This window comes from Paludibacterium denitrificans (assembly GCF_009707705.1).
Taxonomy (GTDB): Bacteria; Pseudomonadota; Gammaproteobacteria; order Burkholderiales; family Chromobacteriaceae; genus Paludibacterium_A; species Paludibacterium_A denitrificans.
Map to the genome: position 1 here is coordinate 1,097,234 of NZ_WLYX01000001.1, position 111,738 is coordinate 1,208,971.

114 protein-coding genes, 8 tRNA genes, 38 pseudogenes and 1 riboswitch (2 of these 161 only partly in view) are annotated in these 111,738 nt (G+C 58.9%); of the genes and pseudogenes, 45 read left to right on the forward strand and 115 right to left on the reverse strand.

Annotated elements, in window-relative coordinates; translation table 11 throughout:
- From rplN to GKE73_RS07525, 37 genes and pseudogenes are all read right to left on the reverse strand, one after another.
- Positions 1–80 carry the 5' portion of a 50S ribosomal protein L14 gene (rplN, locus tag GKE73_RS07345; protein WP_230369600.1) on the reverse strand. It extends 289 nt beyond the left edge of the window, so 80 of the gene's 369 nt are visible here — the first part of the coding sequence; it begins with the start codon at positions 78–80; the stop codon falls past the left edge of the window.
- 195 nt (positions 81–275) lie between these two features.
- On the reverse strand, positions 276–539 hold the full coding sequence (gene rpsQ / locus GKE73_RS07350) for a 30S ribosomal protein S17 (RefSeq protein ID WP_045846872.1): 264 nt from the start codon (positions 537–539) through the stop codon (positions 276–278).
- 1 nt (position 540) lies between these two features.
- The gene (rpmC, locus tag GKE73_RS07355) at positions 541–729 is read right to left on the reverse strand and encodes a 50S ribosomal protein L29 (RefSeq protein WP_230369601.1); all 189 of its coding nucleotides are present in this window, start codon (positions 727–729) and stop codon (positions 541–543) included.
- Positions 729–1,145 (reverse strand): annotated as a pseudogene (gene rplP, locus GKE73_RS07360) (50S ribosomal protein L16). The gene rpmC and the pseudogene rplP overlap by 1 nt, the downstream one beginning before the upstream one ends.
- Positions 1,129–1,830: a 30S ribosomal protein S3 gene (gene rpsC / locus GKE73_RS07365; RefSeq protein WP_230369602.1), complete on the reverse strand. Its 702-nt coding sequence runs from the start codon at positions 1,828–1,830 to the stop codon at positions 1,129–1,131. The pseudogene rplP and the gene rpsC overlap by 17 nt, the downstream one beginning before the upstream one ends.
- 10 nt (positions 1,831–1,840) lie before the next feature.
- Positions 1,841–2,170 carry a 50S ribosomal protein L22 gene (rplV, locus tag GKE73_RS07370; protein WP_230369603.1) on the reverse strand — a complete coding sequence of 110 codons (330 nt, stop codon included), beginning with the start codon at positions 2,168–2,170 and terminating at the stop codon, positions 1,841–1,843.
- A 9-nt stretch (positions 2,171–2,179) separates the two neighbouring features.
- Positions 2,180–2,458 (reverse strand): 30S ribosomal protein S19, encoded by a 279-nt coding sequence (rpsS, locus tag GKE73_RS07375; protein WP_230369604.1) that lies wholly within the window; start codon positions 2,456–2,458, stop codon positions 2,180–2,182.
- A gap of 7 nt (positions 2,459–2,465) precedes the next feature.
- Positions 2,466–3,299 (reverse strand): 50S ribosomal protein L2, encoded by an 834-nt coding sequence (rplB, locus tag GKE73_RS07380; protein ID WP_230369605.1) that lies wholly within the window; start codon positions 3,297–3,299, stop codon positions 2,466–2,468.
- An 11-nt stretch (positions 3,300–3,310) separates the two neighbouring features.
- The gene (gene rplW, locus GKE73_RS07385; protein ID WP_230369606.1) at positions 3,311–3,619 is read right to left on the reverse strand and encodes a 50S ribosomal protein L23; all 309 of its coding nucleotides are present in this window, start codon (positions 3,617–3,619) and stop codon (positions 3,311–3,313) included.
- The gene (gene rplD / locus GKE73_RS07390; protein ID WP_230371427.1) at positions 3,616–4,236 is read right to left on the reverse strand and encodes a 50S ribosomal protein L4; all 621 of its coding nucleotides are present in this window, start codon (positions 4,234–4,236) and stop codon (positions 3,616–3,618) included. The genes rplW and rplD overlap by 4 nt, the downstream gene beginning before the upstream one ends.
- Positions 4,236–4,878, reverse strand: a pseudogene (gene rplC / locus GKE73_RS07395) (50S ribosomal protein L3). The gene rplD and the pseudogene rplC overlap by 1 nt, the downstream one beginning before the upstream one ends.
- A gap of 144 nt (positions 4,879–5,022) precedes the next feature.
- A pseudogene (rpsJ, locus tag GKE73_RS07400) lies at positions 5,023–5,333 on the reverse strand (30S ribosomal protein S10).
- Between the two features lie 13 nt (positions 5,334–5,346).
- Entirely contained in the window at positions 5,347–6,537 is a 1,191-nt protein-coding gene (tuf, locus tag GKE73_RS07405) for an elongation factor Tu (RefSeq protein WP_230369607.1), read from the reverse strand.
- A gap of 72 nt (positions 6,538–6,609) precedes the next feature.
- A complete protein-coding gene (gene fusA / locus GKE73_RS07410) occupies positions 6,610–8,709 on the reverse strand; it encodes an elongation factor G (RefSeq protein ID WP_230369608.1) in 2,100 nt (699 codons plus the stop codon).
- Between the two features lie 27 nt (positions 8,710–8,736).
- Entirely contained in the window at positions 8,737–9,207 is a 471-nt protein-coding gene (gene rpsG, locus GKE73_RS07415; RefSeq protein WP_230369609.1) for a 30S ribosomal protein S7, read from the reverse strand.
- A gap of 97 nt (positions 9,208–9,304) precedes the next feature.
- Positions 9,305–9,676 (reverse strand): 30S ribosomal protein S12, encoded by a 372-nt coding sequence (rpsL, locus tag GKE73_RS07420; RefSeq protein WP_230369610.1) that lies wholly within the window; start codon positions 9,674–9,676, stop codon positions 9,305–9,307.
- Between the two features lie 166 nt (positions 9,677–9,842).
- A pseudogene (gene rpoC / locus GKE73_RS07425) lies at positions 9,843–14,041 on the reverse strand (DNA-directed RNA polymerase subunit beta').
- Positions 14,042–14,098: 57 nt separating this feature from the next.
- Positions 14,099–18,280, reverse strand: a pseudogene (gene rpoB, locus GKE73_RS07430) (DNA-directed RNA polymerase subunit beta).
- A 154-nt stretch (positions 18,281–18,434) separates the two neighbouring features.
- Complete coding sequence (gene rplL / locus GKE73_RS07435; protein WP_230369611.1) at positions 18,435–18,806, reverse strand: 50S ribosomal protein L7/L12; 372 nt, start codon at positions 18,804–18,806, stop codon at positions 18,435–18,437.
- A 36-nt stretch (positions 18,807–18,842) separates the two neighbouring features.
- Positions 18,843–19,336: pseudogene (gene rplJ / locus GKE73_RS07440) on the reverse strand (50S ribosomal protein L10).
- An 89-nt stretch (positions 19,337–19,425) separates the two neighbouring features.
- Positions 19,426–19,500, reverse strand: a tRNA-Thr gene (locus GKE73_RS07445).
- Between the two features lie 164 nt (positions 19,501–19,664).
- Positions 19,665–20,356 (reverse strand): annotated as a pseudogene (gene rplA / locus GKE73_RS07450) (50S ribosomal protein L1).
- Positions 20,357–20,790, reverse strand: a pseudogene (gene rplK, locus GKE73_RS07455) (50S ribosomal protein L11). It abuts the pseudogene before it with no gap.
- Positions 20,791–20,895: 105 nt separating this feature from the next.
- Positions 20,896–21,429 carry a transcription termination/antitermination protein NusG gene (gene nusG / locus GKE73_RS07460; protein WP_230369612.1) on the reverse strand — a complete coding sequence of 178 codons (534 nt, stop codon included), beginning with the start codon at positions 21,427–21,429 and terminating at the stop codon, positions 20,896–20,898.
- The gene (gene secE / locus GKE73_RS24645) at positions 21,429–21,638 is read right to left on the reverse strand and encodes a preprotein translocase subunit SecE (RefSeq protein WP_312854396.1); all 210 of its coding nucleotides are present in this window, start codon (positions 21,636–21,638) and stop codon (positions 21,429–21,431) included. The genes nusG and secE overlap by 1 nt, the downstream gene beginning before the upstream one ends.
- A 213-nt stretch (positions 21,639–21,851) precedes the next feature.
- Positions 21,852–21,927 (reverse strand) — tRNA-Trp (locus GKE73_RS07470).
- Between the two features lie 15 nt (positions 21,928–21,942).
- Positions 21,943–23,133 (reverse strand): elongation factor Tu, encoded by a 1,191-nt coding sequence (gene tuf, locus GKE73_RS07475; protein WP_230369607.1) that lies wholly within the window; start codon positions 23,131–23,133, stop codon positions 21,943–21,945.
- 36 nt (positions 23,134–23,169) lie between these two features.
- A tRNA-Thr gene (locus GKE73_RS07480) sits at positions 23,170–23,244 on the reverse strand.
- A 20-nt stretch (positions 23,245–23,264) separates the two neighbouring features.
- Positions 23,265–23,338: transfer RNA gene (locus GKE73_RS07485), tRNA-Gly, on the reverse strand.
- A 56-nt stretch (positions 23,339–23,394) separates the two neighbouring features.
- Positions 23,395–23,479, reverse strand: a tRNA-Tyr gene (locus GKE73_RS07490).
- Positions 23,480–23,630: 151 nt separating this feature from the next.
- Complete coding sequence (locus GKE73_RS07495) at positions 23,631–23,882, reverse strand: YfhL family 4Fe-4S dicluster ferredoxin (protein WP_230369613.1); 252 nt, start codon at positions 23,880–23,882, stop codon at positions 23,631–23,633.
- Between the two features lie 68 nt (positions 23,883–23,950).
- Complete coding sequence (locus GKE73_RS07500; protein WP_280954821.1) at positions 23,951–24,379, reverse strand: RsmD family RNA methyltransferase; 429 nt, start codon at positions 24,377–24,379, stop codon at positions 23,951–23,953.
- Positions 24,372–24,545, reverse strand: a complete 174-nt coding sequence (locus GKE73_RS22905; RefSeq protein WP_280954822.1) for an RsmD family RNA methyltransferase — start codon at positions 24,543–24,545, stop codon at positions 24,372–24,374. The genes GKE73_RS07500 and GKE73_RS22905 overlap by 8 nt, the downstream gene beginning before the upstream one ends.
- A gap of 78 nt (positions 24,546–24,623) precedes the next feature.
- Positions 24,624–25,951 (reverse strand): annotated as a pseudogene (locus tag GKE73_RS24650) (M16 family metallopeptidase).
- A complete protein-coding gene (locus GKE73_RS07515; protein ID WP_230369615.1) occupies positions 25,941–26,093 on the reverse strand; it encodes a hypothetical protein in 153 nt (50 codons plus the stop codon). The pseudogene GKE73_RS24650 and the gene GKE73_RS07515 overlap by 11 nt, the downstream one beginning before the upstream one ends.
- Positions 26,093–26,983 (reverse strand): M16 family metallopeptidase, encoded by an 891-nt coding sequence (locus GKE73_RS07520; RefSeq protein ID WP_376767296.1) that lies wholly within the window; start codon positions 26,981–26,983, stop codon positions 26,093–26,095. The genes GKE73_RS07515 and GKE73_RS07520 overlap by 1 nt, the downstream gene beginning before the upstream one ends.
- A gap of 7 nt (positions 26,984–26,990) precedes the next feature.
- The gene (locus GKE73_RS07525; protein ID WP_230369616.1) at positions 26,991–27,305 is read right to left on the reverse strand and encodes a M16 family metallopeptidase; all 315 of its coding nucleotides are present in this window, start codon (positions 27,303–27,305) and stop codon (positions 26,991–26,993) included.
- Positions 27,306–27,524: 219 nt separating this feature from the next.
- Here GKE73_RS07525 and ftsY point away from each other — a divergent pair.
- The 4 pseudogenes from ftsY to rpoH all read left to right on the forward strand — a co-directional run.
- Positions 27,525–28,468, forward strand: a pseudogene (ftsY, locus tag GKE73_RS07530) (signal recognition particle-docking protein FtsY); the annotation flags it as partial.
- Between the two features lie 73 nt (positions 28,469–28,541).
- Positions 28,542–29,200 (forward strand): annotated as a pseudogene (ftsE, locus tag GKE73_RS07535) (cell division ATP-binding protein FtsE).
- A 193-nt stretch (positions 29,201–29,393) separates the two neighbouring features.
- A pseudogene (locus GKE73_RS24655) lies at positions 29,394–29,996 on the forward strand (cell division protein FtsX); the annotation flags it as partial.
- Positions 29,997–30,218: 222 nt separating this feature from the next.
- Positions 30,219–31,077, forward strand: a pseudogene (rpoH, locus tag GKE73_RS07545) (RNA polymerase sigma factor RpoH).
- Positions 31,078–31,122: 45 nt separating this feature from the next.
- Here rpoH and GKE73_RS07550 read toward each other — a convergent pair.
- The 9 genes from GKE73_RS07550 to GKE73_RS07585 all read right to left on the reverse strand — a co-directional run bounded on the left by GKE73_RS07550 (position 31,123) and on the right by GKE73_RS07585 (position 35,859).
- Entirely contained in the window at positions 31,123–31,647 is a 525-nt protein-coding gene (locus GKE73_RS07550) for a Wzy polymerase domain-containing protein (protein ID WP_280954823.1), read from the reverse strand.
- 6 nt (positions 31,648–31,653) lie between these two features.
- The gene (locus tag GKE73_RS26930; RefSeq protein WP_230371554.1) at positions 31,654–31,926 is read right to left on the reverse strand and encodes a hypothetical protein; all 273 of its coding nucleotides are present in this window, start codon (positions 31,924–31,926) and stop codon (positions 31,654–31,656) included.
- Positions 31,902–32,342, reverse strand: coding sequence for an O-antigen ligase family protein (locus GKE73_RS07560; protein ID WP_230371431.1), 441 nt, complete (start codon positions 32,340–32,342; stop codon positions 31,902–31,904). Before GKE73_RS07560 ends, GKE73_RS26930 begins: the two co-directional genes overlap by 25 nt.
- A 19-nt stretch (positions 32,343–32,361) precedes the next feature.
- Positions 32,362–32,946 (reverse strand): pilin glycosylation ligase domain-containing protein, encoded by a 585-nt coding sequence (locus GKE73_RS07565; protein WP_230369617.1) that lies wholly within the window; start codon positions 32,944–32,946, stop codon positions 32,362–32,364.
- 160 nt (positions 32,947–33,106) lie between these two features.
- Positions 33,107–33,415: a hypothetical protein gene (locus tag GKE73_RS22910; protein ID WP_312854397.1), complete on the reverse strand. Its 309-nt coding sequence runs from the start codon at positions 33,413–33,415 to the stop codon at positions 33,107–33,109.
- Positions 33,370–34,131: a PglL family O-oligosaccharyltransferase gene (locus GKE73_RS22915; protein ID WP_312854398.1), complete on the reverse strand. Its 762-nt coding sequence runs from the start codon at positions 34,129–34,131 to the stop codon at positions 33,370–33,372. The genes GKE73_RS22910 and GKE73_RS22915 overlap by 46 nt, the downstream gene beginning before the upstream one ends.
- A complete protein-coding gene (locus tag GKE73_RS24660) occupies positions 34,109–34,951 on the reverse strand; it encodes a pilin glycosylation ligase domain-containing protein (protein WP_230369618.1) in 843 nt (280 codons plus the stop codon). The genes GKE73_RS22915 and GKE73_RS24660 overlap by 23 nt, the downstream gene beginning before the upstream one ends.
- Positions 34,927–35,394, reverse strand: coding sequence for a pilin (locus tag GKE73_RS07580; protein ID WP_230369619.1), 468 nt, complete (start codon positions 35,392–35,394; stop codon positions 34,927–34,929). The genes GKE73_RS24660 and GKE73_RS07580 overlap by 25 nt, the downstream gene beginning before the upstream one ends.
- Before the next feature lie 39 nt (positions 35,395–35,433).
- The gene (locus GKE73_RS07585) at positions 35,434–35,859 is read right to left on the reverse strand and encodes a pilin (RefSeq protein ID WP_280954824.1); all 426 of its coding nucleotides are present in this window, start codon (positions 35,857–35,859) and stop codon (positions 35,434–35,436) included.
- Between the two features lie 183 nt (positions 35,860–36,042).
- Between GKE73_RS07585 and bioA the strand changes: the two genes are divergently transcribed.
- From bioA to GKE73_RS22925, 4 genes and pseudogenes are all read left to right on the forward strand, one after another.
- On the forward strand, positions 36,043–37,392 hold the full coding sequence (bioA, locus tag GKE73_RS07595) for an adenosylmethionine--8-amino-7-oxononanoate transaminase (RefSeq protein ID WP_230369620.1): 1,350 nt from the start codon (positions 36,043–36,045) through the stop codon (positions 37,390–37,392).
- Between the two features lie 129 nt (positions 37,393–37,521).
- Entirely contained in the window at positions 37,522–39,054 is a 1,533-nt protein-coding gene (locus tag GKE73_RS07600) for a cyclic-di-GMP receptor FimW-related protein (RefSeq protein WP_230369621.1), read from the forward strand.
- A 73-nt stretch (positions 39,055–39,127) separates the two neighbouring features.
- Positions 39,128–40,244 (forward strand): annotated as a pseudogene (gene proB / locus GKE73_RS07605) (glutamate 5-kinase).
- A gap of 591 nt (positions 40,245–40,835) precedes the next feature.
- Entirely contained in the window at positions 40,836–41,363 is a 528-nt protein-coding gene (locus GKE73_RS22925) for an extracellular solute-binding protein (RefSeq protein WP_280955144.1), read from the forward strand.
- Positions 41,364–41,491: 128 nt separating this feature from the next.
- On the opposite strand, the gene GKE73_RS07615 is transcribed toward GKE73_RS22925, so the two are convergent.
- The 3 genes and pseudogenes from GKE73_RS07615 to ruvB all read right to left on the reverse strand — a co-directional run bounded on the left by GKE73_RS07615 (position 41,492) and on the right by ruvB (position 43,783).
- The gene (locus tag GKE73_RS07615; RefSeq protein ID WP_230369622.1) at positions 41,492–41,677 is read right to left on the reverse strand and encodes a hypothetical protein; all 186 of its coding nucleotides are present in this window, start codon (positions 41,675–41,677) and stop codon (positions 41,492–41,494) included.
- Positions 41,678–42,035: 358 nt separating this feature from the next.
- A complete protein-coding gene (locus tag GKE73_RS07620; RefSeq protein ID WP_230369623.1) occupies positions 42,036–42,743 on the reverse strand; it encodes a glutamine amidotransferase in 708 nt (235 codons plus the stop codon).
- A gap of 3 nt (positions 42,744–42,746) precedes the next feature.
- Positions 42,747–43,783 (reverse strand): annotated as a pseudogene (ruvB, locus tag GKE73_RS07625) (Holliday junction branch migration DNA helicase RuvB).
- 233 nt (positions 43,784–44,016) lie between these two features.
- A riboswitch (FMN riboswitch) is annotated at positions 44,017–44,180 on the forward strand.
- 126 nt (positions 44,181–44,306) lie between these two features.
- Here ruvB and ribB point away from each other — a divergent pair.
- The 5 genes and pseudogenes from ribB to GKE73_RS25480 form a co-directional block, all read left to right on the forward strand.
- Positions 44,307–44,960 carry a 3,4-dihydroxy-2-butanone-4-phosphate synthase gene (gene ribB, locus GKE73_RS07630; RefSeq protein WP_230369624.1) on the forward strand — a complete coding sequence of 218 codons (654 nt, stop codon included), beginning with the start codon at positions 44,307–44,309 and terminating at the stop codon, positions 44,958–44,960.
- Positions 44,961–45,194: 234 nt separating this feature from the next.
- Positions 45,195–45,623: a hypothetical protein gene (locus GKE73_RS07635; protein WP_230369625.1), complete on the forward strand. Its 429-nt coding sequence runs from the start codon at positions 45,195–45,197 to the stop codon at positions 45,621–45,623.
- On the forward strand, positions 45,533–45,796 hold the full coding sequence (locus GKE73_RS25470) for a GAF domain-containing protein (RefSeq protein WP_376767297.1): 264 nt from the start codon (positions 45,533–45,535) through the stop codon (positions 45,794–45,796). The genes GKE73_RS07635 and GKE73_RS25470 overlap by 91 nt, the downstream gene beginning before the upstream one ends.
- Before the next feature lie 69 nt (positions 45,797–45,865).
- Positions 45,866–46,099, forward strand: a pseudogene (locus GKE73_RS25475) (PAS domain-containing protein); the annotation flags it as partial.
- Positions 46,075–47,451, forward strand: a pseudogene (locus tag GKE73_RS25480) (putative bifunctional diguanylate cyclase/phosphodiesterase); the annotation flags it as partial. The pseudogenes GKE73_RS25475 and GKE73_RS25480, both read left to right, overlap by 25 nt.
- Positions 47,452–47,475: 24 nt before the next feature.
- Here GKE73_RS25480 and ruvA read toward each other — a convergent pair.
- The 7 genes and pseudogenes from ruvA to amgK all read right to left on the reverse strand — a co-directional run bounded on the left by ruvA (position 47,476) and on the right by amgK (position 51,886).
- The gene (ruvA, locus tag GKE73_RS07650; protein ID WP_230371434.1) at positions 47,476–48,069 is read right to left on the reverse strand and encodes a Holliday junction branch migration protein RuvA; all 594 of its coding nucleotides are present in this window, start codon (positions 48,067–48,069) and stop codon (positions 47,476–47,478) included.
- Between the two features lie 569 nt (positions 48,070–48,638).
- A complete protein-coding gene (locus GKE73_RS07655; protein ID WP_230369626.1) occupies positions 48,639–49,073 on the reverse strand; it encodes a UbiA prenyltransferase family protein in 435 nt (144 codons plus the stop codon).
- 53 nt (positions 49,074–49,126) lie between these two features.
- The gene (locus tag GKE73_RS07660) at positions 49,127–49,312 is read right to left on the reverse strand and encodes a hypothetical protein (protein ID WP_230369627.1); all 186 of its coding nucleotides are present in this window, start codon (positions 49,310–49,312) and stop codon (positions 49,127–49,129) included.
- The gene (locus GKE73_RS07665; RefSeq protein WP_230369628.1) at positions 49,300–49,599 is read right to left on the reverse strand and encodes a hypothetical protein; all 300 of its coding nucleotides are present in this window, start codon (positions 49,597–49,599) and stop codon (positions 49,300–49,302) included. Before GKE73_RS07665 ends, GKE73_RS07660 begins: the two co-directional genes overlap by 13 nt.
- Positions 49,600–49,623: 24 nt before the next feature.
- A pseudogene (gene ruvC, locus GKE73_RS07670) lies at positions 49,624–50,156 on the reverse strand (crossover junction endodeoxyribonuclease RuvC).
- Positions 50,131–50,846, reverse strand: a pseudogene (gene murU, locus GKE73_RS07675) (N-acetylmuramate alpha-1-phosphate uridylyltransferase MurU). The pseudogenes ruvC and murU overlap by 26 nt, the downstream one beginning before the upstream one ends.
- A gap of 9 nt (positions 50,847–50,855) precedes the next feature.
- Positions 50,856–51,886: pseudogene (gene amgK / locus GKE73_RS07680) on the reverse strand (N-acetylmuramate/N-acetylglucosamine kinase AmgK).
- A gap of 222 nt (positions 51,887–52,108) precedes the next feature.
- On the opposite strand from amgK, the gene GKE73_RS07685 reads away from it, so the two are divergent.
- From GKE73_RS07685 to GKE73_RS07740, 12 genes and pseudogenes are all read left to right on the forward strand, one after another.
- Positions 52,109–52,903 carry an LptA/OstA family protein gene (locus GKE73_RS07685; protein WP_230369629.1) on the forward strand — a complete coding sequence of 265 codons (795 nt, stop codon included), beginning with the start codon at positions 52,109–52,111 and terminating at the stop codon, positions 52,901–52,903.
- Positions 52,900–53,865 (forward strand): LPS-assembly protein LptD, encoded by a 966-nt coding sequence (locus GKE73_RS07690; protein ID WP_230371435.1) that lies wholly within the window; start codon positions 52,900–52,902, stop codon positions 53,863–53,865. Before GKE73_RS07685 ends, GKE73_RS07690 begins: the two co-directional genes overlap by 4 nt.
- 86 nt (positions 53,866–53,951) lie before the next feature.
- The gene (locus GKE73_RS07695; RefSeq protein WP_230369630.1) at positions 53,952–54,239 is read left to right on the forward strand and encodes a hypothetical protein; all 288 of its coding nucleotides are present in this window, start codon (positions 53,952–53,954) and stop codon (positions 54,237–54,239) included.
- A 230-nt stretch (positions 54,240–54,469) separates the two neighbouring features.
- Positions 54,470–54,616: pseudogene (locus GKE73_RS07700) on the forward strand (SurA N-terminal domain-containing protein); the annotation flags it as partial.
- 271 nt (positions 54,617–54,887) lie between these two features.
- Entirely contained in the window at positions 54,888–55,121 is a 234-nt protein-coding gene (locus tag GKE73_RS07705) for a peptidylprolyl isomerase (protein ID WP_230369631.1), read from the forward strand.
- Complete coding sequence (locus GKE73_RS22930) at positions 55,088–55,303, forward strand: peptidylprolyl isomerase (protein WP_280954825.1); 216 nt, start codon at positions 55,088–55,090, stop codon at positions 55,301–55,303. Before GKE73_RS07705 ends, GKE73_RS22930 begins: the two co-directional genes overlap by 34 nt.
- A gap of 7 nt (positions 55,304–55,310) precedes the next feature.
- Positions 55,311–55,535, forward strand: a complete 225-nt coding sequence (locus tag GKE73_RS22935) for a peptidylprolyl isomerase (RefSeq protein WP_280954826.1) — start codon at positions 55,311–55,313, stop codon at positions 55,533–55,535.
- A pseudogene (gene pdxA / locus GKE73_RS07715) lies at positions 55,532–56,534 on the forward strand (4-hydroxythreonine-4-phosphate dehydrogenase PdxA). The gene GKE73_RS22935 and the pseudogene pdxA overlap by 4 nt, the downstream one beginning before the upstream one ends.
- Positions 56,535–56,695: 161 nt before the next feature.
- Positions 56,696–60,540: pseudogene (locus GKE73_RS07720) on the forward strand (DUF3683 domain-containing protein).
- A gap of 531 nt (positions 60,541–61,071) precedes the next feature.
- Positions 61,072–61,553: pseudogene (locus GKE73_RS25485) on the forward strand (M48 family metalloprotease).
- Positions 61,554–61,885: 332 nt separating this feature from the next.
- Positions 61,886–61,961: transfer RNA gene (locus tag GKE73_RS07735), tRNA-Lys, on the forward strand.
- Between the two features lie 141 nt (positions 61,962–62,102).
- Entirely contained in the window at positions 62,103–62,432 is a 330-nt protein-coding gene (locus tag GKE73_RS07740) for a hypothetical protein (RefSeq protein ID WP_230369634.1), read from the forward strand.
- Between the two features lie 55 nt (positions 62,433–62,487).
- Here GKE73_RS07740 and GKE73_RS07745 read toward each other — a convergent pair whose 3' ends face one another.
- Positions 62,488–63,108 (reverse strand): DUF4124 domain-containing protein, encoded by a 621-nt coding sequence (locus tag GKE73_RS07745; protein WP_230369635.1) that lies wholly within the window; start codon positions 63,106–63,108, stop codon positions 62,488–62,490.
- Positions 63,092–63,733, reverse strand: coding sequence for an orotate phosphoribosyltransferase (pyrE, locus tag GKE73_RS07750; protein ID WP_230369636.1), 642 nt, complete (start codon positions 63,731–63,733; stop codon positions 63,092–63,094). The genes GKE73_RS07745 and pyrE overlap by 17 nt, the downstream gene beginning before the upstream one ends.
- A gap of 79 nt (positions 63,734–63,812) precedes the next feature.
- On the opposite strand from pyrE, the pseudogene GKE73_RS07755 reads away from it, so the two are divergent.
- Positions 63,813–64,590, forward strand: a pseudogene (locus tag GKE73_RS07755) (exodeoxyribonuclease III).
- Positions 64,591–65,274, forward strand: a complete 684-nt coding sequence (locus GKE73_RS07760) for an RBBP9/YdeN family alpha/beta hydrolase (protein WP_230369637.1) — start codon at positions 64,591–64,593, stop codon at positions 65,272–65,274.
- A 73-nt stretch (positions 65,275–65,347) separates the two neighbouring features.
- Here the strand turns inward: GKE73_RS07760 and GKE73_RS07765 are convergent, their stop codons facing one another.
- The 3 genes from GKE73_RS07765 to GKE73_RS07775 all read right to left on the reverse strand — a co-directional run bounded on the left by GKE73_RS07765 (position 65,348) and on the right by GKE73_RS07775 (position 66,645).
- A complete protein-coding gene (locus GKE73_RS07765; RefSeq protein ID WP_230369638.1) occupies positions 65,348–65,557 on the reverse strand; it encodes a sulfurtransferase in 210 nt (69 codons plus the stop codon).
- Positions 65,506–66,114: a sulfurtransferase gene (locus GKE73_RS07770; protein WP_230369639.1), complete on the reverse strand. Its 609-nt coding sequence runs from the start codon at positions 66,112–66,114 to the stop codon at positions 65,506–65,508. The genes GKE73_RS07765 and GKE73_RS07770 overlap by 52 nt, the downstream gene beginning before the upstream one ends.
- 111 nt (positions 66,115–66,225) lie before the next feature.
- Positions 66,226–66,645 carry an HIT family protein gene (locus GKE73_RS07775; protein WP_230369640.1) on the reverse strand — a complete coding sequence of 140 codons (420 nt, stop codon included), beginning with the start codon at positions 66,643–66,645 and terminating at the stop codon, positions 66,226–66,228.
- Positions 66,646–66,860: 215 nt separating this feature from the next.
- Between GKE73_RS07775 and asr the strand changes: the two genes are divergently transcribed.
- Positions 66,861–67,439, forward strand: a complete 579-nt coding sequence (gene asr, locus GKE73_RS07780; protein ID WP_230369641.1) for an acid resistance repetitive basic protein Asr — start codon at positions 66,861–66,863, stop codon at positions 67,437–67,439.
- A gap of 548 nt (positions 67,440–67,987) precedes the next feature.
- Here the strand turns inward: asr and GKE73_RS07785 are convergent.
- From GKE73_RS07785 to cutA, 4 genes are all read right to left on the reverse strand, one after another.
- Positions 67,988–68,734: an MgtC/SapB family protein gene (locus tag GKE73_RS07785; RefSeq protein WP_230369642.1), complete on the reverse strand. Its 747-nt coding sequence runs from the start codon at positions 68,732–68,734 to the stop codon at positions 67,988–67,990.
- A gap of 174 nt (positions 68,735–68,908) precedes the next feature.
- Positions 68,909–68,984: transfer RNA gene (locus GKE73_RS07790), tRNA-Lys, on the reverse strand.
- Positions 68,985–69,013: 29 nt separating this feature from the next.
- Positions 69,014–69,089, reverse strand: a tRNA-Lys gene (locus GKE73_RS07795).
- A 145-nt stretch (positions 69,090–69,234) separates the two neighbouring features.
- A complete protein-coding gene (cutA, locus tag GKE73_RS07800; RefSeq protein ID WP_230369643.1) occupies positions 69,235–69,555 on the reverse strand; it encodes a divalent-cation tolerance protein CutA in 321 nt (106 codons plus the stop codon).
- Between the two features lie 18 nt (positions 69,556–69,573).
- Between cutA and GKE73_RS07805 the strand changes: the two genes are divergently transcribed.
- Complete coding sequence (locus tag GKE73_RS07805) at positions 69,574–69,996, forward strand: FxsA family protein (protein WP_230369644.1); 423 nt, start codon at positions 69,574–69,576, stop codon at positions 69,994–69,996.
- On the opposite strand, the gene GKE73_RS07810 is transcribed toward GKE73_RS07805, so the two are convergent.
- Positions 69,989–70,237 (reverse strand): DUF167 domain-containing protein, encoded by a 249-nt coding sequence (locus tag GKE73_RS07810; RefSeq protein WP_230369645.1) that lies wholly within the window; start codon positions 70,235–70,237, stop codon positions 69,989–69,991. The genes GKE73_RS07805 and GKE73_RS07810 overlap by 8 nt on opposite strands.
- Before the next feature lie 228 nt (positions 70,238–70,465).
- Here GKE73_RS07810 and GKE73_RS07815 point away from each other — a divergent pair, with 228 nt between their 5' ends.
- The 5 genes and pseudogenes from GKE73_RS07815 (at position 70,466) to GKE73_RS07830 (ending at position 72,799) form a co-directional block, all read left to right on the forward strand.
- Complete coding sequence (locus GKE73_RS07815) at positions 70,466–71,338, forward strand: energy transducer TonB (RefSeq protein WP_230369646.1); 873 nt, start codon at positions 70,466–70,468, stop codon at positions 71,336–71,338.
- 14 nt (positions 71,339–71,352) lie between these two features.
- On the forward strand, positions 71,353–71,727 hold the full coding sequence (locus GKE73_RS07820) for a VacJ (protein ID WP_230369647.1): 375 nt from the start codon (positions 71,353–71,355) through the stop codon (positions 71,725–71,727).
- 96 nt (positions 71,728–71,823) lie between these two features.
- Positions 71,824–71,907, forward strand: a pseudogene (locus GKE73_RS25490) (thioesterase); the annotation flags it as partial.
- 74 nt (positions 71,908–71,981) lie between these two features.
- Entirely contained in the window at positions 71,982–72,230 is a 249-nt protein-coding gene (locus GKE73_RS25495; protein ID WP_376767300.1) for an acyl-CoA thioesterase, read from the forward strand.
- A gap of 11 nt (positions 72,231–72,241) precedes the next feature.
- Entirely contained in the window at positions 72,242–72,799 is a 558-nt protein-coding gene (locus GKE73_RS07830) for a TlpA family protein disulfide reductase (RefSeq protein WP_230369648.1), read from the forward strand.
- Positions 72,800–72,895: 96 nt separating this feature from the next.
- Here the strand turns inward: GKE73_RS07830 and GKE73_RS07835 are convergent.
- From GKE73_RS07835 to def, 10 genes and pseudogenes are all read right to left on the reverse strand, one after another.
- A pseudogene (locus tag GKE73_RS07835) lies at positions 72,896–73,653 on the reverse strand (HesA/MoeB/ThiF family protein).
- Between the two features lie 106 nt (positions 73,654–73,759).
- Positions 73,760–75,029 (reverse strand): annotated as a pseudogene (locus GKE73_RS22945) (sigma-54-dependent transcriptional regulator).
- Entirely contained in the window at positions 75,029–76,204 is a 1,176-nt protein-coding gene (locus GKE73_RS07855) for a sensor histidine kinase (RefSeq protein WP_230369649.1), read from the reverse strand. Before GKE73_RS07855 ends, GKE73_RS22945 begins: the two are co-directional and overlap by 1 nt.
- A 10-nt stretch (positions 76,205–76,214) precedes the next feature.
- Positions 76,215–77,210: a hypothetical protein gene (locus GKE73_RS07860; RefSeq protein WP_230369650.1), complete on the reverse strand. Its 996-nt coding sequence runs from the start codon at positions 77,208–77,210 to the stop codon at positions 76,215–76,217.
- A 51-nt stretch (positions 77,211–77,261) separates the two neighbouring features.
- Entirely contained in the window at positions 77,262–77,711 is a 450-nt protein-coding gene (locus GKE73_RS07865) for a DUF4390 domain-containing protein (RefSeq protein ID WP_230369651.1), read from the reverse strand.
- Positions 77,698–78,948 (reverse strand): 16S rRNA (cytosine(967)-C(5))-methyltransferase RsmB, encoded by a 1,251-nt coding sequence (gene rsmB, locus GKE73_RS07870; protein ID WP_230369652.1) that lies wholly within the window; start codon positions 78,946–78,948, stop codon positions 77,698–77,700. Before rsmB ends, GKE73_RS07865 begins: the two co-directional genes overlap by 14 nt.
- A 114-nt stretch (positions 78,949–79,062) precedes the next feature.
- A complete protein-coding gene (locus GKE73_RS07875) occupies positions 79,063–79,689 on the reverse strand; it encodes a M48 family metalloprotease (protein ID WP_230369653.1) in 627 nt (208 codons plus the stop codon).
- Positions 79,647–79,916 (reverse strand): M48 family metallopeptidase, encoded by a 270-nt coding sequence (locus GKE73_RS07880; protein ID WP_230369654.1) that lies wholly within the window; start codon positions 79,914–79,916, stop codon positions 79,647–79,649. Before GKE73_RS07880 ends, GKE73_RS07875 begins: the two co-directional genes overlap by 43 nt.
- Before the next feature lie 41 nt (positions 79,917–79,957).
- Positions 79,958–80,875 (reverse strand): annotated as a pseudogene (fmt, locus tag GKE73_RS07885) (methionyl-tRNA formyltransferase).
- Positions 80,876–80,952: 77 nt separating this feature from the next.
- Positions 80,953–81,456 carry a peptide deformylase gene (gene def / locus GKE73_RS07890; protein WP_230371437.1) on the reverse strand — a complete coding sequence of 168 codons (504 nt, stop codon included), beginning with the start codon at positions 81,454–81,456 and terminating at the stop codon, positions 80,953–80,955.
- Between the two features lie 127 nt (positions 81,457–81,583).
- Between def and GKE73_RS07895 the strand changes: the two genes are divergently transcribed.
- From GKE73_RS07895 to GKE73_RS07935, 9 genes and pseudogenes are all read left to right on the forward strand, one after another.
- A complete protein-coding gene (locus GKE73_RS07895) occupies positions 81,584–82,123 on the forward strand; it encodes a LysM peptidoglycan-binding domain-containing protein (protein ID WP_230369655.1) in 540 nt (179 codons plus the stop codon).
- A 17-nt stretch (positions 82,124–82,140) separates the two neighbouring features.
- Positions 82,141–82,620 carry a hypothetical protein gene (locus GKE73_RS07900; protein WP_230369656.1) on the forward strand — a complete coding sequence of 160 codons (480 nt, stop codon included), beginning with the start codon at positions 82,141–82,143 and terminating at the stop codon, positions 82,618–82,620.
- A pseudogene (gene dprA, locus GKE73_RS07905) lies at positions 82,617–83,735 on the forward strand (DNA-processing protein DprA). The gene GKE73_RS07900 and the pseudogene dprA overlap by 4 nt, the downstream one beginning before the upstream one ends.
- Before the next feature lie 68 nt (positions 83,736–83,803).
- Positions 83,804–84,262 carry a Smg family protein gene (locus tag GKE73_RS07910; protein ID WP_230369657.1) on the forward strand — a complete coding sequence of 153 codons (459 nt, stop codon included), beginning with the start codon at positions 83,804–83,806 and terminating at the stop codon, positions 84,260–84,262.
- Positions 84,263–84,361: 99 nt separating this feature from the next.
- The gene (locus tag GKE73_RS26935) at positions 84,362–84,715 is read left to right on the forward strand and encodes a toprim domain-containing protein (RefSeq protein WP_230369658.1); all 354 of its coding nucleotides are present in this window, start codon (positions 84,362–84,364) and stop codon (positions 84,713–84,715) included.
- Positions 84,685–84,909 carry a hypothetical protein gene (locus tag GKE73_RS26940; RefSeq protein WP_230369659.1) on the forward strand — a complete coding sequence of 75 codons (225 nt, stop codon included), beginning with the start codon at positions 84,685–84,687 and terminating at the stop codon, positions 84,907–84,909. Before GKE73_RS26935 ends, GKE73_RS26940 begins: the two co-directional genes overlap by 31 nt.
- 62 nt (positions 84,910–84,971) lie before the next feature.
- Positions 84,972–86,005, forward strand: a pseudogene (locus GKE73_RS26945) (DNA topoisomerase); the annotation flags it as partial.
- Between the two features lie 57 nt (positions 86,006–86,062).
- Complete coding sequence (locus GKE73_RS26950) at positions 86,063–86,665, forward strand: topoisomerase DNA-binding C4 zinc finger domain-containing protein (RefSeq protein ID WP_230371438.1); 603 nt, start codon at positions 86,063–86,065, stop codon at positions 86,663–86,665.
- A gap of 340 nt (positions 86,666–87,005) precedes the next feature.
- On the forward strand, positions 87,006–87,389 hold the full coding sequence (locus GKE73_RS07935; RefSeq protein WP_230369660.1) for a hypothetical protein: 384 nt from the start codon (positions 87,006–87,008) through the stop codon (positions 87,387–87,389).
- 77 nt (positions 87,390–87,466) lie between these two features.
- Here the strand turns inward: GKE73_RS07935 and GKE73_RS07940 are convergent, their stop codons facing one another.
- From GKE73_RS07940 to GKE73_RS22955, 6 genes and pseudogenes are all read right to left on the reverse strand, one after another.
- Positions 87,467–87,847 (reverse strand): diacylglycerol kinase, encoded by a 381-nt coding sequence (locus tag GKE73_RS07940; RefSeq protein ID WP_230369661.1) that lies wholly within the window; start codon positions 87,845–87,847, stop codon positions 87,467–87,469.
- Between the two features lie 84 nt (positions 87,848–87,931).
- Entirely contained in the window at positions 87,932–88,876 is a 945-nt protein-coding gene (gshB, locus tag GKE73_RS07945; RefSeq protein WP_230369662.1) for a glutathione synthase, read from the reverse strand.
- 70 nt (positions 88,877–88,946) lie between these two features.
- A complete protein-coding gene (locus GKE73_RS07950; protein ID WP_230369663.1) occupies positions 88,947–89,495 on the reverse strand; it encodes a hypothetical protein in 549 nt (182 codons plus the stop codon).
- Positions 89,492–90,782, reverse strand: a pseudogene (gshA, locus tag GKE73_RS07955) (glutamate--cysteine ligase). The gene GKE73_RS07950 and the pseudogene gshA overlap by 4 nt, the downstream one beginning before the upstream one ends.
- Before the next feature lie 105 nt (positions 90,783–90,887).
- Positions 90,888–91,307 (reverse strand): PfkB family carbohydrate kinase, encoded by a 420-nt coding sequence (locus GKE73_RS22950; RefSeq protein ID WP_280954827.1) that lies wholly within the window; start codon positions 91,305–91,307, stop codon positions 90,888–90,890.
- A gap of 77 nt (positions 91,308–91,384) precedes the next feature.
- Positions 91,385–91,819 (reverse strand): PfkB family carbohydrate kinase, encoded by a 435-nt coding sequence (locus GKE73_RS22955; RefSeq protein WP_280954828.1) that lies wholly within the window; start codon positions 91,817–91,819, stop codon positions 91,385–91,387.
- 112 nt (positions 91,820–91,931) lie between these two features.
- On the opposite strand from GKE73_RS22955, the gene GKE73_RS07965 reads away from it, so the two are divergent.
- A complete protein-coding gene (locus tag GKE73_RS07965; RefSeq protein WP_230369664.1) occupies positions 91,932–92,408 on the forward strand; it encodes a TlpA family protein disulfide reductase in 477 nt (158 codons plus the stop codon).
- Between the two features lie 72 nt (positions 92,409–92,480).
- Here the strand turns inward: GKE73_RS07965 and GKE73_RS22960 are convergent, their stop codons facing one another.
- From GKE73_RS22960 to GKE73_RS08035, 17 genes and pseudogenes are all read right to left on the reverse strand, one after another.
- On the reverse strand, positions 92,481–92,828 hold the full coding sequence (locus GKE73_RS22960) for a 2,4-dienoyl-CoA reductase (protein WP_312854399.1): 348 nt from the start codon (positions 92,826–92,828) through the stop codon (positions 92,481–92,483).
- A gap of 1 nt (position 92,829) precedes the next feature.
- Positions 92,830–93,057: a hypothetical protein gene (locus GKE73_RS22965; RefSeq protein ID WP_280954829.1), complete on the reverse strand. Its 228-nt coding sequence runs from the start codon at positions 93,055–93,057 to the stop codon at positions 92,830–92,832.
- On the reverse strand, positions 92,975–94,501 hold the full coding sequence (locus tag GKE73_RS07970; protein WP_280954830.1) for a 2,4-dienoyl-CoA reductase FMN-binding domain-containing protein: 1,527 nt from the start codon (positions 94,499–94,501) through the stop codon (positions 92,975–92,977). Before GKE73_RS07970 ends, GKE73_RS22965 begins: the two co-directional genes overlap by 83 nt.
- 194 nt (positions 94,502–94,695) lie before the next feature.
- On the reverse strand, positions 94,696–94,824 hold the full coding sequence (locus tag GKE73_RS22970) for a hypothetical protein (protein ID WP_280954831.1): 129 nt from the start codon (positions 94,822–94,824) through the stop codon (positions 94,696–94,698).
- 23 nt (positions 94,825–94,847) lie between these two features.
- A complete protein-coding gene (locus tag GKE73_RS07975; protein ID WP_230369665.1) occupies positions 94,848–95,279 on the reverse strand; it encodes a GNAT family N-acetyltransferase in 432 nt (143 codons plus the stop codon).
- Between the two features lie 136 nt (positions 95,280–95,415).
- Positions 95,416–96,298 (reverse strand): annotated as a pseudogene (locus GKE73_RS07980) (phosphoribosylaminoimidazolesuccinocarboxamide synthase).
- A 56-nt stretch (positions 96,299–96,354) separates the two neighbouring features.
- Positions 96,355–97,484, reverse strand: a pseudogene (locus tag GKE73_RS07985) (5-(carboxyamino)imidazole ribonucleotide synthase).
- Positions 97,484–97,972, reverse strand: coding sequence for a 5-(carboxyamino)imidazole ribonucleotide mutase (gene purE, locus GKE73_RS07990; RefSeq protein ID WP_230369666.1), 489 nt, complete (start codon positions 97,970–97,972; stop codon positions 97,484–97,486). Before purE ends, GKE73_RS07985 begins: the two are co-directional and overlap by 1 nt.
- A 36-nt stretch (positions 97,973–98,008) precedes the next feature.
- A complete protein-coding gene (locus GKE73_RS07995) occupies positions 98,009–98,863 on the reverse strand; it encodes a YbgF trimerization domain-containing protein (protein WP_230369667.1) in 855 nt (284 codons plus the stop codon).
- 154 nt (positions 98,864–99,017) lie between these two features.
- On the reverse strand, positions 99,018–99,539 hold the full coding sequence (pal, locus tag GKE73_RS08000) for a peptidoglycan-associated lipoprotein Pal (RefSeq protein ID WP_230369668.1): 522 nt from the start codon (positions 99,537–99,539) through the stop codon (positions 99,018–99,020).
- A 21-nt stretch (positions 99,540–99,560) separates the two neighbouring features.
- Positions 99,561–99,947: a beta-propeller domain-containing protein gene (locus GKE73_RS08005; protein WP_230369669.1), complete on the reverse strand. Its 387-nt coding sequence runs from the start codon at positions 99,945–99,947 to the stop codon at positions 99,561–99,563.
- A 54-nt stretch (positions 99,948–100,001) separates the two neighbouring features.
- A complete protein-coding gene (locus tag GKE73_RS08010) occupies positions 100,002–100,445 on the reverse strand; it encodes a beta-propeller domain-containing protein (protein WP_230369670.1) in 444 nt (147 codons plus the stop codon).
- 11 nt (positions 100,446–100,456) lie between these two features.
- A complete protein-coding gene (locus GKE73_RS08015; RefSeq protein WP_230369671.1) occupies positions 100,457–100,852 on the reverse strand; it encodes a hypothetical protein in 396 nt (131 codons plus the stop codon).
- A 45-nt stretch (positions 100,853–100,897) separates the two neighbouring features.
- A complete protein-coding gene (locus GKE73_RS08020; RefSeq protein ID WP_230369672.1) occupies positions 100,898–101,110 on the reverse strand; it encodes an energy transducer TonB in 213 nt (70 codons plus the stop codon).
- A complete protein-coding gene (locus tag GKE73_RS08025) occupies positions 101,107–101,361 on the reverse strand; it encodes a hypothetical protein (RefSeq protein WP_230369673.1) in 255 nt (84 codons plus the stop codon). Before GKE73_RS08025 ends, GKE73_RS08020 begins: the two co-directional genes overlap by 4 nt.
- Positions 101,306–101,887 (reverse strand): hypothetical protein, encoded by a 582-nt coding sequence (locus GKE73_RS08030; RefSeq protein WP_230369674.1) that lies wholly within the window; start codon positions 101,885–101,887, stop codon positions 101,306–101,308. Before GKE73_RS08030 ends, GKE73_RS08025 begins: the two co-directional genes overlap by 56 nt.
- 79 nt (positions 101,888–101,966) lie before the next feature.
- Positions 101,967–102,335 (reverse strand): biopolymer transporter ExbD, encoded by a 369-nt coding sequence (locus GKE73_RS08035; protein ID WP_230369675.1) that lies wholly within the window; start codon positions 102,333–102,335, stop codon positions 101,967–101,969.
- On the opposite strand from GKE73_RS08035, the gene GKE73_RS22975 reads away from it, so the two are divergent.
- The gene (locus tag GKE73_RS22975; RefSeq protein WP_280954832.1) at positions 102,328–102,456 is read left to right on the forward strand and encodes a hypothetical protein; all 129 of its coding nucleotides are present in this window, start codon (positions 102,328–102,330) and stop codon (positions 102,454–102,456) included. The two genes, GKE73_RS08035 and GKE73_RS22975, sit on opposite strands and share 8 nt — an antisense overlap.
- 22 nt (positions 102,457–102,478) lie before the next feature.
- On the opposite strand, the pseudogene GKE73_RS08040 reads toward GKE73_RS22975, so the two are convergent.
- From GKE73_RS08040 to rng, 16 genes and pseudogenes are all read right to left on the reverse strand, one after another.
- A pseudogene (locus GKE73_RS08040) lies at positions 102,479–103,145 on the reverse strand (class I SAM-dependent methyltransferase).
- A gap of 95 nt (positions 103,146–103,240) precedes the next feature.
- Entirely contained in the window at positions 103,241–103,420 is a 180-nt protein-coding gene (locus GKE73_RS08045) for a DUF3460 family protein (protein ID WP_230369676.1), read from the reverse strand.
- A gap of 68 nt (positions 103,421–103,488) precedes the next feature.
- Positions 103,489–103,971, reverse strand: a complete 483-nt coding sequence (locus tag GKE73_RS08050) for a GGDEF domain-containing protein (protein WP_230371439.1) — start codon at positions 103,969–103,971, stop codon at positions 103,489–103,491.
- Positions 103,941–104,372: a hypothetical protein gene (locus GKE73_RS08055; protein ID WP_230369677.1), complete on the reverse strand. Its 432-nt coding sequence runs from the start codon at positions 104,370–104,372 to the stop codon at positions 103,941–103,943. Before GKE73_RS08055 ends, GKE73_RS08050 begins: the two co-directional genes overlap by 31 nt.
- Positions 104,373–104,485: 113 nt before the next feature.
- Positions 104,486–104,914: a CHASE domain-containing protein gene (locus GKE73_RS08060; RefSeq protein WP_230369678.1), complete on the reverse strand. Its 429-nt coding sequence runs from the start codon at positions 104,912–104,914 to the stop codon at positions 104,486–104,488.
- Positions 104,915–105,170: 256 nt separating this feature from the next.
- Positions 105,171–105,869, reverse strand: coding sequence for a tetratricopeptide repeat protein (locus GKE73_RS08065; protein ID WP_230369679.1), 699 nt, complete (start codon positions 105,867–105,869; stop codon positions 105,171–105,173).
- A 306-nt stretch (positions 105,870–106,175) separates the two neighbouring features.
- Complete coding sequence (locus GKE73_RS08070) at positions 106,176–106,400, reverse strand: hypothetical protein (protein ID WP_230369680.1); 225 nt, start codon at positions 106,398–106,400, stop codon at positions 106,176–106,178.
- Positions 106,372–106,665, reverse strand: coding sequence for a response regulator (locus GKE73_RS08075; protein ID WP_230369681.1), 294 nt, complete (start codon positions 106,663–106,665; stop codon positions 106,372–106,374). Before GKE73_RS08075 ends, GKE73_RS08070 begins: the two co-directional genes overlap by 29 nt.
- A 267-nt stretch (positions 106,666–106,932) precedes the next feature.
- Positions 106,933–107,451 (reverse strand): 3'-5' exonuclease, encoded by a 519-nt coding sequence (locus GKE73_RS25505; protein WP_376767416.1) that lies wholly within the window; start codon positions 107,449–107,451, stop codon positions 106,933–106,935.
- Positions 107,452–107,467: 16 nt separating this feature from the next.
- Positions 107,468–107,809, reverse strand: coding sequence for a hypothetical protein (locus GKE73_RS25510; RefSeq protein WP_376767303.1), 342 nt, complete (start codon positions 107,807–107,809; stop codon positions 107,468–107,470).
- The gene (locus GKE73_RS25515; RefSeq protein WP_376767417.1) at positions 107,766–108,308 is read right to left on the reverse strand and encodes a 3'-5' exonuclease; all 543 of its coding nucleotides are present in this window, start codon (positions 108,306–108,308) and stop codon (positions 107,766–107,768) included. Before GKE73_RS25515 ends, GKE73_RS25510 begins: the two co-directional genes overlap by 44 nt.
- 36 nt (positions 108,309–108,344) lie before the next feature.
- Positions 108,345–108,902, reverse strand: a pseudogene (locus GKE73_RS25520) (UvrD-helicase domain-containing protein); the annotation flags it as partial.
- Positions 108,811–109,017 (reverse strand): hypothetical protein, encoded by a 207-nt coding sequence (locus GKE73_RS25525; RefSeq protein ID WP_376767304.1) that lies wholly within the window; start codon positions 109,015–109,017, stop codon positions 108,811–108,813. The gene GKE73_RS25525 and the pseudogene GKE73_RS25520, both read right to left, overlap by 92 nt.
- 59 nt (positions 109,018–109,076) lie before the next feature.
- Positions 109,077–109,895 carry a hypothetical protein gene (locus tag GKE73_RS08085; protein WP_280954833.1) on the reverse strand — a complete coding sequence of 273 codons (819 nt, stop codon included), beginning with the start codon at positions 109,893–109,895 and terminating at the stop codon, positions 109,077–109,079.
- A pseudogene (gene cysE, locus GKE73_RS08090) lies at positions 109,892–110,667 on the reverse strand (serine O-acetyltransferase). Before cysE ends, GKE73_RS08085 begins: the two are co-directional and overlap by 4 nt.
- 56 nt (positions 110,668–110,723) lie before the next feature.
- Positions 110,724–111,738, reverse strand: a pseudogene (gene rng, locus GKE73_RS08095) (ribonuclease G) (it continues 484 nt past the right edge of the window).

Here is a 111,738-nt window from a genome sequence, read left to right on the forward strand (position 1 = left end):
CCGCCCAGCACTTTAATGCACATAACATGACGCGCACCAGTGTTGTCAGCGACCTCAAGCAAGGTCTGCATTTGGATCATTTGATTACCTTTCTATCCAACTTAACCCGTCACTTTCGCTTGATTCCGGCAGAGATACACCTTCAGCAAACGAAACGCCGCAGTAATCCGCGGCGTATCCAACGGCCAGTTTTGGACCCCGTAAGGGCAGAATTCCTACCCAACCGAGGCAGGAAAATGGCCATTATACAGAGGGCTTACACCCTCTGCAAGTTTTTACACTTGGCGTGATTTCTCAACCAGTGCAGTCACGACCCACGACTTGGTCTTCGAGAGAGGGCGGGATTCGCTGATAACCACGATATCGCCAGCCTTGAACTCGTTGTTCTCGTCATGTGCGTGGAACTTCTTAGAACGACGGATAATTTTACCGTAGATCGGGTGCTTTACTTTGCGCTCAACCAGGACGGTAACAGTCTTATCCATCTTGTCACTGACAACAGTACCGGTCAGTGTGCGGACCACTTTGGTTTCGCTCATCTTAAGCTACCTTTTCTTTCAGAACGGTACGTACACGAGCGATATCGCGACGTACTTTCTTCAGTTCAGAAGTCTTAGCGAGCTGCTGGGTGGCGTGCTGCATACGCAGGGCAAACTGTGCCTTCAGGAGGCTAAGCAGTTCGGCCTTCAGCTCGTCTACATTTTTGGCTTTCAGTTCGGACGCTTTCATTACTGACCTACCTGTCTAGTTACAAACACAGTGGCGATCGGCAATTTGGCTGCGGCCAAACGGAATGCTTCACGAGCGAGCTCTTCAGAAACACCATCCATTTCATACAGCATCTTGCCTGGCTGGATTTCGGCAACGTAGTACTCAGGACTACCTTTACCATTACCCATACGCACTTCTGCTTACTTGGTAGTGATCGGCTTATCCGGGAAAATACGAATCCAGATACGACCACCACGCTTGATGTGACGAGTCATGGCACGACGAGCAGCTTCGATCTGACGGGCAGTCAGACGGCCACGACCAATAGCCTTAAGACCAAAATCACCAAAGCTCACTTTGTTGCCACGAGTAGCAATACCCGTGTTGCGGCCTTTATGCTGTTTACGGTACTTGAGTCTAGTTGGCTGCAGCATTTCGAGCACCCTTTCTCGATTTCTTCTCGGTCGCGACCGGGGTAACTTGAACCTGACCAGGTTTCAACTCACCCTTGTAGACCCATACTTTGATACCAATGATCCCGTAGGTCGTTTTGGCTTCGGAAGTAGCATAGTCAACATCTGCACGCAAAGTGTGCAGCGGTACGCGGCCTTCGCGATACCATTCACTACGAGCGATATCGATACCGTTCAGACGACCAGAGCTCATGATCTTGATACCCTGAGCACCCATACGCATTGCATTTTGCATGGCACGCTTCATGGCACGGCGGAACATCACGCGCTTTTCCAGCTGAGAGGCAATGCTATCAGCAATGATCTGCGCATCCAGCTCAGGCTTGCGAACTTCTTCAATATTCACATGCACCGGCACACCAAGACGCTTTTGCAATTCTTGCTTCAGCAATTCGATGTCTTCGCCTTTTTTACCGATTACAACACCCGGACGGGCACTGTGGATGGTAATACGAGCGGACTTAGCCGGGCGTTCGATAATAACGCGGCCAACCGAAGCATGACCCAGACGCTTTTTCAGGAAATCACGAACTTCGATATCCTGCTTGAGCATCTCAGGGAAGCTCTGCGAATTGGCAAACCACTTGGAAGACCAGTTTTTGTTAACGGCAAGACGGAATCCCGTCGGATGAATCTTCTGACCCATTTCTTACCCCTTAATTGCCAACGGTCAACGAAATGTGGCAAGTCTGCTTTTCAATGCGGTTGCCACGGCCTTTTGCACGAGCCGTGAAACGCTTCAGACTAGCGCCCTTGTCCACGAAGATGCTCGTTACCGTCAAGGTATCGATATCAGCGCCCTCGTTATGCTCAGCGTTTGCAATAGCAGACTCGAGCACTTTCTTGACAATGGCAGCACCTTTCTTGGGGGAAAAGGCCAGAATATTCAGAGCTTGGTCGACGGGCTTGCCGCGTACCAAGTCAGCCACCAAACGACACTTTTGTGCCGACAGGCGAACACTTTTCAGATTTGCAGATACTCTCATCGCTTCACCTTACTTCTTCTTCGCCTTCTTATCGGCAGCATGGCCTTTGAAGGTACGAGTCAGCGAGAATTCGCCCAGCTTATGGCCGACCATATTTTCGGAAACATAAACAGGCACATGGGTGCGACCGTTGTGAACAGCGATGGTCATACCAATAAAGTCCGGCAGGACGGTCGAACGACGTGACCAAGTCTTGATCGGACGCTTATCTCCGGTTGCACGCACCGCGTCGACCTTCTTCAGAAGGTGCAGATCGACAAACGGGCCTTTTTTCTGCGAACGTGCCATATGTCAATTACCCTTTAGTGGAATTGCGACGGCGTACGATCATATTGTCGGTACGCTTGTTGCGGCGGGTACGGAAGCCCTTCGTAGGAGTACCCCACGGACTAACCGGAACACGACCTTCACCAGTACGGCCTTCACCACCACCATGCGGGTGATCAACCGGGTTCATGGCAACACCACGAACGGTCGGACGGATACCGCGCCAGCGAGTAGCACCAGCCTTACCCAGCTTGCGCAGGCTATGCTCTTCGTTACCCACTTCGCCAACCGTCGCACGGCAATCAACATGCACTTTGCGAATTTCGCCAGAACGCAAACGCAATTGAGCGTACACGCCTTCACGAGCCAGCAACATAGCGGAGGCGCCTGCAGAGCGAACCATTTGCGCGCCCTTGCCAGGTTGCAACTCGATGCAGTGGATGGTGGTACCAACCGGAATATTACGGATCGGCAGGGTGTTACCAGCCTTGATCGGCGCTTCCGCACCAGACAGCAGAACGGCACCCGGTTTCACACCGCGCGGAGCGATGATGTAACGGCGTTCGCCATCGGCATAGCACAGCAGTGCAATGTGGGCGGTACGGTTCGGATCGTATTCAACACGTTCAACTTTGGCCGGAATACCATCTTTATTGCGACGGAAGTCAACAATACGATAGTGCTTCTTATGACCACCACCCATATGACGGGTAGTGATATGACCATTGTTGTTACGACCGCCGGTAGAAGACTTCTTCTCCAGCAAGGCCGCATGCGGTGCACCTTTATGCAAGTCAGGATGAACCACCTTGACTACTGCACGGCGACCCGCGGAAGTCGGTTTTACTTTAACGATAGGCATGCTCTATCTCCTTACTCCGCAGCAACCGGGGTGGAAGTCAGATCAATTTCCTGACCTTTAACCAGGCTCACATAAGCCTTTTTCCAGTCTTTACGACGGCCAAACGAACGGCCAAAACGCTTGACCTTACCTTTGACATTAACAGTGGACACACCTTCAACCTTAACGTTGAACAGCAGTTCCACAGCGGCCTTGATTTCCGGCTTGGTGGCATCACCAGCAACACGGAACACGACTTGTTCAGCCTTTTCGGCGACCATCGTGCTCTTTTCGGAAACAACCGGAGCAAGAATTACTTGCAACAGACGTTCTTGGTTCATGCCCACTGCTCCTCCAGTTGTTTCACTGCATCACGAGTGATCACGATTTTCTTGAAACGAAGCAGGCTGTACGGGTCAGCTTGCTGAGCTTCAATCACCAGAACGTTCGGCAGGTTACGGGAAGAAAGATAGAGATTCTCATCCAGTTCACCGGTAATGAACAAAGCCTGATCCAAGCCCATGGATTTTACCTTGCCAACAAATTCTTTGGTCTTAGGCGTTTCCACAGACAGGGAATCAACAACGATCAGGCGTTCATCACGCACCAGCTGTGACAGAATAGCTGCCATACCAGCACGGAATGCCTTACGGTTCACTTTTTGAGTGTAGTTTTCGTCCGGGCTGTTCGGGAAAGCACGGCCACCACCACGCCAAACCGGAGATGCAGTCATACCGGAACGAGCACGGCCCGTACCTTTTTGACGCCACGGTTTTTTGGTGGAGTGATTAACTTCAGCACGAGTCTTCTGGGCACGATTTGCGCTACGAGCATTCGCCGAGAATGCAGTAACTACTTGATGCACCAGAGCTTCGTTATATTCACGACCGAACAGAACTTCGGAGGCCTGCAGGCTTTCAACAGCCTGACCTTGGGTATTGATTACTTTCAATTCCATCACGCACCCGCCTTCACGCTAGGACGCACGACAACATCACCGTTCTTGGCGCCGGTACAGCACCCTTAACCAGGATCAATTGACGTTCTGCGTCGATACGAACAATCTCGAGGCACTGAATGGTGCTCTTGACGTTACCGTACTGACCAGCCATGCGCTTACCCGGCAGTACACGACCCGGATCTTGCGCCTGACCGATGGAACCCGGCGAATTATGCGACAGCGAGTTACCATGGGAAGCACGGTTGGAGGAGAAGTTGTGACGCTTGATCACGCCAGAGAAACCCTTACCCTTGGAGGTACCGGTAATGTCAACCAACTGACCCACCGGAACACTTCAACGGAAATGGAATCACCAGCTTTGTAGTTGGACAGATCTTCAGCAGACAGAACGAATTCGTTCAGACCACGACCTGCCTCAACACCTGCCTTGGCAAAATGACCAGCCGCTGCCTTGGTGACGCGGTTAGCCTTGCGGGCGCCGAAGGTTACTTGAAGAGCAGAATAGCCATCAACTTCAGCAGTTTTGATTTGCGTGACGCGATTAGCAGACATGTCCAGCACAGTTACCGGGACGGCAGCGCCATCTTCAGCAAAAATGCGGGTCATGCCGACTTTGCGACCGACAAGACCTAAACTCATGTTTATTTCCTTTTGCAGGAGCCGATTACGATTGACCGGCAATCAAAAACAAAAGCGGACTCACCAAAATGGCGAGTCCGCTAATGTAGCACAAAAAATTTAAGCGCCGCAAGCACTTACGTACTTGCAGGCAGAACCTTGTGCTTATTGCAGCTTGATTTCCACATCGACGCCAGCAGGCAAGTCGAGTTTCATCAATGCATCAACGGTCTTGTCGGTCGGATCAACGATATCCATCAGACGCAGATGGGTACGAATTTCCAGCTGATCACGCGACGACTTGTTGACGTGCGGGGAACGCAGAACGTCGAAACGCTCGATTTTGGTCGGCAGCGGAACCGGGCCTTTAACTACGGCACCAGTGCGCTTAGCGGTTTCAACGATTTCCGGGCAGAACGGTCGATCAGGTTGTAATCGAATGCTTTCAGGCGAATGCGAATTTTTTGGCTCGACATGATAGCGTCCTAATTACTCGATGATCTTAGCAACAACACCGGCACCAACGGTACGGCCACCTTCGCGAATTGCGAAGCGCAGACCTTCTTCCATGGCGATCGGGGCAATCAGTTCTACGGTGATGGCTACGTTGTCACCCGGCATTACCATTTCCACGCCTTCGGCCAGCGATACGGCACCGGTCACGTCCGTGGTACGGAAGTAGAACTGCGGGCGGTAGTTGGCGAAGAACGGGGTGTGACGACCGCCTTCATCTTTGGACAGAACGTAAACTTCGGCACCGAACTTGGTGTGCGGGGTGATGGAACCCGGCTTGGCCAGTACTTGACCACGTTCTACGTCTTCACGCTTGGTACCACGCAGCAGTACGCCTACGTTGTCACCGGCTTGACCTTGATCCAGCAGTTTGCGGAACATTTCCACGCCCGTGCAGGTGGTCTTGCTGGTCGGCTTGATACCAACGATTTCGATTTCTTCACCGACTTTTACTACGCCGCGTTCTACACGACCGGTCACTACGGTACCGCGACCAGAGATGGAGAATACGTCTTCGATCGGCAGCAGGAACGGCTTGTCGATGGCACGTTCCGGGGTCGGGATGTAGGAATCCAGAGCATCAGCCAGACGGAAGATGGCCGGTTCGCCGATGTCGGATTGGTCGCCTTCCAGCGCTTTCAGGGCAGAACCCTTGATCAGCGGCAGGTCGTCGCCCGGGAAGTCGTAGGAAGACAACAGATCGCGGACTTCCATTTCCACCAGTTCCAGCAGCTCTTCGTCATCAACCATGTCGCACTTGTTCAGGAACACGATGATGTACGGTACGCCAACCTGGCGAGCCAGCAGGATGTGTTCGCGGGTTTGCGGCATCGGGCCGTCAGCAGCGGACACTACCAAGATAGCGCCGTCCATCTGGGCAGCACCGGTAATCATGTTCTTAACGTAGTCGGCGTGACCCGGGCAGTCTACGTGAGCGTAGTGGCGGGTTTCGGTTTCGTATTCTACGTGAGCGGTATTAATGGTAATACCACGAGCCTTTTCTTCCGGCGCGCTGTCGATCTGGGAGTAATCTTTGGCTTCGCCACCGAATTTCTTCGACAGAATGGTGGTGATTGCAGCGGTCAGCGTGGTTTTACCATGGTCAACGTGACCGATGGTGCCGACGTTTACGTGCGGTTTTGTCCGCTCAAATTTTTCTTTTGCCATTTTGCAAAAATCCTTAATTAAAGAACAATCAGACTAGGTTGGCCGAAAGGTTTCGGCCAACCTCAGCGCGCATTACTTCTTGGCTGCCATTACCGCTTCAGCAATATGCTTCGGCGCTTCGGAGTAGTGCTTGAACTCCATGGAGTACGTTGCACGACCCTGTGTGGCAGAACGCAGGTCGGTGGAGTAACCGAACATCTCAGCCAGAGGAACCTCTGCCTTGATCTTCTTGCCACCCAGACCATCGTCATCCATACCCTGAACGATACCGCGACGACGGTTCAAGTCACCCATCACGTCGCCCATGTATTCTTCCGGAGTTTCCACTTCCACGGCCATCATCGGCTCGAGGATGCACGGACCGGCACGACGCATGGCTTCCTTGAATGCCAGCGAGCTTACCAATTCGAAGGCGATCTGCGAAGAGTCGACATCGTGATAGGAACCGAAGGTCAGACGTACAGTCACGTCAACCACCGGGAAGCCTGCCAAGATACCGTTGTTCAGCGAGTTACGGATACCCTTGTCAACGGAAGGAATGAATTCGCGAGGAATCACACCACCCTTGATCTCGTCGATGAACTTGTAACCCTGACCTTCGCCAGACGGCTCCAGCGTGATCGTACAATCACCGTACTGACCCTTACCACCAGACTGCTTGGCATGCTTACCTTGCACGTCGGTAACAGTCTTGGTAATGGTTTCGCGGTAAGCAACCTGCGGAGCACCGACGTTGGCTTCCACGCCGAACTCACGCTTCATGCGGTCAACCAGAATTTCCGAGTGCAGTTCACCCATACCGGAAATAATGGTCTGGCCGGATTCTTCGTCAGTGCGCACGCGGAACGACGGGTCTTCCTTGGCCAAGCGGTTCAGGGCTACGCCCATCTTCTCTTGGTCGGCCTTGGTCTTCGGCTCAACAGCAACGTGAATCACCGGATCCGGGAACTCCATGCGCTCCAGAATCAGCGGGGAGTCAACATCACACAGGGTTTCACCGGTGGTAACGTCTTTCAGGCCGATACCAGCAGCGATGTCACCGGCGCGGACTTCTTCGATCTCTTTACGATCGTTGGCATGCATTTGCACGATACGACCGATACGTTCTTTCTTGCCCTTGATGGAGTTCAATACGGTATCACCGGATTTCACCACACCAGAGTAAACACGGAAGAACGTCAGCTGACCGACGTACGGGTCGTTCATCAGCTTGAATGCCAGAGCAGAGAATTTGGCATCGTCGGAGGCTTCGCGCGTGGTCGGCTGGCCATCCAGCGTTTCACCGGCAACCGGCGGAACATCAAGCGGGCTAGGCAGCAGATCAACGACTGCATCCAGCATGCGCTGAACGCCCTTGTTCTTGAACGCAGAACCGCACAGCATCGGCTGGATTTCGCAGCGCAGGGTACGCTGACGCAGACCATGAACGATTTCCTCTTCGGTCAATTCGCCTTCTTCGAGGTATTTGTTCATGGTGTCTTCGTCAACTTCCGCTGCCGCTTCAACCATTTTTTCGCGCCATTCTTCGGCAACGGACACCAGATCAGCAGGGATGTCGCCGTATTCGAAAGTCATACCTTGGGAAGCTTCATCCCAAATAATGGCTTTCATTTTCAGCAGATCAACCACACCGGTGAAGTTGTCTTCCGCACCGATAGGCACAACGATAGGTACCGGGTTACCACGCAGACGGGTTTTCACCTGATCAACCGCACGGAAGAAGTTGGCACCTTGACGGTCCATCTTGTTCACGAAGGCGATACGCGGAACCTTGTACTTGTTAGCCTGACGCCATACGGTTTCAGACTGAGGCTGTACACCACCCACAGCGCAATACACCATCACCGCGCCATCCAGCACACGCATGGAACGCTCTACCTCAATGGTAAAGTCCACGTGTCCCGGGGTATCAATGATGTTGAAGCGGTGTTCCGGGTACTGCAACGCCATACCCTTCCAGAACGTGGTGGTCGCAGCGGAGGTAATGGTAATACCACGCTCCTGCTCTTGTTCCATCCAGTCCATGGTGGCAGCGCCGTCGTGAACTTCACCAATTTTGTGGTTCACGCCGGTGTAAAACAGAATACGCTCGGTAGTGGTCGTCTTACCGGCGTCAATGTGAGCGGAGATACCGATATTACGGTAGCGCTCGATAGGAGTTTTCCTAGCCACGGCCGAAACCTTCCTGAGTGAGTTAGCTTAGAAACGGAAGTGCGAGAAGGCTTTGTTGGCTTCAGCCATACGATGCACTTCATCACGTTTCTTCATGGCACCGCCACGACCTTCGGCCGCGTCGATCAATTCACCAGCAAGGCGCAGGTCCATGGACTTCTCACCACGCTTACGGGCAGCATCACGCAACCAGCGCATTGCGAGCGCCATACGGCGGGCCGGACGAACCTCAACTGGAACCTGATAGTTAGCACCACCTACGCGGCGGCTCTTAACTTCGACAACCGGCTTGGCATTCGACAGGGCAGTGGTAAACACTTCCAGTGCGTTCTTGCCGGTTTTCTTTTCAATTTGGTCCAGCGCGCCGTAAATGATGCGCTCTGCAACGGATTTTTTGCCATCGATCATGACTACGTTCATGAACTTGGACAGGTCTTGGCTACCGAACTTCGGATCCGGCAGCACTTCACGCTTGGGGACTTCTCTGCGTCTTGGCATGGTAATTCCTTAATCTATTCAGTTGAGTTTGCACTCAAGACCACCCATCAGGAATGGCCACTTACTCGACGACATGACATCGCCGTGCGGCATCCAATTACTTAGGACGCTTAGCACCGTATTTGGAGCGAGACTGCTTACGGTCTTTAACACCGGCGGTATCCAGCGAGCCGCGAACGGTGTGGTAACGTACACCAGGCAAGTCTTTTACACGACCGCCACGGAGCAGCACTACGGAGTGTTCCTGCAGGTTGTGGCCTTCACCACCGATGTAGGAAATCACTTCGAAACCGTTGGTCAGACGAACCTTGCACACTTTACGCAATGCGGAGTTCGGCTTTTTCGGGGTAGTGGTGTAAACACGGGTGCACACACCACGCTTCTGCGGGCAAGCTTCCAGCGCAGGCACCTTGCTCTTCACGGTCAGAGCCGTACGGCCCTTGCGCACGAGTTGGTTAATGGTTGGCATTACTATCAGTTCCTAGTTGAGTCTCTAACAGCGGCAACATGCCGCCAGAAAGACGGAGGATTATATTTTAGTCAACATGTTACCGTCAATAAAAAGCACGCCGCCCTCAACGTTAACCGTTGAAAGGGCGGCGTTTTTTTAACACTTTAGCCTACAGCGGCAGTGTTCAGTCGTGACCTTCTGCAACATCGGCGGGGCTGCTTTCCAGCATTTGCGAATCCGCAGCGTCCAGACCGAGGTTCTGGCGACGACGTGAGCGGTGGTACGCCAGACCGGTACCAGCCGGGATCAGACGACCAACGATCACGTTTTCCTTCAAGCCACGCAGATCATCCTTCTTGCCCATGATGGCCGCTTCGGTCAGGACACGCGTGGTTTCCTGGAAGGAAGCTGCCGAGATGAACGAGTCGGTCGACAACGATGCCTTGGTAATACCCAGCAAGACATTGTCGAACTGCGCCGGTTCCTTGCCTTCGGCCAACATGCGGTCGTTGGTTTCCAGTACCTCGGCACGTTCTACCTGTTCACCCCGGATGAAGTCGGTATCACCGCTATCGGAGATGATCACGCGACGCAGCATCTGGCGAATGATCACTTCGATGTGCTTGTCGTTAATCTTCACACCCTGCAGTCGGTACACTTCCTGAACTTCCTGCACGATGTAACGGGCCAGCGCTTCGATACCCTGCAGACGCAGAATATCGTGCGGATCAACCGGACCGTCGACAATCGATTCACCACGGTTCACCACCTGACCTTCATGCACCAGAACGTGTTTGTCCTTCGGAATCAGGTTTTCGTTGGCGTTGCCTTCTAGATCAGTAATGATCAGGCGCTGTTTACCCTTGGTGTCCTTACCGAACGATACGGTACCGGTCACTTCGGCCAACATACCGGCATCTTTCGGCGAACGGGCTTCGAACAGCTCGGCCACACGCGGCAGACCACCGGTAATATCGCGGGTCTTGGAAGATTCTTGCGGGATACGGGCCAATACTTCACCCTTGCCCACTTCCTGACCATCGCGCACGGTAATGATGGCGCCAACCTGGAAGGTAATGGATACCGAAGCATCGGAACCTGCCAGTTTGACTTCGTTACCGTTGTCATCCAGCAGTTTCACCAACGGACGCAGCATTTTCGACTGCGAACCGGCACGACGTTTCGGATCAATCACCACCAGCGTGGACAGACCCGTTACTTCATCGGTCTGCTTGGCAACGGTATTACCCTCTTCGACGTTCTCGAACTTCACGCGGCCAGCGTATTCGGTAATGATCGGACGGGTGTGCGGATCCCAGGTCGCCAGTACGGTACCCGCCTTGATCTGCAGACCGTCGGTTACCATCAGCGTAGCGCCATACGGTACTTTGTGACGTTCGCGCTCACGGCCCATGTCGTCATGGATCACCACTTCACCAGAGCGCGTGATCACGATCAGCTCGCCCTTGGTGTTGGCAACATAACGCATCTGGCTGGAGAAACGTACGGTGCCGTTGGACTTGGCTTCCACTTGGCTAGCAGCAGCATTTCGCGATGCGGCACCACCGATGTGGAAGGTACGCATGGTCAGCTGGGTACCCGGTTCACCAATCGACTGAGCAGCAATCACACCCACTGCTTCGCTGAAGCTGTTGACGCGTTTACCACGCGCCAGATCGCGACCATAGCACTTGGCGCACAGACCGAAGCGCGTATCGCAGGTAATCGCCGTACGAACCTTGACTTCATCGATACCCAGTGCTATCGATCTTGTCGACCAGATTTTCATCCAGCAAGGTACCGGCTTCGATCACGGTTTCACCGCTGGACGGATCGATGATATCAACGGCAGCGGTACGGCCGAGAATGCGATCACGCAAGGCCTCGATTACGTCACCACCTTGCAGCACGGCCTTCATTACGAAGCCATTGGAGGTACCGCAATCGTCTTCGATCACCACCAGATCCTGCGTCACATCCACCAGACGACGGGTCAGGTAACCGGAGTTAGCCGTCTTCAAGGCGGTATCCGCCAGACCCTTACGAGCACCGTGAGTCGAAATGAAGTACTGCAGTACCGTCAGACCTTCGCGGAAGTTGGCGGTAATCGGCGTTTCGATAATCGAGCCATCCGGCTTGGCCATCAAACCCCGCATACCGGCCAGCTGCTTGATCTGGGCGGCAGAACCCCGCGCGCCCGAGTCGGCCATCATGTAAATGGAGTTGAACGACTCTTGATCGACTTCCTTGCCTTCGCGGTCCAGCACCTTCTGCTTGGACAGCTCGTCCATCATGGCCTTGGCGATCTTGTCGCCGGTGCGGCCCCAGATATCCACAACCTTGTTGTAGCGTTCGCCCTGGGTCACCAGACCTTGACGGTACTGTTCCTCGATTTCCTTGACTTCCTTGTTGGCTTCGGCCAACAGCTCCGGCTTCTTGCGCGGCACCAGCATGTCGTCCACGCAGATGGAAATACCACCACGCGTCGAGAAGGCATAACCGGTATACATCAACTGGTCGGCGAAAATGACGGTATCGCGAATACCGCACAGGCGGAACGACGAGTTGATCAGCTTGGAAATTTCTTTCTTCTTGAGCGCCTTGTTGATGTGCTCAAAGCTGAGGCCCTTCGGCAGGATGTCGGACAGCAGCGCACGGCCCACCGTGGTGTTGTAGCGCTTGTATACCGGCTGGAATTCGCCCTGCTCGTCTTTTTCCCACTCGCGCAAACGCACGGTGATCTTGGTGCCAAGCTCGACCTGACGGGTTTCGTAAGCGCGATGCACTTCCTTGGTGTCGGCCAACATCATGCCTTCACCGGTACCGTTGATCTTGTCGCGGGTCATGTAATACAGACCCAACACGATATCCTGCGACGGTACGATGATCGGGTCGCCGTTGGCTGGAGACAGCACGTTGTTGGTAGCCAGCATCAGGGTGCGGGCTTCCATTTGTGCTTCCAGACTCAGCGGCACGTGAACAGCCATCTGGTCACCGTCAAAGTCGGCGTTGAAGGCAGTACAAACCAGCGGGTGCAGCTGGATGGCCTTGCCTTCGATCAGAACCGGCTCGAATGCCCTGGATACCCAGACGGTGCAGCGTCGGCGCACGGTTCAGCATGACCGGATGTTCGCGGATGACGTCTTCCGGGATATCCCAGACTTCCGGCACTTCCTGTTCAACCAGCTTCTTGGCCGCCTTGATGGTGGAGGCCGGCCCATCACTTCCAGTTTGTGGAAGATGAACGGTTTGAACAGTTCCAGTGCCATCTTTTTCGGCAGACCGCACTGGTGCAGGCGCAGGGTCGGGCCTACGGTAATCACGGAACGACCAGAGTAGTCGACGCGTTTACCCAGCAAGTTCTGACGGAAGCGACCGCCCTTACCCTTGATCATGTCGGCCAGCGACTTCAGCGGACGCTTGTTGGCGCCCGTCATGGCCTTGCCGCGACGACCGTTGTCCAGCAGCGAGTCAACCGATTCTTGCAACATGCGCTTTTCATTGCGCACGATGATGTCCGGCGCGCGCAGCTCCAGCAGACGCTTCAGACGGTTGTTACGGTTGATGACGCGGCGATACAGATCGTTCAGGTCGGAAGTGGCAAAACGGCCACCATCCAGCGGTACCAGCGGGCGCAGTTCCGGCGGCAATACCGGCAGCACTTCCAGGATCATCCATTCCGGCTTCATGCCGGAGCGTTGGAAGGCTTCCAGCACTTTCAGGCGCTTGGCAATCTTCTTGATCTTGGTGTCGGAATTGGTGGCTTCCAGTTCGCGGCGCAGCGTTTCGATTTCGGTGTCGAGGTTCAGCTTGCGCAGCAGTTCGCGCACAGCTTCGGCCCCCATCATGGCAACGAACTCTTCGCCGTACTGGTCTTCCTTGTCGAGGAAGTCTTCCTCGGTCAGGATCTGACGATACTGCAGCGGGGTCATGCCCGGATCGGTCACGACATACGCTTCAAAGTACAGTACGCGTTCGATATCGCGCAGGGTCATGTCGAGCACCATGCCCAAACGGGATGGCAGGCTCTTCAGGAACCAGATGTGTGCGGTCGGGCTGGCCAGTTCGATGTGGCCCATGCGCTCACGGCGCACTTTGCTGAGCGTCACTTCCACGCCGCACTTCTCGCAGATCACACCGCGATGCTTGAGGCGTTTGTATTTGCCGCACAGGCATTCGTAATCTTTTACCGGGCCGAAGATTCGGGCGCAGAACAAGCCGTCGCGTTCCGGTTTGAAAGTACGATAGTTGATGGTTTCCGGTTTTTTGACTTCACCGTACGACCGAGGAGCGGATCGTGTCGGGCGAAGCGATGCCGATCTTAATCGCATCAAACTCTTCTTCTTGCGTTACTTGCTTAAAGAGGTCGAGCAGAGCTTTCATTGCGTCTCCAGTCAGGAGACCGCTTCTCGGTCAAGGTTGGCCGAAAAGCGGTGGGTCCTAATTAATAGCGTTCCGGTCGATGTCGAGGCCAAGCGAGCGGATTTCCTTCACCAATACATTGAAGGATTCCGGCATCCCGGCGTCAATCTTGTGCTCGCCCTTGACGATGTTTTCGTAAACCTTGGTACGGCCGGTCACGTCATCCGACTTCACAGTCAGCATTTCCTGCAGCGTGTAGGCGGCGCCGTAAGCTTCCAGCGCCCACACTTCCATCTCACCGAAACGCTGACCACCGAATTGCGCCTTACCACCCAGCGGCTGCTGCGTTACCAGCGAGTACGGACCGGTGGAACGGGCGTGCATCTTGTCATCAACCAAGTGGTGCAGCTTGAGGTAGTGCATCACGCCAACCGTCACCTTGCGATCGAAGGCTTCGCCAGTGCGGCCATCATGCAGGGTGAGCTGGGTCTTGGATTCGTTGAAGCCCAGTTGCTGGGTCAGTTCATCCTCATCCGGGAAAGCGAGACTGAGCATGTGCTTGATCTCGGATTCCTTGGCACCATCAAATACCGGCGTGGCAAACGGCATACCGCGACGCAGGTTTTCGGCCAACATGCGGACTTCGTCATCCGACAGCGAAGCGATGTCTTCGGTCTTGCCGGTGTCGTTGTAGATGTGTTCCAGATAGTCACGCAGCTCACCGATGGCACGTTGTTCACGCAGCATGCGGTCGACGCGTTCACCGATACCCTTGGCGGCCCAGCCCAAGTGCACTTCCAGAATCTGACCGATGTTCATCCGCGACGGTACGCCCAGCGGGTTCAGTACGATGTCGACCGGACGGCCATCGCCCATGTACGGCATGTCTTCGATCGGCAGAATGCGGGAAACCACACCCTTGTTACCGTGACGACCGGCCATCTTGTCACCGGCTTGCAGACGACGTTTCACGGCCAGATAGACCTTGACCATCTTCTGTACGCCCGGCGGCAGTTCGTCGCCTTGCGTCAGCTTGCGCTTCTTGTCTTCAAACTTGAGGTCGAATTCTTCGCGCTTCTGAACCAGGCTTTCCTTGATCAGTTCCAGCTGCTTGGCGATATCCTCATCGGCCATGCGAATGTCGAACCAGTCGTGCTTGGACGGCAGGCTAGCCAGATATTCGGCGTCGATCTCGGTACCCTTGGCCAGACGCTTCGGACCACCATTGGCAGCCTTGCCAACGATCAGGCGTTCGATACGGCTGAAGGCATCGTTTTCGAAAATACGCAGCTGGTCGTTCAAGTCCAGACGGTAGCGCTTCAGTTCGGCATCAATGATGGACTGGGCACGTTTGTCGCGCTCGATCCCTTCACGGGTAAACACCTGCACGTCGATAACCGTGCCCACGGTGCCGGTCGGCACACGCAGACTGGTGTCTTTAACGTCAGACGCCTTCTCGCCAAAGATGGCGCGCAGCAGCTTCTCTTCCGGGGTTAGCTGGGTTTCACCCTTCGGTGTTACCTTGCCCACCAGTACGTCGCCAGCTTCCACTTCGGCACCGATGTAAACGATACCGGATTCATCCAGTCGGCCAGCCATGCGTTCGGACAAGTTCGGAATATCACGGGTGATTTCTTCCGGCCCCAGCTTGGTGTCACGCGACACCACCGACAATTCTTCGATGTGGATCGAGGTGTAGCGGTCTTCTGCCACCACCTTTTCCGAAATCAGAATCGAGTCTTCGTAGTTGTAACCGTTCCACGGCATGAAGGCGATGGTCATGTTCTGACCCAGCGCCAATTCGCCCAGATCGGTCGAGGCGCCATCAGCCACTACGTCACCACGTTCCAGTACGTCACCCTTCTTCACCACCGGACGCTGGTTGATGTTGGTGTTCTGGTTGGAACGGGTAAATTTGGTCAGGTTGTAGATGTCGACACCCACTTCACCGGCCACGGCTTCATCGTCGTTCACGCGTACCACGATACGGGTTGCATCGACGTAATCCACCACGCCACCGCGGCGTGCGACAACAGAAGTACCCGAGTCAACCGCTACCGGGCGTTCAATACCGGTACCGACAAACGGTTTTTCCGGGCGCAGGCACGGTACGGCCTGACGCTGCATGTTGGCACCCATCAAGGCACGGTTGGCGTCATCGTGTTCCGGGGAACGGAATCAGCGAAGCGGCCACCGATACCACCTGACCGGTTGCCACGTCCATGTACTGCACGCGGTCCGGCGTGGAGAGGATGGTTTCACCCTTTTCACGGCAGGTTACCAGTTCGTCAATCAAGGTACCGTTTTCGTCCAGCTCGGCGTTGGCCTGAGCGATGACATAACGGCCTTCTTCAATGGCAGACAGGTAATCGATCTCGTTAGTTACCTTGCCATCAACAACCTTGCGGTACGGCGTTTCCGGGAAGCCATACTGGTTGGTACGCGCATAAACCGACAGCGAGTTGATCAAACCGATGTTCGGGCCTTCCGGCGTTTCAATCGGGCAGACACGGCCATAGTGGGTCGGGTGTACGTCACGTACTTCAAAACCGGCACGTTCGCGCGTCAAACCGCCCGGACCCGGGGCCGATACGCGGCGCTTGTGGGTAATTTCGGACAGCGGGTTGGTCTGGTCCATGAACTGCGACAACTGGCTGGAACCGAAGAACTCCTTGATCGCCGCCGATACCGGCTTGGCATTGATCAGGTCATGCGGCATCAGGTTGTCGGATTCAGCCTGGTTCAGGCGTTCCTTCACAGCACGTTCAACACGCACCAAGTAAGGCGCGGAATTGGTTTTCGGCCAACTCACCCACCGAACGCACGCGACGGTTACCCAAGTGATCGATATCGTCGACTTCACCGCGGCCATTGCGCAGTTCGCACAGAATGGCGATAACCGACACGATGTCTTCGGTGGTCAGCGTGCCATCCATGACGTCACGGCGACCGGCAAATTTCTCACCGATCAGCAGCTTGAACCACTCCGGTGTCTTGTCATCAAACTTGTACTGATAGGTACGAGTGTTGAACTTCATGCGACCAACACGCGACAGATCGTAGGTGTCTTCGCTGAAGAACAGGCGCTGAAACAGCTGCTCGACCGCATCTTCGGTCGGCGGCTCACCAGGACGCATCATGCGATAGATGGCGACGCGTGCCTGCAGTTGGTCCAGGCTGTCATCCGTACGCAGGGTTTGCGCGATGTAGGCGCCCTGATCCAGATCGTTGGTAAACAACACGTCGATCTGCTCGACTTCGGCCAACGCCAGCTTGGCCAGCGCTTCTTCCGTAACCTCATCATTGGCACGGGCGATCACTTCACCGGTATCGGTGCTGACCACGTTGTGGGCCAATACTTTGCCCAGCAGCACGTCGGTAATAACACTTCGATGCGATCCAGCTCGGCTGTCTGGATATCGCGGATATGCTTGGCGGTGATGCGCTTGTCTTTGGCAACAATCAGCTTGCCATCCGGCCAACGATATCGAACTTGGCCACTTCGCCCTTCAGGCGTTCCGGCACTACCTTCAGGAACACACCATCCTTGGACAGGTAGAAAGTATCGAAGCTGTAGAACTCGGACAGGATCTGTTCGTTAGTGTAGCCCAGCGCTTTAAGCAGAATCGTCACCGGCATCTTGCGGCGACGGTCGATACGGAAGTACAGCAGGTCTTTCGGATCGAACTCGAAATCCAGCCAAGAGCCGCGGTAAGGAATCACGCGGGCAGAGAACAGCAGCTTGCCGGAAGAATGGGTCTTACCGCGATCATGCTCGAAGAACACACCCGGGGAGCGGTGCAACTGAGAAACGATGACGCGCTCGGTACCATTGATGATGAACGAACCGTTGGTCGTCATGAGCGGAATTTCGCCCATGTATACCTCGTTCTCGCGCACTTCCTTCACCACCGGCTTGGACGATTCTTTATCGAAAATCGTCAGGCGGATACGAGCACGCAACGGTGCCGCAAAGGTAATGCCGCGCAGTTGGCATTCCTGTACGTCAAACGGCGGCTCGCCAAGGATGTAGTGAGCAAAGTCCAGACGAGCATAGCCATTGTGGCTGATGATCGGAAAAATGGACTTGAACGCGGCCTGAAGACCAACATCCTTGCGCTGATCTAGCGGGACACCCAGTTGGAGAAATTCTGCGTAGGAATCAATCTGGGTCGCCAACAGGAATGGGACATCGAGAACACTGGCGCGTTTCGCAAAGCTTTTACGAATCCGCTTTTTCTCAGTAAACGAATAACTCATAGAGTCTCCATCGAGGTGTGGTGGCGCAAGAAACCAAAAGTCAGCAGCCACGCTCAATAATTGCTGGCTTTTACCTTCTTCGTTTCGGCCAACCACAAGCGCAATAAGGCTGGCGGATTTCTCCGCCAGCCTCACCATCTTCTTTTATAGAAGATTATTTGATTTCAGCCTTGGCACCGGCGTCAGTCAGTTGCTTCAGAATATCTTCGGCTTCAGCCTTGGCTACGCCTTCCTTGACAGTCTTAGGAGCGCCGTCTACCAGATCCTTGGCTTCTTTCAGGCCCAGACCGGTAATAGCACGAACAACCTTGATCACGTTAACTTTCTGATCGCCAGCAGCGTTCAGAACAACGTCAAACTCGGTCTTTTCTTCAGCAGCAGCAGCGCCACCAGCAGCCGGGCCAGCAACGGCAACAGCAGCAGCGGAAACGCCGAACTTTTCTTCGAACGCCTTAACAAGGTCGTTCAGTTCCATAACGGTCAGACCAGCAACGGCCTCGAGGATGTCTTCTTTGGTGATTGCCATGTGAAAATCTCCTGAATTCTATAAGAATCAAATAAGTTAAGCGGCTTCGGCTTGTTTCTCTGCGAGTGCGGCCGGGGCGCGGGCAAAGCCAGCCACCGGAGCCTGCATAACGTAGAGAAGCTTGGACAGCAGTTCTTCGCGGCTCGGGATGGAAGCCAGCTCAGCAACCTGAGCAGCAGTCAACACCGGCCGTTATAGGAACCACCTTTGACGATGATCTTATCGTCAGCCTTGGCAAATTGATGCAGCACCTTGGCAGCAGCAACCGGATCGGCGGAAATACCGTAAACGAGGGGGCCAACCATTTGGTCAGCCAGACCTTCGAATGCAGTACCAGCCACGGCGCGACGTACCAGCGTGTTCTTCAGAACGCGCAGATACACACCGTTCTCACGTGCTTGCGCACGGAGTTTGGTCATGCTGCTTACCTCGATGCCCCGATATTCAGCGATTACGAGCGTTTGGGCATCTACCAATTGGGCAGATACTTCGGCTACGACCGCCTTTTTATCTTCGATATTGAGACTCAAGGTCTATCTCCTAGACTGAAATGAAACGGAAAATCCGTTTCGCTTAGCAGCGGCGACCTTTTCAGGAGACATCATAAAGAGAGGGAATCTGGTGCTCATGGGCGGAATTGAACTGCCGACCTCTCCCTTACCAAGGGAGTGCTCTACCCCTGAGCTACATGAGCCCTGAAAATCTTCAGAAGCCTACTTTCGGGTACACCATCTGCGTAGGATGCTGAATTCAGCGATTAAGCCTTGCGGCACCTACGGTCTTTGACAATCTGGTGGGCACAAAGCCCACCAGCCCAAAGCCTTTGGCAGGATTCAACCCGCCAGACCACACGTCAAATCAAGCAACGGTGGTGGTATCGATGCGAACGCCTACACCCATGGTGCTGGATACAGCGATCTTTTTCAGGTACTGGCCCTTGGATGCAACCGGCTTGGCTTTTACCAAAGCATCAACCAGTGCAGTCAGGTTTTCACGCAGCGCTTCGGCTTCGAAAGAAGCACGACCGATCGTGGCATGAACGATACCAGCCTTGTCAGTACGGTACTGCACCTGACCAGCCTTGGCGTTTTTCACAGCCTCAGCCACGTTCGGGGTTACAGTACCAACTTTCGGGTTCGGCATCAGGCCACGCGGACCAAGAATCTGACCCAGTTGACCAACAACACGCATCGCATCCGGAGAAGCGATTACCACGTCGAAGTTCAGGTTACCGGCCTTGACTTCAGCAGCCGGTCGTCGAAACCGACAACATCAGCGCCAGCAGCCTTGGCAGCTTCAGCATTTGCACCTTGTGCAAATACGGCAACACGTACCGACTTGCCAGTACCACGCGGCAACACTACGGAACCACGTACAACCTGGTCGGATTTACGCGGATCCACACCCAGATTAACAGCCACGTCAACGGACTCGTCAAACTTGGCGGTAGCAGCACCTTTTACCAGCGCCAGAGCTTCATCCACAGCGTACAGCTTGTTGCTGTCAACCGAAGCCTTCAGCGCTTTGATACGTTTGGAAACCTTAGCCATTTACACGCCCTCCACATCAAGACCCATGGAGCGGGCAGAACCGGCGATGGTACGTACCGCTGCATCCAGATCAGCAGCCGTCAGATCGGGCTGCTTGGTCTTGGCAATCTCTTCCAGCTGGGCACGGGTAACCTTGCCCACTTTCTGAGTATTGGCACGCGGGCTACCGCTCTTGATCCCAGCAGCCTTCTTCAACAGAATGGATGCTTAAGCGGGGTCTTCATCACAAAAGTGAAGGACTTGTCCGCATAAGCAGTAATCACAACAGGAATCGGCAGGCCCGGCTCAACACCTTGAGTCTGAGCGTTGAACGCCTTGCAGAATTCCATGATATTCAGACCACGCTGACCAAGAGCCGGACCGATCGGGGGAGATGGGTTAGCCTTACCAGCGGGCACTTGCAGCTTGATATAGCCGACAATTTTTTTTGCCACGATTAAACTCCTAAAACGGGTATAGCGCGAGCGGGCGCTCGCTTCCCAGACGAAAGCGCAATATTGTATACGCCTTCAACCACAAAGCCAAGTAGAAATAACTGCTTACAGTTTTTCTACCTGACTGAAATCCAGTTCTACCGGGGTATCGCGACCAAAGATCTGCACCGAGACACGCAACTTGTTGCGCTCGTAATTGACCTCATCGACACTACCGTTGAAATCATTGAACGGACCATCAATGACACGTACTTTTTCACCCACTTCGAACAGCACTTTAGGTTTCGGCTTCTCAACGCCTTCCTGAATCTGCTGCATGATGGCATCGACTTCCTTCTTGGAAATCGGCGCCGGGCGGTTGGCGGTCCCACCGACAAATCCGGTTACCTTCGGTGTACTTTTCACCAAGTGCCAAGTATCGTCGGTCATTTCCATTTCCACCAGCACGTAGCCGGGGAAGAATTTACGCTCGGTAATTGAACGACGGCCATTCTTGATGTCCACCACTTCTTCTACCGGCACCAGAACCTGACCGAACAAATCGGCAACTTCAGAACGGTCGATGCGCTCACGCAGCGCCTTTTGCACGCTCTTCTCAAATCCCGAATAGGCGTGAACCACATACCAGCGCTTTGCCATTATCTACCTCGACCGAGAATCACATCATAAAACAACCAGGAGAGACTCGAATCTACGCCCCACATGAACAGGGCCAAGACGAAGACAAACACAAAGACCATACCGGTCATCTGCAACGCCTCTTTCCGGTTGGCCAAACCACTTTGCGAGCTTCCGCCACTGACTCGTGCGCATAACCCACAAACGACTTGCCGGGCACGGACAGCCATACCACGCCAGCAGCCAAGGCCACTGAAACGATAAAGGCCAACGCGCGCAGCAACCCTTGCGTATCGGGAATCAGGTAAAAACCGACGATGCTTAAGCCACCACGATAAGGCCAGCCAGAGCCAGCTTGATTTTGTCTTGCAATTCCATGCGGGATATTCTCAGCGCGTATGCGACAAAGACCAACCGGCGCTTGCGCGCCGGTTAGTCTTACTTGGCAGGCCGGGAGGGTCTCGAACCCCCAACCCTCGGTTTTGGAGACCGATACTCTACCAATTGAGCTACTGGCCTATAACCGATTATCGATTACTCGATGATCTTAGCAACAACACCGGCACCAACGGTACGGCCACCTTCGCGAATTGCGAAGCGCAGACCTTCTTCCATGGCGATCGGGGCAATCAGTTCTACGGTGATGGCTACGTTGTCACCCGGCATTACCATTTCCACGCCTTCGGCCAGCGATACGGCACCGGTCACGTCCGTGGTACGGAAGTAGAACTGCGGGCGGTAGTTGGCGAAGAACGGGGTGTGACGACCGCCTTCATCTTTGGACAGAACGTAAACTTCGGCACCGAACTTGGTGTGCGGGGTGATGGAACCCGGCTTGGCCAGTACTTGACCACGTTCTACGTCTTCACGCTTGGTACCACGCAGCAGTACGCCTACGTTGTCACCGGCTTGACCTTGATCCAGCAGTTTGCGGAACATTTCCACGCCCGTGCAGGTGGTCTTGCTGGTCGGCTTGATACCAACGATTTCGATTTCTTCACCGACTTTTACTACGCCGCGTTCTACACGACCGGTCACTACGGTACCGCGACCAGAGATGGAGAATACGTCTTCGATCGGCAGCAGGAACGGCTTGTCGATGGCACGTTCCGGGGTCGGGATGTAGGAATCCAGAGCATCAGCCAGACGGAAGATGGCCGGTTCGCCGATGTCGGATTGGTCGCCTTCCAGCGCTTTCAGGGCAGAACCCTTGATCAGCGGCAGGTCGTCGCCCGGGAAGTCGTAGGAAGACAACAGATCGCGGACTTCCATTTCCACCAGTTCCAGCAGCTCTTCGTCATCAACCATGTCGCACTTGTTCAGGAACACGATGATGTACGGTACGCCAACCTGGCGAGCCAGCAGGATGTGTTCGCGGGTTTGCGGCATCGGGCCGTCAGCAGCGGACACTACCAAGATAGCGCCGTCCATCTGGGCAGCACCGGTAATCATGTTCTTAACGTAGTCGGCGTGACCCGGGCAGTCTACGTGAGCGTAGTGGCGGGTTTCGGTTTCGTATTCTACGTGAGCGGTATTAATGGTAATACCACGAGCCTTTTCTTCCGGCGCGCTGTCGATCTGGGAGTAATCTTTGGCTTCGCCACCGAATTTCTTCGACAGAATGGTGGTGATTGCAGCGGTCAGCGTGGTTTTACCATGGTCAACGTGACCGATGGTGCCGACGTTTACGTGCGGTTTTGTCCGCTCGAACTTTTCCTTAGCCATGGCAAATTTCCTGAAATCCGAAATAAAAGTAAGCGATGGTGCCCATGGGCAGAATTGAACTGCCGACCTCTCCCTTACCAAGGGAGTGCTCTACCCCTGAGCTACATGGGCCCTAAACTGGCAAAAACGCTTGGAGCGGGTGAAGGGAATCGAACCCTCATCGTAAGCTTGGAAGGCTTCTGCTCTACCATTGAGCTACACCCGCCCATCACGACCACGGACGACCTAAACATCACGCCGCCAAGACGCCTAAAAGTATTCTGGTGGAGGGAGAAGGATTCGAACCTTCGAAGGCAGAGCCGTCAGATTTACAGTCTGATCCCTTTGACCGCTCGGGAATCCCTCCTGAAAGAGACCCGAATATTATAGAAGCCCCCCAACTCCGTCAACACTTTCTGCTAAAAAATTTCAGTTTTTTCATTAGCGCCAAAACCAACGCCCCGTCGGCACGAGGCTCTGACGGGGCGTTGGTTTTATACATCAATGACTTAGCCGAATCAGGCCTTGCCGGAGATGACCAGATACTTCTGGTACAGCTCATCCTGGGTTTCCGGATGATTGGGATCCAGCGGGATGCAATCGACCGGACAGACTTGCTGGCATTGCGGTTCGTCGTAGTGACCAACGCACTGGGTACAGAGGTTGGGGTCGATCTGGTAGATTTCCTCACCCTGCGAAATGGCGTTGTTCGGACATTCCGGTTCACACACGTCGCAATTGATGCACTCGTCGGTAATCATCAAAGACATAGTAATTTCCTCAAGTATTCACAGTATGGATTCTGGCATTCGCCCGGTGGGGTCGCAAGTCCACCCCGTTATATTGTTATGCTGGCTGCTCGCCCGTCGGTGGCAACGCTTGATCTGGTTCGCCGGGCGTCAACAAGCCGTAGCGCACCACTCCGGCCTTGTCGTGCCGTAACACATCCCAGCCAGAAATCGGCAGGCCAATGACGGGTCTCTATATATAGATAACCGTTTTCGGCCAACCGGGTTTTGATCAAGGGCAGAACTTGCTCAAGCAAGTTGGAATCGTAGGGCGGATCAAGGAAGATCACGTCGAACGTTTCGCGGCTACTCTTTAGATACATCAGCGCATCCATCGGCACGATGTCAATGTGGTTGGCGCCCAGCACTTGCCGATTGGCTTTGAGCGCTTCTTGCACGGCTCGTGATTTTTCCACCATCACCACCCGGCGTGCCTGACGCGAGGCCGCTTCAAAGCCGAGTGCACCGCCTTTAAGCAAACAGGTCGAGGCAGGTTTTGCCGTTCAGTTGCTGCCCCAACCAGTTAAACAGGGTTTCGCGCACCCGGTCCGGCGTTGGGCGCAGCCCTTCGGAATCAGGGAACGGCAAGGTGCGGCGACGGTAGTCACCACCGATGATGCGGATCTTGTTACGGGTCTGGCTCATGGGTAACGGCTAAAAAAACAAGGCGCAGAGTTTACCCCGTTACGGAGTTCTGCGCCTTATGTTGTTGCAATCAGGGGCTTACTGTGTGGCGCCCACCACGACGGTATGCAGCGCCGCCGGATTGACACGCCGCTGCCGGGCTTCGTGCACTTGCTGCACGGTGACACTTTTGACCTGGCGAACGTAATCATCCAGATAGGTTAATGGCAGCTGATATTGGCCGATCAAGGCCAGATAGCTTAGCAGCTTGCGGTTGCTATCAAAACGTAGCGGGAAACTACCAATGATATTGGCCTTGGCCTGTTCCAGCTCTGCCGCCGTCGGGCCATCCTGCACATAGTGTTGCAGTGTTTGCCGCACCACCTGCAACGCCTGAGCGGCCTGTTCGTTGCGCGTCGACAGGCTGATGGTAAACGGCCCGGCCTGCTGCAACGGCTCAAACTCGCTGCTGACGCCATAGGTCAGCCCGCGCTGATCACGCACCTCCTTCATCAGGCGCGAATCAAACCCGCCACCACCCAGAATGTAGTTGCCGACCACCAGCGGGAAATAATCCGGATCATCACGCTTGAGCACCGCCATGCCGACAGCGATGTGGGTCTGACTACCGGCATGACGCAGGTGTAGTTCTTTTTCGGTTTGCGCCAACGGCACGGCCGGTATGGCTTGTGGCGCACGACCATTGGCTTAAACAGGCCAGCCAGCAGTTGTTCGGCCAACCTTTGCGCCTGTTCACGGCTGACATCGCCCACGATCGACACCACAGCACGCTGCGGCTGGTAGTGCTGACGCCAGAAAGTGACCAGATCAGCCCGGCTGATGGACTGCAAACTGGTTTCGCTCAAGCGGGCATCGTTGCCATAAGGATGGGTAGGATACACCAGCCGCGACAGCGTGCGCTCGGCCAGAAACTCGGCCTTGGTTTCCTGCTGTTTGAGCATTTCGATGCTGCGCTGCTTCTCGCGCTGCAGGACGGCAGTCGGAAATGTTGGTGTGCTGAGCATTTCGGCGGCCACCGCCAGCGCCGGTTGCAGCAGCGCCGGTTCGGTCAAGCTGCGCAAGCGCAAACCGGCGGATTCGTCCTGAGCATAGGTGCTGAACTGCGCGCCGAGATCGGCCAACTGGCCGCGCAATTGTTCCTCATCATGCCGCCGTGTACCGGCATCCAGCAGATCGGCCGTCAGTTCACTGACGCCCGGCTTGGCCAGTGTATCGCGGCGCGTACCGGCATCGAAATCGACCTGCACATCCACCATCGGGTTGGCATGGGATTCGACAAACATCACGGTCGCTCCTTGTGCCGTTTGCCAACGCTGCAACGCCACCGCTGCCTGAGTAACGCCGGATACGCACAGCAACAACAGCAGGCCGCCCAGCGACCAACGACCAGAAAACTTAACGCACATAACTATCGCCCTTGAGAGCCGCGCCCTGCGACAAGGTGGTGGGTTGAGGATCGAGCGTGACCACGGTGAGCGAGTCGTCGATCAATTGCCGCGCCGCTTGCTGCACTTCGCGCGAGCTGACCTTGGCCAGATTGGCATCCATCACCGCATCATCGCGCCGGAAAACCCCAGCGACTCGAGCGAGCCGATCTGCATCGCCTGCGCAAACATCGAGTCCTGCTCATACACTTTGTCCGCCTGCAACTGACGTCGCACGCGCTGCAGCTCCTCGGCACTGACACCATCACGGGCAATCCGTGCGATTTCCGGCGAATGGCAGTCTCCAGCTGACGGACGGTCTTGCCCTGCCTTAAGCGCCGCCGAAATCACAAACAGCGCGCCGCCACGACTGAGCGGGCTATAGTTGGCCGAAACCGCCTGCGCCACCTGTTGTTCGCGTACCAGCACACGCGACAAGCGTGACGCTTCCTGACCATCGAGAATCGCCGCCAGCATGGTATAGGCGTACGGTAGCGGCTCATTCACCTGCTGCAAGCGAGGCGCTTTCCACGCCATGGCCAGATACGGCAAACGCGATGGTGCCTTGACGCGCAGCCGACGTTCGCCGGTTTGTGTCGGCTCTTGTTGCGGACGGCGTTCTGGCACGGCCACCTTGGGCAAGGCGCCAAACTGGCGGCGCGCCTCGGCAATCACCGCCTGCGGATCGACATCGCCCACCACCACCAGCGTGGCGTTATTCGGCGCGTACCAGTGGCGGTACCACTGGCGCAAGTCATCCGGCTGCATGTGCTGCAGATCATCCATCCAGCCGATGACCGGATAACGCACCGGGTCGGCAACAAAGGCCGAGGCATATAAGGATTCCATCAATACCCCGGTAGGCTGGTCATCTGTACGCCAGCGCCGCTCCTCCTTGACCACCTCCAGCTCGCTCTTGAAGGCATCATTGGCAAAGTTGAGATGCGCCATGCGATCCGCCTCCAGCTTCAGTGCCAGCGGTAGGGAACCGGCGGCCAGTTGCTGGAAGTACACGGTGTAATCACGGCTGGTAAACGCGTTGTCCTTGCCACCCGCCTGCGCGATCAGGCGCGAGAATTCGCCCCGCTTGCACCTGTGCGGTGCCCTTGAACATCATGTGTTCCAGCAGGTGCGACAAACCGGTACGGCCATTGACCTCGTCCACGCTGCCGACCCGGTACCACAACTGCGAAACAGCCACAGGCACACGGCTATCCTGCTTGACGATAACCTTCATGCCATTGTCCAGCACGGCCTCCATCGGCTGCGCCCAAAGGTTGGCCGAAAGTGGCAGAAACAGCATGCCAAGCACCTTTGCCACAGTCTTTAACACCATCGATTCTGTCCTGTTGGAGATTTGAGGATACAATTTGGTCATTTAATGTTCTGTTGACCACGCCTACGCATGTTTAGTTTCTTCAAGAAAAAGACTCAACCGACGGAAACCCCGACGGTGGAAGCCCGCCAGGACGACTCCGCGGCCATCAACCCCTCCGCCGAGAGCGCGCCGCTGACGCCGCCGGAAACCAGCACGCCCCCCGCCACGGCCAGCCACAGCGTCGCCGCCACTGAAGCGCCGCCCGCCAAGAAAGCCAGCTGGACCGAACGCCTCAAGGCGGGCCTAGCCAAAACCCGCGACAAACTGGGTAAATCGCTGGCCGGGCTGTTTGGTGGTGGCAAGATTGACGAAGATCTGTACGAAGAGCTGGAAACCGTACTGCTCACCGCCGACATGGGTGTAGACGCCACCGTACACCTGCTCAAGGATGTGCGCGAGCGCGTTTCGCTCAAAGGCCTGAAAGATGCCTCCGAACTCAAGGGTGCGCTGAAGGATTCGCTCAGCGAACTGATCTCGCCACTGGAAAAACCGCTGGACATCTCCGGCAAGCGTCCGTTTGTCATCATGATGGCGGGCGTCAACGGCGCTTAAGCAAGACCACCAGCATCGGCAAACTGGCCAAATATTTCCAAAGCCGGGGTAAATCGGTACTGCTGGCGGCTGGAGATACCTTCCGCGCGGCGGCACGTGAACAGCTGATCGCCCGGGGCGAGCGCAACAACGTTACCGTCATCGCCCAGCAGGGCGGCGATTCGGCCGCCGTGTGTTATGACGCCATTCAGGCCGCCATCGCCCGCGATATCGACATCGTACTGGCCGACACCGCCGGTCGTCTGCCCACCCAGTTGCACCTGATGGAAGAAATCAAGAAGGTGAAACGGGTGATCCAGAAAGCGTTGCCGGAAGCACCGCATGAAGTGGTGCTGGTGCTGGATGCCAACATTGGCCAGAACGCCATCAATCAGGTAAAAGTGTTTGATGACGCCCTCGGCCTGACCGGCCTGATCCTCACCAAGCTGGACGGCACCGCCAAGGGCGGCGTGATTGCCGCCATCGCCAAACAACGGCCGGTACCGTTGCGCTTTATCGGCGTGGGCGAAGGCATCGACGACCTGCGGCCGTTCAACGCCAACGACTATATCGACGCCCTGTTCGACTAACCGCACCGGGTTGGCCGCAGCTTTTCGGCCAACCCGTTTTACTCGCTGAGACACTCCACGGGACACCCACGGCATGATCCAGTTTGATCAGGTAACCAAACGCTATCCGGGCGGCAATGAAGCGCTGAAAAACCTGTCATTTAGCATTGAAACCGGCGAAATGGTGTTTCTGGCTTAAGCCACTCCGGAGTTAAGCAAGTCCACGCTGCTCAAGCTGTTGGCTTAGGCATCGAACGCGCCAGCAGCGGCAGCGTTATCGTCAACGGGCACAACCTGTCCAAACTGCGCGCCAGCCAGATCCCGTACGTACGCCAGCATATCGGCATGGTGTTTCAGGACCACAAGATCCTGTTTGACCGCAACGTGTTCGATAACGTCATGCTGCCGCTCGACATCATCGGCTTCGACCGCCGCGATGCCGCCAAGCGGGTGCGGGCCGCGCTCGACAAGGTTGGACTGCTGACCAAGGAAAAGACCATGCCGGTACGGCTATCCGGTGGCGAACAGCAACGCCTGTGCATTGCCCGCGCCGTGGTCCACCGCCCCAGCCTGCTGTTGGCCGACGAGCCTTCGGCCAACCTCGACCGGGCCTACGCGCTCGACATCATGGAACTGTTCAAATCCTTCCATCAGGTAGGCGTCACCGTGCTGATTTCCGCGCATGATGAAACCCTGATGGAAGACTACGGCCGCCGCATCATCCGGTTGAAGGAAGGACAATTCGCCGCATGAAACACTTTTTCTATCTGCACTGGCAAAGCGCCCGCAGCGCGCTGAACAAAATCCTGCGCCAACCGTTTGCCAGCCTGCTCACACTGCTGATGCTGTCGGTGGCGCTGGCGCTGCCGCTGTCCTTATATATTACCGTCACCAGCGTGCAGGCCGGGTGGGTAAACTCACCGCCACGCCGCAAATCACCCTGTTCATGGAACAGTCGGCGGAAGAGGCCGATCTGGCGGCCGTCAACAGCACCCTGCGCAAGCATCCCAAGATCAAGAGTTACAGTTTCATCGGCAAGAATCAGGCTCTGTCCGATCTGGAAAAACGCAACGGCTTGTCCGGCCTGACCGAAGGGCTGGAAGGCAATCCGTTACCGGATGCCTTTGTCGTGACGCCCAAAGCGCTGGAGCCCCGCGAACTGGAAATGCTGCAAAAAGAACTGTCTGGCCTGCCGATGGTGGAAACCGCCCAGTTTGATGCCAACTGGGCCAAGCGCCTGTACGCCATGGTCGACTTGGGCAAGAAACTCACCTGGTTCCTCGCCGTGGCGCTGGGCATTGCTCTGGTTCTGGTGACTCATAACGCCATCCGCATGCAGATTCTGGCACGGCGTGAAGAAATCGAAGTGGCCAAACTGATTGGTGCACCGGACAGCTTTATTCGCCGCCCGTTCATGTACCATGCGCTATGGCAAGGCACGCTGGCTGGCTTGGCCGCATGGGGGCTTACCAGCTGGCTGACCGCTTCGGCCAACCCGGCTATTGCTGATTTTGCCCGGCTTTATAATGAGCATGTGGAACTTCGTTCGCTGGAACCTATCGAACTACTGGTTGTGATAGCCATTTCTGCGCTATTAGCCATGACCGGCGCCCGCCGGCAGCAGATCACCATCTGCGTCAGATCGAACCGCATTAAGGCCCAACAGGCTATCGGGTCGATAGAAAAATACATTGGCGCCGGAATCTTTCCTTGCTGGCACTCTATTTATCCGAGTGCTAGGATGACACTACCTAAGGAGGTAGTAAGTACAATGACCACAGCCTTTGCTTTGCCCGTTCCGTCTTCGTGCGGCAGCCCTGGAACAATACACCCAGGCCGTCAACAGCATCCCCATGCTGACTGCCGAAGAAGAAAACGCGCTTGCCACGCAACTCCAGCGCGATAACGACTTGGAAGCCGCCCGCAAACTGGTGATGTCACATCTGCGTGTGGTTGTTTCCATTGCCCGCGGCTATGCCGGTTACGGCCTGCCGCAAGCCGACCTCATTCAGGAAGGCAATATTGGCCTGATGAAGGCCGTCAAACGTTTCGAACCGGATCGCGGTGTCCGCCTGTTCTCGTTTGCCGTGCACTGGATCAAGGCCGAAATGCACGAATTCATCCTGCGTAACTGGCGTCTGGTGCGCATTGCTACCACCAAGCCACAGCGCAAGCTGTTCTTCAATCTGCGCAGCATGAAGAGCGGGTTTGCCGCGCTTTCCGACAAGGAAGCACGTCAGATTGCCGACGATCTGGGCGTCAAGCCGGAAGAAGTGCGCGAAATGGAAACCCGCATGAGCGGGCAAGATGTCGCGCTGCTGGCCGATGACGGCGATGACGAAGGCTTTGCCCCCATCGACTGGCTGGCGGATTCGCACAGCGAGCCAACCAAGGCACTGGAACGCCGGGCGTTTGACCAGTTGCAAACCGAAGGCATCGAACACGCACTCTCCACTCTGGATGATCGTAGCCGCCGCATCATCGAAGCGCGCTGGCTGGCAGATGATGGCGGCTCTACCCTGCACGAACTGGCCGCCGAATTTGGCGTGTCGGCCGAACGTATCCGCCAGATTGAAGCCAAGGCACTGACCAAGATGAAGACCGCACTGAGCGAAGGCATGGCCGCCTGATCACGCCTTTGCCAGAGACTCCACCCATAAAAAACGCCCCGTAATTTACGGGGCATTTTTCGTACTATCCAACCACAGCGCATAGCTTATTCTGCGCTCTGATACTTGGTAGTACAGTTTGTCATATGTCTGCTGTGCAATGTCGCGTAGCGGCTGCCGAGCCGGTTCGTCCTCATCCAGGCTATCCAGAAACTGGCTGGCATAGGTAGGGAAAGAAGCCAGCGTGGTACGCAGCGTCTGCTCCGCCGCCTGACGTTGACCCGCAAAGGCTTGCAGCTGTGCCTGTTTCAGCATCACGTCCGGATAGGGACGGAACGCGGTCAGGCGCTGCTCCCATGCCAGCTTCTGCTGCACGTCGTGGCGGTCCACCACCAGATAATCGTCCAGCGTATTGAGCGCGTGGTATGCAAATAACGGCTGTTGCTGCACGATCTGCGCCAGGCGCGCCTGACGTTTGGCATCCTGCTGCACATTGCCGGTTTGCGAATACAAGCCCACCAATTCCCAGAACATACTGGTGCCAGACACCGACAACCAGCCAATTGCCAGCAACAGCGCCAGCAGCGGCAAACGTGCTTAAGCCATCCCAGCGACAAGCCACGCGAGGGCGCCAGCGCGACAAACACCACCAGCATGGCAAGGAAATACAGATACCACAGCGGGTATTCCAGCATGCTGTGTATCAGCGTTACGGCCGAGGCAACCCAACGGCAACAGGTATTCCGGTTCGGCCACTCCCCCGAAAAACGGCCACACCGCCCAGACAAAACCAGCGACCACCAGCAAGGTTACCGGTGCGCCCATTTCGGCCAACAATTGCAGGATCAGATTGTGCGCATTGGTAAACAACCCACTATTGAAGCGGCAGCAAACTGCGGCCACGGCTGCATGCGTACGCTTTCGGCAGCAAACTGCGACCAACCCACGCCGGTCAACGGATGCTCGCGGAACGCCAGCCGGGCCTTGTGCATTTCGGCAAAACGGCGCGACCCCATGTCATCGCTATTGGCCGCCAAGCGTGCCACACCCGACGCGGTATGCACATCGGTATGCATCAGCATCGAAACCAGTTGGTTGATCAACGGCAGCGCAAATTGCATCACCAGAATCGCCAGACAAGAAAGCCCCATCGCCCACAAGGCACGACGCGATTCAGGGCTGCGGCCACGCCAATGCCACAAACCAGCCAGCGCCACCAGCGCCACCAGATAGAGCAAGATGGTGCGCGACCCGGCCCAAGCCAGCATCAGCGACAACCAGACCACCAACACACCCAGCCAGAGCTTAGCCAAGTTTACCGATGGCAAACAGGTAAACACCCGCCACCACCGACCACATCAGGTAATGCGCATACTGATTGCGCTGGCCGATATGGCCAAAAATATTGCTGGTGGGATGGCTACCATCGTAAAACAGGCCCAGCGGCGCGGCCAGCCCGGTCAATTGCGCCAAACCGATCAGTGACTGGATCAGCCCGCCAACAATCAGCGCCCGAGCCAACCAGATACTGATGTCACGTTGGCCGAAGGCATCGCGCAAATTGACGGTCACGGCGGCCAATAAGGCCATGCCAAGCCATGCCAACGCCGTGGCATAACTCATCCCCGGAAACAGGGTAGTCACCCATTGCGGCTGCAGAGCCCACACCGCAGCCAAGGCCGGGCACCAGCCCGTGGCACGCGGCAGGCGTTGAAACAAACGACCATCTGGCAACAAAAACAAGGCCGCGACGAGCATCAGCCAGATCACATTGATCTCGCCGAAATACTGGGGCAGCGGCACAAAATGCACGCGTGAAGCAAAGGGAACAATCGCGATCAGGCATAAGGACAGCAGCGATACGCGCAAAGAGGTCTTGTGTAAGGACATATCCGGTCAATAACAGGCGTAAGAGCGGGCAGAATACCGCAACGCAAGGCAACAAAAAACCGGCCTTGCAAACAAGGCCGGTTACCAAATGTATGAAACCTTCAGAACAACGGTTGCCGCGTCACTGGTTTGGCCACCGTCATGACGGCCGCCACACGGCTTAAGCATCGGTATTAGCCCCGGCTTTCAAGTAGGCTTCGGCTGCTGTTTTGGCCAGTTCGGCCAGCGGTTGCACTTCCGGCTCAGGCCGACGCTGCAACATGGCATAGGTAACTGGCGCGGCATCCGGATAGGATGCCAGCAACAGAACGATGTTTTGCCGGGCTAGCGCAGGCTGACCATCCAGAGCCTGAATGACCGCCAGTTTGGTCAGGAGATTCGGGTAAGGCCGGTAAGCTGCCAGACGTTCGAAAATATCCTTTTTCAGCGCCAACTGATCTCGACTCGGGTCGAGATAGTTAGCCAGCACACCATCAGCTTCCATTGCCCATAAAGGGTTGCGGCCAATAGCGATGATCTTTTCCATCCTGCCCTTGTTTTCCCGGCATCATTGGTGGGCCCACTGTAATGCACCAGTGTCCAGAAATTGCCAATGCCAGTGAATACATAGGCAAGGCATGCCACACCAACCAGCAGCGACACCCCGCGCAAAAATCCGGGGCGCAAGTTCAAGGCATAGGATTTGGCGGGAGACAAACTGCAAATCAGCACCAAGGCCGTGAGAAATGGCAGATACCATAACGGGTATTCAAACATGGAATGCCCGAGAATCATCATGGCGATCGACACCAGCAACAGATTGTCTACCGTTTGCTCGCTCTTGCGGAAATACGGCCCCGTGCAGGCAATCAGGCCAATTACTACCACACTGGTTCCCACCAATCCGGTTTCGGCCAACAACTGGAAGATCAAATTATGCGATTGGGTGAAGAGCCAGCTCTCCGGTACTTTTGGCAAGCCAAGATATGCCTCCATCCACACACTTTGCGACCCGAAACCACCCAGCCCGACACCAAACCACGGGTTAGCCTTGAATACCTCCCAAGCCTTGGTCCACTCAATCCGCCGCCGTGCGCCAAAGCCAGCATCCATGATGCGGTCGGCACCACTATCCAGATGAATCGGCAAGCCCAAACGATTCAGCAGCCAGATCAGTTCGTGGTTAAACAGCTGAATCAACGCCACCAGGATGATGGCACACGCCACCGCCCGAGGCCATGCGCTGCACCGACTCATCCTGCTCGGAGCGACGCAGCCAGATCCAGGCCAAAGCACACAAGCCAAGACTATAAGCCAGCACCAACCGGGCTCCGGACCATGCCATCAATAAAGCCAGCAAAAATGCCGAAATCAGGAAAAAAGGTCGACGCAAGGAGTTTTTCGCGTACAGATAGCAGGCGGCTACCAAACCCCAACCAAGGAACTGGGCATACTGATTACGCTGGCCGATATTGCCCATGATGTTGCCAGCAGGATTACCACGGTCGTACACGAAAACATAATAACGATCCAACAATCGTGCCAAATCAAACGCTTGCAGCAAACCGAGTAGCACTTGCACCAGCGCCATGACCAATACTGTTATGGACAACACTGCCAGCAAATCGGAACGGAAAGACAGTGGGTGATTGGAAACGATGACTACCGAAAACCAGCACAAAACCAAGACAAGCAGAGCCAGCGTCAACGCATCAGCCCCACGTTGAGGAACAATCAAAGAAAAAAACAGGATAAATAAAGACAGCCCAGCACGAGGTAGACGCCAAGAATTCGGATTACCAATAAAAGCCAAAACCGTGAACAACCCAATAAGCAGCAAAGCCCCTGCATGGGTAAACCAGTCGGGCATCGGATAGGCTCTTGCCCAATTTAAAAATGGCAGACTAATCGCCAAGGACAAAAGAAGAGAAGATATAACGTTGATATTTATTTTCATAAGCCATAAAAAAGGCGCCATAGGCGCCTTTTTTATCCAGAAGATTAGCGGCAGTTGGAAGGCAGCCACTTAGCATCCATGCCACTACCAGCAGCACATTTCCAAGTAATAGAACCACTAGCAACCGTCGGAGTCATAACGACAGTAGCGCCACTAGCTACTTTATCATTATAAGTGATCGTAATAGTAGCAGCAGTATCACCGGTACTGACTGCAGTCACTTTCGTTACGGCATTGCCTTTAATATCTGTATCCGTGGAAAGACCATAAGTTGCATTAGATGCTGCAGACTTCGTTACACCATCAGAAGCAATCGCCTGCAACGTACCTTGAGAGGAATAATATTCGGTCATTGCTGTTTTTGCCGCAGCGGCCAAAGTCAAGCCTTCCGAAACATGGGCACGCTTGGTGTAGTCTTGATAGGCTGGAATAGCAATAGCCGCCAAGATACCGATAATTGCTACAACGATCATCAGCTCGATAAGCGTAAAACCCTGTTGCATTTTTTTCATGGAAAACTCCTTAACTTAATTAAAAAACAGGCAAAAAGACTATTTACAAATTGTTGGCAAAGCCGACTGCACTGATACGTCAGAAGTACATTTCCAGCTGGTTGCACCACTTGCTACCTGAGGCGTCAGCCATAAATGTTTACCTCCGTCGACTTTATCATTAAAAGTGATCTGAATCATCCCAACGCTACCAGAGGCTAATACTTCAACGCTTGATACAGCCTGCCCAACAATCGCCGTACTACTTGCCAAACCAGCTGAAGCATTACTTGTTGGCCAAATATTGTTAGCTGAATAATATTCTGCAACAGCCGTTTTGGCTGTACTCGCCAAAGTCATGGCTTCAGAAACATAAGCCCGCTTTACATAGAGCTGGTACGCCGGGATCGCAATCGCAGCCAGAATACCGATAATCGCGACCACGATCATCAGTTCAATCAAGGTAAATCCACTTTGCCGTTGCATACACTCTCCCCTGCCAGCCGTGCAATAACTGCATGAACCATGCCAGTTATTGTGCACGCATTATGCGGGGAGATTTCTGACACATGTCACCTGAATTTCGTCACGATGTGACAAATTTTGTCAGTCCGGTATGGCGTTACCACTGTGATAGCATCGCGCCAACAGTATGAAGGAAAAATCATCATGAGCAACCAAGCGTGGTTGAGCAGAAGTTTCAATGCCGTCTGGCATCCTTGCACACAGATGAAGCGGCACGAAGCCTTGCCGATTATTCCGATTGCCCGCGCCGATGGCATCTGGCTGACGGATTTTGACGGCAAACGCTATCTGGACGGGGTGAGTTCATGGTGGGTCAACCTGTTTGGCCACAATCAGCCGCGCATCAAGGCGGCGATCAAGGCGCAACTGGATGAGCTGGAACATGTCATTCTGGCGGGATTTACCCATCGGAGCGTGGTTGAATTATCAGAGCGGCTGGCAGCGTTGACCGGGTTGGGGCACGCTTTTTATGGTTCGGATGGCGCCAGCGCCACCGAGATTGCACTGAAGATGAGCTTCCATTACTGGAAGAATCTTGGTCAGCCGGAAAAATGCCGCTTCATCAGCCCGGAAAACAGTTATCACGGCGAAACCGTGGGCGCCTTGGCGGTGACCGATGTACCGCTGTTTTCCAATACCTATGCGCCGCTGGTGAAACCGGGTATCCGGGTACCAACTCCGGATGCAAGGTTGGCCGAAAACGGTGAACGCGCTGCCGATGTGGCACGACGAGCGGCACGCTCGCTGGAAAACGTGTTGGCAAAACAAGGTAGCCAGATTGCCGCTGTCATTGTCGAGCCGCTGGTGCAGGGTGCCGCGGGAATGGCGATGTATGATGCCAGTTATCTGACCGAACTGCGCCGTCTGTGCGACCAGTACCAGGTGCATCTGATCGCTGACGAAATTGCCATGGGCTTTGGTCGTACCGGCACGTTGTTTGCCTGCGAACAGGCTGGTATCCGGCCGGATTTTCTTTGTTTGTCCAAGGGCATTACCGGTGGTTATCTGCCGCTGTCTTGCGTCCTGACCACCGACACGGTGTATCGCGCCTTCTATGATGATGATGTGACGCGTGGTTTCCTGCATTCACACAGTTATACTGGCAATGCGCTGGCCTGCCGGGCGGCGCTGGAAGTGCTGGCAATCTTTGAAGACGAACAGGTCATCGCCGTCAACAAAGAAAAAGCGACCAGTTTTGAGCGTTATCTGGCGCCGATTCGTGCCCGTGCCGATGTGCGTCACTTTCGCCACCTCGGCATGATCTGGGCCTTTGATGTCGTATCGGCCCGCAGCGACTTTGCGACCGCGTTTTTTGCGGCCATGGTAAAGCGTGGTGCGCTGTTACGGCCGATTGGCAAAACGGTCTACTTCATGCCGCCCTACTGCATCAGCGAGACCGAAATGGCATGGCTGTGCGCGGCGACACAAGAAGCGCTGGATGAGTTAAATCAAGCAAACAGCAGGTTTGCCACAGAAAACCTGCCCTTGCCGTGAAGGACTGCTTGCCCAAGCGCCGAAGATTCACATAGCATAAACAGATTATCTCCGACTGCACTTCCTCGCCCACCACGCTGAGCATCCGGCGGCAGGGAGGGCCCAAACTGGATATGGCCTGAACTGGATATGGACCCGAAACGCCTCGATACCCAACCCGAAAGCATGGCCCGCTGGTTGGATGCCCTCCCCTACAGCAATCTGGAAGAATGCGGCCGCCAGCTACTGGACGGGCTGCGGCTATTGGGCCATACCCCGATGGACGCCAGTGCGCGCCACAAATTGCTCAAGCTCTACCTTGGCGCGCTGGATCGTTACTTTCCGGCACTGGAAACCGAAATTCTGCAGGATGATGTCGCCAGTTCAGCGCGTAGCCGACAGCTTGCCATGGTAGCCGTGGCGCTGTTTGCCAGCGTGTTCAGCACCTTTAAGCAGACGTTGGCCGAACGACTGAGCAAGCGCTCCCTGCTGGATCGCGAACAGCCCAAGATCGAGCTGCTGCTGTACAGCATGATGTCAGCCCGGCAACTGGCCAATCTCAGCATGCGCTGCTATTGCCCGTTGCCGCAGGGCTTTTGGCATGATTGCCACCAGCTGTTCCGCCCGGCGGTGGAGCGCGGCTGGCATGAGCGCCAGCTGGACAATGACGACTCGCTGCGGGTGATTTACCAGCAGATACTGCTGCTGGGCATCACCTCGACCAATAGCCTGTCGCAACAGGAAATGACCGTCGCCCGCCAGCTGATCATGGATTGGGCTGTGCACGCCCAGTTGCAGCCGGTGGAAACATTGGACACCACCCGACTCGGATATCTGGTGGATACCTCACGCGACGAACCTCCACGCTTTTTGCCGATCAATGCCAGCCAGCTTGGGGCCGGTTGTTACTGGTTCAATCTGGAAGGCGCGCTGGCATTAGTCAAACGGCGCATCGAGCAACTGCTGACCGCGCAAAACAGCAACGCCGCCGCCCAGCTTTACGACGAGCTGGCCTTGCTGCGCGGGTTGGCCGAAGAATGGCAGCAACCCAAACGCTTACGCCATCAGCGGATGTCCATGCGCGAGGTATTGGAATTGACGGCTACCGTGCCGAATATCTGGTATCTGGCCAACGGCCATAGCTGGATCACCGCCGCCGAAGGCAACAACAAGGAAGAAGGTGACGAGCCGCCGCCAGCGCCGGTCGCCTTGCGCACCCCACCTCCGCCCAGCCTGTTTCTGGTCGTCAACCAGAGCGCCCAAGGGTTACGCCTGCGCGGACAGCCGCGTGGCCAACTGCTGCGCGCCGGGGAAGTCATTTTGTTGTCACCGCCGGGCAAACCGGCGGCCAGCCAGCTTTGCCTGATCCGCTGGGTCTCGCTGTTACCGGACGGCATGGAGGTGGAATGCGGCGTCGAAGTCATCGGCAAGTTGCCCGAACCGGTGCGTATTCTGCCAACCATCACCCATCCGGAAGACCAGTATCAGTATGCGTTGTGCCTGCAGGCGATCAGCCCGCTGCATCGCCCGCCCATGCTGCTCACCCAAGGACGGCAGTTCAGCCGACTGCGCGAATTGCGTCTGCAAGACCGCAATGGTGAGATCCTGATCCGCTGCACCCGGCTGGATACCCAGACCCCGCATGTCCAGCTGATGGAGTACCGCGACAGCGACAACTTCTGATGCGACGCCAGATCAGGCCGGTTTTTCAGGTAAACTGGCCGGTCTATTTCAACACCGTGTTTTGAGGTCTGTCATGCGTTCAGTGATTCATGCCGCCAACCGCATCGTGGTCAAGGTGGGTTCCAGTCTGGTTACCAATGATGGTAAAGGACTCGATCTGTCGGCACTGGAGCGCTGGGCGGCGGAGATTGCCGACCTGAAACGACGTGGCAAACAAGTGGTACTGGTGTCGAGCGGCGCCATTGCCGAAGGCTGTCAGCGGCTGGGCTGGGCCAGTCGGCCCAAGGGCGTGCACGAGTTGCAAGCCGCCGCCGCGGTCGGGCAAATGGGGCTGTGTCAGGCGTATGAGACGGCCTTTCGCGGTTTTGGCCTGAAAACGGCTCAGGTCTTGCTTACGCATGAAGATCTGGCCGACCGCACCCGTTACCTCAATGCCCGCAGCACCATCACCACCCTGCTCAATCTCAACGTGGTACCGATCATCAACGAGAACGACACGGTGGTCACCAACGAGATTCGCTTTGGCGATAACGATACGCTGGGCGCGCTGGTCACCAACCTGATCGAAGCCGATGCGCTGGTCATCCTCACCGACCAGCAAGGGCTGTTTAGCGCCGACCCGCGCAAGCATCCGGATGCCCGCTTTATCCACGAAGCCGAGGCGACACGCAACTGGAAGACATGGTAAGCGGTGCCGCTCCAGCGTGGGGACCGGCGGCATGATCACCAAGATTCTGGCCGCCAAGCGCGCCGCCCGCAGCGGCGCAGCAACGGTGATTGCCTGTGGCCGTGAGCACGACGTGCTGTCGCGTCTGGCCGATGGCGAGGCGATTGGCACCCAGTTATTGCCGCCGACCAACCGCATGCATGCGCGCAAACAGTGGTTGGCCGATCACCTGCAACTGAAAGGTAGCGTAGTCGTAGATCAGGGCGCCGCGCTGGCGGTGCGGGAAAAGGGCACCAGCTTGCTGCCGATCGGCGTGGTGGCTGTCGAAGGCGACTTCTTGCGCGGCGAAGTGATTGCCTGTGTCGATGAAGACGGCAATGAAGTGGCGCGTGGGCTGGTCAATTACAGCTCGGATGAGGCACGCCAGATCATGCGCAAGGCCACGCGCGAGATTGCCGGTGTACTGGGTTACACCGTGGAGCCAGAGCTGATCCACCGCGACAACATGGTCACCCTGTCCTGAGCCGCGCCGGTTAGCGGCTTACCTGCGTTACCTACCGAGGAAACGACGGCATGAAATCACTCGTTGTGGCAACCTGGCTGGCATTGGTCGGCATGAGCGCACAGGCCGAGCCGGTGTTGCGACTGTTCAACTGGAATAACGAGATTGCACCCGCGACCCTGCAGCGGTTTGAGCAGCACTGCCACTGCAAGGTGGTGGAAGATTATTACGGCGACAACGAAGAAATGCTGGACAAGCTGGCGGGCGGCAGCAACGGTTATGATCTGGTCGTGCCTACCAGTTATGCGCTGCAGGCATTGATCCGCCAGCATCAACTGCACCCCTTGGACAAAGCTGCCCTGCCCAACTTCAAGAACCTGCATCCGGACTATCTACAACAAAACCGCCCGTTTGATCCGGGCAACCGTTATGGGGCGCCGCTACTGGCGAGCCTCACCGTGCTGGGATATAACCGCGACAAGATGCGGCAACTGGCCATCCCCACCAACAGCTGGGCGGCGGTATTCGAGCCGCGCTACCTGAGCCGGATCAAGGGCAAGGTGGCGGTGCTGGATTCACCGCGCGACGTGCTCGGCTCCCGCGCTGCTGTATCTGGGCAAAGACCCCAACTCGACTCGTCAGGCCGATTGGCAAGCCGCCGCCGACGTCATCCGCAAGGCCAAGCCCTATTGGGGCAGCTTCAACAACCAGACCTACACCAAGGCGCTGGCCGCTGGCGATGTCTGGCTGGTACTGGGCTATTCCAACGATCTTTATCAGGTCATGAATGACGGCAACGCCGCGAAGCGCCCGTTCCAGATTGGCTACAGCGTGCAAAAGGAAGGCAATGTGCTGGGGCTGGATAATCTGGCGATCTTGCAAGGCAGCCGTCAGCCGGAACTGGCGCAGCAGTTCATCAACTTCATGCTGGATGGGCGCAACGCCGCCGATGTCTCCAACCTGATCGGCTCGATCAACCCCAACCGGGCGGCCACGCCGTTTTTCAGCACGACAGCCCGGCATGATCCGACCATCATGATGCCCCCCGGCCAGCAGAAGCGCATTCTGCTCAAAGGGCAGACGGCGGCACAGCGTCAGCAGCTGGAGCAACTCTGGCACGACATCAAGCTGGGGCACTGAGCGCTCGCATCAAGCCGGGCAGACAAACCGACCGATGTTTCGGCCAACCTGACGGCCATCACTTTCCATCCTTTGCCGCAACAAAAAGGCCACCCGCAGGTGGCCTGTTTTATTTCTGCCGCTACGCTTCAGACAGTGTGATCGTTAACGTCTGCGGCATGGGACTGCTGCTGGCGCCGTGCCAGTGCCCGGGCAATCACATAGGCCATCATCGCGCACAGGAAAAACATCAGCATGATCAGCGCGATGGAACGCAGCGCTTCGGTCAGCGTATTGAAGATTTCCAGTAGCCAGCGCGCGCCGGTCAATTCCATCGCTCCGCTGCCCTTGCCCGGTGCTTAGGCGGCAGGTATTTTTCCAGTTCCCACTGGCGTACCCCGCCCGACAGGCGACGAAAATGGCAAAGTAAATGTATTTGCGCCACGCTTCGGTCAGATCCGGACCCAGCGTCTTTTGCAATATCTTGTTGACGGCTACATCAAAAAAACGCGCCGCCGCCAACGAGGTGGCCAAGGCCACGATCACGGTTGCACCAAACAGTGCAAAAAACATACGCTTCCCCTTGCATTACCCGACGTTAGTGGTAATGACAATTGTACGCCGGTTAGGCCGGGCGTGGGCAATGTCCCCGGTGCCGCCGCGCTTTCCGGCTTGGGTACGGAACCGAATGAATCAACCGGCCAATTGGCCAAAGCGCCAGAGCAGGCGGTTGGCCTCGGGCGTGGGGCGCAGCTGTTGTTGCAGCGCGGACGGGTCCAGCCCTTCCTGCGACAGTTTTTCGGCCAACCTTTGCAGGTAGCTGCCCATGACCGTGTCGTTGAATTCCGGGTGAAACTGCACGCCCCGGGCGGAGCCGCAGCGGAAGGCGTGATTCGGTTCGAAACTGTTCTCCGCCAGCCGCACTGCGCCGGGCGGCAAGGCCAGTACCGATTGCCAGTGAATTACGGCGGCCGGAAATTGCGCTGGCAAGGCACCAAGCAGCTGATCGTCCTGCGCGGCAGGCAGGCGTTGCACCGTCACCACGCCCACTTCCGGCCCCTGCGGGTGATAGCTCACCTCGCCGCCCAGAGCATGGGCCAGCAGCTGGTGGCCGTAACAAATGCCCAGCAACGGCACCTCGGCGGCGTGTGCACAACGCAACCAGTCTGCCGTCGCTTCACTCCACGCCGCCCGTTCGCTCACCATGGCGGCCGAGCCGGTAATGATGGCGGCGGCGACCTCTGCCACCGCAGGCAGTTCGGCGCCGTGCTGCACATCCACCACCTGCCAGTCGGCGGCTGTGTCGCCCAGTTCGCGGGCGATCCAGTCTTCGAACAGGCCATATTCGGCCGCAACATCCGCCACCGGCACGCCGGTTTTGATGATGAGCTTGTACTTCATGCCTTACTCCTTCAGCGGCAGGCCAAAGTGCGTGTATGCCAGCGCCGTAGCGAGACGGCCGCGCGGCGTACGCTGCAGATAGCCTTGCTGGATCAGATACGGTTCGATCACGTCCTCGATGGTATCGGTGGATTCGCCAATGGCCGCCGCCACGTTATCCAGCCCCACCGGTCCACCGGAGAACTTTTCCGGGATCGCAGCAAGCAATTTGCGGTCCATTACGTCCAGCCCGGCCGGATCGACATCCAGCATGGCCAGCGCGGCATCGGCGATGGCGGACGTGACGGTGCCATCGGCACGGACCTCGGCATAGTCGCGCACGCGGCGCAGCAAGCGGTTGGCGATACGCGGCGTGCCACGACTACGCCGTGCCACTTCGAAAGCACCATCGTCGGCCAAGGTGACATTCAGCAACCCGGCCGAACGGCTGACGATGCGCGTCAATTCTTCCGCCGTGTAAAACTCCAGCCGCGCGACAATGCCAAAGCGGTCGCGCAACGGGTTGGTCAGCATGCTTAAGCACGGGTGGTGGCACCCACCAGCGTAAACGGCGGCAGGTCGATCTTGACCGAGCGCGCCGCCGGGCCTTCGCCGATCATGATGTCGATCTGGTAATCCTCCAGCGCCGGGTAGAGGATTTCCTCCACTACTGGCGACAGGCGGTGAATCTCGTCGATGAACAGCACATCATGCGGTTCCAGATTGGTCAGCAGCGCGGCCAGATCACCGGCGCGTTCCAGCACCGGGCCGGAGGTCTGGCGCAGGTTGACGCCCATCTCGCGCGCGATGATGTGCGCCAGCGTGGTCTTGCCCAGCCCCGGCGGGCCAAACAGTAGCACGTGGTCGAGCGCCTCGCCGCGCTTCTTGGCTGCTTCGATGAAGATTTCCAGCTGTTCGCGCGCCTTTTTCTGGCCGACGTATTCATCCAGCGCCTTCGGGCGCAGCGCGCGCTCCAGCGCCTCTTCCTGTGCCGACAGGCTTTGCTGGGTAACCATGCGGCGCTCCGGCGCCGCGCCAATCAGGTTGTCGGTTTCAATCATGCTCAGCACTCACGGCAGTTAACAGGGACGGCGGGACTATCACACACTTCATCATAAAGATCGCAACCATACGGGAGGGATGGGGCATTTTATCGTGGCGGCCTGCGCCGTGGGGAGCGACGACTGCCCCAACACAGTGCCGCCGCAGCGTTGGACTATACCCGTTTGCACCGCAACAAGGTTGGCCGAAACCGGCCAGTCGGGCCTACAATAGCCACTGGCTTTACGCCAACGTACGTCTTCAGGGCGGGGTGCAACTCCCCACCGGCGGTAGGGTTCCTGACGGAACCAAGCCCGCGAGCGCTTGCCAAAGCAGCGGCAAGGTCAGCAGATTTGGTGCGGAGCAACGCTCCCATGCCAAAGCCGACGGTTATAGTCCGGATGAAAGAAGATGACGACATCGCCATGCCGCCACGGCATGGCCTGCTGTCTTTGCTGCACGCCTGTCGTGCCGGTGGCCTTGCCACGGCCGTTTCACGCCCTGGAACGTGTTTCTCATGCTTTTGACTGAGGACCGTTTCCAATGAACGCTCATACTGACATTCTTGCCCAACGTATCGATGCCGCCCTTGCCGCCCTGCGTCAGGGTCACCCGGTGGTGGTGCAGGACGATCACGACCGCGAAAACGAAGCCGACCTGATTCTGGCGGCTGACACACTCACCCAGCCGGAAATGGCGCGCATGATCCGCGACGGCAGCGGCATCGTCTGCCTGTGCCTGACGCCGGAGCACGCGGCCCGGCTGGAACTCACCCCGATGGTGGCGCACAACACCAGCCAGTACGGCACAGCGTTTACCGTCACCATCGAAGCGCGCCACGGTGTCACCACCGGGGTTTCCGCCGCCGACCGCGTCACCACCATCCGTGCGGCCATCGCTCCCGGGGCGCAAGCTCAGGATCTCTCCCGGCCCGGCCATGTGTTTCCGCTCATCGCCCGTGCCGGTGGCGTACTGGAGCGGCGCGGCCACACCGAATCGTCGGTTGATCTCGCCCGTCTGGCCGGGCTCTCCCCCGCCGGGGTGTTGTGCGAACTGATGAACCCGGACGGCAGCATGATGCGTGGCCAGCAAGTGGCCGATTACGCCGCCCGCCATCAGCTCCCCATGCTGACGGTGGCGGAACTGGCACAATGGCGTCAGCGTACAGAAGGTCAGCCGCACACCAGCCACGGCTGAGCGTGATCACGACAGCGGCACAAGTTCCCGGTCAAATTACCCATTATGGGTAATAATGGTTTTGACAGCGCACAGGCCCCGATCGGCCCGCCACAACGGTTACACCACTTTTCGGCCAACCTTAAACCGTACAAGGTTGGCCGAAAAGCACTCGCCTCCGGGTTTGTCGGCATAGCTCGTTGTTAAGCGCATCCAGTATGCTCGAGGCTAAACGCACTACCCCGGAACTTGCACATGCTTCGCTGCTCCTCTTCTGCGCCTTCGCTCACTACACTCGCTGCCAACTACCAGCCGGTGGACTATGACGCACTGAGCCCGGCCGAGCAGCGTGACATTTTGCAGTTGCAGCAATCCATTCTGGAATCCGTCGTGCAGGAGCACGATCACCGCAAGGTGATCGAAAGCGTCTGCTTACTGGAAGAGCAACTACTGCCCAATGCCGTCGCCACCGTCATGCTGCTGGATCATCGCCGCGAGCTGAATGTCTATGCGGCGCCCAGTGTTCCAGCGGACAAGGCCGCGCAACTGAACGGCCTCAAACCCGGCCCCCACGCTTACCATGCGGTAACGCCGTGTACCGCGAGGAACCGGTGTTTGTCAGCAATACGCTGGAAGACCCGCGCTGGCACGACTTGCGCCATGTTGCCGTCAACTTTGGCCTGATGTCGTGCTGGTCGATGCCGATCCGCAGCGGCTTAAGAACCAGATCATTGGCACCTTTGCCCTGTCCAGTTTCGTCTCGCGTTCGCCCAGCGGCTTTCACCGCAAGATTCTGGAAATTGGCGCCTCCATCATCGGCATTGCACTGGAACAACGCCGTCAGGCCAGAACGCTGAACCTGCTCGACAAGGTGTTCGAGAGCAGCAATCAGGGCATCCTGATCACTGACGGCAAGTGCTCGCATCTTGTCGGTCAACCCGGCGTTCAGCCAGATCACCGGCTACAGCGCGGAAGAATCGATCGGCCAGCGCCCCAGCCTGCTGTCCTCCGGCCGTCATGCCCCGGCGTTCTACCGCGAGATGTGGCAAACCCTGCGTCGTCAGGGCTACTGGCAAGGCGAAGTGTGGAACCGGCGCAAGAATGGTGAGGTGTTTCCGGAATGGCTGAGCATTTCCTGCGTGCGCGAAGGCAAAGAAATCACCCATTACGTCGGCTTTTTCTTTGATATCAGCGAGCAGAAGGCGGCCGAACAGCGCCTGCAGTTTCTCGCCTATCACGATCCGCTGACCGAACTGCCCAACCGGCTGTTGCTGCAGGAACGGCTCACCCTCGCCTCACGTCAGGCGCGCTTAAGCAAGCGCCACCGCGCGGCGCTATTGTTTATCGACCTTGATCACTTCAAGAACATCAACGATTCGATGGGGCAAGGCATTGGCGATGCGTTGCTGCAGGCAGTGGCCACGCGGCTGGACCGGCAACTGAACAACGCCAACACGCTGGCGCGCTATGGCGCCGACGAATTCCTCATCGTCATGCCGGAAATTGCCGACCCGGAACAGCACAGTTGGCCGAACAGATTCTGGACGACTTTGTCGCCCCGTTCCTGATCAGCGGCCACGAACTGCTTACCACGCCATCACTCGGCATCGCGGTATTTCCGGACGATGGCGAAGACTACGACACGCTGCTGAAAAAAGCCCAATCTGCCACCTTCTATGCCAAACAGGCCGGGCGCAACACCTACCGCTTCTACACCGAAGCGATGAACAACAACGCGGCCGAGCACCTGCGCATTTACAACGGCCTGCGCCACGCGCTGGCGCGCCAGCAATTTGTGCTGCATTACCAGCCACAGGTTGACCTGAGCAACGGCCGCATCATCGGCGCCGAGGCGCTGGTGCGCTGGAACCACCCGGACAAGGGGCTGATTCCACCGGCCAGCTTCATTCCGGTGGCGGAAGAAAGCGGCGTCATCGTCCAGCTGGGGGAATGGGTATTGCGCGAAGCCTGCCGTCAGGCCGCGCAGTGGCAACAGCAAGGGCTGCCGCCCCTAGTGATGGCGGTCAACCTGTCGGGCGTGGAGTTCAAACGCGGCAATCTGGAGCAGAGCGTGGAACAGGCGTTGGCCGACTCCGGCCTGCCGCCGCCGCAGCTGGAACTGGAATTGACCGAATCCATCCTGATTCAGGATACCGCCAACGTGCTGGCCACGGTGAAGCGGCTCAAATCACAGGGCATCAAGCTGTCGATCGACGATTTTGGCACCGGTTATTCCAGCCTGGCTTATCTGACGCGGCTGGCGGTGGACAAGCTGAAAATCGACCAGTCGTTTGTGCGCCATCTGGTGCAGGAACCGGAAAATGGCCCGATCGTGCGCGCGGTGATCCAGATGGCCCACAGCCTGAATCTGATTGCCATTGCCGAAGGCGTGGAAGACAGCCACGCGCGCGACTTCCTGCTGGAGCACGGCTGCGACGAGGCGCAGGGCTATTTTTACAGCCGCCCGCTGCCCGCCGACGATTTTGCCGCGCTGCTGGCGCAGCAAGGCTGACCCGGCGGCCTTCACCGCCCGGCGTTATCCCTTCATCAGCCCCTTGAGCGCCAGCCGCACGCCTTCGCTTACCGTCACATCCGCCGGTAGCCCCTTGGTCGCGGCGGCCGCTTCCTTGTCGTTGTAACCCAGCGCCAGCAGCGCGTTGACGATGTCGCTCTTTTCATCCGGCGTGGCGACAAATGGCAGGCCACCCGGCGTGGTGACGGCACCGGCGGTTGCCAATTTGCCGCGCAGTTCCAGCACCAGCCGCTCGGCGGTTTTCTTGCCAATGCCGGGCACGCTGGACAGGCGCTTGATGTCTTCGCCCGCCACGGCCAATGCCAGCTCGTCCGCCGTCATGCCAGACAAAATGGCCAGCGCGATCTTGGCGCCAATGCCGCTGACCTTGATCAACTGGCGAAAGGTCTGGCGCTCTTCCTTGCTGGCAAAGCCAAACAGCAGATGCGCGTCCTCGCGCACCACCAGATGGGTAAACAGCGTGGTGCTTTGCCCCAGCGGCGGCAGCTGATAGAAGGTGGTCATCGGCACGTCCACTTCGTAGCCGACGCCGCCTACATCCACCACTACTCGCGGTGGCAATTTTTCAATCAACGTGCCGGTCAGGCGTCCAATCATGATGAGTTCCTGCAAAAGGTTGGCCGAAACCGACAGGCGGCGGCCACGGTAACAATTAGCCGATGAGCAGGCTTCGGCCATCAGCAGCGGGTTGAGGTTGGCGGCGACAATGGTGGCGACGATGCCCGGCACCAGCTGCGCCGGTTGTGCCGCATGACGCCACAACACCGACAAGGCACGCAGCGACAACGGCAGCGTCAGCAAGGCCAGCAGGCAGGTGACGGGCAGTGCCCGCAAAGCGACCGCCAGCAGCACGCTGCCGTAGGCCAGCACCAGCCACAGCACATAACCGTAACGCGCCGTCTGCGGTGCCAGCCGCGCCACCCAGTGGTGCTTGCTTACTAGCCGGTCGGCGTTGCGATCGGGGAACTGGTTGATATACAGCAGGGCGCAGGTCAGCCAGCCATACGGCCGGGCGGCCCACAGCAAGGCACTGCTCGGGCGGCTTAGCCAGCAGGGTCTGCATGCCCAGCGGCACCAGCCAGAAGCATAGCGCCACGGTCAACTCGCCCCAGCCGCGACTGTTGAGTTTGCAGGGCGCAACCGAATACGCCCAGCCGAGCATCACGCTAAACAAAGCCGATGGCCAGCAACCACGGCCCGGCCAGCGTCACCAGCCACAGCCCGCCGACCACCACCACGGCCATCAGGCCATAGCCCAGCCGCCGCATTTCTGCGCGACTGAGTACGCCGTTCTGAATGAAACGGCTGCCACCGGTAAAGGGAAAACAACGCTCGCTGTTGGCCGCATCACAGCCACTCACATCATCGGCCACATCATTGATGACATTGACGGCGGCATGGGCCAGCAACACCAGCAACAGGCCCAACACGGCTTTCGGCCAACCTTGCAGCCATTCGGCGGGCTGGCAGGCAGCGATGCCGAGCAAAGCGCCCATCAGGGTGACACTCAGGAAAGCCGTTCGGGTGGCCAGCCACCAGCGCGCCGAGGCGGCCAAGTGCTGGGGCAAGGGTTCATTCAGCGAGGAAGGGACAGGACTCATGCGTCATTCCGGTTAGGGGTCACGCCGCATGATAACGTGAAATGCCATCGGGCTCAGAAACGCCAGCCGCCATGCGCGCCGACCACGCCGCCCACCACGGCCAGCAGTGAGATCAACAGCAGCAGCACGTGCAGGCGCTGCAACAGCCGCATCGTCGCCACCGGCTGCCGGGCCGCGCGCTGGCGCAACAGGCGATGAATCAGCAACGGCTCCAGCACGAACAGCATCAGGAAAAACACCGACCACGCCAGCAACATGGCGTGCAGCCACCGGTATTGGTCAGCCGCCCCCAGCTGTGCGTGGTGTAGAGCATGTACAGCCCGCTGGCACCGGCCAGCAGCACCCAGAAACGCGCCTGCGCACCAAAGCGGTGTTCGATGTCTTCAAACACCTCGTATTGCTGCTCAGGGGCAAAACGGCGCCGCACGGCCGGAATCAACACCGTGGTGACAAACGCCACCCCGCCAATCCAGCCCAACACCGCCAGCACATGCAAGGCACGGGCGATCGCGTAATCGTTCCACATCATGCTCTCCTGCGATAACCGTTGTTATACCAGCCGCCCGCCTTTGACCTTGAGTCCGCGCATGGCCAGACGGTTAAGCCGCGCCACCGCTGTAATTGGCATGCGCCAGCGCCACGGCCAGCGCGTCGGCGGCATCGGACTGCGGCGTGCCGGACAAATTGAGCATCTTCACCACCATGTACTGCACTTGCTCCTTGGGCGCCTTGCCATGCCCCACCACCGACTGTTTCACCTGTAAGGCGGTGTAATCCGCCACCGCCAGCTGCTTGATCACCAGCGCCGAGACACAAGCGCCGCGCGCCCTGGCCCAGCATCAGCGTCGCCGCCGGATTGACGTTGACAAACACCTGCTCGATGGCGGCTTCCTGTGGCTGATAGGTGTCGATGACATCAAACAGCCCCTGCACGATCACGCCGATGCGTTCGGCCAACGTGGCGCCCTGCGGCGTGCGGATACAGCCCGAGGCAACGTAATGCCGTTGCTGGCCGACGATGTCGATCACGCCAAAGCCGGTAATACGGCTACCCGGATCAATGCCCAGTATGCGGCGGCTCATGCTTACTCCAGTGGCGGGCAATGGCATCGGCTTCGGCCAACCTGTCCACCGTGCCGACATCCAGCCACAAGCCGGAATGATGCTCGCCGGTCACCTGCCCGTGCGCCATGGCCTGCCGCAGCAGCGGCGCCAGCTTAGGCTGCCCGGCGGGCGTGTGACAGAACAGGGCCGGATGGTAGGCGGCGATGCCGGAAAAGGTCAGGCCCGGCCGCTGGCCGGTTCGGCACTCACCAGTCCATCCGGCAACAAGCCAAAATCGCCGTGCGGATGATGCGGCGGGTTATCCACCAGCAGCAGGTGCGCCAGCTAAACACACGCCATCCAGCTGCCCAGCCGCCTGCGCCAACGCGGCAAACGCCACATCGGTCAGCACGTCGCCATTGACCACGACAAAAGGCTCATCGCCCAACAGCGGCAACGCGGTGGCAATGCCGCCCGCAGTTTCCAGCGCGCTCGCTTCGCGCGAATAAGCAATCGACACCCCAAACGCCGGCCATCGCCCAGCGCGGCCTCGATCTGCTCGCCCAGCCGGGCGTGGTTGATCACCAGCGCGCCAAAGCCTTCGGCCAACCTCTGGATATGCCAGCAGATCAACGGCTGCCCGCCCACCGGCAACAGCGGCTTGGGGGTGTGATCGGTCAACGGCCGCATGCGCTCGCCGCGCCCGGCGGCCAGTATCATGGCTTTCATCGCGCGGCCTTAACCCAGACGGGTGGAACTGAACACGGATTCGATGCTGTCATCGTCCGCGTCCCGCCCGGCCAGTTGCACGATCAGCTGATACAGCGGTGCCAGCTCGCCATAACGGCGCGTGGTTTTCTTCAGGTATTTGATGAAACGCGGAATCTCGCCGCGGTATTTTTCCTTGCCGTCGCGGTGAAAGAGGCGCGAGAAGATGCTTACCACCTTGAGGTGGCGCTGCACGCCCATCCATTCGAAGTCGCGGTAGAACGCATCGATGTCGGCTTAGCACCGGCAAACCGGCGGCGCGCGCCTTTTCCCAGTAACGCACCACGATGTCGAGCACAAACTCCTCATCCCATTCGATGAAGGCATCGCGCAGCAACGACACCAGATCGTAGCTGATCGGCCCGTACACGGCGTCCTGAAAATCCAGTACGCCCGGCTTAGCCAGACGTCAGCATCAGGTTGCGCACGATGAAATCGCGGTGCACGTACACCTTGGGTTGCGCCAGCAGCGACGGCAGCAAGGCTTTGACACCCGCCTCCCACAACTGACGCTGGGCAAAGTTGAGCGGTGTGCCCAGTTCCTTGGCGGCATACCATTCCGGAAACAGATTCAGCTCGCGTGTCAGCAATGCCTCGTCATACTCCGGCAACACGCCGGGCTGACTGGCCTTCTGCAGCTCGATCAGCGTATCCACCGCCTCCAGCAACAGGTGCTGGTGCACCAGCGGCCGCTCGTCGTGCTGTAGCGCGGCAAGAAACGTCACCTTGCCCAGATCTTCCAGCAGCATGAAGCCCTGCTCCCGGTCACGCTCCGGGATTTGCGGCACGTTGACCATGGCAAACACCTCACGCACCTGCACGTAAGGATCGGTATTCATTTTTTCCGGGGGGGCATCCATCACGATGCGGCTACTACCATCCGGAAAGGTGGCGCGAAAGTAACGGCGGAAGTCGGCATCGGCGGCGGCAAACTCCACCTGAATGTCGGTATCGGGGTACAGGCTGGAGAGCCAAAGCTTGAGAAGTTCGAGTCGCTGCATGTCGGTTCGTTGCGGTACTGATAGAATTGTGCGATTTTATACCGCCGAATTGCACCCACGATATGGTTTTGTGCATGCCCCGAATCAGACCGACCCCACTGGCGCTGGCCCCGCCACCGCTTTTTCCATCTCATCCGCTCTGGCCGATGACAATCTGCCCATCATTGCGCTGCCCACGCTTAAGCGCCCACTGCCGGGCAGACACAAGTCACCGCCGACCACATGGACGGGCAGGTCAACATCGAACTGAAAGCCCGCGGCAATGTGGTGGTCACCCGTGACGACCAGCGACTGGAAGCCGACTGGCTGGACTACTACCAGGACAAGAACCGCGCCCGGGCTGGCGATCATTTCCGCCTGACGCGCGAGCGCGATGTCATCACCGGCACCACGCTCGATTACAACCTGGCCGACTACACCGGACAGGGCGAGAAGCCGGTGTTCGAAATGCACCAAACGCCCAAGGAACGCCCCGCCTACCTGCCCGCCGCCGACAAAACGCCGGTGACCACGGTCCACGGTGACGGCGAGCAGGTGGAGTTTCAGGGCAAGAATCTGTATCGGCTGTACCGCAGCCGGGTCAACACCTGCGAAGTGGGTGACGACTCGTGGTATATCCGCTCCTCCACGCTTGATCTGGACTACAACCGCCAGATCGGCGTGGCGCGCAATGCGCGGCTGGAATTCCGTGGCGTACCGATCATGTACACGCCCGGGTGGATTTCCCGCTGGACGGGCGACGCAAGTCGGGCCTACTCTCGCCGGTATTCAAGAGCGGTAGCAATGGCGGCGAGCTGGCCATTTCCTATTACTGGAATCTGGCGCCCAACTACGATGCCACCATCACGCCGCACTACAACTCCCGGCACGGCACCATGCTGGGAGCCGAGTTCCGCTATCTGGAACCGGACTACAGCGGCAAGATCTTCACCGAACAGCTACCGCACGACAGCACAACCGGCGGCTCGCGCTATGCCCGGAATGCCACGCACCGCCAAACCCCGGCGCCGGGCCTGACCTTCGGTTACGACTACAACTACGTCTCCGACGACAACTACTTCAAGGACTTCGGCGACCGTCTGGCGATCGCCTCCAACGTCAACCTCGACCGCGAAGCCTGGCTCAATTACGGCTTTGGCTGGGACGGCGGCAATGCCACCGCGGGCTTGCGCATGCAGCGCTACCAGACTCTGCAAGACCCGACCACACCGACCATACCGCCGTATGCCCGTCTGCCACAGCTGACGTTTGCCGCAAACCAGAGCTTGCCGGACGGTTTTTCGGCAAACCTGCAAACCGAACTGACGCGCTTTTCGCACCCGACCCTGCAAAACGGCGACCGCTTTGTCGCCTATCCGAGCGTCACCTGGTCATTCGATCGCAGCTGGGGCTTCATCCGCCCGAAAGTCGGCGTGCATTACACCCAATACCAGCTTGATAACTTTGGCGAAGTACAGGGGAAGAACCTGTCGCGTACCCTGCCGATTTTCAGCACCGATTCCGGCCTGTACTTCGAACGCGACACCTCGTTCCTCGGCCAGGATCATGTGCAGACACTGGAACCGCGGCTGTACTACGTCAACATTCCGCGTCAGGACCAGAACCAGCTGCCCAACTTCGATAGCGCCGAAAACGATTTCAACTTCGGCCAGCTGTTCAACGAAAACCGCTTCTCTGGCTCCGACCGCATCAATGGCGCCAACCAGCTGACCGCCGCCGTCACCACCCGTTTCCTCAACACCGAAAACGGCCCGGAACGCCTGCGCCTGATGGTTGGGCAGCGCTACTACTTCGACAAAAACGATATCACCCTGAGCGGTTCGCAAGTAACGCGCCAGCAAAGCAGCTCCGACCTGCTCACCAGCATCGGTGGTGACCTGACCCAGAGCATGCGTCTGGAAGGCCTGTATCAGTACAACCAGGAATTGAGCAAGACCGAGCGCTATAACATGCGCTTCAATTACAGCCCGGATGCTTAAGCAAGGTCGTCAGCCTGCGCTACCGCTATGGCCGCTATGAACAGATCGGCGGCACCACTCAGTATGGGCCGTTACGCCGGGCGGACTTGGGCGTACAGTGGCCCATCGCCCGTCGCTGGTATGCGCTGGCACGGCAGAACTACTCGCTGATCGACCGCAAACCGCTTGAGCAACTGGCAGGGGTGGAGTACAACGACGGCTGCTGGGTACTGCGCGTCGTCGGCCAACGTTATGTCACCGACTTCACCAACACCAAAAACGCCATCTTCCTACAGTTGGAGCTTAATGGCCTGGGCGGATTGGGCAACAACCCGATCGACACCCTGCGGCTGGCCATACCGGGCTACAGCAAGATCAACGACCTTCAACCATGACCATGAAAAAGACCCTACTCGCCTTACTGGTTGCAACGGCCATGCAGTCGGCCCGGCTGCCACCTCTCCGACCCCGGTGCGCGCCGTTGATCGTATCGTCGCCGTAGTCAACAAAAACGTCATCACCCAGTATGACCTACAGCGCCGCATGGACGATGCCACCAAACAGCTGGTTGCGCAAAAAGTCACCCCGCTTACCCGACGTGCTGGCGAAGCAGGTGCTGGAACAGATGATCACCGAGGAAGTCCAGCTGCAATATGCCAACAACAGCGGCATCCGCATCGAAGACAACGATGTGGAGCAAGCCATTGCCAATCTGGCACAGCAAAACAAGCTCAGCGTTGCCGCCTTGCAGGCACGACTGGCCAAGGAAGGGGTGCCGCTGGCACGCTTCAAGGACGAAATCCGCCGTGAACTGACGCTGTCGCGTCTGAAAAACAACGAAATCGGCGCCAAGGTCAATGTCACTGACACCGAAGTCGAGCAGGTGCTGAAGAGCGCACAAACCAGCAATCGTTCGGAATACCGGCTGGCCAACCTGCTGGTCAGCGTGCCGGAACGGGCCGACGCCAAACAGATCGAAACCCCGGCGCGCAAGGCAGAAAAAGCCCAGTGCCGAGCTGAAAGCCGGTCAGCCGTTTGGCAAAGTGGCCGCCAGCTATTCCGACGCGCCCAACGCCCTCAAGGGCGGCGAACTGGGCTGGCGCTCCGCCACCTCGCTGCCGCCGGAATTCGTCGGCCTGCTCGATTCGCTCAAAATCGGCCAGAACACCGGCGTGATCCGCAGCCAGCAAGGCTTTTTCATTTTCCAGCTGCTGGATAAGCGTGCCTTGGCGGCGGGCCGGTTATGGTTGAGCAATACCATGTGCGCCATATCCTGATCCGTACCAACGAAGCGGTATCGGAAAGCGATGCCAAGGCCCGTCTGCTGCAAATCCGCGACCGCCTGCAACGCGGCGCCAAGTTTGCCGATCTGGCCAAGCTCTATTCCGAAGACGGCAGCAATGCCAAGGGTGGCGATCTGGGCTGGCTGAGCCAGTGGCGACACCGTACCGGAATTTGAAAAGGCCATGCTGGCGCTGCAACCGGGCAGCGTATCCGAACCGGTGCGTTCGCCGTTTGGCTGGCACCTGATTTTGCTGGAAGGCAAGCGGACCCGGGACGTCTCCGGCGACCGCGAACGCCAGCTGATCAAGCAGCAAATCCGCGCACGCAAGATCGAACAAGCCTATACCGACTGGGTACGCCAGCAACGTGACTCGGCCTTCGTCGAAGAACGATTGAACGACGAATGAGTCCTCAGCGCCCGCCCGTACTGGCCATCACCGTAAGCGAACCCGCCTTAGGCATCGGACCGGTACTCAGGTTGGCCGAAAGCGGCAGCCGCGCGCGCTGCGTGGTGATTGCCGACAAAACGCTGCTACAGGCCCGTGCACAGCAACTGGGCTGGCGCGGCCAGTTGTGCGACTACCAGCCCGGCCAGCCGCCTACCGCCAACACGCTGGAAGTCTGGCATGTACCGCTGGCCGCCAGCGTGCAGGCTGGCATCCTCAATCCGGCCAATGGCCGCTACGTGATCAACACGCTGGATGTCGCCATCGACGGCTGCCTGCGCGGCGAGTTTGACGCCATGGTCACCGCGCCGGTGCACAAGGGAGTCATCAACGACGCCGGCATGCCGTTTACCGGCCATACCGAGTATCTGGCCGAACGCACCCATACCCCGCTGGTGGTAATGATGCTGGCTAAGCGGTGGCATGCGCGTGGCGCTGGCCACCACCCACCTGCCGCTGCGCGCCGTGCCCGACGCCATCACCATCGACAGCCTGACGCGCGTGATCCGTATCCTGCAGGCCGACCTGATCGGCAAGTTCGGCATCGCCCGGCCACGTATTCTGGTGGCCGGTCTCAACCCGCATGCCGGTGAGAGCGGCCACATGGGGCGCGAGGAAATCGATGTCATCGAACCGGTACTGGCCGCCCTACGGGCCGAAGGTATGGATCTGGTCGGCCCGCTACCGGCTGACACCCTGTTCAACCCGGACAAACTGGCCCAGTGCGATGCCGTGCTGGCGATGTACCACGACCAGGGCTTGCCGGTGCTGAAACATGCCAGCTTCGGTGCTTACGGCATCAACATCACACTGGGGCTGCCCATCATCCGTACCTCGGTCGATCACGGCACCGCGCTTGATCTGGCCGGTAGCGGTCGCGCCGATCCGGGTAGCCTGTTTGAAGCGGTAAAGTTGGCCGAAACACTGGCGACCAACCGGCAGACAACGGCTCAAGCCTGAACCGGCGAGCCAGCGGCCAGTCGCGCCGCCCCGCCGGTTTACTCCCGCCCAACCGGGCAGTTGCATCCCACAGCCTTCACCCTATTGACGATGTGATTTTCCGCGCCGCCACAATTCAGCTAAAATTCAGCCAATTACCCAGACTTACAGCATAACGGACAATGACCACCACCCATCAGCGCCTGCGGGAAATACCCTATAACTACACCTCGTACTCGGACCGCGAGATCTTCATCCGCCTGTTGGGCGAGCCCATGTGGCAACTGCTGGAAGAATTGCGCGCCGAGCGCAAAACCGGTCGCTCCGCCCGCATGTTGTTCGAGGTGCTGGGCGATATCTGGGTAGTGGACCGCAACCCGTATCTGGTGGATGACCTGCTGGACAACCCCAAGCGCCTGTCCGCGCTGGTGGAGGCGATGCGCCACCGCCTGAACGAAGTAGAGAAACGGCGTGAAGGCAACGAAAAAGTCGGGCTGATGATCGTTGCTGCGCACCAGGCCGTCGATCGTTTCGAACAGCAGTTTGCTGAAACCCGAGCCCTGCGCGCCGCCATTCTGAAAAAACTGTCGCGCTTCACGCGCAAGGACAACATCCTGTTTGACGGTCTGGCGCGGGTCTCGCACGTTACCGACGCTACCGACTGGCGTGTGGAATATCCGTTTGTGGTGTTGAGCCCGGATACCGAAGAAGAAATAGCCCCGCTCGTCAAGGCCTGTATCGAACTGGGTCTCACCATCATCCCGCGCGGTGGTGGCACCGGTTACACCGGCGGTGCGGTACCGCTGGACCGCATGTCGGCAGTCATCAATACGGAAAAACTCAACCTGCACAACGGCGTCGAATACGTTGACCTGCCGGGACTGGAAGGCAAACAGGCCACCATTCAGTGCGGCGCCGGGGTGGTTACCGCGCGCGTGGCCGAAGCGGCCAGCGCCGCCGGGCTGGTCTTTGCCGTCGACCCGACTTCGGCCGAAGCCTCCTGCATCGGCGGTAACGTGGCCATGAACGCTACGGCAAAAAGCCGTACTGTGGGGCACCACGCTGGATAACCTTGCCAGCTGGAAGATGGTGGACCCCGATGGCAACTGGATGTTCATCGAACGCCTGTACCACAACTACGGCAAGATTCACGATGTGGAAACCGTCACCTTCCGCATCACCCGGCTGCAGGAAGACGGCAAAACGCTGATCTCGCAAGAAGAACTGGTCGTGCCGGCGCCGCCTTCCGCAAGGTGGGCCTGGGTAAAGACGTCACCGACAAGTTCCTCGCCGGTTTGCCGGGGGTGCAAAAAGAAGGCACCGACGGCATCATCACCAGCGCGCGCTTCGTGTTGCACCGCATGCCCAAACACACCCGTACCGTGTGTCTGGAATTTTTCGGTACGGTGGCGCAGGCCACACCGGCCATTGTCGAAATCACCGACTACTTCAAACCGGAAGGCGCCAACCTCAAATCCGGCGTACAGCTCGCCGGGCTGGAACACCTCGACTGGCGCTATGTCCGCGCCGTGGGCTACGCCACCAAGGCCAAGTCCAAGGGCTTACCAAGATGGTTCTGCTGGCCGATATCGTTTCCGACGATGAAAACGCCGTCGCCGAAGCGGCCAGCCAGATCGTCCGCTTTGCCAATGCCCGGACCGGTGAAGGCTTCATTGCCGTTACCCCGGAAGCGCGCAAGAAATTCTGGCTGGATCGCAGCCGCACCGCCGCCATCGCCCGCCATACCAATGCCTTCAAGATCAACGAAGACGTGGTGATCCCGCTGCACCGGCTGGGTGATTACTCTGACGGCATCGAGCGCATCAACATCGAATTGTCGATGCAGAACAAGCTCAAGCTGGTGGATACGTTGGCCGAATTCTTCCGCGGCCACCTGCCGATGGACAGCGAGAACACCGCCCTGTCCGCCGACGAGCTGATTGGCGAACGCCGCGAAGGTGCACTGGAACTGCTGGCCGAAGTAAAAGAACGCTGGCAGTGGATGCTGGACAATCTGGATGCGCCGTTTGCCGACTACCGCACACGCTATCCGCACGCCCCGCTGGATAACCCGGACGCCCAGCCGGAAACCCTGTTCAAGGCTCAACGCGACTTCCAGTTGCGCGTCAGCTGGAAACGCGAGCTGCTGGAACCGCTGGAAAACATGTTTGCCAGCAACAATGACATTCCGCTGCTGGCGGCGGTGCGCAAGATCCAGCAAAAGGTACTGCGTGGCCGGGTGTTCGTCGCCCTGCACATGCACGCCGGTGACGGCAACGTGCATACCAACATTCCGGTCAACTCCGACGACTACGACATGCTGCAAACCGCGCACAAGGCGGTGGCACGCATCATGGCGCTGGCGCGCAACCTCAACGGCGTGATCTCCGGCGAGCACGGCATTGGTATCACCAAGCTGGAGTTCCTGTCGGAAGAAGAAATCGGCCCGTTCCGCGCCTACAAACAGCGCGTAGACCCCAACGGCCACTTCAACCGCGGCAAACTGCTGCCCGGCGCCGACCTGACCATGGCGTACACGCCTTCGTTCGAGCTGCTGGGCGCCGAATCGCTGATTCTGGAGCAGTCAGACATCGGCACCATCTCCAACATGGTGAAAGACTGTCTGCGCTGCGGCAAGTGCAAACCGGTGTGTTCCACCCACGTGCCGCGCGCCAACCTGCTGTACAGCCCGCGCAACAAGATTCTCGGCGTTGGCCTGCTGACCGAGGCCTTCCTCTACGAAGAACAAACCCGTCGTGGCGTTAGCCTCAAACACTTTGAGGAACTGTCCGATGTGGCCGACCACTGCACGGTCTGCCACCGTTGCGTGAAGCCTTGCCCGGTCAAAATCGACTTTGGCGATGTCTCCGTGGCCATGCGCAACTTCCTGCGCAAAACCGGCAACAAGTCGTTCAACCCCGGCACCGCCATCGGCATGGCATTCCTCACCGCCAAGGACCCGGCCACCATCAAGGCCATGCGTACCGGGCTGGTCGGCATCGCCTACAAGGCCCAGCGACTGGGCAACAACCGGGCAAGAAACTTGGGCTGATCGGCAATCAGACCAAACAGCCGCCGTCCACGGTAGGCAAGGCGCCGATCAAGGAACAGGTGATTCACTTCATCAACAAACCGATGCCCGGCGGCCTGCCCAAGAAAACGGCGCGGGCGCTGCTGGACGTGGAAGACGACACCATCATCCCGGTGATCCGCAACCCGCAGGTGGCAGAAGATGCGGAAGCCGTGTTCTACTTCCCCGGTTGCGGCTCGGAACGGCTGTTCAGCCAGGTCGGCCTCGCCACTCAAGCGATGTTGTGGCATGTTGGCGCACAAACCGTCCTGCCGCCGGGCTACCTGTGCTGCGGCTATCCGCAAACGGCATCCGGCTATCAGGACAAAGGCGATGCCATCACCACGGAAAACCGGGTGCTGTTCCACCGCCCTGGCGACCACGCTCAACTACCTCGACATCAAAACCGTGGTAGTGAGTTGCGGTACCTGCTACGACCAGTTGGCCAAATACCACTTCGACGAGATTTTCCCGGGCAGCCGTGTGATCGATATCCACGAATACCTGATGGAAAAGGGTCTGAAACTGGACGGCCTCAGCGGCCAAAAATACATGTATCACGACCCATGCCACACGCCGATCAAGCTGTATCAGCCGCTACAGGTGGCCAACAGCTTGCTGGGGGGTGGCGTTATCCAGAATGACCGCTGCTGTGGCGAATCCGGCACCTTTGCCGCCGCCCGCCCGGACATTGCCACGCAGGTGCGCTCACGCAAGGAAGAGGAAATCAACAAGGATCTGGCCAAGCTCACCGGCGGTGAGCCGCAAGCCAAACCGGTCAAGATCCTTACCTCCTGCCCATCCTGCCTGCAAGGTCTATCGCGTTACAGCCCGGATACGGCCACCGAAGCCGACTACATCGTGGTGGAAATGGCCAAGCACCTTCTGGGTGACAACTGGATGAAGGATTACGTGGAGAAAGCGCGCAACGGCGGCATCGAGCGCGTGCTGCTGTAATCGAAAAACCACTTGCCGCCATACACGTTGGCCGAACGCCCCTCTCCGGGTATTCGGCCAACTTTTTATCTTCATCCCCACCGTACCGGCTAACGCGGTAAGGCCACAATGAGTGCGTCTCCCACCGTAACCCGCGGGCCCAAAAGGCTGGCCAAGCCACTCCCTTCAATCAAAACAGCAGCTAATAACAGTTATCTTAAAGGCTAACCGTGCCCCCTTGCTTTTCATGACAAAATCATTATGCTGATCGGGTTTCTTCCACTCGTTCAGGAAATCGTGATGAAAAAATGGATCGTAGGCGCCGCCAGCGCCGTCTGCCTCGCCGGTGCTGCTCACGCATTTGATCTGGGTTCAGCCATCAAAATTGGTAGTGACATGGTTAAAACCGCTACGCTCAGCGATAGCGACGTTAAACAACTGGCCTCTGAATCTCGCAAGACCCTCGACAAGCAGAACAAAATTGCCCCGGCCAGCAGCGCGTACAGCAAGCGTCTGGCACGTATCACCAAAGGCATGAAAAACGAAGAAGGGATGAACCTCAACTTCAAGGTGTATCTCACCAAAGACATCAATGCCTTTGCCATGGCTGACGGCACTGTCCGTGTCTACAGCGGCTTGATGGACAAAATGACTGACGATGAAGTGCGCTATGTTATCGGCCATGAAATCGGCCACGTAAAACTGGGCCACACCCGCAAAGCCATGCAACTGGCCTATGGCACTACAGCCGTGCGTAATGCCGCTGCTGCCAGTGGCAACGGTTCCCTGACCGCCCTGTCTTCGTCCGAACTGGGTAATTTTGCCGAAAAACTGGTTAATGCCCAGTTCTCGCAAAGCCGGAAAGTGATGCCGATGCGTACTCAGTTGAATTCCTGAAACGCCATCACTACAACACCCAAGCCGCCGTTTCTGCCCTGCAAAAACTGGCAGCGCTGGGTGGCAACGACAGCAGCGTACTGGCCTCGCACCCGGCTCCGCTGGAACGCGCCGCCAAGGTTGAAAAACTGCTGTAATCTGCACGCTCTTGTTACGCTCCCCCAAGCCCGGCCCAAGCCGGGCTTTTTGCTGCCTCGGCCCGGGGCAATAGCTTGAAAGCCGACCAACACCGTCGTCACCATCACTCGCCACAACACCAATTACCCTTGGAGTCACCACTAAATCAGGCTGGAATCTGGCTGACGTGGGAGCCCAAAACCGATGACCAACATCTGAATAAGTATTTGTTTATCATTGTATTTTTAAGTAAATCGGCAATGATTCAACCACCTTTACCCACAGGCATCATGACGCTTTGATGAATTTGGTGTTGCCGATCGGCGTTGGAGCGCCTATAATGCTCCGCATTGGGCCGTTAGCTCAGTTGGTAGAGCAGTGGACTCTTAATCCATTGGTCGAGTGTTCGAGCCACTCACGGCCCACCAATACCGAAAAAAGCTCCGCTTAGGCGGGGCTTTTTTCATGCATTCCCGATGAGGAGTATTCCTCCATCCACTTGGCATTGCCTGCCGCCCCATCGCTACCCGATAATAGGCTCCTCTGCGCTTAAGCCAAGGATACCTGTCATGTTGAGACGTTTTATTTACCCGCTGGCGTTGTGGTTGAGCTGGGCTGGCATGGCAAGCGCCCAAACGGTTGACGAGCAGCTGTTAGCGGCACAGATGGCCTATCAGCAAGCCAACAGCCAGTTGACGCAAGCCAATGCCCGCCTCGAGCAAGCACGCCAGGCAAAAACGCTGGCCGAACAACGGCTGGCAGATGCGCAAATGGCTCTGCAACGAACCGATGAAGAACTGACGGCGGCCACCAGCGGACAAGCAGCGGCCAGCCAAAGTATGGATACGGTGGCAAAGGGTCTGGATGAGGCGTGGAAACGCAAGGAAGGTGGGCAATAACCTGAGTCCACCATGAAAAAAGCGGCGGAATATTCTCCACCGCTTTTTTTGGGCTTTAATGCGCCGCCGAGGCGGTGAGCTGCTGCAAGCGTTGCACGTCCTGCGCAAGATTTTGTCGTGCCGTCTGGATTTCTGCCTGCTTGTTGACGATCTGACGCCGGTTGTTGATCAGCTCCTGCTGCAAGACCCGGCTATTTTGCATGAACACCGGCGGCACTGTGGCCCCACGGCGCCGTAGTGCGTCGGCCTCGCGCTGAAGGCCCTGCAGCTGATTCGTCAGGTCACGCTGCCGTGCCTGCAAACTGGTGAGCAGCGTCTGCTGCGTGACCAGTTCTTTTTCCCGATCAGCACGTAATTCGTTGACCGAGCGGTAGCTGTCGAGCAAAGCGCGATCACGCCGCCGTTGCTCGGCTTGCAAGCGCTGTTGCTGCTGTTCGGCCAACTCGGCCGCTTCGCGCTGGTGGCGGGCAGCGGGACTTTCCGCCGGGCGCTTGATCATGCCTTGGCGCGACAACTCCGCCACGCCTTGCTGCTGGGATTGCAGCGGCGGGCTGTCGCTGTAATGCACGTGCCCTGCCTCGTCCACCCATTTATAAAAGGCTCCGCCTGTGCCACACCGGCGATCAGCCATGACAGCAACACTCCGGCAGGCCAGCGCATCAGTCATCGACTCCATATTGTTGACGATAGGCGCGCACCGCTTCGAGGTGTTCGGCCAACGCCGGGCTGCCTTGCAGGAACCCCAGCAGGTCGTTCAGCGTGGCAATGGCCACCACCGGCAAGCCGTATTGCTGCGCCACTTCCTGTACGGCGGACAGGGTGCCAGTGCCACGCTCCATGCGATCCAAGGCAATGGCCACCCCAGCCGGTTCGGCTCCGGCGGAGCGGATCAGCTCCACCGATTCGCGTACCGAAGTACCGGCGGAAATCACGTCATCGATAATCAGCACTTTGCCTTTGAGCGGCGCACCCACCAGCGTACCACCTTCACCGTGGTCCTTGGCTTCCTTGCGGTTGTAGGCAAACGGCACGTTACGGCCGTTTTCGGCCAACGCCATGGCCGTGGCCGCCGCCGGGATGATACCCTTGTAGGCTGGCCCAAACAGCATGTCGAACGACACTTGGCTGGTCTCGATGGCACGCGCGTAGAAACGCGACAGCTGCAGTGTGGAAGCACCATCATTGAACAGGCTGTTGAAGAAATACGGGGATTTCCGACCCGCCTTGGTGATGAACTCGCCAAATTTCAACACCTGTTGGTCGAGTGCAAAACGAATAAAGTCCTGTCGGAAATCGCTCATTGTGGCCCCTTTGAAGATCGCATGATTAACGAATGAATGGCTGGCTAGATAGCCAGCAAGCATAGCACGGGAGAGACACTTGCTTCGAATCGTTTCGGCCAACCTCAACGGCATCCGTTCGGCCGACAAGAAAGGTTTTTTTGACTGGCTGGCCGGGACGGCCGCCGATTTTGTCTGCGTACAGGAGCTCAAGGCGCAAGCCGCCGATCTGAGTGAACGCATGCGCCAGCCGGATGGCTTGACCGGCTACTTTCATTACGCGGAAAAAAAGGGCTATAGCGGGGTCGGTGTATACACCCGCCATGTGCCGGATCGGGTGGTGGAAGGGCTGGGGGTAGACTGGATCGACTGCGAAGGCCGCTATCTGCAACTGGATTTCGGCCAACTATCCGTGGTGTCGCTATATCTGCCCTCCGGCTCCAGCGGCGACCATCGCCAGCAGATCAAATTCGACTTTCTCGATGTGTTCATGCCGCATCTGGAAGCACTGCGCGCCGCTGGCCGCGACATCGTGATCTGCGGCGACTGGAACATCGCCCATCAGGAAATCGACCTGAAGAACTGGAAAGGCAATCTGAAAAACTCCGGCTTTCTGCCAGAAGAACGCGCCTGGATGACCGACCTGCTCGGCCGCGCCGACTGGCGCGACGCCCCGGCGCACGCTCTACCCGGATCAACCGGGCTACACTTGGTGGAGTAACCGCGGGCAGGCTTATGCCAAGGATGTGGGCTGGCGCATCGACTATCACATCGTGACGCCGGGCATGATGGCCTGCGCCAAGAACGCCAGCATCTACAAAGACGAAAAATTCTCCGACCACGCGCCGCTGATTGTCGATTATGAACGGGAGCTGTAAATGCTCGACGATGACGATATTACCCTGATTACCGTACCCGGCTGGGGCAATTCCGGGCCCCGCCACTGGCAAACCATCTGGGAACACGGCTACCCGCTGAGCGCCCGTGTCGAACAGGAAAACTGGCTGTATCCGGAACGCGATGCGTGGGTTGCGGCCATGGAAAAAACGGTGGAACAAGTCCCCGGCCGGGTGGTCATTGCCGCCCACAGCCCGGGTTGCCACACCGCCATCGAATGGTTGCTGACCCTGTCGCTGGTACAACAGGGCAAGGTACAAGGCATGTTGCTGGTTGCCCCACCGGCCTTGCCCATCACGCCGCAACAAATGCGCGCCAGCGGCGAATTGCCTGCCGATGCCGCCTTGCCCAGCTTCGCCGGGTTTGGTGGCGCGCGCGAGCAACGTTTGCCGGTCAGAACGATTCTGGTCGCCAGTCAGGACGACCCGTTCTGCCCATTTGACGAAGCGCAACGTCTGGCCGCCATCTGGGGTACGCGGCTGGTAGACGCTTCAACAAGGCGGGCCACATGGGCAGCCGGGCAGCCTAGGTCCGTGGCGGGATGGGCAAAAGTGGATACAGCGGCTGATGCTGGGCTGACACCAACCACCATCCAGCAAGTTGGCCGAACACGCCATGGCCCACCCGAGCCATGGCGCCCAGTCATCACCAGTGCAGTGGTTTAACGCTCCACCGGGCGAGTCGGGTCACTGCACCATTCGCTCCACGAACCGGCATACAAGCGGCTCCCGGTCAGGCCTAGGCATGCTCCATGGACAACAAGTTGACGCAGGCGGTTACCCCGGAGCCACATTGGTGCACCACCTCGCGGCCATCGGCCACCGGCCCCAGCAACTGCTGCCATTCGGCGCACAGTTGTGCGGCAGGCTTGAAGGTGCCGTTTTCCTGCAGATTGTTCATGAAGAAACGATTACGCGCGCTGGGAATATGCCCACCCACCGGGTCCATGTTCTCGCCTTCGCCACGGAAACGCTCCGGCGAACGGGCATCAACCAGCGTGAATGCTTAAGCTCGGCAATATTCGCCAGCACCTCATCTGCCAACACGACTTCGGCCAACGTGTTGCGAATAGGAAAACGGCAGGTCGAACGATGGGCCGCATCGGTCGACAACGCACCGCCAGCTGCCAGCCAGGCCGCCATACCGCCATCCAGTACCGCTACGGCCTCGTGCCCCAGCCAGCGCAGTAACCACCGGGCGCGTGCGGCAAACATTCCGCCCGCATCATCATACGTCACCACCTGCACCTCCGGCGTAATGCCCAAGGCACCAAAATCGACGGCCAGACGTTGACCATCCGGTAATGGGTGGCGGCCATTGCTGCCGGACTTGACACCCGACAAGTGATAGTCCAGATGACGATGATGGGCATTGGGAATATGCCCGGCCTCATAAGCGGCCAAACCATAATCCGGGTCGGTCAGTTGAAAACGGCAATCCAGAATGACCACATTCTGGTTACCCAGCGACTGCAATTGTTCGGCACTGATCAATGTGGTGTACATCGGCTCTCCTTGGATGTGTCGGCCATACGCCGACAAGGGAGCCGCTTAACAGCCGTCCTCAAGAGGCTGGCAAGCGGTTCCAGAATGATAGCTCTCAACAATCAGCAAAACTCATGCCTTGGCTGTGGCCGCCAGGCGTGCCAGCGCCTCTTGCAGCTGGCGGGCCAAATCAGGCCATGCCCGCCCGCTTGCCTCACGTCGCGCCGCCGCCCAGACCGGGCTCGGAAAATGCGCATCATCCGCAAACCGCGGAATGACATGCCAGTGCAAATGCGGCACGACATTGCCCAAACTGGCCAGATTGATCTTGGTAGGCTGCATCACCTCGCGCAACGCCTGTTCGGCCAACATCACCCAGTGAAACAGGTGCTGTTGCTCGGCCAGCGTAAGGTCGGTCATCTCCTTGACGTGTTGCTTCCAGATCACCCGGCAAAACCCGGGGTAACCGGGTTCGTCCACCAGAATGACATGTAGGTGCTCATCTTGATACAAGACCGGACCGGCAGGTGGTTGGCATAGTTCACATTGCATGCACACTCTCCACAGTTAAAGCAGGGTTCTAGTGCATTCTACCCGCGCCCATTGCGCTTGAAAGCATCACACCAGCCCGCTCTGTACGATTGGTTACAATGATTTACATTGTTCTCACAGACGATTCAGTGGCCTCACTCCTAATATGCTCGCCAAGGAAGCACCAGTGCGGTGCTCCAGTTAACTGTACGTTAAAATTTCTAGGAGTCTCACTCATGAAAAAAATCGCCGCTCTGCTGGTTGCTACCGTATTTGGTCTGACCTCTGCTGCTGGTTTCGCTGCTGAAGCTTCCGCTCCGGCTGCTAAGGCTGCCAAAGCTGCTCCGGCTAAAGCCAAGCACCACGCTAAAAAACACAAGAAAGTAGCTAAGAAAGCTGCTTCCGCTCCGGCCGCTCAAAAAGCTCAAGCTGCCAAGAAAGCTGCTAAAAAGAAAGCCGCTTCCGCTCCGGCACAAAAAGCTCAAGCCGCTAAGAAGAAAGTAGCTAAAAAAGCTGCTTCCGCTCCGGCACAAAAGGCTCAAGCTGCTAAAAAGCACAAAAAAGCCAAGAAAGCCGCTTCCGCTCCGGCCGCTCAAAAAGCACAAGCCGCTAAGAAAGCCGCTAAGAAAGCCGCTTCCGCTCCGGCACAAAAAGCTCAAGCTGCTAAGAAAGCCGCTAAAAAAGCCGCTTCCGCTCCGGCCGCTCAAAAAGCACAAGCCGCTAAGAAAGTAGCTAAGAAAGCCGCTTCTGCTCCGGCACAAAAAGCTCAAGCTGCTAAGAAAGCCGCTAAAAAAGCCGCTTCCGCTGCTAAGTAATTCCCTCGCAGGTTAACCTGCTACGGATCAAAAAGAGGAGACTTCGGTCTCCTCTTTTTGTTTGTTGCACCCGCATCAACTCCGTCCTGAGCTCCACCATACCCATCACCACCCGTTGCACAGCCCCCTCAACGGCGGCATGCGCGGGAATGACAACCATGGGCCCACAACCCTGAACCCAACAGCTATGGCACATGGCAACAGCCAGACGACCAAGCACCACCTCTGGTGTAAGCTGGTGCCACCAGCCGAAACCACAGAATAAAGAATTGACCACGCCCCGCAAACGGACACAGCTCTGTCTAGTAGCTTGGCACAGCAGCGGCAGCTGTTCGAGCACTCGGCGCACCCAAAGGTATTCGACCAGACACATCGCATTGCCTGCAGCCCGCCCCAGACTATGGCCGAGGCCCAGTAAAAGCCTTGGGGATTACAGAAACGGAACTTCCACTCCTTCACGCTTCGTGCCTGCTTAATAGGTAGTCCAGAGCGCATGGAGAGAGGCCTTATCCGCGCAAGGGCATGGCCACCCCATAGACAATGCCCCATCAATTGCGCGCATGCGTCATGCTGAAACTTTGCACCCCCTCAAAGCGCGACAATTCACCCGCCAGTTGCGCCAACGAAGCGCCCTGATGCTTATTTCGCGCCATGGCAATGAAGTGCCACTCCGGCTGTCCGTCCTGATAAGAAATCGACAGGGTACTGGGCACAATATCGTAGCCACGTTCTAATGCCGCTTGCTTGAGTACCTGTTCGTCCGGCACAAAGCCCTGGTTGAAACGTAACACCACACCAATGGCGGGATGCGACGGCAACCATTCCTCCAGATACGAAATCAGGCTCATTGATAGCGCCGAAATCAGCGTCAACATGATGGCAGCCGCATAGAAGCCAATACCAACCAGCACACCAATGGCGGAGGCAGCCCAGATGGAAGCGGCCGTGGTCAGGCCGCTGATATTGAACCCATCTTTCATAATGACACCGGCGCCCAAAAAGCCGATGCCGGTCACAATCCCCTGTATTACCCGGGTCGGATCGCCGACACTGTCAGCCAGATGACCGCCATACCAGTAGGCCGGATATCCCACCACCACGGTCAATGCGGCAGAGGCCATACACACCAGTCCATAGGTACGCATCCCTGCCGCACGCCCCCGGTAGGAGCGTTCATAGCCCACCAGAATGCCAAGAATCAACGCGCCGACCAGATTGAGAACAATCACGACATTAACGTCGACGAAGTTTTCTGACCAATAACCCGTCACTAAAGAAGAAGGAAAAAGATTCATAAAAATATAAGCGACATTGGTAGAGAAAGAGAAAGGCGTACTGTAACCTAGTTGCGCAGCACGCTGTCACCGAGGAACGCAACATGGTAGCCCAATGAATCGGGCGGCCCCGGGCAGGGCTGCAGAATGACAAAAAGCCCAACCGGTTTGGTTGGGCTTTTTGCTGATAATACTTGGTGGGTCGGGCGAGATTCGAACTCGCGACCAACGGATTAAAAGTCCGCTGCTCTACCAGCTGAGCTACCGACCCTTAACCTTGCAAGCAGGTTTGGGTTCTCGTGGTGGGTCGGGCGAGATTCGAACTCGCGACCAACGGATTAAAAGTCCGCTGCTCTACCAGCTGAGCTACCGACCCCTCGAGAGAGCGAAACTATAAATAACTCTTCGATCGGCGTCAAGCCATTACACGCTTTTCTTTTGTAAATTCCACAAATTGCCGAGACGTGAATCACGCCGAAAACCCTGCGGATGAGCGATATGGCGGCGCGAAAATCTGTCAGCTACTTGAAAGCGTGTAAGCTGGAGACCCATGTGAGGTAGGCAGGCAGCCCCTGCTCGATATCCAGGGCGATGATTTCCGGCACCTCGTAAGGATGCAGTTCGGCCAACCCGGCCTGCAAGGCCGCATACGCAGGTTGGGTGGTTTTGATCAACAGCGGAATTTCCTCGGTTTCTTCCAGCTGCCCCTGCCAGCGGTAAACCGACAGGCACGGTGCCAGAATATTGACACAAGCCGCCAGCTGTTCGGCAACCAGAGTACTTGCCAGTTGCCGGGCAGTAGCGGCGTCTGGCGCGTTACAAATAACCAGTAAATATTTCATAACGGACACCTGAACCCGATGCGTGCATTGTTACTGATTCTACTCCTCTACCCTTTTCTGGAGATTGCCACGCTGGTGAGCCTGGCCGACCATTTTGGCAGCGGCCCGGTACTGCTGTGGGTGATCTTTACCGCCATTCTGGGTATCGGCATGCTACGCAACCAGAAACTGGCGGCGCTGCTGACGCTTGGTAGCGTACTCAATCAGGGCGAACGCGTGTCGATCTACAGCCTGCTGTGGCCGCTGCGCTATCTGTTGGCAGGTATCCTGTTCTTGATCCCCGGGGTGATCAGCGACCTCTTCGCCGTGCTGTTGTTACTGCCCTTCAAGGGACCGGCGCTGCCGGTAGGCCCTCGACCAACAGGTACAGCAGAGGATGTGATTGAGGGCGAATATCACCGGGTGGACGAACCGACCGACCCCAGCCGCCGCATCAACTGATTCCCAAGACGGACAACACCTGTTCGGCGCTCTGGCTGACATGGATCTCCACCACCTTATGGCGACTCTTGTCACCGGAGATCAAGACGACTGCGCGCTTGGGCACACCAAACCGCGAGGCTAACCAGTGTAGCAGCGCGGTATTGGCCTTGCCTTCCACCGGCGGCGCGGCCAGCCTGATTTTCAGGCAGTCACCGTGCTCGTAAAGCCTGTTCGGTTTTCTTGGCACCCGGCTGAACATGCAGGGTCAGCCGGATGCGGTCGTGCTGAACGACAAGCCATGGTTTCATGGGATTTGCCAAGCCAAAGCCGCCATTGTAGTAATGCCGAGACACCCGGCGTCAAGCTTTGGCCTGTCAACCCGTGACGCTGGTTTGGTTGTCGGGCCGACACCACAGCCAACGGTCGCCCATCCGCTGTTTTGCCAGCCAGCCATGCTAAACTTCCCGGCATATCCGGAAGAAAGCCCATGTCCCTGACTCCACATCGCTACGCTGACGATTCATCGCATAACGTCATCCTCGCTCTGATGATCGGGGCATCGTTGTTGGCGCATGTTCTGCTGTTTAGTGCCTTAAGCGGCCTGTCGTGGGTACGCTCTTTCAGCATGCCGGAAGGCCAGACCCTGAGTGTAAGGCTGAGCAGCAAGCCCACACTGAAACCACCCAAGACACAACGCCTGGGCATACAGAATGCCGATGGCGGCGGTAATACTCAGCATTGCCTACCACCGGCGCATCATCAGGCGCGCCCGCTGGCAGTAGATGGCGCGGCCAAAGCGGGGACAGAAACCAGCCCGGCGCCAGCACCAACCGTCGCTCCCACGTTAACCACGTCGCAACCGACACGCCATAGCCGTAGCGTAACGCCGCCGTCCTCCAGCAAACCGGGCAGTCTGACGGCCGGTAGCCTGCTGGCGCAAGTGGGCGAATTGGCGCAGCGCCGTGGGGATGAGGCACTGTCAGACAATCATCTGGAAAGTGGCAAGGGCAAACAGGACGTGGGCCTTGCCACGCGCGGCTATGAATGGACGCGTTATCAGGAAGATTGGCGCCTGAAGGTGGAGCGGATCGGCAACCTGAACTATCCGGATGAAGCACGCCGTCAGGATGTCCACGGCGCGGTCACGCTGGTGGTCACGGTCAACGCCAACGGCAGCCTGCGCAGCATGCGGGTGAGCCGCAGCTCAGGCAGCGACATTCTGGACAATGCCGCGCGGCACATTGTGGAGCTATGCGCCCCGTTTGCCCCATTCCCGCCGTCGCTGGCCAGCCGTTTTCCCAGCCAGCAGATCGTGCAACGATTCGTTTTTACCCGGGATAACCAGCTCTCCAGCCGTTAACCCAAGGAGCCCTCATGTTTGAAGTGAATCGCAGTGTTGCCATCATCCGCCCCAAGGCGCCGTTTCTCGCCCGGCTACGCGCCCTGCCGGGTGGGCTGAACGGCGCACTGACGCTGGAGGCGCTGACGCGCGACTGCAATGCCCTGCTGATCCCGGCCGCTGACGATTACGCCAGTGCCGAAGACTTTGTACTGCAACATTACCGCCTGCTGTTTCAGTCCGAGCTGGCAGACTGGTGTGATGACGATGCCTTCTGGCCTGACAACCTCAGCCCGGCGCTGTTTGCCGAGTGGTTCGAGGTAGAAATTCATTCGGTCCTGACCGACCTGGTTGACACGCCACTAGAGCGTGAACCGTTTGTTCCGCTGGATCTGGATCAACACGACTGATCCGGCGGTTTCGGCCAACGTGCCACACGAGGAGGCGTCCATCGACAGCCGGGTACACGGCAACGCATGGCGCACAACAACAAGGGGAAACACACCATGCCACATCTCACCCACATCAAGGTGCGCGGTTATCATCTTGATCTGTATGGCCACGTCAACAACGCACGCTATCTGGAGTTTCTGGAAGAAGCGCGCTGGAGTTTCTTTGAAGAGCGCGGCGACCTGCCCGGTTCCTGCAGTCTGGCCCGGCCCTGGTGGTGGTCAACATCAACATCAACTACCGTTATCCGGCCACCATGGGCGACCAACTGGCGATCGCCACCTCGGTCAAGAGCATCAGTCATCGCAGCGCCGTCATGCATCAGCGCGTGGTACTGGATGGCAGCGATACCGTGGTAGCCGAAGCCGACGTTACCTTTGTCGCCTTTGACGGCAAACAAAACAAGGCCGTGCCGCTTGAAGGATCATTAAAGGAACTCCTGCAGGCCATGCAGGACCAATAACACCAGGGCAAATGATACGGCCAACCGCAAGGTTGGCCGAAACTCCAAACTCACTGAATGACACACCGGAACACAAGATGAAGAAGGGATTGATTGCTCTTTTGGCAGCCGTGGTGATCGGGCTGATCGCATACACTGCATTTTTCAATCAGACACCGGCACCGCAGGTGGCCTTCACCACCCTGTCCGGCCAGTCGAGCAGCATCGAAGCACTGAAGGGCAAAGTCGTGCTGGTAAACTTCTGGGCGACCAGCTGTTCCGGCTGCGTGGAAGAGATGCCGGAAATCAAGAAACTGCATGAGCAATACGCCAGCCGCGGCCTGCAAGTGGTCGCCGTAGCGATGAGCTACGATCCGGAAAACTACGTCAAGGCGTTTGTCGCCAAGAACGCCCTGCCGTTCATGGTGACGCGAGATAGCCGGGGCAACGTCGCCAAGGCATTTGGCGACATCCAGCTGACGCCGACCACCTTCATCATCGACAAACAGGGCAACATCCTCAAACACTACGTTGGCGAGATGAACTTCAGCGAAGTACGGCAATTACTGGACCAACAGCTCAAGTCCTGAGCCGATCACCCCATTGAACAGCATGCCGTTCCAGCACAGGAACGGCATTTTTATTAGGCACACTACATCAGGTTGGCCGAACAGCGGCGGATGCGCTTAATGTTGTGAACCACACACTGGACACGCCGGGTCACGCGGCACGCGCACATGGCGGAACTGCGCCGTCAGCGCGTCATAAAGTGTCAGTTGCCCCAACGGGCTGGGCAGGCCGATCAACAGTTTGAGCGCCTCTACCGCCTGCAGGCTGCCAATCACCCCGACCAGCGGCGCCAACACGCCAAAGGTAGCGCACGGGCCATCACCTGCCTCGCCTTCCTCCGGAAACAGGCAGTGATAACAGGGCGAATCTTCGTGGCGCGCATCAAACACCGCCAGTTGGCCAGCAAACCGCACTGCCGCCCCGGACACCAGCGGCACTTTGGCCGCCACCGCCGCGCGGTTGACCGCATGACGGGTGGCAAAGTTATCGGAACAATCCAGCACCAGATCGTGAGCGGCGACTACTTCGGCCAACCTGCTGCCAGCCAGCCGCTCGGCCAAGGTCGTTACCTGCACCTCGGGGTTGAGCGCCTGCATCTGCGCGGCCGCCGAACACGCCTTGTTCTGCCCCGGGCTTGCCATGCTGTGCGCCACCGGCGCTGCAGATTGGTCAGTTCCACCACGTCGTCGTCGGCGACACTGATCCGGCCCACACCGGCACTAGCCAGATACAGCAGCACCGGCGAGCCTAGCCCGCCAGCCCCCAGCACCAACACGCGCGCCGCCGCCAGGCGTTGCTGCCCCGCAATATCAATTTCCGGCAACAAAATATGCCGACTGTAGCGCAACAGCGCTGCATCGTTCAGTTCAGTCATCATTAGCCAAGCCTAATGCAGAGTCGCACTCGCGACAATACGTTCCGCTGCCTGCAACAAAAACGCCAGCACAAGGCTGGCGTTGCGGCGCAAACAGCAAATGCGGTTATTCTTCCGCTGTCTTGCGGATAAACTTGATCCCCAGCTGCTTGAGCTTGCGGTACAGGTGCGTGCGTTCCAGCCCCACTTTCTGTGCCACCCGGCTCATGTTGCCGTTTTCCAGCGAGATGTGGTACTCGAAATAGCGACGTTCCAGTTGCTCGCGCAATTCGCGCAGCGGCATGTTGAAATCAAAACCGGACTCTTCCACCGGCTTGTCGTGGCGGAACTGCGCAAGAACCTTGTTCACCTCGCCCGCGTCGACATCATCCGATTCAGCTGTCAGCGCCAGACTCTTGATGATACTGCGCAGCTGTTCCAGATTGCCGGGCCAGTCGTACTGACGCAGGGCATTGAGCGCCGAGGTCGTCAGCTTGCGAGGCGGCACCTGCTTGGACTCGATCAACTCGGTCAGAATCTGCTCGGCGATGCAGGTAATGTCTTCGGCATGTGAACGCAGCGGCGGAATCGGCACAATCACGCTGGATAGCGCGGTCAACAAACGGTTATCGCACTCCGGGTCGACCAGCAATTCCTGTAACGGCTTAGCTGCAGGAACACAGCAGACGGACATTGAAGCGGTCCAGCTTGGAGAGCAGAAACAACAGCCCTTGCTGTATCCGACGGCTGTACTGGCCGATTTCCGGCAAGAACAGCACGCCGTTATTAGCCTTTTGCAACAGCTCCAGCGGTGCGTCGGCCAGCTGTTCCGGCTTGGCGGGCGTGACCCGGGGGGTATTACCCTGATGGAAAAAACGCGCCACCAGTTCAAAACCGGAACCGGGCTCGCCAGTAAGTAGCACCGGTGACTTCACCTTGGCCACCCGCTCCAGCTGGCGCTTGAGTTCCTGGATCGGTTCACTCTTCCCCAGTTTGTCGAGATTGAGCGAGGTATTGGCTTGCATGTCGCCGTACTTCAGTGCGCGTTGCACCGTTGTCAGCAGCTTCTGCAAGGCAATGGGCTTTTCCAGAAAATCAAAGGCGCCGATACGGGTAGCTTCCACGGCCGTATCAATGCTGGCATGACCGGACATCATCACCACCGGCATATTGAGCTGACCGGTTTTGGCCCACTCCTTTAGCAGGGTGACGCCATCGCAATCGGGCATCCAGATATCCAGCAAAACCAGTGCCGGGCGTGTTTGGTTACGTAATTGACGAGCGACTTCGGCATTTTCCGCCGTGGCGACGGTATAACCTTCATCCTGCAAAATTTCTGACAGCAGTTCGCGAATACCGATCTCGTCGTCAACAATCAAAATATCACTGCTACGCATTAGGCCTCCAGCAATGGCAGGGTAAGCAGGATACGTGCGCCATGCGGCACGGCGTTCTCCAGCGCAACCTGTCCATGGTGTTCCTCTGCAATTTTTTTCACAACGGCCAGCCCCAACCCCGTCCCCTTGGATTTACTGGTGACATAGGGTTCAAAAGCGCGGGGAAGAATATCCTGACTGAAGCCTGAACCATTGTCCTCCACGCTGACGACCGCGTTTTTTCCTTCTTGTCGGCTGCTAATTTGAATCATCGGGTTGTCAACGTCAAGAACCGCATCTTGCGCATTCTGCATAAGATTGTGCAAAACCTGACGCAACAGGGCGGCATCGCCCATGATGCACAGCGATCCGGCGTGCAGTCGCATCTTCACCGCCGGATTGGATTCGTACAGGGTAATGACTTCGCGCACCAGCTGGTTCAGGTCCAGCCGCGACAGTTTGATGCGCGGTGCGCGGGCGTAATCGCGGAACGCATCCACCATGTTTTTGAGGGCGCCCACCTGCTTGATGATGGTATCGGTGGAGCGCTTGAGCATGTCGGCATCGGTAGGCTGCAACTTGGCGGTCAGCTTCATGGCCAGCCGTTCGGCCGACAGCTGGATCGGCGTCAGCGGATTGCGGATTTCATGCGCCAGCCGTCGGGCAACTTCCCCCAGGGCGGCGTCGCGCTGGGCACGTGCCAACTCGGTAATGTCGTCGAATACCAGCACGTAACCACTGCCAGAGCGGTCGGGCAAGCGGGCGCCATGCACCAGCAGGGAGCGTTCACCCTGTGTGGTGGCGTATTCCAGCTGGGTTTGCCATTCGCTTTCTTTTTCCTGTTCGCAACGCATCAACAGCGTTTCCACCAGCGCCGCCAGCGCGGGCACGTGTTCCGGCCATTGCGCCGGGGCAAACGGGGCCAGTTCGGCAAAATCTATCGACAGGATACGCGCGGCACTGGTGTTGGCGGCACGCACCTGCCAGTTGGCATCAAAGGCAATCACGCTTACCGACAGGTTGGCCAGAATGCTTTCCAGATAGAGCTTGCCGCTTTCCAGCGCCAGCCGGTTCTGGTCGGCCACTTGCCGGGCTTCATCCAGTTGCTGAGTCATGCGGTTGAACAGCGTGGTCAGCATCCCCAACTCGTCACGCCGGTATACCGGGTGGCGTTTGGAAAAGTCGCCCTGCGCCACCGCACGCGCGTTAAACAGCCAGTTCGGACAGCGGGGCCGACAGGCGCTCGGACAACACCAAGGCAAAGGCCAAGGCGGAGGTGAGGGCCAACAGGCAGGCCAGCGCCAGCGTCAGCATGTAAAAAGTTTTTAGTCCGGAACGGGATAACAGCAGCTGGCGGTATTCAGCGCGCGCCGTTTCGATCAGTTCGGCATCATGAGCAATGGCCTGTGGCGCGGCCTGCGTCACCTGCATCACCCGAGGCTGGCCGCTGGAGGAACGATAGCTCAGCACCACTTTGAGGATCAGGCCATTGGCGCCGTCGTTTTCGATGGTTTCCTGTGGCTGGCGTTGCCGCAAGGTACGCATGACCTCGCGCGATGGCGCCTGCACATGCCGTCCGCGGCTCACGCCAGCGGCGGCGATCAGCTCGCCATTGCGGGCAAACACGGCGATATCGCGCAATCCCAATTGCTGGCGCGAGCGCTCCAGCCGATTAGGCAGGATGGTTTCGGGCAACATGTCGAGATCATCCAGCACCACACGGCTCTTGCGGCTGACATCTTCCAGCACGTAATTGAGTGCATTGCGCCCGAGCCCGAGGCCACGGTCCAGCGCGGACTCGACCTTGACGTTGAACCAGCTTTCGATACTGCGGGTGAGAAACTGGGCAGAAATGGTGAACACCAGCAACCCCGGCACCAACGCCACCACGGCAAACATCATTACCAGCTTTTGCGTGAGTTTGGCGCCAAAAACCCGCCCTTTGACGCGCTGGCGCAGGCGCACCAGCTGCCGCACCACCACCCCCAGCAAGGCCGCCAGCAGCAGGCTGTTGAGGCCAAACACCCACCAGTAATATTCGGCCAACTTGGAGGCATTGCCGGTGGCCACCGCCAGCAGGTACAGCAAGATGGAACCCAAAGCAGCCAGCGCAATCGCGGCGTAACGCATCAATTGCTCTCCCGGCTGATCACCAGATTTTGCCAACCGGATGACAGCGACCAGTCGGACGAGCCAGGGCATTGAGCTGGAACGGTTTTGGCAATTCGCCAATATCCAGCGACAAGCGCACCCTTAAGCCACCTGACTGGGACGACGCGGATCAAGCGCGCCGGGCTCCAATACGCGCCAATCCTGAATGCCGCCCATGGCATTGAGGGCTTCATTCAGCGAGGCATAGTAATTGGACAGGCTGCCGATAGTGACGCGATAACGGTTGGTCAGCGGCTGGTAAGCCAGCTTGAACGCCAGCGAGGCGTGCGGTTCGAACCACTGGCGCAGATCGAGGAAATACGAGGTGGTGCGTGGCCGGGTCAGTTCAAATTCCAGCCGGAAAGTCAGCACCACGCCCTGCGCCAGCGTTTCGGTCAGGCTATAGGGCAGCCGGGTTTGAAAGCGGGTGCTGACCGACAGCTGGCCGTCGCTCATCAGCAAAGCCTCGGCACGGCGCGGAGCAATGCCTTCGGCCTGTGCCGTGGCAACGGTACAGGTCAGCAGCCAGAAAATCAGGCTAATGCTTCTCAAGCAGCGCGTAATAGAAGCCGTCATGACGCTCACAGGGCAACAGCTGCTCATCATTCAGACAGGTCGCGTCGGCATGACGGGACAGGAATGCCTGCAGCTGGTCGCGGTTTTCTTGCGGGAAAATCGAGCAGGTAGCGTATAGCATTTTGCCGCCCGAGGCGAGCAGCGGCCACAGCGCATCGACCATCGTCGCCTGCTGGCGCGCCAGTTCGGCAAAATCGCCGGGGCGACGCAACCACTTGATGTCCGGATGGCGGCGCACCACCCCGGTGGCGGAACACGGCACGTCCGCCAGAATGCGGTCAAACGGCTGACCATCCCACCAGCTTTGCGGCCGGGAGGCATCGCCGGTCAGTAAGGTGGCGGAAAAGCCCAGTCGGTCAAGATTGTCCTGCACCCGTGCCAACCGCTGTGCATCGACATCCAGCGCGGTTAATTGGATATCCGCCAGTTCCAGCAAATGGCAGCTCTTGCCCCCCGGCGCCGCGCAGGCATCCAGTACCCGCTGGCCATCCTGCACATCTAGCCGCCATGCCGCCTGCTGGGCGCCCCAGTCCTGCACCGAGACATGGCCAGCACTGAACCCGGGCAGGTCGCGCACGTTGACCGGCTTGGACAGACGCACCGCGCCTTCACCCAGACTCTCGGCCTGCATGCCCAGCTCCGCCAGGCGCGCCAGATATTCGGCATTACCAACATGGCGGCGGTTGAGGCGCAAGGTCATCGGCGGATGGCTGTTGTCCATGTCCACCACCTGCTGCCACTGCTGCGGATACGCTTGCTTCAGTTGCTTGATCCACCAGCGCGGATGGTTGGTGCTGGCTTCCAGATCCTTGTCGGCCGCCAGATTCAGTGCTTCACGCTGGCGCAGGAAGTTACGTAAGGCGCCATTTACCAGCCCCTTGAAACCGCCGCGAGCCAGACGGCTGGCCAAGGTGACGGCCTCGTTGACCACGGCGTACTCGGCTGCACGGGTATACGCCAGTTGGTAAAACGCCACCATCAGCACCCGCTCCACGGTAGGCTCCGGCAAAGGGCGCGGCACCAGTCGGCGCAACCAGAAACGCAGGCGCGCCAGATGGCGCAGCGAGCCATAACACAAGTCCTGCAAGGCGCCATGTTCGGCGGGGGTGAGGGTGCCCGCCTGTTGTTGCGCGTGTGCCAGCGCCGCAGTGAGCGTCACCCCGTTTTCCACCTGAGCGAGCACATCGGCCGCCAGTTCCTGTATGCGATGCATGCGGTTACTTTCAAAAAAACCGGCCAGTGCCGTCGCTGGACACTGGCCTGATCGTGTTCGAATTCAAGGTTGGCCGAAGCATGAACATGCCGTGCTTACCATTTCCATCGGCAACTAGGCGGCGCCGTGCGCCATGGCCTGCAGCCGGGCAATACGCTCTTCGGTGCGCGGATGGGTACGAAACAGGTCGCCCATGCTGCCGCCACCGGTGAGCGGGTTGATGATCATCATCTGCGCGGTTTCCGGATGCGCTTCGGCACTTGGCATGACGATGCCCTGCGCGTAGTACTCGATCTTGTGCAGGGCATTGGCCAGCGCCAGCGGGTCGCCGGAAATCTGAGCGCCGCCGCGGTCCGCTTCAAATTCGCGCGAGCGGGAAATGGCCATCTGGATGACGCTGGCCGCCAGCGGCGCCAGCAAGGCAACCAGCAACCCGGCGATGGGGTTGACCGGCCGACCCTCTTCATCACGGCCGCCAAAGAACATGGCGAAATTGGCCAAGGCGGAAATCGCCCCCGCCATGGTGGCGGAGATGGTGGAAATCAGGATGTCACGGTGCTGCACGTGAGCCAGTTCATGCGCCATCACACCGCGTAGCTCGCGGTAATCGAGCATGCGCATGATGCCACTGGTGGCGGCTACCGCAGCATGCTCCGGATCACGACCGGTGGCAAAGGCGTTGGGCTGGTCTTCGTGGATCACATAGACACGCGGCATCGGCAAGCCGGCACGTTGCGCCAACTCCGCCACCAGGCCATAAAACTCCGGTGCTGACTGGGCATCCACTTCCGGGCGTTGTACATCCGCAACACCATTTTGTCGGAGTTCCAGTAGGCAAACACGTTCATCGCCCCACCAAACAGCAGGGCCAGCAACATGCCGTTGCGGCCACCCAGCATGGCACCAATCACGCCAAACAGGGCGACGATCGCCGCCATCAATAGCGCTGTCTTGATTCCGTTTTCCACATCCCACCTCTGTTGACTATCGTACCGGACATGACGACGGGTTACTGCCCCAGCGCCACGCCCACCACGCCACTGCGGCCCGCCGCAAAATCACGTGCCGACAAGCGCTTGCCGCCAGCTGCAATTGCGTTACCACCACCAGGCCATCGCCACTGCCCACCACCACGCCATCGGCATCGGCGGCAATCACTTCACCGGGGTTGGCCGAACCGGCACGCGCACTCGCCAGCCAGATTTTGAGCGGCTCGCCATGCAGCCGGGTAAAGGCACCGGGCACCGGGTTATAGGCGCGGATGGCCCGCACGATCTCGGTGGTAAGCAGGCTCCAGTTGATTTCCGCTTCCGCCTTGGTCAGCTTGTGCGCATAGGTGACGCCACTGGCTGGCTGCTTCACCGGCAACAAACCACCCAGTTGCTTGAGCGTCTCGACGATGGCGGCAGCGCCGGTTTCGGCCAACTTGTCATGCAAGCTGCCAGCGGTATCCGTTTCGGCAATCGCCAGCGGATGCACCGACAGCATGTCGCCGGTATCCAGCCCCACGTCCATCTGCATGATGGTAATGCCGGTCTGCGTATCACCAGCCAGCAAGGCGCGCTGGATCGGCGCCGCACCACGCCAGCGCGGCAGCAACGAGGCATGAATATTCAGACAACCGCGTGCCGGAATATCCAGCACGGCTTTGGGCAACAGCAGGCCATACGCCGCCACAACCATCACCTCGGCGCCCACTTCGGCCAACATCGCCTGCGTTTCCGGCTCTTTCAGCGTCACCGGTTGCTCCACGCGCAACCCGTGTGCCAGCGCCACCTCCTTCACCGGGCTGGGCTTGAGTTTCATGCCGCGCCCGGCCGGGCGGTCAGGCTGGGTCAGTACCAGCGCAATATCATGGCTAAGCGGCAATCAGCGCCGTCAGGGCGGCGGCGGCAAAGTCCGGCGTACCGGCAAAAATCAGTTTCATCGACAACCTGTAGAAGTTAAATGAGTGATGCCCATAGCCGCACGGCAACCGGGCCACGCACCCGTCGGCCACGCCGATCAGATATTCTGTTTCTCGCGTTTTTTCAGCTTCGACTTGATGCGGTTCTGTTTCAGTTCCGACAAATATTCGACAAACACCTTGCCGTCCAGATGGTCGATTTCATGCTGGATGCAAATTGCCAGCAAACCATCGGCCTCCAGCTCGAACGGCGTGCCATCGCTACCTTGTGCACGCACCTTGACGCGCTCGGCGCGAGTCACTTTCTCATACACGCCCGGCACCGACAGGCACCCTTCCTCATAGACGGTTTCACCGTCTTTTTCCAGAATCTCCGGGTTGATGAACACGCGGCGCTCGTCTTTTTCTTCGGACAGATCCATCACCACCAGACGTTTGTGATAGTTCACCTGTGTCGCCGCCAGACCAATGCCCTTGGCTTCGTACATGGTCTCGAACATGTCCTCGATGCGCTGCTGCAACGCCTCGTCAAAGGTGTCGATTGCCGTCGCCACGGTATGCAAACGCTCGTCGGGGTAATGCAAAATATTCAGTAGCGCCATCGCTATCTGTCGCTCCAAGTTGTCGTATGTCATCAGCACGCTGATAATAGCCCACTGACAGATGTTCATTCATGAAACGGCCACGCCTTAACTGACCGCCGTTTCTCCAAATATTGGGGCACTTTTCATGCGTAAAAGTATTATATCGCTTGCGCTGGCTCTGGGTCTGGCCTCTCCGGCATTTTCCGACACGTTAACCCTGCGGCAAGATGCGCCGCACCGCTATGTGGTCGTCAAAGGCGACACCCTGTGGGGAATTTCCGGGCGCTTCCTGAAAAGCCCATGGAAATGGCCGCGGCTGTGGAACATGAACCGCAGCCAGGTCAAGAATCCGCACTGGATCTACCCGGGCGACGTGCTGGTGCTGCACTACGTCAACGGCCAGCCACGCTTGTCGCTGGAAAGAAATCTGTCGCGCACGGTAAAACTGTCGCCGGGCGTTCGCAGCGAAGCACTGGACGATGCCGTCCCCAGTATTCCCGCCGCCGCCATCGAACCGTTCCTGACACGCCCGCTGGTGGTTGAGCTTTCCGACTTCAACAAAGCCCCCTCTCTGGTTGCCGGGCCGGACGACCGCGTAGCCGTCGGCCCGGGCGACCGCGCCTATGCCGTCGGGCTGAACGAAGGTGGCACCGGCAGGCCTACCGCCCCAACCGCCCGCTGGTAGACCCGGATACCAAAGAGGTGCTGGGCTTTGAAGTAATCTATGGCGGCGATTTGCAGGTAGACAAGATGGGCGACGACATCCAGTCGCTGCACGTCAGCCGCATTGCCGAAGAAATCCAGATTGGCGACCGCCTGATCAAGGCGCCCAAGGCCCTGTTCGTCAGCTACGTGCCCCACGAGCCGGAAAGCGAGATCAAGGGCAAGATCATCTCCATTTACAACGGCGTGAACAGTGCGGCGGAATACTCCAACGTAGTCATCAACCGCGGTCAGCGTGACGGTGTCGAGGTCGGCCACGTCTTTGGCATCTTCCGCAAAGGCAACCTGATCGAATTCAAGACGGCCGATGGCCGCACCCGCAAGGCCGCGCTGCCGATGGAGAACTCCGGCAAGCTGTTTGTCTACCGCGTATTTGACCGTGTGTCGTACGCGCTGGTACTCAACAGCTCGCTGCCGGTCAGCATCGGCGACACCATCGCTCCGCCCGAGGCGGAATGAGCGCAGCGCTGGCCGACTGGCTGCAAGTAGCCCTGACGCCGGGCATCGGCCCGGTGGGCTTCCTCAAGCTGATCCGGCATTTTGGTGATGCCACGTGTGCCGTCGGGGCACGCGCTGGCCAGCTGGAACCACTGATCGGAAAAGCCGCTGCCCGGGCCCTGCAGCAGCGTGCCGCGCAGCCTGCTGTCGAGGCGGCGCTCACCGGGCCGAGGGGAATGGCTGCCACTTGCTGACACTGCTGGATGATGACTATCCGGCACAGTTGGCCGAAGCCGATGCACCGCCTCCCCTGCTGTTTGCCCGTGGCCGCCGCGAATTGCTGGCCCGCCCCATGCTGGCCATCGTTGGCAGCCGCAACGCCACACCTGCCTAAGCACCAGCTGCGCCCAAGCGTTTGCCCAGCAGTTGGCCGAACACGGCTATACCATCGTCAGCGGGCTGGCCAGCGGCATCGATGCCGCCGCCCACCACGGGGCGCTGTCTTGTAACGCCTCCAGTATTGCCGTGATCGGCACCGGCATAGACCGCGTTTACCCGGCCAGCAACCGTGCGCTGGCGCATCGCATGGCCGAACACGGCCTGATCCTGTCGGAATTCGCCTTGGGGCTGGGACCGTTGGCACAACATTTTCCGCGCCGCAACCGCATCATTGCCGGGCTGGCGCGGGGTTGCCTAGTGGTGGAAGCCAATGTGCAGTCCGGCTCGCTCATCACCGCGCGGCTGGCGGCCGAAAACGGCCGGGAGGTGATGGCGATTCCCGGCTCGATTCACAACCCGCAGGCTCGCGGCTGCCACCGGCTGATCAAGGATGGCGCCAAACTGGTGGAAACCGTGGACGACGTACTGGATGAAGTCGGTAGTTACTGGAACTGCCACCGCCCGGGGCTGAACGGTCCATACCGCAACCGGCGGCGAACCAAACACCAGCAGAAAGCCCACCAGCGGGCGCAAATGCCACACTTCTGGCCGCCATCGGCTTTGATCCGGTGAGCGCGGATGAGCTGGCCGAGCAGCTTGGGTTGACGGCGGGGGAGCTTTACGCGATGCTGCTTGAGCTGGAACTGGACGGCCACGTGGCAAGCTTGCCCGGAGGCCGCTTTCAGCGCCTGTCCTGAAGCAGCGGCAGGTGGCACACGGTGGGTTATCGCCACACCGTCGTCCAGCCCTTATTGAAGAAGAACGGATGTTTGACGTATTAGCCTATTTATTTGAGCAGTATCAGGACCCGGAAGCCTGTCGTGACCGCGACACCATGATGCGCCAGCTCGAAGCCGCTTACTTTGAGGATGAAGAAATCAATGACGCGCTGGACTGGCTGGATGGTATCTGCGATCTGGACAGCAGTATCTATGCCGCCGCGGATGACGCTTATGGCATGCGTGTGTATGCAGACGTCGAACTCAAGCGCCTGCCGGTGGAAGTCCGCGGCCTGATCCAGTTTCTGGAAGACCATGGCGCGCTTTCGCCCGCACAGCGGGAAATGGTGCTGGATCGACTGCTGGAATTGCCCGATGACGACATCAACGTCGGTTCCACCAAGCTGGTGGCGCTGATGGTGTTGTGGGCGCAGAAGGCCGAGTTGCCGATTTTGCTCGGCGAGGAGCTTCTTGACGCGGTGCATGGCGAACCGACCATGCAATGACTTGTCAGCAGGGGGAAGTCGGGCTTACCATCCCCGCCCTGACGAATACCGAACAAGAGCGCTACCTTGCGCTCTTGTTTTATTTGATGGATACCCAATGTGTCGGCCTCGCTTGCGGGCCATCGCTATCGAAACGAAAACATGCCCACCAGCCTCTTGATCGTTGAATCGCCATCCAAGGCAAAAACGCTGAAGAAATATCTGGGACCGGACTTTGAAGTGCTGGCCTCCTACGGCCACGTGCGCGATCTGGTGCCCAAAAACGGCGCGGTAGACCCGGAAAAAGGGTTTGCCATGAAGTACCAATTGATTGCTCGCAACAGCAAGCACGTCGACGCTATCGTCAAGGCCGTGCAAGAGGCCGACCACGTCTATCTGGCAACTGACCCGGACCGCGAAGGTGAAGCCATTTCCGGCATCTGGTGCAGATTCTCAACGGCAAGAAGCTGCTGAAAGACAAGACAGCGCAGCGCGTGGTATTCCACGAAATCACCAAGAACGCGGTGCTGGAAGCGATCCAGAACCCGCGCGAGGTGGCGCAGGATCTGGTGGACGCGCAACAGGCACGCCGGGCGCTGGATTATCTGGTGGGCTTTAACCTGTCGCCGCTGCTGTGGAAGAAAATCCGCCGTGGCCTGTCGGCTTAAGCCGCGTGCAAAGCCCGGCCTTGCGCCTGATCTGCGAGCGTGAAAACGAGATTCGCGCGTTCGTGGAACAGGAATACTGGTCGGTGCATCTGGACAGCCACAAAGGCCGCACCAAGTTCTCCGCCAAGCTGCATACGCTGGCAGGCAAAAAGCTGGAACAGTTCGACATTCCGAACGAAGCCGAGCAAGCCAATATCCTGACAAGGTTGGCCGAACAACCGGCCGTAGTTGCCGCGATCGAGAAAAAGAAGAAATCGCGCAGCCCAGCCGCTCCGTTCACCACCTCCACGCTGCAACAGGAAGCCGTGCGCAAGCTCGGCATGACCACCGACCGCACCATGCGTACCGCCCAGCAGCTATACGAAGGCGTGGACATCGGCCAAGGCACGGTCGGCTTGATCACCTACATGCGTACTGACGCCGTGGTGCTGGCCAATGAAGCCATCGAAGAAATCCGCGGCTACATTAGCGAAAAATTCGAACCGGCATGTCTGCCCAAGGCGCCGGTCAGCTACAAGAACAAATCCAAAAACGCGCAGGAAGCGCACGAGGCGATTCGGCCAACCTCCATCCTGCGCACGCCGGAAGCGGTGAAACCGTTCCTCACCAGCGACCAGTTCAAGCTGTACGACATGATCTGGAAGCGGACGCTGGCCTGCCAGATGGCACCGGCCAAGTTCGACACCACCAGCGTCGATATCAGCGTGGGCGAAGCGATGTTCCGTGCCAGCGGCCGGTACTGGTATTTGCTTACTTCCTCGCCGTGTACGAAGAAGACGTCGATGACGCCGAAGACGAAGATCACGCCAAACTGCCGCTGCTGGAAGAAGGCGATGCGCTGCCGGTAGACAAACTGTATGGCGAACAGCACTTCACCCAGCCGCCGCCGCGCTTCTCCGAAGCCAGCCTGGTGAAGGCGCTGGAAGAATACGGCATTGGCCGCCCGTCCACCTACGCCAGTATCATCTCCACGCTGAAAGACCGCGAATACGTCATTCTGGACAAGAAGCGCTTCTTGCCCACCGATACCGGCGACATCGTCAACAAGTTCCTGACCGAGCACTTTGCCCAGTACGTGGACTACAACTTCACCGCCAAGCTGGAAAACCAGCTGGATGAAATCGCCAGCGGCCAGCGCGAATGGGTGCCGGTGATGGAAGCGTTCTGGAAGGGTTTTTCCAAGCAGATTGCCGAAAAAGAAAGCATTTCGCGCGCTGAAGTCACCACGGAAAGCCTGGACGAAGCCTGCCCGAAATGTGGCAAACCGCTGTCGATCAAGTTTGGCAAACGCGGCCGCTTCATCGCCTGTACCGGCTATCCGGAGTGCGATTACACCCGCAACATCGGTGAAACTGCCGAACAGGCCGCCGCCGAAGCGGAAGCCCCCACCGTGGTGGAAGGCCGGGTGTGTCCGGACTGTGGCGGCGAGCTGCACATCAAGAAGGGGCGTTATGGCAAGTTTATCGGCTGCGCCAACTACCCCAAGTGCAAGCACATCGAGCCACTGGAAAAACCGCGCGATACCGGTGTGGTCTGCCCGGAATGCAAGACCGGCCACCTGATCGAGCGCAAGAGCCGCTATGGCAAGCTGTTCTATAGCTGCGACACCTATCCGAAGTGCAAATACGCCACCGGAACCCACCAGTGGCCGAGCCCTGCCCGAAATGCGGTTGGCCCATTCTCACCATCAAGACCACCAAACGGCGTGGTACGGAGAAAGTGTGCCCGCAGAAGGAATGCGGCTACAGCGAGGTGATTGCCCCGCCGGAAGGCAAGGATAGCGAATAAGCGCGGCGCCACTGCTCGCCCAACACCACGCTCCCGCAAGGGGGCGTGGTTTTTTATCGCCAACACCCGGCCGATCATGCACCTGGCATGACCAACTTGCTGATTTTATTAGCACAATCTGGCCAGATGAATCTTATAATACGTGTCATCTCTCACGTAAAACCTCCAGAGCACCCCGGCTCTCACACGCGGCCTTGCCGCTGCGCATGATTCGGTCTGCCCCGGCTTGCCACAGACAGGCAACAGGCACAGGGAACCTTCTTCCCCGATCGACAGTTTGCCCCGCGCGACTGATCTAGAGAAACATGATGAAAGTAACCAGTCGATTTTTATTTACCGGCAGCGCCGTACTGGCTTTGCTGGCGTTTATGTTTGAAAGCTGGCTGATGCTGCCGGTGGCGTTCTTCGTGGCGTTTTTTGGCATGCTGGTGGCAGACCGCGAACAACTGGCAGACATGGACCAGACGGCGCTCGCCATGATGCTGGCGGTGCCGGAACAACGCCCGCTGCAAACGCTGGACGATTTTCGCTGCCGGGAATTGCTGTTCTATAGCGCCGGTTATCCGGTCTACCGCTACCTGATTGCCAGCGATTCGTGCTGGGAACTGGTGGGCGAGGAAAGTCAGGTCAAGGCCGAACGCGGCATGATCCGGGTATTTCCCGGCTTCCTGTATCGGCGCGTTGCCCGTTAAGCCACATCGCCCGTCGCGCCATAAAAAAACCGTCGCAACACGCGACGGTTTTTTTCATGCTGGCGGCGCAGCCGTTCTCAGCCAAGCAAGACCAGACTCCACACTGCCACCAGATTGATCAGCCCGAGCAACTGGGCGGCGCTGCCCATGTCCTTGGCGCGCTTGGCCAGCGGATGGCGCTCCAGCGAGGTGTGATCGACTGCGGCCTCGATGGCGGAATTGAGCAGCTCAATGATCAGCGTCGCCAGCGAACTGGCTACCAGCAGCGCACGCGCCAGCGGCTGGGCGTGAATGATGAACGCCAGCGGGATGAGGACGAGCGCCAGCAACACCAGCTGGCGGAAGGCGTCCTCGTAACGCAGCGCCGCCTTGAGGCCATCCAGCGAATAGCCAAAGGCGTGGATCAGACGGGACACCCCGGTTTTACCCTTGAACGGGCTTTCCTCAAGCTTGCTCATGACAGTTCCAGAACATGAAATCCACGACGCACCTGACGTCGCCACAGGTTGGCCGAACAGGGTGGCAATCGCCACGCTTGCCGGTTACTGGCCACACGCCCGCTCCAGTGCATCGATATACAGCCCCGCCACATTCAGCTCGGTCTGATCCATGATCTCGCGGAAGCAGGTGGGGCTGGTAACGTTGACTTCGGTCAGATAGTTACCGATCACGTCCAGCCCGGCCAGCAGGATGCCACGGCGACGCAATTCCGGACCGATGGCTTCGGCAATTTCACGGTCGCGTGCCGTCAGCGGCCGTGCCTCGCCGCGCCCACCGGCCGCCAGATTGCCGCGCGTTTCGCCCGCGGCGGGGATGCGTGCCGGGCAGTAATCCACCGGCTTGCCGTCAATCACCAGAATACGTTTGTCGCCATCGCGGATTTCCGGGATATAGCGCTGCGCCATGACGGTACGGCTTTCGCGCTGGGTGATGGTTTCCAGAATCACCGACAGATTCGGGTCATCCGGGCGTACGCGGAAAATGCTATCGCCGCCCATGCTGTCCAGCGGTTTGAGGATGACATCCTGATGCTGTTTGACGAAGGCACGCAGCCGGTGCGCCTGGCCGGTAATCAGCGTCGGCGCCGTCCATTCCGGAAATTGCAGAATGGCCAGCTTCTCGTTGAAATCGCGCAGGGCCTGACCGCTGGTAAACACCGGCACCCCCTCCGCTTCGGCCAACGTAAACAGCTGCGAGGCGTACAGGTATTCCATGTCAAACGGCGGGTCCTTGCGCATGACGATGGCGTTGAACGCCGTCAGCGGCTGGCGCAGCACGTCGGAGAGCTTGTACCACGCGGCTTTTTCGCCGGTCAGGGTGACGCCGCGCGCGTCCACCAGCAAACGTCCACCTTCCACCGACAGTTCGCGCGCTTCGGCAAACGACAGCGCATGGCCGCGCCGGGCGGCCTCCTCCATCATGGCAAAGGTGGTGTCCTTGTAAATCTTGAAGTGTTCCAGCGGATCGGCGATGAACAGGATGCGCATGCTTTTCAGTCCTTGGTTGGCGACGGCTCGTCACGCATCATGCGGTCCATGTCGTGGCGGGCCTGTTGCATCATGGCGTCGGCCCGGCGCGCCACCTGCAAAAAGGTGGCTTCGTCGGTCGGCTGATAAGTACAGCCCAGATAACGCTGCGGTAAGCTGTTTTGTCCGGCACGCCCAGCAACAGCGCCAGCGGGTTGGCGGCGATTTCATAGGCCGACAGCATCGGCCCGGCTTCGCCGGTAAAACGGTAATACTGCTCGGTGACGGCAATCGGCGCCCGTTTGAGGGACAGCCGCTTGGCTGCGGCGGCCAGCGTTTCGCCATCTGCCAGCGGCACGGAGACAAACTCCTTGTGCAGCGCCAGCCGTACGGGTTGGCCGAACACCGTGATCGGCGTGGTCAGGTCATACACATACACGCCCAGCTGACTGGCTGCGGTGTTCTTGCGAATCCAGTCCGGCCCCTTGTCGAACACCACGTCCAGCAGCGCGGGCTGCAGGGCCTGATAACGTTCAAACGAGGTGCAGCTGACCAGTTCGGCCAACGTTTGCGGCGTCAGCGCATCACCGGCCAGCACCGGCGCGGCGAGCCACAGCAGGCTCAGCCAGCGCCATTTCATGCGTCGCGATCCGGATCGGTGTTTTCCAGCTCGAGCGAGGCGGCGAGCAGCGCCAGACGGGCAATCACCCCGTAGGCGTAGAAACGGTTGGGCGCGCAATCCGGCGAGCCTTTGCGGTCCGGCAGGCAATGGGTTTCAAACGACAGCGGCACGAAATGCATGCCGGGCGCGTTGAGGTTTTCATCCACGCCACGACCAGTGTGCACGCGGTAGAAACCGCCGATGACGAAGCGGTCCATCATGTATACCACCGGTTCGGCTACGGCCTCGTTGATGGTTTCGAAGGTGTGCACGCCTTCCTGCACGATCACTTCGCTGACTTCCAGCCCTTCCTTCACCACCGACATCTTGTTGCGGGCCTTGCGATTGAGACCAACCACTTCGTCCGGGCTCTTCACGCTCATCACGCCCATGCCGTAAGTGCTTAAGCATCGGCCTTGACGATGACAAACGGCTCTTGCTCGATGCCATGTTCACGGTATTTGGCGCGAATCTTGTCCAGCATGTCCGACACGGTGTCGGCCAGCACTTGCTCACCCTGCCGCGCCCGGAAATCCAGCCCGGAGCAGGTAGCAAAGTACGGATTGATCATCCACGGGTCGATGGAGATCAGCTGGGCAAAATCCTTGGCGACCTGATCATAGGCGGTAAAGTGCTGGCTCTTGCGGCGCACGGCCCAGCCGGCGTGCAGCGGCGGCAACAGGTTTTGCTCCAGCCCCTTGAGCAGGTCCGGAATGCTTAAGCCGACAGGTCGTTGTTGAGCAGCACCACGCACGGGTTGAAGCCATCGGCCAGCACTAGACGGTTGCCACGGCGTTCGATCGGTTCCAGCCGCACGGTATCGCCGTGTGCTGTGGTCAGTTCGGTCGGCGCGGTGATTTCCGGGTTGAGCGAGCCGAGGCGCACCTTGAGACCGGCCTGTTCGAAGATGTGCACCAGCGAGGCGACGTTTTGCAGGTAAAAGGTATTACGGGTGTGGTTTTCCGGAATCAGCAGCAGGCTTTTGGCCTCGGGACAGACTTTTTCCACCGCGCTCTGGGCGGCCTGCACCGCCAGCGGGGTGAAATCCGGGTTCAGGTTGTTGAACCCGCCGGGAAACAGATTCATGTCCACCGGTGCCAGCTTGAAACCGCTGTTGCGCAAGTCGACCGAACCGTAGAACGGAGCGGCATGGTTATGCCATTGGCTACGGAACCAGTGTTCGATTTGCGGCTGGGCCGTGAGGATGCGGCTTTCCAGCTCAAGCAACGGGCCAGACAGCGCAGTGGACAGGTGCGGGACGGTCATGTCTACCTCTGTGGGTATGGTACGGTATCAGGATATGCTGAAATGGTGGCAAATGCAGCGGGATTCAAGCCTGCTGGCCGGGCAAGTCGGCCAGTGGCCAGTCCCTCACCATACGAGGCGCGGTATTGGCGCTGCCAGCTGTCGGCCTCCAGCACGTGATTCTGGCAACCGTGCTGCGTCACCTTGATGGCGCCCAGCAAGTTGGCCAGCCGCCCGGTGGTGGTCCAGTCCAGCCCGTGACGGATGCCGTAGAGCAAGCCTGGCGCGGAAGGCATCGCCACAGCCCATCGGGTCAACCGGCGCGCCATCCGGCTGCGCGGCGGGGATACGGTACACCTCGCCCGCAGCATAAATTTCCGCCCCCTGCGCGCCGCGCGTTACCACCAGCGCGGTCACCTGTTCGGCCAACTGCTGTACCGTCAAACCGGCACGTTCGCGCAGCAACTCGCTTTCGTAATCGTTGATGGCGACATAGCTGGCACGCGCCACGATCTGGTGGATTTCGTCGGCTGACAGCAGCGGCAACTCCTGCCCCGGATCAAAGACAAAGGGAATGCTTAGCTTCGGCCAACTCGCGCGAGTGCTGCAGGAACGCCGCGTGGCTAGGCGGCGGACAGAATCGCCAGCTGAACCGGCGCCGTGATGTCGGCGACATGGTTGTCTGTGGCAAAATTCATCGCGCCGGGATGAAAAGCCATCAGCTGGTTGCCGTCGCGATCGGCAATGCCGAAGCACTGCGAGGTAAACTGGCCGGGAATATGGCGAATGAAGCGGTCGTCCACGCCGACGCGGCGCAGGTGCTGGCGATACGGTTCAAAATCATCGCCCACTGTGCCCATGACGATGGGACGCTCGCCCAGCAGGCACAGGCTGTAGGCAATGTTACCGGCCATGCCGCCAAATTCCCGCCGCATACTGGGCGCAAGAAAGGTGGTGGAAATCTTGTGCAGCTGATCGGGCAATATCTGGCTGTCGAAGCGGCCGTGGAAGGAAAACAGCGTATCGTACGCCATGGTGCCGCAGACCAGAATGCTCATGGTTTTCCTCCCCGGATAGAAGCGCCGATTTTAGCATGGAAGCGCTCGCCCACCGGCAGGTAACGCGGGCGGCGCCCATGCCTTCCCTCAACCATTGATTCGGACATTGATTATGCGGTTTCTGTCCCTGATTGCGGCGGCCTTGCTGGCCGTGACTCTGCTCCCAGCCCGTGCGGCGCCGCTGGATGACGCGCGCTTTAGCGATCTGCAAGAAAGTCCGACACAATTGTCGACGCTACGCGGCAAAGTCACCGTCATCAACTTCTGGGCCACCTGGTGCGGCCCGTGCCGCGAGGAAATGCCCATGCTCAACACGCTGCGCCAGCGGCTGGCGGGCAAGGGTGTTGAGGTGGTGGGCATTGCGCTGGACAACAAGGTGGAGGTGAACAACTTTGTGCGCCAGCTGAACATCAACTACCCGATCTGGCTGGGCAACAGCCAGACCACTACGCTGATGCGCGCGCTCGGCAACCCGTCGGGCGGGCTGCCGTATACGCTGGTGCTGGACCGGCGCGGCAACGTGGCGGCACGGCTGCTGGGGCGCGTGTCGGAAAGCACGCTGCACAGCGCCATCGCGGCACGGCTGTAACGAAAACGCTCCGACACCAGCCGGAGCGTGACAAGGTTGGCCGAACCGGATAACCGCGCACCAGCCGCCGGTTCAGATGGTTGCAGCCAGACGCGCGCCCTGCTGAATCGCCCGCTTGGCATCCAGCTCGGCCGCCACATCGGCACCGCCGATCAGGTGCACGTTTTTGCCCGCGGCCACTAGCGGCGGCTGCAATTCGCGCAGCGGGTTTTGCCCGGCGCAGACCACGATGGTATCGACCTCCAGCAGCCGCTCCTCACCATTGATGACGATATGCAAGCCAGCGTCGTCAATACGCTGATACTGCACCCCCGACAGCATGCGCACCTGCCGCTTCTTCAGGCTTTCGCGGTGAATCCAGCCGGTGGTCTTGCCCAGACCCTCGCCCACCTTGCTGGCCTTGCGTTGCAACAGATACACCTCACGCGCACTGGCTAAGCGGCTGCGCGCCCTCTGCGGCCAGCCCGCCGGGTTGCGCCAGCGTCATGTCCACGCCCCATTCGTGCATGAATGCCGCCGGATCGAGCGATGCCGACGGGCCGTCCTGCGTGAGGAACTCGGCGGTATCAAAGCCGATCCCTCCGGCACCGATGATGGCGACTTTTCGGCCAACCTCGCGCCCGTCGCGCAGCACATCCAGATAACTCAACACCTTGCGGTGCTCGATGCCGGGAATCTCCGGTTAGGCGCGGCGCAATACCGGTGGCCAGCACGATTTCATCAAAGCCGTGCAGATCCTCGGCCTGCACCCGCTGCCCCAGCCGCAACGTCACCCCGGTCAATTGCAGGCGGCGCGCAAAGTAACGCAAGGTTTCGGCAAATTCTTCCTTGCCCGGAATCTTCTTGGCGATATTGAACTGGCCACCGATCTGCGCGGCGGCATCAAACAGCGTCACCTGATGCCCGCGCTGCGCGGCTATCGTGGCAAAGGCCAGCCCGGCGGGCCCGGCCCCCACCACCGCCAGTTTCTTTGGCTGTGCCGTGGCGGTGTAATTCAGCTCGGTTTCGTGGCAGGCACGCGGGTTGACCAGACAGGAACTCATCTTGCCCCGGAAAATATGGTCGAGGCAGGCCTGATTGCAGCCGATGCAGGTATTGATCTCGTCGGCGCGCCCCTCGGCCGCCTTGTTGACGAACTCCGGGTCGGCCAGAAACGGCCGTGCCATCGACACCATGTCGGCGCCGCCGCTGGCCAGAATCTCCTCCGCCACCTCCGGGGTATTGATGCGGTTGGTGGTGATCAGCGGAATCTTCACCTTGCCCATCAACTGGCGCGTCACCCGGGCAAAACCGCCGCGCGGCACGCTGGTGGCGATGGTGGGCACGCGTGCTTCATGCCAGCCGATGCCGGTATTGATCAGTGTGGCGCTGGCTTTTTCCACCTGTTGCGCCAGCTCCACCACCTCATCCCAGCGGCTGCCATCCGGCACCAGATCAAGCATCGACAACCGGTAGATGATGATGAAATCCGTACCCACGGCAGCGCGTACGGCCTTGAGCACTTCCAGCGGAAAACGGATGCGGTTGGCAAAACTGCCGCCCCAGCCATCGCGGCGTTTGTTGGTATGCGGGGCGATGAACTGGTTGATCAGATAGCCTTCCGAGCCCATCACCTCGACGCCGTCATAGCCCGCCTGCTGGGCCAGTTTTGCACAGCGGGCAAAGTCGGCAATGGTGCGCCAGATGTCGTCTTCCGTCATTTCGCGCGGGCGGTAGACATTGATTGGCGCGCAAATCGGCGAAGCCGATACCAGCTGCTCCTGAAAACTGTATCGCCCAGTGTGCAGAATCTGCATGGCAATCTTGCCGCCTGCCGCGTGCACAGCATCGGTCACCACACGGTGGTGCGGCACCTCACGCTCGTCCGCCAGCATGGCCGCACCCTCCACCACGCGGCCTTCCTCATTCGGCCCCACCCCACCGGTAACGATCAGGCCAACGCCACCACGCGCCCGTTCGGCATAAAACGCCGCCATGCGGGCAAAGCCGTCTGGCGCTTCTTCCAGCCCGGTGTGCATCGAGCCCATCAGTACGCGATTTTTCAGCGTGGTAAAGCCCAGATCCAGCGGAGCCAGCAGGTGCGGGTAAGCCATGTGTATCATCCTCGTGTTGGTTTTTTTGCCGATTTGGTTTCGGCTTGGTTATGCCGTCAAAGATACTTACTAGTAAGTAAGCTGTCAACGCGCACTCAACCCAGTCCAACATCCTGCTAAAACAGGCGTACCGATGCAGCAAAATCGCCCGCCCCGCGCCACCCGGGCGCCACCGACCAAGATGGCGCGGCGGCTCAACCTATCATCTGGCTGGCATCAAAATCCGGATTGCAACGCGCGGTCAGCACATGGTCACGCCAGGCACCATTGATGTAGAGATAGTCCTTGGCTTCGCCTTCGATGCGAAACCCCAGCCGCTGCAACAACCCGGCACTACGCAGATTGGCTAATACTGATAATTGGCCCGGATGCGATGCAGCCTCATGTCGTCAAATGCCAGCGCAATCACCGCCTCCAGCGCTTCACGCATCAGCCCTTGCCCCTGCAACGAGGCATCCAGCGCATAGCTCAGGGTGCCGGATTGCAAACGGCCGCGCACCACGTTGCTCAATGCTACCGAGCCGACCACCTGCCCCGGCTGCTCTTCCAGCATCAACAGGAAAGCCGCACCGTGCCCATCCAGCCAGTCCTTGGCCCGCTGGCGCAAGCGCATGGTCCAGTACAGCTGGGTGTAGAACATGTCACCCGGCACCGGGTCCCATTGCGCCAGATGCTCACGGTTGCGCAGCTGGAAATCCAGCATGGCACTGGCCCAGCTGGTTTCGGCAGGCAACAGGTGCAGACGGCGGGTTTTCAGCGTGGGCTGGGCATGACTCATCGGCGGCTCCGCCATAACTAAAGATTTCAGCATACCCAGCACCGGCGTGGCTCGCCAAGCGCAGGGCAATAAAATGGCCCGCGCTGCCGGGCAGGACGGGCCAGCAGTTTCGGCCAACTTGGGCCGCCTCACGGCATCAGGCGGTCAGGCGTTCCAGCGCTTCACGGTATTTGGCCGCGGTTTTTTCACGCACGTCCAGCGGCACGGCCGGGGGCTGGCTGTTTGTTCCAGCCGGAAGCTTCCAGCCAGTCACGCACAAACTGCTTGTCGAACGACGGCGGATTGCTGCCTTCCACATAGCTGTCGGCTTAAGCCAGAAACGGCTGGAATCCGGCGTCAGGGCTTCGTCCATCAGCGTCAGCGTGCCGTCTTCGTCCGGGCCGAATTCAAACTTGGTGTCGCAGATGATGATGCCACGCTTGGCGGCAAATTCTGCGGCGGTCTTGTACAGCATGATGGCGGTATCGCGCACCTTGGCCGCCAGCTCGGCACCAACAATGGCCTCGCACTGGGCAAAGGTGATGTTCTCGTCGTGATCGCCCACCGCCGCCTTGGTGGACGGGGTGAAGATCGGTTCCGGCAGCTTGCTGGCTTCCTGCAGACCGGCTTTAAAGGGCTGAATGCCGCACACGGTGCCGGACTTCTTGTATTCCTTCCAGCCGGAGCTAAGCCAGATAGCCGCGCACCACGGCTTCGATCGGCACGGCCTTCAGGCGCTTGGCCACCACGGCACGGCCTTGCACTTGCGGCAGGTCTTCGGCAGAGACCACGTCTTCCGGTTTGTCACCGGTCAGGTGGTTGGGCACCACGTCTTTCAGGGTGTCGAACCAGAAATTGGAAATGGCGGTAAGAATCTGGCCCTTGGCCGGGATCGGGTCATCCAGAATGACGTCGAATGCCGACAGACGGTCGGTGGCGATCATCAGCATGCGCTTGTCGTCGATCTCGTACAGGTCGCGTACCTTGCCGGAGTAGATTTTTTTCAGGCTTTTCAGGTTGGTGGTGTTAATGCCGGTCATATGACTTCCTTGAAAGCTAAAAACGACGCCTTGTGGGCGCCGTTGTCCGAATCGGGTTACAGCGTTTGTTTCAACGCCCGGGCTTGTTCCAGCGCATCATCCACCTGAGCGGACAACACGGTGTAGTGCCCCATCTTGCGACCGGGGCGGGCGGCCTTCTTGCCGTACAGATGCAGGTGCGCATTGGGCGCTTCCATCAGCACCGCCCAGTTGGGCTCGCCACCATCGCTCTGCCAGACATCGCCCAGCAGGTTGACCATCACCACCGGCGACAGCAGATCGGTCTTGCCCGGCAGCAGGCCGCACATGGCGCGCACTTGCTGCTGGAACTGATCGGTCAGGCAGGCATCCAGCGTGTAGTGGCCGGAATTATGCGGCCGTGGGGCAATTTCATTGACCACCAGGCTGTCGTCGGCCAGCACGAAACATTCCACCGCCAGCACGCCGACGTAATCCAGCGCGTCGGCCGGGCGTTTGGCCATGTCCTGCGCGGCCGCTGCCAAAGACGGCGCAATGCGGGCCGGTACGATGGAGACATCCAGAATACCGTTTTCGTGACGGTTTTCCGCCACCGGAAACACGGCCATCTGTGCCGTGCTGACGCGGGTAACGATGGCCGATACTTCCAGCTTCAGCTCCAGCATCTTTTCCAGCACACAGGTCACGCCGCCCATTTCCGCGTAAGCCGCGCGCGCTTCTTCCGCGCTCTTGACCCGGATCTGGCCTTTGCCGTCATAGCCCAGACGCGCGGTCTTGAGGATACCCGGCAGGTAGGCACCCAGATCGCCAGCCAGATCGTCGGCCGAAGTCACGGCCAGATACGGTGCGGTGGGCAGGCCTTGTTGATCCAGCTTTTTTCGGCAATGCGGTCCTGCGCAATGGCCACGCAGTCGCCAGACGGCGACACGCGCGTGACACGTGCCAGCTCGCGCATGGCATCGGCGTTGACGTTTTCGAATTCGGTGGTGACGGCGGCACAGGTTTCGGCCAACCTTTTCAGTGCGGCCGGGTCGTCAAACGGCGCGCACAGGTGCACATCGGCAAACCGTGCAGCCGGAGCGTTGACGTCCGGATCGAGTACCGTCACGTGGTAGCCCATGGTCTTGGCGGCAACCGTGAACATGCTGCCGAGCTGGCCTCCACCCAGAATGCCCAGCATGGCGGGCGGCAGGATGGCGCGAGTCATTACTCCACCTCCGGCAGCGTCATCGCTAGCACGGTGTCCTGCTGTTTCTGGCGGAAAGCCTTGAGTTTGTCAGCCAGTTCCGGCCGGGTGGTAGCCAGCATGGCCACGGCATACAGGGCGGCATTGGCGGCACCGGCTTCACCGATGGCAAAGGTGGCCACCGGCACGCCCTTGGGCATTTGCACGATGGACAGCAGCGAATCTTCCCCGCGCAGGTAACGCGATGGCACCGGCACACCCAGCACCGGAATATGCGTCTTGGCCGCCAGCATGCCCGGCAAGTGGGCGGCGCCACCGGCTCCGGCGATGATGGCCTTCAGCCCGCGCGCTTCGGCGGTAGCGGCATAGTCAAACAGAAGGTCGGGGGTACGGTGGGCAGAGACGACACGGGTTTCAAAGGCGACGCCGAAGTCTTTGAGCACGCACGCGGCGTTCTGCATGACTTCCCAGTCGCTGTTGCTACCCATCACGATGCCGACTTCGATCATGGCGGAGAAGCTCGCAAGTAATGAAAAAAAGGGATTTTACCCGAGAGACGGGGCGCTTCGGTATGTTTTTATATCTTCATGTAAAAACAGTTTGCCGGGTGGCCGAGCGGCATTGCACCGTATCGGCCACGGCTTACTGCTTACATCTTGCTCAGTTGCTGCTTGGCTTTCTGCGCGGCCGAGCTGGCCGGATAGAGTTTGATCGGTAACGGCGGAAAGTGGCCTTGGCCACGTCCACCGGCCCATGTCGCGCTGGCAGTTACCGACATTGCGCAGGGCATCCGGCGCGCGCGGGTGGTCCGGGTGCTGCTCGACAAAGCGACGGTGCAGGTCGATTGCCGCATCGTACTGGCGCAGGGCGGTATGCGCCACGCCCAGCCAGTAAGTGGCATCCACGGCTTCCGGCGTGTTGGGGTTTTGCTGGATATAGCTCTTGAGCGCATCCACCGCTTTGGGGAAATCGCGGTTGCGCAGCAGATTGAGCGCCTTGTCGTAATCCGGTCCCGGCTGGGCGCCAGCGGCCGGGTTGCTGGCCGGAGCCTGGGCCGGTGCGACGGCAACGGCGGCACTCTTGCGGCTTCCTTCCAGTTGGCTGAGGCGGCCGTCCAGATCGTTATACAGGTCGTTCTGGCGCTTCTGCATGGTTTGCACGGTGTAATTGAGCACCTCGACATCACCGCGCAGTTTGGCAACATCGGCCTTCAGGCCATCCAGCTGGTTGACCATTTCCAGCAGCTTGTCGTTGGACAGCTTGCTTTCCATTTCGGCCGGGCGGCTGGACGCCTGCTTGTTGACCTGATCTATCTGGCGACGGGTGTCTTCAAGGTCGCTGGTGGTGGCGCACCCGGTCAGAAGCAACAGCAGGGCACTGCTGATGGCAAGCCTTTTCATGGGTCATGCTCTCTTGAACATACAGGTTGGCCGAACATCATAATGCCGGCTGGCGGGCGGTCATCCGGAAGCAACCGCTCGGCAGACAGGCAGCACATGTCCGACACGCCAACGGCCAGCAGGCAATGCTTCCCCACTGGCCGTCTGGTGAAGATTACTCGCCGTCGTAAACGATGTCGGCGCGACGGTTCTGTGCGTAATCGGCTTCGGTGTTGCCGCTGGCTTTCGGTTTTTCCTTGCCGAAGCTGACGGCTTCCAGCTGGCTTTCCTTGGCACCCAGCACGGCGAGCGAGCGCTTGACGCTTTCGGCGCGGCGTTGGCCCAGACCCAAGTTGTATTCACGGCTGCCACGGGCATCGGTGTTGCCCTGAATCACCACTTTGTGCTGCGGCGCGGCTTTCAGGTAAGCGGCGTGGGCTTCTACCGTCGGCTTGTATTCGTTCTTGACCACGGAGGAGTCAAAGTCGAAATAAACACTACGTTTGGCCAGCGGGCTGTTCGGATTGTGCAGCGGATCGGCGCCATACAGGCCATTGCTGCTGCCGTTGGCATTGGCGGCATTCTGGCCATTGGCCGTGCCGTTCACGGTGCTGGCGGCATCCTGCGGTTTAGTGCTGGCGCATGCTGCCAGCAATGTGACCGTGGCCGTACCCAGTACCAGTTGTTTCCAGTTCATGTCTTAACTCCTTGAGTCAGATTATGGATGATTGAATGGGCCCCACGCCGGGTCCTGAACATCGCCGTTGATCACGCCCAGTTTCACCTTGCTGCTACCGTCCGGTGTGGCGGCGTACAGCACGCTCTTGCCCCCCACTTCGCTGGCGTACAACACCATGCTGCTGTTGGGCGCATAGCTCGGGCGTTCGTTGTAACCGGCTTCCGACAGGACGTGACTGTCACCGGTCGTCAAATCTTTCAGCATGACGCGGAAGCGCCCGCCTTCCTTGCGGATGTAAGTCAGCGACTTGCCATCCGGCGATACCTTGGGCGACACGTTGTAATGGCCGTCCCGGGTCACGCGTTGCGGCTGGCCGCCACTGGTGGCCACGCGATAGAGCTGCGGCCCGCCGCTGCGGTCTGACACAAAATACACCGGCTGCCATCCGGGCTGAACGTCGGCTCGGTATCGATGGCATCGCTATAAGTCAGACGCCGGGCCGGGCCGCCGTCGGCATTTACCAGATACACCTGCGAGTTGCCGCTGGTGGTGAGCACCACTGCCAGCTTGCTGCCATCCGGGCTCCAGGGCCGGGGCGGAATTACTGCCCTTGAAATTGGCCACGGCGTGACGCTGGCCGGTGGCCAGATCCTGCACCCACACCACCGGCTTCTTGCTCTCGAACGAAACGTAAGCGATGTGATGGCCATCCGGGCTCCACGACGGCGACATGATCGGCTCCTTCGAACGCAAGATGGTCTGCGCCCGGCTGCCGTCCACATCGGCCACCTGCAACTGGTAGTCATGACCGGACTTGTGCACAAACATGATGCGGGTATTGAACACGCCCTTCTTGCCGGTCAGCGCTTCATAGATCATGTCAGCGATGGTGTGTGCCACCTCGCGTGAACGCTCGGGCGCCACGGTAAAACTGCTTAAGCCGTCAGCTGCGTTTTCTTGCTGGCATCCAGCAGGTGAAAGCTGATGCGCACCTGTCCGCCAGCCGCCGGTTCCACCTTGCCGATGGCGATGGCCTCAGCCCCCGCGCCCTGCCACTGGGCATAACGAACCGCGCCCACTTCAAACGGCAGATTGGCCACGCCATCGGTCGGCACCATGCGGAAGCCACCGGACAATTCCAGATCGCTACGGATGATCGGCGTCAGCGCCGTGCGCACGCGCGTGGACTCGTCCTTGAACGGCACCACGGCAATGCCATGCCGGTTGGCTCCGCCGCCGACGATCTCGATGGTCATGTCGGCCCGGGCAGTGCTGGCCCAGAGCAGCAGCAGCGCCAGCAGGCCCTTAAACAGAGTTCGGTAGTTAAACATTAGTTCCCTCTAATATCGTAAAGAACGAGCAGAACGCGGAAGCGTTTACGAGTGCGGACGGAATTCGAGTTTGATCTGGCGGTAATCACCAAAGCTGGCACCGGAGGGCAAGGATGGGAAGGTGTGCGCCTCGCGCACCGCGCGTTGCACCGCTTCGTCGTAGGCATCGTTGCCGCTGCTTTGCAGTACGCGTACTGACTGCACTTCCAGCGACGGCAACAACCGCACCAGCAGCACCGCCTTGGGGTTGCCCTTCAAATCTGCTTAAGCAATTCCACCAGTGGCCGTACCTTGGCTTGCACCCGGCTGACCCAGCCATCGCGCGCGGCGCTGGAGCCGTTGGCCGAACCACCGGCCACGCCATTACGCCCACCGGCCTGATCGTAACGGGCATTGCCCTTGCGCGTGGTATTGGTGCTATTCAGGTCAGACAGCAAATCATCCGCTTCCGGGTTATACGCCTTGGCTTGACGCGTGCCCTTGCCCGGCGCCACGTTGGCTAAGCGCATGCAGGTGCGACTTGCTATCAGCGGGCGATTTGCTCTTGGCGGCAGCGCTATCCGGCTTGTTGGCCAGCGGTTTGGCTACCGGTTTGGCAACATCCTTGGGACTGGGCTTGGCGGTTTTGGCCGGGGCTGGCTCGGCATGCGCGGCAGCGACCTTGGGTGCCGGTTTGACCGGCTTCGGCTCAGGTTTAGCTACCGGCTTGGGCGCTTCTTTGTGTAACGGCAGCACGGCTGGCTTGTGCGGCGTCGGCGTGGATGCCTCATGTTTCGCCACGACTGGCCGGTGATGGTGACCAAGATTGACTTCGGCCTTCGGCGCCTCGACGGCGGCATGCGCCGGAGCTGGCGTCGCCGGAGCCAGCTTGACCGGATGCGGGATGGCGGGCTTGGCGGTGGTGACCGGTTCTGCCGCGGGCGGTGGAGGCGGCGCGCTGGTCCACAGTTCCAGCGCCAGCGGGGTGGGTTCCGGCATTTTTTTGGCCAGCCCCGCCCACAGCATCAAGGACAGCACGCCAACGTGCAGCAGCACGGAGGCAATCAGGGCCGGGCTAGGGAGAACGACGCTTCATCCGTTTTTCTGTTTGACTGTGAGGGCCACACGCTTGATCTTAGCCCTGATGCAACACGTCGGCAACCTTGACCACATCGGAATACTTGAGATTGGCATCGGCAGAAATCGCTACCGGACGTTCGGCAGCACCGGGCAACTGCTTGATCTGGCTAGCCAGTGCGGCGACGGAAGCCACCGGAATCGCCCGGTCATTGTCTTTCAATTCAATGGCCCCATCGGCGCTGACCGTGACTTCCAGCGGGCGCACATCCACCGTGGCGGCCTGCGATACGCTGGGCACATTGATCACCCCGGGGGTAAACATGGGAGCAGTCACCATGAAGATGACCAACAGCACCAGCATGACGTCGATATACGGCACGACGTTCATCTGGTTCATCTGACGACGGGGACGACGCTTGAGCATGACGGACTGGATAGCGATAACGGGTGCCCATGATAGCACCGCTGATTTCCGCTTCGATGACAACGAGGCTTGTGTGACGCCGGGGTTGGCCGAAAGTTCACGCCACTTCGGCCAACCCTGACGAAATCAAGGGGTTGGGCGCGTTACAGCCGGGTACACAAGGTCAGCCCGTCGCCAATCGGCAAGACGCAATGGCGAATGCGCGCATCGTCACGCAGCTCGGCATTGAAAGCATGCATCAGATGCACGCCCGGCGGGTCTTCCGGACGCGGCGTCACCACGCGGCCAGACAGGAAAATATTGTCGATGGCGATCACACCACCCGGGCGCACCAGTTGCAGGCAGGCTTCGAAATAGTCGCGATACGACGGTTTGTCGGCATCGATAAACGCCAGATCAAACTGCCCGGCGCGGCCTTCGGCCAACAGCTGCTGCAAGGTTTGCAGCGCCGGTTGTAACACCAGTCGGATGCGCTCGGCGACACCGGCCTGCTGCCAGTAGTCACGGGCAATGCTGGTGAAGGTGTCGCTGACATCGCAGGCCACCACTTCACTGTCCGTCCGTCATGGCCAGCGCCACGGCCAGCGCGCTGTAACCGGTAAAGACACCGATTTCCAGATAACGGCGCGCGCCGATCAACTGCGCCAGCCAGCCCATGAACTGCCCCTGTTCCGGCGCGATCTGCATCTTGGCCAGACGATGGGTGGCGGTAAATTCGCGCAGGGCGCGCATCACCGGGTGTTCGGTCACGCCGATGTCCATCAGGTAATGATGCAAGGTGGCATCTAGCGCTACGGTACGGCTGGTCATGAAAGTATCCGGAGAAGAAAACACAAACGCCCGCAAGCGGGCGTTAACACTAGCCTGCAACCCGGCAGCTACACCGGTTGAAGGTTGGCCGAAACTCAGTCCGGCTGGTAGACGTAAGGCTTTTGCTGCACGCGCGATTCTTTCCAGCGGCGCAGATCGTCCAGATCCTGCGGGCGATCCCACCAGGTCAGGCGCAGTTCACGGCGCTGGCTGTCCACATCGGGATGCTTGGCCAAGAAGTCATTGATGAATTGGGTAAACTCGGACTGGTACATGATCGATTCCCTGTCAGTAATGGGCGGATTTTAATCCAGAATGCCGCATCCGGCCATCTTGCCTCCGCTCAGGCCTGCGCACTCTTGTTGCCGTACATCTTGCGATCGGCCACTTCCAGTAGCTCGTCGATCAACAGGCCATCTTCCGGATAGTAGGCAATGCCGATGCTCACCCCCAGATAAATGGTGTGTCCATCCAGCTCGTACGGGCGCTCGATGGCGGCACGCAAGCGTTCCACCACCTTGTCGGCCTGACGGTGCGATTCCACGTCTTCCAGCATGGCAACGAACTCGTCACCGCCGAGGCGGGCAACGGTGTCTTCCGTGCGCAATTCGGTCTTGATGCGTTCAGCGATCAGCTTCAGCACGCGGTCGCCGGTGGCGTGGCCGTAGGTATCATTCACCGGTTTGAAGCGGTCCATGTCCATGAACAGCACCGCCAGCCGCTTGCCGCTGCGGTTGAAGCGCGAAATGGCGTGCTGCAGGCGGTCATAAAACAGGCTGCGGTTGGCAAGGCCGGTCAGGCGGTCATGGTTGGCCGGGTAAAACAGCTTTCGCGCGCGGCACGGTTCTGGTTGAAGCGGCCGTAACTGTAAACTGCCACCACGATCAGCCCGAGCACCAGCAAAGACAGCAGCAGCATCATCGACCATTCCAGCATGCCGATCTGCGCCCAGCCCAGCTGCCAGCTCACGGTCATGACCAGCGGCTGGGCTTCGCCGCCCAGCGGGAAAATGGTTTGCAAGCGCGGAAACAGCAAGCGTTCCAGCCAGCCGGTGACGGCATGGCCGCTTTGCACCACCAGATGACCCGGGTGGGCGGCACTGACCTGACGCTCGATGCGCACCACCATGCCGAGCGGCAACAGCTTGGCATCCGGCTGCAGGGCATGGGTACGCACCAGCAAGCTGACGAAACGGGGCGGGATCAGACCCGAGGCCGCATTGACCATACTGTCAGCCTGCTACCGCACCAGCAGATAGGAACGCACGCCGTCCAGCCCCTCGAACGGATCGGAACTGGCGCTACGGCCACTGCTGATGGCCTGTTGCAGCGCTGCTGTCATCAACGGGTGGCTGGCAATGTCGACGCCAACCAGCTCAATTGCGGCGAAGCCGGTTCCAGAAACACCAGCGGGAAATAATCGGTTTTGTTGGGCAGCGCCGAGGTCAGTTCGCGCCCGGAGCGGGCAAACGCCTGCAAGGTAAAACGCTGGCGGAACTGTGGCAGATCGGCCTGCGTAACATGTTCGATGCGCTGCAAATAGGCAATGTGCGGATAACGCCGCACCACCTGACGCACAAACTGACGCTCTTGCAGGCTATTGTGCTGGCCATCGAGCTGGCTGAGGGTCGCGTAACTGTCCAGCACGCTGTCGCTGGCCAGCAGCTTCTGTTCCAGCTGGTCCGACAGGCGCTGCGCCAGGCTATTGAACTCCTGTTCGGCACTGAGCACATCACGTCCGGCAAACGCCACGGCGATGACTGCGCTCAAAAGCAGCCAAAGCGCGGCACAAGCGGCGTACAGCAAGCGTGTCGACATAAAGGGCGGACCTGACAAGGCGTTGACATGAATAGAGTGGGCCCGTGTAGGCATCCCGCGTTATAACGTTATAAGCAGCGTAGGGCGGCATTGTATAAGAAAACAGCGCCATTTTTCAGCCGCCGCCGTTAAATTATTTCTTGTTTTCACCTAAAGAATCAAATACCTGATGACAGTGTGGTTAAGTTCAGGGCAAACCCTGAGCCAACTACAATACCCACTGCGGTTTGCCCAGTTTTTCCACCAGCAGCCGCCGGGCGCGCGCCAGTTTCTGGAACTTGTTGTTAGTGGGCGCCAGCTCGCGCACCCGGCACAGCATGTCATAGGCGCGGCGCATGTGGCTTTCATGCCAGCCCTGACTATGCACGTAGGCCATGGTGGCGTTGACCAGGTTGAGCATCACCTGCACGTTATGCGGCATGTCTTCATGCGCCTTGACAAAGCGTTCGATGGCTTCGTCGAACTGACCCGCCTGCGCCAGCCGTACGGCTTCGTTGTTGAGTTCCACCACCGACTGCACGTTGTCGGCGATCAGTTGGCGGCCACTCTCGCCCTGCCCCACTTCTTCAAACAGGTCGCCGAGCGTGCCCAGCATGTCTTCATCGTCGTGGTGGTTGCGCACCAGATCACGCATCACGGCGTCGCCACTGTCGCGGCGCCCCTGCTGATAGCAGGCACGGGCAAACTCCATCTGCGCCGCCGGGGAGAGGGTTTCGGCCAACGTCTGGAACTGGCTTTCCGCTTCGTTCAGCAGTTGCTGGGCGCGCTGGGCATTGCCGGTTTTCTTCTGCAACTGGCTATCCACAATGGTGGCCATCCATTCGCCAACCGCGTTGTAGCGGTAATCACGACGCAGGCTGGACAGCGTGCGCGCGGCAGAGCCGGTTTCGCCCTTGGCCAGTTGCACCCGTGCGAGCATGGCGTAATGGGTGGGGCTGCGGTGCCGGTGTACTTGCCGATATCCAGCGTTTCCTGACAGGCCCGTTCCGCCGTTTCCAGATCGTTGTTCATCAGCGCCACATCGGCCAGTTGCTGCTGGCGCCGGATCACCACCGGCGACAGTTCCGTAGCGGTTTTCAGGGCGCCCTGTGCGTGCTCCAGATCGTGGTTGAGGCGATACAACCGGGCCAGCCAGTCGTAGGCTTCCATCACCCGATCGTTTTCGGCCAACACCGCTTCAAACAGCAAGCGCGCTTCATCGTATTGCTTCAGGCTATCCAGCGCCTTGGCCAGCCCCATCTTGGCCCAGTGCCAGCGGCTTGAGGCGCAGCACGTCCATGTATAGCTGGCGCGCGGTGTCAAAGTCACCGATCTTGAGCGACAGCGACCCCTTGAGTTTCATGAAGTCGAGGGTGAACTCGCCGCGCTCGCTGATCTTGCGGCTGCAGGCATCAATGGCCGCCAGATACTCATGGCGCATGATGGATTCGTCCACCACGCGGAACGCTTCGCGCTCGGCGCATGGCTTTTTCCAGCCGCTGGCTGAGTACCTCGCCGGTAAACGGTTTGAGCAGGTAATCGTCCGGCGCCAGCTCGGCGGCGGAAATCACCCGTTGCGCCCGGCGCTCGCCGGTAACGATCATGAACACGCACGACTGCTTGATCAGGTTGCGTTCCTTGACCTCTTCAAACAGATAAAGACCATCGTAGCCATTGCCCAGATCGTAGTCGCACAGCACCACGTCGAACTCGTACTTGGCCATTTTGGCCGGGCATCGCTCGCCTTGCTGGCGTACTCCACCCGCTCGGCACCAAACGAGGCCAGCGTCATGGCCAGGGCGCGTTGCATCTCCGGCACGCTGTCGATGATCAGAAACAGCCGGTGGGTATACGGATCGTTGTAATCCTGCCGTTTATGCTCGCCCTCGCTATAGGCCGAGGCGATGCTATGGAAGGACGTGGAGTGCTGGTTGATGTCGCTCATGCTCGCTATCGTCAGGCAAACCGTCAGTTATGTCACGCACTGTTGTTCAGCACGCGGTCAATTTGGCATAGCGCAAATCCAGCCACTTGACCCCGTGTTCGGCAAAATTGATCTGTAAACGGATATCATCGCCGCTACCTTCGGCATTGATCACCACCCCGCTGCCAAATTTGGCGTGCGCCACCGACTGACCGATGCGGAACCCGCTCGTGCTGGCCACCTGACGGCTGGCATCGGCACTGGCTGCCGCCAGCCACGGTGCCGTGGTGTTGCCCCGGAAGGCCGGTTTCACCGTGGCAGAGAGCGGGTGCAGCAGTTCGGCCGGAATCTCGTCGACAAAGCGCGAGCGGATCGGATAGCGGCTTTGGCCATGCAGCATGCGGCTTTGCGCGCTGGACAGGTAGAGACGTTTGCGCGCGCGCGTGACTGCCACGTACATCAGGCGCCGCTCTTCTTCCAGCCCCTTGCGGTCGTTCATGCTGTTTTCGTGCGGGAACAGCCCTTCTTCCAGTCCGGATACGAACACCGCGTCGAACTCCAGCCCCTTGGCCGCGTGCACGGTCATCAGTTGCAAGGCGTCTTCATGCCGCTTCGGCCTGCCGCTCGCCCGCTTCCAGGCTGGCGGCAGCGAGGAATTCCACCACCGCCATCTCCGGCTGATCAGGCAGGAAGCCAGCGGCAGCGCTGACGAGTTCGTCTAGGTTGGAGAGGCGCTCCTCGCCGTCTTTCTTGTCCTGCTCGTACATGGCGCGCAGGCCGGAATCGTCTATCACCAGACTGATGGTTTCGGCCAACGTCAGGGTTTCACAACGCTGCTGCAGACGTTCGATCAGGCGCACGAATTCACCCAGCTTGGCGGCGGTACGGCCACCGCCGCCGCTACATGCCGCCTGCCACAGGCTGACGCCCTGTTCGCGGCTCACCGCCTGCAAGCCTTCCACCGTGCGGGCACCGATGCCACGCCGCTTGCACGTTGATCACCCGCAACAACGCGTTGTCGTCGGCCGGATTAGCCACCAGCCGCAGATAGGCCAAGGCGTGCTTGATTTCCTGCCGCTCGAAAAAGCGCAATCCGCCATAGATGCGATAAGGCACGCTTAGGCTGTTGACCAGCACATGCTCGAGCACGCGCGACTGGGCATTGGAACGGTATAACACCGCCATGTCCGACAGGTTGAAGCCTTCGCGCTGCAACGCCCGCGCCTCGTCGACGATGAATTGCGCCTCGTCGCCATCGGAATAGGCTTCGTACAGGCGGATCGCCTCACCCTCACCGGCATCGGTCCACAGGTTTTTGCCCAAGCTTCCGTCGTTCTTTTCGATCAGCGCATTCGCTGCGGCAAGGATGGTGCCCACCGAGCGGTAGTTCTGCTCCAGCCGCACCGGTTCGGCCACATTAAAATCCTGTAGCAGCGCCCGCATGTTGCCGACCTCGGCGCCGCGGAAAGCGTAGATCGACTGGTCGTCATCGCCCACGGCAAATACGGCGTTATGCTCGCCCGCCAGCAGCTTGAGCCAGGCGTATTGCAGCCGGTTGGTATCCTGAAATTCGTCCACCAGAATATGGCGGAAGCGGCTGCAGTAATGCTCGCGCAGGGCCTGGTTGGCTGACAGCAGCTCGTAACTGCGCAGCAGCAGTTCGGCAAAATCCACCACGCCTTCGCTGCTTAGACTGGGCGTCGTAGGCGGCATACAGTTCGGCCAACTTGGCTTCGTAAGGTGTCAGCGCGGGCGGCAGGCGGTCGGCGCGCACGCTTCCTTGTTGCCGTTGATAAACGACTGCACCGCGCGCGGCGGGAATTTTTCGTCGGAAAGCTCCGGGCTTTTCAGCAAGCGTTTGATCGCCGCCTGCTGATCGCCGGAATCAAGAATCTGGAAGGTTTGTGGCAAACCGGCATCGCGATAGTGCGCACGCAAAAAGCGGTTACACAGGCCATGGAAGGTGCCGATCCACATGGTGCGCACGTTGACCGGAATCATCGCCGCCAGCCGCGTCTGCATTTCGCGCGCGGCTTTGTTGGTAAAGGTGACAGCCAACACTCCGGCCGGGCCGATCTGGCCGGTGGAAATCAGCCGAGGCAATACGGGTGATCAACACGCGGGTCTTGCCGCTACCGGCACCGGCCAGCACCAGCGCCGAGCGCGCGGGCCGGTGACGGCGCGTAGTTGTTCAGGGTTCAGGCTAGCAGATCAGCACTCATGGCGGGACATTTGGAGCATGAAAACCCCGATTCTACACCAGCGCCGCGCTGCCACGGCGCGGCGCGGCAAGGCGCGGTTACTCGCCGAGCGCCACGGACGGGCAGCGTGCCAGCCATGGCATCGTCGCCACATCCGGGTAACGGCACGCCAGCTGCCCGGCAGCGGCCAACTGCTGCACGCGCCACGCCAGCCGGGCGGCAGGCAGCAGCGTTTACCAATGCGGCTGCAATGCGGCAGCCAGCTGTGGCAACGACATTTCCCCCTGTGCTTAAGCAAGGCTGCCAGCACGGCATGATCCAGCGCGTTGGTAAGCAATTCCACCACGACGCCATCCTGCCAGCGGCGCAACCCGTCGGCGTGCTGACGCCAATACTGCCAGCCGCTAATCAGCACGGTGCGCTCGTCCGGGGCCAGCAGGCGGGGTTGCGCCGTCGCCGGGTCAAGCAGATACAGTTGTGCTGGCGCGTGCTGTTGTTCGGCCAACATGGCCAACAGCAGCCAGTCACCGGCGCTTTGCGGTTGCCGTACCCACAAGGTCTGCCGCGCAGCCAGCGCCTGCAACAAGCGTTTGCGCGCGCGCCAGTAGTCATGCAGCCAACGCTCGTCGGCATCCGGTTGCCAGCGTTGCGCCCAATGCAGCTGGTTCCACCAGCTGGTGCGCCATTGCGCATCGATGGCATCGGCGTCCTGCAGCGGGCCAATGGAAAAATCCTCGTGCAAGACCAGACATTCGCACCCATCGGGCAGCGGCGTCGGCACATCCACGGCCGCCGCCAGCACCAGCAAGGGTTGGCCGAACGCCGTCATACCCGCTGATCCATATCCAGCGCCGGCGTACCGGCACAGGACTGCGCCACGACGCGCGCTTACTTACCACCGTGGTATAGGCACATCTTCCAGCACCACGCTGCTTAGCACCGATCTTGGCGCAGGCACCGACGCGCAGGTTACCCAGCACCGCCGCCCCGGCGCCAATCATCACACCGTCGCCGATCTTGGGGTGGCGGTCGCCACGTTCTTTGCCGGAGCCGCCCAGCGTCACGCCGTGCAGAATCGACACGTTGTTGCCGATGATGGCGGTTTCGCCCACCACGATGCCGGTGCCATGGTCCAGCATCACGCCCTGCCCCAGCAGCGCCGCCGGGTGGATATCCGCGCCGGTCACTTCGGAAATGCGGTTTTGCAGGAACAGCGCCAGCGTGTAGCGCTGTTGCCGCCACAGCCAGTGGGTGATGCGCTGGCTTTGAATGGCATGGTAGCCCTTGAAATACAGCAAGGGCGTGGAATAGCTGTCGCACGCCGGGTCGCGGTCAAAACAGGCGCGGATATCGGCGCGCGCGGCAATGCTGATGCTCGGATCGGCGGCCAGCGCCTCGCGGAACAGCTCCATCAACGCACGCGCATCCATCACCGGGCTAGCCAGCTTGCTGGACAAATGAAACGCCAGCACGTCTTCCAGCGTGACGTGACGCAATACCGTCATGTGCAGGAAGCTGGCCAACAGCGGCTCGTCACGTGCCGCTTGTTCCGCTTCCTGCAAAATGGCCAGCCACAGGGCATCGCCGTTTGTATCAGTCATGCTTCGACTCCAAGGCCCCGCCGACAAACGGCCGCGGGGCAAAATTCCGTGGTGGCTTACAGCAGCACCACGTCAAACTGTTCCTGCGGGTAGGTCGATTCCACCGACAGCGACACCGGCTTACCGATGAAATCCACCAGCATGGCCAGACTTTGCGATTCCTCGTCGAGGAACATGTCGATCACCGGCTGCGAAGCGAGAATGCGGAAGCCCTTGGCATCGAACTGACGCGCCTCGCGCACGATCTCGCGCTGAATCTCGTAACACACCGTCTGCGCCGTCTTGATCTCGCCGCGGCCCTGACAGATCGGACACGGCTCGCACAGCACGTGTGCCAGACTCTCGCGCGTGCGCTTGCGCGTGATCTCCACCAGACCCAGGCTGGTAAAGCCATTGAGCGTCACCCGCGTGCGGTCGCGCGCCAGCGCCTTGGCCAGTTCGGCCAACACGGCGGTCTGATGTTCGTCATTGTCCATGTCGATGAAGTCGACAATGATGATGCCGCCCAGATTGCGCAAACGCAGCTGGCGCGCAATCGACTGGGTGGCCTCCAGATTGGTCTTGAAGATGGTTTCGTCAAAATTACGATTGCCGACAAAGCCGCCGGTATTGACGTCGATGGTGGTCATCGCCTCGGTCTGGTCAATGATCAGGTAGCCACCAAACTTCAGGTTCACCCGCCGCGCCAGCGCCTTGTCGATCTCGTTTTCGATGCCGTGCAACTCAAACAACGGCCGCTCGCCGCTGTAACGCTCGATCTTGTCCACTGCCGACTGCACATACTGCTCGGCAAATTCCACCATCTTGCCGTAGTTTTCCGTGGAGTCGACGATGATGCGGTCGGTGTGATCGCTCACCATGTCGCGCAACACCCGTACCGCCAGCGGCAAGTCTTCATACAGCAGGCTCTGTCTTAAGCCAAGTGCTGCGATTTGTGCTTGATATCCGCCCACAGCTTGGACAGGTACTCGATATCGGCCTGCAAGGCCTCATCGGAGGCAGTTTCGGCACTGGTGCGGATGATGTAACCGCGCGGCGTGCCTTCCGGCAGCAGCTTTTCCAACCGCGTTT

Coding starts and splice junctions, on each gene's coding strand:
- rsmB (WP_230369652.1), bottom strand. CDS start 78,948: ATGCATCGCATACAGGAACTGGCGGCCGATGTGCTCGCTCAGGTGGAA.
- rpsL (WP_230369610.1), bottom strand. CDS start 9,676: ATGCCAACCATTAACCAACTCGTGCGCAAGGGCCGTACGGCTCTGACC.
- GKE73_RS07970 (WP_280954830.1), bottom strand. CDS start 94,501: ATGGCTTACCCGCACCTGCTGGCTCCGCTGGATCTGGGCTTTACCACG.
- GKE73_RS08055 (WP_230369677.1), bottom strand. CDS start 104,372: ATGGTCAATGCGGCCTCGGGTCTGATCCCGCCCCGTTTCGTCAGCTTG.
- GKE73_RS07495 (WP_230369613.1), bottom strand. CDS start 23,882: ATGTCTTTGATGATTACCGACGAGTGCATCAATTGCGACGTGTGTGAA.
- GKE73_RS08085 (WP_280954833.1), bottom strand. CDS start 109,895: ATGACGGCGTTCGGCCAACCCTTGCTGGTGCTGGCGGCGGCCGTGGAT.
- GKE73_RS07935 (WP_230369660.1), top strand. CDS start 87,006: ATGAAAGTAACCAGTCGATTTTTATTTACCGGCAGCGCCGTACTGGCT.
- gshB (WP_230369662.1), bottom strand. CDS start 88,876: ATGCGCATCCTGTTCATCGCCGATCCGCTGGAACACTTCAAGATTTAC.
- GKE73_RS07810 (WP_230369645.1), bottom strand. CDS start 70,237: ATGTTCAGCCGGGTGCCAAGAAAACCGAACAGGCTTTACGAGCACGGT.
- GKE73_RS07910 (WP_230369657.1), top strand. CDS start 83,804: ATGTTTGACGTATTAGCCTATTTATTTGAGCAGTATCAGGACCCGGAA.
- GKE73_RS07665 (WP_230369628.1), bottom strand. CDS start 49,599: ATGTGGAACGATTACGCGATCGCCCGTGCCTTGCATGTGCTGGCGGTG.
- GKE73_RS07515 (WP_230369615.1), bottom strand. CDS start 26,093: ATGGATGCCAATCTGGCCAAGGTCAGCTCGCGCGAAGTGCAGCAAGCG.
- purE (WP_230369666.1), bottom strand. CDS start 97,972: ATGATCGAAGTCGGCATCGTGATGGGTAGCAACAGCGACTGGGAAGTC.
- GKE73_RS22905 (WP_280954822.1), bottom strand. CDS start 24,545: ATGAGCCAGACCCGTAACAAGATCCGCATCATCGGTGGTGACTACCGT.
- rpsC (WP_230369602.1), bottom strand. CDS start 1,830: ATGGGTCAGAAGATTCATCCGACGGGATTCCGTCTTGCCGTTAACAAA.
- GKE73_RS07635 (WP_230369625.1), top strand. CDS start 45,195: ATGCTTCGCTGCTCCTCTTCTGCGCCTTCGCTCACTACACTCGCTGCC.
- rplV (WP_230369603.1), bottom strand. CDS start 2,170: ATGAGAGTATCTGCAAATCTGAAAAGTGTTCGCCTGTCGGCACAAAAG.
- GKE73_RS07965 (WP_230369664.1), top strand. CDS start 91,932: ATGCGGTTTCTGTCCCTGATTGCGGCGGCCTTGCTGGCCGTGACTCTG.
- GKE73_RS07585 (WP_280954824.1), bottom strand. CDS start 35,859: ATGCAACGGCAAAGTGGATTTACCTTGATTGAACTGATGATCGTGGTC.
- GKE73_RS25505 (WP_376767416.1), bottom strand. CDS start 107,451: ATGACCGTGCACGCGGCCAAGGGGCTGGAGTTCGACGCGGTGTTCGTA.
- GKE73_RS08015 (WP_230369671.1), bottom strand. CDS start 100,852: ATGTTTAACTACCGAACTCTGTTTAAGGGCCTGCTGGCGCTGCTGCTG.
- GKE73_RS07995 (WP_230369667.1), bottom strand. CDS start 98,863: ATGAAAAGGCTTGCCATCAGCAGTGCCCTGCTGTTGCTTCTGACCGGG.
- GKE73_RS07785 (WP_230369642.1), bottom strand. CDS start 68,734: ATGAATCTTTTTCCTTCTTCTTTAGTGACGGGTTATTGGTCAGAAAAC.
- GKE73_RS07770 (WP_230369639.1), bottom strand. CDS start 66,114: ATGTACACCACATTGATCAGTGCCGAACAATTGCAGTCGCTGGGTAAC.
- GKE73_RS07525 (WP_230369616.1), bottom strand. CDS start 27,305: ATGGTGTTAAAGACTGTGGCAAAGGTGCTTGGCATGCTGTTTCTGCCA.
- GKE73_RS07685 (WP_230369629.1), top strand. CDS start 52,109: ATGGACGGGCAGGTCAACATCGAACTGAAAGCCCGCGGCAATGTGGTG.
- rpsQ (WP_045846872.1), bottom strand. CDS start 539: ATGAGCGAAACCAAAGTGGTCCGCACACTGACCGGTACTGTTGTCAGT.
- GKE73_RS07815 (WP_230369646.1), top strand. CDS start 70,466: ATGTCCCTGACTCCACATCGCTACGCTGACGATTCATCGCATAACGTC.
- secE (WP_312854396.1), bottom strand. CDS start 21,638: ATGGCTGTCCGTGCCCGGCAAGTCGTTTGTGGGTTATGCGCACGAGTC.
- GKE73_RS07765 (WP_230369638.1), bottom strand. CDS start 65,557: ATGGACCCGGTGGGTGGGCATATTCCCAGCGCGCGTAATCGTTTCTTC.
- GKE73_RS07760 (WP_230369637.1), top strand. CDS start 64,591: ATGCTCGACGATGACGATATTACCCTGATTACCGTACCCGGCTGGGGC.
- bioA (WP_230369620.1), top strand. CDS start 36,043: ATGAGCAACCAAGCGTGGTTGAGCAGAAGTTTCAATGCCGTCTGGCAT.
- GKE73_RS07830 (WP_230369648.1), top strand. CDS start 72,242: ATGATACGGCCAACCGCAAGGTTGGCCGAAACTCCAAACTCACTGAAT.
- asr (WP_230369641.1), top strand. CDS start 66,861: ATGAAAAAAATCGCCGCTCTGCTGGTTGCTACCGTATTTGGTCTGACC.
- pyrE (WP_230369636.1), bottom strand. CDS start 63,733: ATGAGCGATTTCCGACAGGACTTTATTCGTTTTGCACTCGACCAACAG.
- rplL (WP_230369611.1), bottom strand. CDS start 18,806: ATGGCAATCACCAAAGAAGACATCCTCGAGGCCGTTGCTGGTCTGACC.
- GKE73_RS08025 (WP_230369673.1), bottom strand. CDS start 101,361: ATGCGCTTAGCCAACGTGGCGCCGGGCAAGGGCACGCGTCAAGCCAAG.
- GKE73_RS07745 (WP_230369635.1), bottom strand. CDS start 63,108: ATGGAGTCGATGACTGATGCGCTGGCCTGCCGGAGTGTTGCTGTCATG.
- GKE73_RS07620 (WP_230369623.1), bottom strand. CDS start 42,743: ATGAAGTACAAGCTCATCATCAAAACCGGCGTGCCGGTGGCGGATGTT.
- rpmC (WP_230369601.1), bottom strand. CDS start 729: ATGAAAGCGTCCGAACTGAAAGCCAAAAATGTAGACGAGCTGAAGGCC.
- GKE73_RS07805 (WP_230369644.1), top strand. CDS start 69,574: ATGCGTGCATTGTTACTGATTCTACTCCTCTACCCTTTTCTGGAGATT.
- rplD (WP_230371427.1), bottom strand. CDS start 4,236: ATGGAATTGAAAGTAATCAATACCCAAGGTCAGGCTGTTGAAAGCCTG.
- GKE73_RS07860 (WP_230369650.1), bottom strand. CDS start 77,210: ATGCCCTGGCTCGTCCGACTGGTCGCTGTCATCCGGTTGGCAAAATCT.
- rpsG (WP_230369609.1), bottom strand. CDS start 9,207: ATGCCAAGACGCAGAGAAGTCCCCAAGCGTGAAGTGCTGCCGGATCCG.
- GKE73_RS07565 (WP_230369617.1), bottom strand. CDS start 32,946: ATGTCCTTACACAAGACCTCTTTGCGCGTATCGCTGCTGTCCTTATGC.
- pal (WP_230369668.1), bottom strand. CDS start 99,539: ATGAACTGGAAACAACTGGTACTGGGTACGGCCACGGTCACATTGCTG.
- GKE73_RS07580 (WP_230369619.1), bottom strand. CDS start 35,394: ATGAAAAAAATGCAACAGGGTTTTACGCTTATCGAGCTGATGATCGTT.
- GKE73_RS22955 (WP_280954828.1), bottom strand. CDS start 91,819: ATGAGCATTCTGGTCTGCGGCACCATGGCGTACGATACGCTGTTTTCC.
- tuf (WP_230369607.1), bottom strand. CDS start 6,537: ATGGCAAAAGAAAAATTTGAGCGGACAAAACCGCACGTAAACGTCGGC.
- GKE73_RS25515 (WP_376767417.1), bottom strand. CDS start 108,308: ATGCGGGCGCTGCTACAGGATTTTAATGTGGCCGAACCGGTGCGGCTG.
- GKE73_RS07775 (WP_230369640.1), bottom strand. CDS start 66,645: ATGCAATGTGAACTATGCCAACCACCTGCCGGTCCGGTCTTGTATCAA.
- GKE73_RS08045 (WP_230369676.1), bottom strand. CDS start 103,420: ATGTACCAGTCCGAGTTTACCCAATTCATCAATGACTTCTTGGCCAAG.
- tuf (WP_230369607.1), bottom strand. CDS start 23,133: ATGGCTAAGGAAAAGTTCGAGCGGACAAAACCGCACGTAAACGTCGGC.
- GKE73_RS26950 (WP_230371438.1), top strand. CDS start 86,063: ATGGAAGCGTTCTGGAAGGGTTTTTCCAAGCAGATTGCCGAAAAAGAA.
- GKE73_RS07950 (WP_230369663.1), bottom strand. CDS start 89,495: ATGAAATGGCGCTGGCTGAGCCTGCTGTGGCTCGCCGCGCCGGTGCTG.
- GKE73_RS07895 (WP_230369655.1), top strand. CDS start 81,584: ATGCGTAAAAGTATTATATCGCTTGCGCTGGCTCTGGGTCTGGCCTCT.
- GKE73_RS07600 (WP_230369621.1), top strand. CDS start 37,522: ATGGACCCGAAACGCCTCGATACCCAACCCGAAAGCATGGCCCGCTGG.
- cutA (WP_230369643.1), bottom strand. CDS start 69,555: ATGAAATATTTACTGGTTATTTGTAACGCGCCAGACGCCGCTACTGCC.
- GKE73_RS07740 (WP_230369634.1), top strand. CDS start 62,103: ATGTTGAGACGTTTTATTTACCCGCTGGCGTTGTGGTTGAGCTGGGCT.
- GKE73_RS07975 (WP_230369665.1), bottom strand. CDS start 95,279: ATGAGTCATGCCCAGCCCACGCTGAAAACCCGCCGTCTGCACCTGTTG.
- rpsS (WP_230369604.1), bottom strand. CDS start 2,458: ATGGCACGTTCGCAGAAAAAAGGCCCGTTTGTCGATCTGCACCTTCTG.
- GKE73_RS22930 (WP_280954825.1), top strand. CDS start 55,088: ATGGTTGAGCAATACCATGTGCGCCATATCCTGATCCGTACCAACGAA.
- GKE73_RS08035 (WP_230369675.1), bottom strand. CDS start 102,335: ATGCTCAAGCGTCGTCCCCGTCGTCAGATGAACCAGATGAACGTCGTG.
- GKE73_RS22935 (WP_280954826.1), top strand. CDS start 55,311: ATGCTGGCGCTGCAACCGGGCAGCGTATCCGAACCGGTGCGTTCGCCG.
- nusG (WP_230369612.1), bottom strand. CDS start 21,429: ATGGCAAAGCGCTGGTATGTGGTTCACGCCTATTCGGGATTTGAGAAG.
- GKE73_RS07820 (WP_230369647.1), top strand. CDS start 71,353: ATGTTTGAAGTGAATCGCAGTGTTGCCATCATCCGCCCCAAGGCGCCG.
- def (WP_230371437.1), bottom strand. CDS start 81,456: ATGGCGCTACTGAATATTTTGCATTACCCCGACGAGCGTTTGCATACC.
- GKE73_RS07655 (WP_230369626.1), bottom strand. CDS start 49,073: ATGAGTCCTGTCCCTTCCTCGCTGAATGAACCCTTGCCCCAGCACTTG.
- ribB (WP_230369624.1), top strand. CDS start 44,307: ATGAACGCTCATACTGACATTCTTGCCCAACGTATCGATGCCGCCCTT.
- ruvA (WP_230371434.1), bottom strand. CDS start 48,069: ATGATTGGACGCCTGACCGGCACGTTGATTGAAAAATTGCCACCGCGA.
- rplB (WP_230369605.1), bottom strand. CDS start 3,299: ATGCCTATCGTTAAAGTAAAACCGACTTCCGCGGGTCGCCGTGCAGTA.
- GKE73_RS08075 (WP_230369681.1), bottom strand. CDS start 106,665: ATGGCCAAGTACGAGTTCGACGTGGTGCTGTGCGACTACGATCTGGGC.
- GKE73_RS07615 (WP_230369622.1), bottom strand. CDS start 41,677: ATGGAATTGACCGGCGCGCGCTGGCTACTGGAAATCTTCAATACGCTG.
- rplW (WP_230369606.1), bottom strand. CDS start 3,619: ATGAACCAAGAACGTCTGTTGCAAGTAATTCTTGCTCCGGTTGTTTCC.
- GKE73_RS07940 (WP_230369661.1), bottom strand. CDS start 87,847: ATGAGCAAGCTTGAGGAAAGCCCGTTCAAGGGTAAAACCGGGGTGTCC.